The sequence below is a fragment of the Dyella thiooxydans genome, from assembly GCF_001641285.1.
Taxonomy (GTDB): domain Bacteria; phylum Pseudomonadota; class Gammaproteobacteria; order Xanthomonadales; family Rhodanobacteraceae; genus Dyella_A; species Dyella_A thiooxydans.
This window is the reverse complement of the sequence record NZ_CP014841.1, coordinates 2,651,030-2,765,698: the sequence shown is the minus strand read 5'-3', so window position 1 is coordinate 2,765,698 and position 114,669 is coordinate 2,651,030. Positions and strand designations below refer to the sequence as shown.

The window sequence follows — 114,669 nt, the reverse complement described above, 5'->3', positions numbered from 1 at the left end:
CCGCTCGGTGATCCGCGAATCGCTGGCCGGCAGCTACAACGACCAGGTGGACCGCTCGTTCCGCATGGGCATGATGTGGTTCATCTTCTCCGAGGTGATGTTCTTCGGGGCGTTTTTCGGCGCGCTGTTCTACGCCCGCATGTTCGCGGTGCCGTGGCTCTCCGGCGAAGGCCATGGCGTGCTGACCAACCAGTTCCTGTACCCGGCCTACACCGGCGGCTGGGGCGCGGCCGGCGGGAATGGCCCGGCGCACATCGGCGGCGGTTTCGAGACCGTGGCGGCCTGGGGTCTGCCGCTGCTCAATACGCTGATCCTGCTGACCTCCAGCGTTACCGTGACCATTGCGCACCATGCGCTGAAGTCGGCCCATCGCGGCCGTGTGCTGGTGTTCCTGGGCCTGACCGTGCTGCTCGGCGCGACCTTCCTGTATTGCCAGGCGCACGAGTACATGGAGGCCTACAGGGAGCTGAATCTGACGCTGCACAGCGGTGTGTACGGCTCGACCTTCTTCATGCTGACCGGCTTCCACGGCATGCACGTGACGCTGGGCACGATCATGCTGGCGGTGATCTGGTTCCGCGTACTCAAGGGCCACTTCAACAAGGAACACCACTTCGGCTTCGAGGCGGTCGCCTGGTACTGGCACTTCGTCGACGTGGTCTGGCTGGGGCTGTTCATGTTCGTCTACATCCTCTGAGTCGCCCGCGATCCGGAAACGAAAAAGCCCGCCGAATGGCGGGCTTTTTCTTGCGCAGGCGACGGGCGCATCGCCGCATCGGCCGGGTTTGGAAGACACGCTCCAGCTACAATGCCGGATCGGTGTCAGCCATTCACCCCGTGCGGATGCAGCCAGCCCATCCAGATACCGAGGATCACCATCAGGATGAGCAGCACCGACAGGCCGATGCGGCGGGTCAGTGCCCAGGCGGTACGACGACTGCTGCCGTCCCGGTCGGTCATCATGAAGTACAGGGCCTGCCCGAGATTGAACAGCACCACCAGCAGCAGAACCACCAGCGCATATTTGTAGACGGTTTCCACGTGACTGACTCGTACGATTTCGACGCCCCGAGTATAGCGTTCGTCCGCGGGACGTCTGCGTGAGTGCGTTTCGCCGTCCCGCCTGGTGGTCGGTGCTGCTGACCGTGGCCGGAGCGCTGCTTTTCGTGCGCCTGGGCTTCTGGCAGCTGCACCGTGCCGCGGAAAAGGAAGCTCTGCTGCGGCGCTATGCCACGGCGGCTGCCGCACCCCTGCAGGATTTCGATCGCGTCGCGCAATCGCCGCCGGCCACGGCGTATCCCCGTGTGCGGGTGCACGGTCGTTACCTGGCCGGCCGTGTCTATCTGCTGGACAACCCCAGGCACGACGCGCTCGGCGGCGTGGAGGTGTACGCGCCGGTCGAGCTGGATGGTCATGCGCCCTTGCTGCTGGCCGACCTCGGTTTCCTGCGCGGCAACGGTACCGACGCCACGCCGCAGGTGCCGCCGCTACCTGCCGGCGAGGTCGGCTTGCAAGGGCTGTACGTGCCGCCTCCGGGCGTGGCGCTGGAGATGGGCGGCGATGCGCTGGCCCGGCAGCAGGCGTACCCGAAGAAGACGATCTATCTCGATCTTGGACAGGTCTCCCATGACCTCGGCCGTCCGCTCTATCCCCGCCTGCTGGCGCTGGACCCGGATCCGGCGTCGATCTACGAGCGCAAGCGCACGCCCGACTTTTCCTCGATGCCGCCCTCGCGGCATCGCGCCTACGCCTTCCAGTGGTTCACCTTCGCCCTCGCGGCAGTGGTGATCTTCCTGGTGCTCCACCGCAAGCGCCGACCGCGGCCGCGTTCCCCCTGAGAGCCGAACCATGACGCCTCCTCCTTCCGACCGTGCCGTGCGCAACAGTCGACTCAAGCTCCTGCTGATCGCGGCGGTGTTCGCCGCGCCGATGCTGGCCGCCGGCCTGCTCACGCTCAGCGGCTGGCAGCCCGGGACCAAGGGGCACGGCGAACCGGTCCTGCCCCAGCGCAATTTCGCCGACGAAGCGTTGCCGGTCTCGCTCAACGACGGCTCCGCATATGCCTGGCGCGACGCGAAGCCACGGATGACCCTGGTCGCACTCACCGGCCCCGATTGCGCCGCACAGTGCCTGCGCCAACTCGAGGCGATCGCCAAGGCGCGGGTGATGCTCAACCGCAACCAGCCGCGCCTGCGCCTGCTGCTGGTCGGCGCGTTGCCGGCGGGACAGGCGGTGGCCGGCAATCGCCTGCAGCTCGGTGCTAACCCGGATGCGTCCTACCTCGTCGGGCACGACGTCGGCGGCAAGCTTGCGGCATTTGCGCCTACAGTGCCGGACGGCCTCAGTGCGCTGCTGGTGGAATCCAACGGCACCGCATTGTCGTTGTATCCCACCGGATTCGATGCCGCCGGGCTCGCCCAGGATCTGCAAAAGGTAATCCGCTGATGACCGATCGTTCGACCCTCGTGCTGCGTCGCCTGTCGCTGCTGGCGGCGGTGTTCGCCTTCGGGCTGGTGATGTTCGGCGCCTTCGTGCGCCTGTCCAACGCCGGCCTCTCCTGCCCCGACTGGCCGACCTGCTACGGCCAGGCGACCTGGCCGACCGCACCGCACGAAGTGGCCAAGGCCGACGCGGCGTTCCCGCAGCGTCCGTTCGAGGACAACAAGGCGTGGCGCGAGCAGGTGCACCGCATGCTCGCCGGCACGCTGGGTTGCGCGGTGTTCGCGATGGCGCTGATCGCCGCGTGGCGCCAGCGGACCCGGGCTGTGGCGGTGCTGCTGGGGGCCGGTTTCGCCGTGGTCGGCATCACGTTGTACATGCATCACGACTTCCTCTGGTCGACCGCCGCATCGGCACTGGCGATCGGCTTGCCGCTGGCAGCGGCGCTGACCCTGCCGCGGCCCGGCGCCTGGCGGGCCAGCGTGCTGGCGTTCGCGGTGATCATCTTCCAGGCCATGCTCGGCATGTGGACGGTGACCCTGCTGCTGAAACCGATCGTGGTGATGGGTCACCTGCTCGGCGGCCTGACCACCTTTGCGCTGCTCGCCTGGTCGGCGCTGCGCTATGCCGGCGTCGGTTCCGGGGATGACCGGTTTGCCGGCCTGCGTCGTTTCGTGGTGCTGGGCCTGGTGCTGCTGGCGGTGCAGATCGCGCTGGGCGGCTGGACCTCGTCCAACTATGCGGCGCTGGCCTGCGGCACGGATTTCCCGAAGTGCCTGGGCCAGTGGATGCCGCCGACGGATTTCCACCAGGGTTTCATCCTGTGGCGCGAGATCGGCGTGAACTATGAGGGCGGCGTGCTGGACCTGGCCGCGCGCAGCGCGATCCAGATCGCCCACCGGATCGGCGCGCTGGTGGTGTTCTGCTACCTCGGCTGGCTGGCGCACAAGGTGGCGCGTGCGGGCCTGCGCCCATTCGGCATCGCCATCGCCGCGGCGCTGGTGACCCAGGTGCTGCTGGGCATCAGCAACGTGCACTTCGGCCTGCCGTTGTGGGTGGCGACCGCGCACAACGGCGTCGCCGCGGTGCTGCTGTTCACCCTGCTGGCCACGCTGGCGCGCACGCAGCGTCGCCGGGCGGACGGTTCGCCGCTGGTAGAATCGACCGGATGACCGCCCATTTCAAAGAGTATCTGCAGCTCACCAAGCCCCGCGTCGTCGCGCTGCTGGTGTTCTGCGCCGTCATCGGCATGTTCCTGGCGGTCCCCGGCATCCCGCCGTGGCGCGCGCTGGTGTTCGGCACGCTGGGTATCTGGATGGCCTCGGGCTCGGCCGCGGCATTCAACCACCTGATCGACGAGCGCATCGACAAGCTGATGGCGCGCACCGCGCGCCGCCCGCTGGCCACCGGTGCGCTGAGCGTGCGCCAGGTGCTGGTGTTCGCCGTGCTGCTGGGCATCGCCTCGATGCTGGTGCTCGGGCTGCTGGTCAACACGCTCACCGCGGTGCTCACCTTCGGCGGCCTGATCGGCTACGCGCTGGTCTACACCGCCTACCTCAAGCGGGCGACGCCGCAGAACATCGTGATCGGCGGGCTGGCCGGCGCGATCCCGCCGGTGCTCGGCTGGACTGCGGTGACCGGACACCTGCACGCCTTCGCGCTGCAGCTGTGCCTGATCATCTTCGTGTGGACACCGCCGCACTTCTGGGCGCTGGCGATCTTCCGCCGCGAGGACTACGCCCGCGCGCAGGTGCCGATGCTGCCGGTGACCCATGGCGTGGCCTACACTCGCTGGCACGTGCTGCTGTATACGGTGTTGCTGGTGGTGGTGACGTTGCTGCCGGCACTCACCGGTTACACCGGGCTGGTCTACCTGGGTGGCGCGGCGGTGCTCGACGTGGTGTTCCTGTACTACGCGATCCGCCTGATGAACCCGCCGGACGAGTATTTCGCGATGCGCGTGTTCCATTACTCCATCGTCTACCTGATGGCGCTGTTCGCCCTGCTGCTGGCCGATCACTGGCTGCTGCCGGCCGCCTCGTCCGGTCTGGTGTTGCAGCCGGTCGGCTGAGCGGCGCGAGCGAAAGGGGGAGGTCGTGCGGATACTGATCGCCGAGGACTCGCCCACACTGGGACGCGACCTGCGTGACGCGCTGGTGCGTGATGGTCACGTGGTGGATCTCGCCACCGACGGCGAGCAGGCCATGCATTTCCTGGCCAGCTTCAGCTACGACGTGGTCACGCTGGACCTGATGATGCCGCGTGCCGACGGCTGGGCCGTGCTGCGCAGCCTGCGCGACCGGCCGGATCGCCCGCGCGTGCTGGTGCTTTCGGCCCGCGGGCAGGTCGAGGACCGCGTCGACGTGTTGAACCTCGGCGCCGACGATTTCATGGTCAAGCCGTTCGCCTATGCCGAGCTGCTGGCACGGCTGCACGCGCTGATGCGTCGTGGCGAGAGTGCGCCGGTGCTGCTGCAAGCCGGGCGGCTGGTGGTGGATCCCCGCGCCCGCACCGCGTGCGTCGGCGACACGCTGCTGCCACTGTCGCCGAAGGAATACGCGCTGCTGGAGATGCTGTTGGCGCACCGCGGCCGGGTGTTTTCGCGCGCTGCGCTGTTTGAGGGCCTGTACGACGCCCGCAGCGAGGCCTCGGACAAGGTGATCGAGGTCCTGGTGAGCACGCTGCGCACCAAGCTCGCGCAGGCGGGGGTCGAGCAGCTGATCGAGACGCGGCGGGGTTTCGGCTATGTCGTGGCCGCGTAACCTGCTGTTCGGCTCGATCCGCGCGCGGCTGCTGCTGCTCATGCTCGGTGGTCTGGGCACGCTGATGTTCGCGCTGTTCCTGCTGCTGGACTTCAGCATCGACAAGCAGATCTTCGGCCGCCTCGACGCCACCCTGCTCAGCCGCGCGCACGGCGTGGTGGTGCTGCTGGAGTCCCATCCGCGCGACGACGCCTGGCAGGAGCTGCACGAGCTGAGCCCGGAGTACGCCACCGGCGGCCACACCGACTTCGTGCAGATCTGGGATGCCGCCGGCAGCACGCTGCTCAGCTCGGCCAGCAATGCGGCGAGCAACCTGCAGCCCCCGCCGGCGCCGGTGCCGGCCAACGCCCCGCTGTTCTACGACCTGCGCCTGCCGGATGGCCATCGCGGTCGTGCGGTCGGCTTGCGCTTCTCCATGCTGGGGCGCGCCGATGAAGCGATCCTGGTGGTGGCCGAGGAGCGCGAGCAGGTCGACCAGCTCGAACGCCACGTGCACCTGGCACTGGTGATCGGGGTACTCGGCATGGGACTGCTCGCAGCGCTGCTTTCGGTGCTGGCGGTGCGCGGTGGGCTGCGTCCGCTGCTTGCGTTTGCCGCCGATACCGGGCCCGACGGCGCACCGCGCGTGGAACCGCTGCCGGTGGCGCGCATGCCGAGCGAACTGAAGCCGTTCGCCGATACCCTCAATTCGGCGTTCGCGCGGCTGCAGGCCGCGCTGGGGCGCGAGCGCCGCTTCGCCCGCGATGTGGCGCACGAGTTGCGCACACCGCTGGCCGAGACCCGCATGGCGGTGGAGCTGGCCAGTCGCGGCGCGCCCTCGCCCGAGGTGCTGGCCGGGGCGATCGCGTCGATCGACCGCATGCAGCGCTGCATCGACGGCCTGCTCGCGCTGTCGCGCTACGAGGCGGGCATCGACCAGGCACAGGTCGAGCCGCTGGAACTGGCGGACCTGCTGCGCCGCTCGCTGGCGATGGCCGCGGGACCGGCGGGCAAGCGCGAAGTGACGATCACGGCGCAGCTGCCGGACGAGTGCTGGGTGATGTCCGATCCGGCCTTGCTCGAGCGCATCGTCGACAACTTGCTGCTGAATGCCGCCGAGTACGCCCCGGCCGGCAGCGACGTGCGGATGGAGCTGGCGTCAGGCGACGACGGCTGGAACCTGCGCATCGGCAACGCCGCGCCCGACCTGTCGCCGGAGGACCTGGCCCGTCTGGGCGAGCGCTTCTGGCGCAAGTCGGCCGCGCGCGAGGCGAGCAATCACGGCGGCCTGGGCCTGGCACTCTCCGGCACGCTGGCCGGTCTGCTTGGCCTGCGCCTGGACTTCACGCTGGAGCGGGCGATGCTGTGGGCCAGCCTCGGCCCCCTGCGACCGATTGCCCTGCCGGAAGAGCCGGCCTCTTAAGCGTCCCTGAAGTTTCGCGCCCCACGCTTGGCGGAAGAACCGTCATGCCCTGGAGTGCGCCATGTCCCGTCGGCTGCTGCCGCTGCTGATCCTCCTGTCCGTCCTGGCCAGCGCGCCGGCCACGGCTGCCGAGGCGGTGAAGACCCTGACCCCCGCGCAGAAGCAGGCGCTGGACATCCGTACCGGCACCGCGCAGCCCGCCGCGCACGTGCCGCTGGACGGCCTGCCGGCCCGGGTCAGCGTGCCGCTGACCGGCAGCGCGGTGGTCACCGCGCCGTACGAGGGCGTGGTGGTCGAGTTGCTCGCACGCGAGGGCCAGGCGGTGAAGCAGGGCCAGCCGCTGGCCCGGATCCGCAGTCGCGAGGCGATGACGCTGGGCGCCGACCTGGCCGCCGCGCAGGGCGAGTTCCGTGTCGCCAGCGCGCAGGCCGAGCGTGACCGCCAGCTGTTGGCCGAGGGGATCATCCCGGCGGCGCGAGCGCAGGCCGACGAGGCTCGCCGCGCGGCGGCGGCCGCCCGCCTGCACGAGCTGCAGGCCGCCCGTGCGATGGCGCCCGCCGGCGCGGTCCCCGGCACCTACGAGTTGCGCGCGCCGATCGCCGGCCGCGTGCTGGAGCGCTCGCTGCAGCTGGGCGAACCGGTAGCGATGTTCGCCAAGGCCTACGTGCTGGCCGCGGGCAGCCAGGTGATGCTGGAAATGCAGGTGCCGTCCCGCGACACGGGCACCCTGCGCCTGGGCCTGACGGTGCAGGTGGCCGGTGGCGCCGAGGGTCGGGTCAGCGAGATCGGCGGGGCGGTCGATCCGGCCAGCCAGACCGTGCGCGTGCGCGCCGAGGTCGACGGCGGCCGCCTGCTGGTCGGCCAGCAGATCCGCGCCACGTTGCTGCTGCCGGCTCCGGCAGGCGCGGTGCGCGTCCCCTCCGAGGCGGTGGTCGAGCGCCAGGGCCAGGCCTGGGTCTACGTCGCCCGCGGCGGCGGCTATGTTGCGGTGCCGGTGCAGCGCCTGGCGCAGACCACCGGGGGCGAAAGCGTGGTGCTCGGCCCGGTCGCCGCTGGCAGTGAGCTGGTGGTGCGCGGTGCCGCGCGCCTGGACGCCATGCCGGCCGGGGGACAGTGACATGCTGCGCCGGCTGATCGAATTCTCGCTGTCACAGCGCCTGCTGGTGCTGCTGGCCGCCCTGGCGCTGGCCGCCGGTGGCGCATGGGCCTTCATGCAGCTGCCGATCGACGCCTACCCGAACATCGCGCCGACCCAGGTGAAGCTGATCCTGAAGGCGCCGGGCATGACGCCGGAGGAGGTCGAGGCGCGCGTGGTCACGCCGCTGGAGATGGAGCTGCTGGGCATCCCCGACGCGGTGATGCTGCGCTCCACCGCCAAATACGCGATCGCCGACGTCACCCTCGATTTCCGCGACGGCACCGACATCTACTGGGCGCGCCAGCAGGTCGCCGAGCGCTTCGCCGCGGCGTCCGGATCGCTGCCGCCGGACATCTCCGGCGGCCTGGCGCCGATCGCCACGCCGCTGTCGGACATGTACATGTTCACCATCGAGGGCGGCGGCCTGAGCCTGGCCGAGCGGCGCACGCTGCTGGACTGGACCATTCGCCCGGCGCTGCGCACGATCCCCGGCGTGGCCGACCTCAACGCGCTCGGCGGCGAGGTGCGCAGCTACCTGGTGGAGCCGGACCGCGCGCGGCTGTCGGCTACCGGGCTGCACTTCCGGGACGTGGTCGACGCGCTCCAGCGCAACAACCGCAACGATGGCGCCGGCCGCCTGCGCGACGGTGACGACGCGCTGATCGTGCGCGCCGAGGGTGCGCTGCGCAGCCTGGAGGACGTACGCGAGGTGGTGATCGCCAGTCGCGACGGCGTGCCGGTGCGGGTGGGCGACGTGGCCGAGGTGCGCTACGGCGCGATGACCCGCTACGGCGCGGTGACCCGCGACGGCGCGGGCGAGGCGGTCGAGGGCCTGGTGGTCGGCCTGCGCGGCGCCGACGCGCAGCGCGTGGTGCAGCAGGTGCAGGCCAAGCTGGCCGAGCTGCAGGCCAGCTTCCCGCCCGGGGTGAAAGTGCAGGTGTTCTACGACCGCAGCGCGCTGATCGAGCGTGCCGTGGGTACGGTGAAGGACGCGCTGATCGAGGCCACCGTGCTGGTGGTGATCCTGCTGCTGCTGTTCCTCGGCGACGTGCGTGCCGCACTGGTGGTATCGCTCACCCTGCCGATGGCCGCGCTGTGCACTTTCATGCTGATGCAGATGTTCGGCATGAGCGCCAACCTGATGAGTCTGGGCGGCCTGGCGATCGCCATCGGCATGCTGGTGGACGCGGCCGTGGTGGTGGTGGAGAACACCGTCAGCCAGCTGTCGCCGCATGCCGGCGGGACCCAGCTGCCGCGACTGCACCGCATCTACCGTGCAGTGGTCGAGGTGGCCAAGCCGGTCACCGCCGGCATCGTGATCATCTGCCTGGTGTTCGTGCCGCTGCTCACCCTGCAGGGGCTGGAGGGCAAGCTGTTCGGGCCGGTGGCGCTGACCATCGTGTTCGCGCTGGCCTCCTCGCTGGCGCTGTCGATGACGGTGATCCCGGTGCTGTGCTCGCTGCTGCTGCGCGAACACGCGCACGGCGAGCCGTGGCTGATGCGCCAGATCGAGCGCGGCTACCGGCCGCTGCTGGACTGGTCGCTGGGCCATGGCCGCGCGATGGGCATCGGTGCCGGCGTGGTGCTGCTGCTCGGCGTGGGCGCGTACCTGGGTACCGGCAAGACCTTCATGCCGACGATGGACGAGGGCGACATGCTGGTGCAGCTGGTCAAACAGCCGTCGATCAGCCTGGAGGCCTCGCGCGACCAGGACCTGGCGATCGAGCGGGCGATCAAGGCGAAGCTGCCCGAGGTGGAGCACGTCATCGCGCGCCTCGGTTCGGACGAGCTGGGCCTGGATCCGATGGGCCTCAACGAGACCGACATGTTCCTGCAGCTCAAACCCAAGTCGGAGTGGCGCGAGCCCGACAACGCCTGGCTGGAAGCGCAGCTGCGCACGGTAATGGCCGATTTCCCCGGCATCGAATACGGCTTCACCCAGCCGATCCAGATGCGCGTATCCGAGATGCTCACCGGCAGTCGCGGCGACGTGGCGGTGAAGGTGTTCGGCCCGGACCTGTCCACGCTGAACCAGCTCGCCAACCGCATCGCGGCGATCATGGAGGCGACCCAGGGCAGCCAGGACGTGATCGCGCAGACGCAGGAAGGCGTGCGTTACCTGCGCGTGCGCGTCGACCGCATGCTCGCCGGCCGCTACGGGCTGGACGTGTCGGCGGTGCAGGACGAGCTGCGCGGCCAGCTGGAAGGGCAGGGCGCCGGCGTGGTGCTGGAGCAGCAGCGGCGCACGCCGCTGCTGGTGCGCGGCGCGCCGTGGGTGGCGCAGACGCCGGCGCAGTTCGAGCGCCTCAGCCTGGCCCGCGGCGACGCCGGCGAGGTGCCGCTGGACCAGCTGGCCACCATCGAGCCGGGTGCCGGCCCGGTGCAGGTGCGTCGCGAAAACGGCTCGCGCTTCGCGCTGGTGCAGGCCAACGTGGCCGGACGCGACCTGGTCGGCTTCGTCGAGGAAGCGCGCCAGCGCGTCGAGCAGCAGGTGCACCTGCCGGCCGGCTACTCGGTGACCTGGGGCGGCCAGTTCGAAAACCAGCAGCGCGCCGCCGCGCGCCTGGCGGTGGTGGTGCCGATCGCGCTGGGACTGATCTTCCTGGTGCTGTTCTCCACCTTCGGTTCGGTACGCCAGGCGGTGCTGATCCTGTGCAACGTGCCGTTCGCCCTGGTCGGCGGCGTGATCACCCTGTGGCTCACCGGACAGTACCTGTCGGTGCCCGCCTCGGTCGGTTTCATCGCGCTGCTCGGCATCGCCGTGCTCAACGGCCTGGTGCTGGTGACCCACTTCAACCAGCTGCGCGCCACCGGCCTGGCGATGGCCGAGGTGGTGCGCGAGGGCGCGCTGCGCCGGCTGCGCCCGGTGATGATGACCGCCTCGATCACCGCGCTGGGCCTGGTGCCGCTGCTGTTCGCCAGCGGCCCCGGCTCGGAGGTGCAGCGCCCGCTGGCGATCGTGGTGATCGGCGGCCTGGTCACCTGCACCGCGCTCACCCTGCTGTTGCTGCCCGTGCTGTTCCGTCGCTACGGCGAGTCGAAGGCCTGACCGGGCCGCTTTGGAGATTCCCATGACGCTCACCCTCAAGCGGCTGACCATCCTCGCCGCACGTGAACTGGAAGAGACCCTGGTCGAGGCCCTGCTCGACCTGCAGCCGGCCCTGCCCGGCTTCACCACCGCGCTGGTGTCCGGCCACGGCGAGGGTTTCGCCCGCGCCACCGTGCAGGAAAGCGTGCGCGGCCGCATCGACCGCCTGCAGTTGTGGATCGTGCTGCCGGACAGCGACGTGCACCGCGTGCTGGACATGCTGGCCGCGCGCTTCGCGCACAGCCGGATCCGCTGGTGGATCGAACCGGTCGATGCCATGGGAGAGCTGGCATGAAGCGCGCGCTGCTCGTCCTCGCCCTGGCCGCCGCGCTGGCGGTGCCGGCTGCCCGTGCCCAGCAGGCCGCGCCGGACACCTCGTTGCCGCCGCAGGAGCTGGTGCTGCGCGTGATCCAGTCCACCCCGGAAGTGCGCGCGGCGCAGGCGGTGCTCGACCGCGCCGACGCCGAGGCGCGCATGCGCCAGGTCGGGCCGCACGAGCCCCAGCTCACGCTGATCCCGCAGACCCGCCGCATCGACGGCGATCGCCGCTACCGCGAGTGGGAAGTCGATCTCTCCCGCGGCGTGCGCTGGCCTGGCAAGGCGCGGCTGGACCGCGAGATCGGTGCGGCCGGGCGCGAAGCGGCCAGCCTGGCATTCGAGGATGCGCACCATGCGGCGGCCCGTCGGCTGCTCGCGCTGTGGACGGACTGGCAGCGTGCCGCCGCGGCCGCCACCCTGCGCGAGGCCCAGCTGGCGGCATGGCAGCGTGAGCGCGCTGCGGTGAGCCGGCGCGTGCAGCTCGGTGACGCGGCCGCACGCGACCAGATTGCGCTCGACGCCGCGGTGGCGCAGGCCGAGGCGGCCGTGGCGCAGGCGCAGGCCGACGCGGACACCGCGCGATTGGCGCTGTCCTCGGCGTTCCCCGACCTGCCCTTGCCGGAACGCCTCCGCCTGCCGGCGGCGCCGACGCCGCTGGACGGCAGCGACAGCGCCTGGGTGGCACTGATCCAGCAGCGAAGCCACGAGATCGGCACTGCCGCGGCGATCGCGCGCAAGAAGGACGCCGAAGCGCGCCGCGCGCGCGCCGACCGTCTGCCGGACCCGCAGATCGGCCTGCGCATGATCAGCGACCGCGGCGGCCGCGAGCACGCCTTCGGCGTGACCGTGACCATGCCGCTCGGTGTCTCCTACCGCGCGGCGGAAGCCGCTGCCGCCGGCGCCGACGCGATGGGCGCCGAGGCCGAGCTGGCGATGGTCCGTCGCGACGTCGGTCGCGACGCCCGCCAGGTGGTGACGCTGGCGCGCGCGCGCTACGCGATCTGGCAGCGCCAGCAGCAGGCGGCGCTGGCGACCGCCACCAGCGCCGACAAGGCAGAGCGTGGCTATGCGCTGGGCGAGCTGGGCCTGGACGAAATGCTGATCGCGCGGCGTACCGCACAGGAAGCGGAGCTGGCCGCCAGTCGTGCCGAGATCGACGCGATCGAATCGGTCACCCGGGTCAAGGTCGACGCCCACGCGGTATGGCACCGTCACGATCCCGGCGACCATGACGAGGACATGCCGGCTCCTGCCGACGCAGGCACGGACGCCGGCACCGCTTCGCTGCTCCGACCGGCGCTGCCGGCGTTGCCGTCCGGTGGCTGAGCAACGCAGGAACTTTCGTCGTCGCGGGCATTGACAGCCGCCTGCTGCAGCACAACAATCCGCGCGCCGTCCGGCGCGCCGCGCCGTCACGGAACCCAAGTCCTACCAACCCAAGGCATATGGACGTCTACCCTAGTCGCAGCGCCGACTCCCGCGAGCATCGGGTGCCGGCATTGCAAAACAAGTCGAACGCCTACGGCGACCGCCTGCGGTCGGCCGGCGCTTTCCGCTAGGAAACGTCCGGCCCACTCCCGACGGTGCGCCAGGCACCGTAACCCGAGGAGATGGGCCCATGAAGCTCCTTCGCGATTCCCTCCGCTGGCGCGCCCTGCGTCCGCAGCTGTTCGGCATGCGTCATCGCGCCGAGCGTCGCTACACCGTGACCGTGCCGGCCCCGCGCACCGCTTCCGTGCGCGTTGCCGAGCGCGTCGTGGCCACTTCGTCCGCGATGTCGGGTCTGCGCTGATGCGTGGCCGTTTCATCCGCAGGGGCTGGCCTCCGCCAGGCTCTCGATCGCCGCGATCGTCCCTGCGATCGCGGCCGAGCCCCTTCGTGCCGGCAGCCAGCTGACTCCCCCTCCTGGCTTCCGGCGTCACGCAGACCTGCAACGACGGAAGCTTTCGCATGACCCGGCAGCCCCCTCTCCACGCGGCGCGCAAGACCGCGGGCAAGCCCTCCCCGACCCCGACCATCGCGGCGGCCGCCGAAGCCTGGCGTCCGGTCGACGAGCTGTTCGCCACCCTCGCCACCGGCCTGGACGGCCTGGACGAGGACGCCATCCAGTCGCGCCTGCAGGCCGACGGCCCCAACGAGGTGTCGCACGAGAAGCCGCCGCACTGGTCGCGGCAGCTCCTGCACGCCTTCCTCAACCCCTTCATCATCGTGCTGCTGTCGCTGGCTGTGGTGCAGCTGGCCACCGACGCCAGCGACCTCACCGGCCCGATCATCGTGATGGTGATGGTGGGCATCAGCGTGCTGCTGAGCTTCACCCAGGAATACCGATCCTCGCAGGCGGCGGAAAAGCTCAAGGCGATGGTGCGCAACACCGCCAGCGTCACCCGCCGCGCCTCCGACGGCCACAGCGAGCGGATCGAGGTGCCGGTGGTCGAGCTGGTGCCCGGCGACATCGTGCACCTGGCCGCCGGCGACATGGTGCCGGCGGACCTGCGCCTGCTCGCTGCCAAGGACCTGTTCATCAGCCAGGCGATCCTCACCGGCGAGTCGCTGCCGGTGGAGAAGGCCGCGCCCAGCGGCCGCGACCTGCTCGATGCCGGCAGCACCAACCCGCTGGAACTGTCCAGCGTCTGCTACATGGGCACCAACGTGATCAGCGGCACCGCCACCGCCGTGGTGGTGGCCACCGGCAGCCGCACCTATCTCGGCTCGATCTCGCGCAGCCTCACCGGCCAGCGGGTGCAGACCAGCTTCGATCGCGGCGTGAAGTCGGTCAGCTGGCTGCTGATCCGCTTCATGGCGGTGATGGTGCCGATCGTGTTCGCGCTGAACTGGTGGGACAAGGGCAACTTTTTCGAGGCACTGCTGTTCGCGCTGTCGGTGGCGGTGGGCCTGACTCCGGAGATGCTGCCGCTGATCGTCACCGCCAACCTCGGCAAGGGCGCGCTGGCGATGTCCAAGCGCAAGGTGGTGGTCAAGCGCCTCAACGCGATCCAGAACTTCGGCGCGATGGACGTGCTGTGCACCGACAAGACCGGCACGCTGACGCTGGACAAGATCGTGCTGGAGCGTCATCTCGATCTGGATGGCGAGGAGTCCGACGAGGCGCTGGAGTTCGGCTACCTCAACAGCCGCTTCCAGACCGGCCTGAAGAACCTGATGGACAAGGCGGTGCTGGAACACCGCGACCTCGAGCCGGCTGCCGGCATGTACCGGCTGGTGGACGAGATCCCGTTCGACTTCCAGCGCCGGCGCATGTCGGTGGTGCTGGGCGACGCCAGCGGCGAGCACCTGCTGGTGTGCAAGGGCGCGGTGGAGGAGATGCTGGCGATCTGCGAGCACGCGCGCATCGGCGGCGAACTGGTGCCGATGACGCCGGAGCGCCGCGCCGCGATCAAGGCGATGACCCGCGAGCTCAACCACGACGGCCTGCGCGTGCTGGTGGTGGCGATCCGGCAGCAGCCCGCGGCCGGGCGCGCCTACGGCGTGGCCGACGAGGCCGGGCTGACCGCGGTCGGCTGTCTGGCCTTCCTCGACCCGCCGAAGGACTCGGCCGCCACCGCGATCCGTGCGCTCAACCACCACGGCGTGGCGGTGAAGGTGATCACCGGCGACAACGAGGCGGTGACGCGCAAGATCTGCCGCGAGGTCGGCCTGGACGTCGAGCACTCGGCGCAGGGCAAGCACATCGAGCCGCTGGACGACGCGGCGCTGGACGCGCTGGTCGCGCGCACCACCGTGTTCGCCAAGATGTCGCCGCTGCAGAAGGCGCGGGTGGTGAAGTCGCTGCAGCGCCAGGGTCACACCGTGGGCTTCCTCGGCGACGGCATCAACGACGCGCCGGCGCTGCGCGAGGCGGACGTCGGCATCTCGGTGGACACCGCCACCGACATCGCCAAGGAGTCGGCCGACATCATCCTGCTGGAAAAGAACCTGATGGTGCTGGAGGAGGGCGTGATCGAGGGACGGATCACCTTCGGCAACATCATGAAGTACATCAAGATGACCGCCAGCTCGAACTTCGGCAACGTATTCAGCGTGCTGGTGGCCAGCGCGTTCCTGCCGTTCCTGCCGATGCTGCCGCTGCAGATCCTGGTGCAGAACCTGCTGTACGACATCTCGCAGCTGTCGATCCCGTTCGACCGGCTCGACGAGGAATACCTGCGCAGGCCGCGCAAGTGGGACGCCAGCGACATCGGCCGGTTCATGGCCTGGATCGGGCCGATCAGCTCGATCTTCGATATCACCACGTTCTGGCTGATGTGGCACGTGTTCGGCGCGAACTCACCGGCGCAGCAGTCGCTGTTCCACTCCGGCTGGTTCATCGAGGGCCTGCTGTCGCAGACGCTGATCGTGCACATGATCCGCACCCGGCGCATCCCGTTCCTGCAGAGCATGGCCTCGGCGCCGGTGCTGGCGCTGACCGCGGCGATCATCACGCTGGGTCTGGTGATTCCGTTCACCGTGGTCGGCGCCAAGCTCGGCATGGTGCCGCTGCCGCCGGCCTACTTCGGCTGGCTGGTGCTCACCCTGGTCAGCTACAGCGTGCTGACCCAGCTGGTGAAGCGGCTGTATATCCGCCGTTTCGGCCGCTGGCTGTAGCGCGTCGCAGCATGCTGTAGGAGCGCACCCTGTGCGCGAAGCTTTCCGTCACGTGACGAAGAGCCTTCGCGCACAGGGTGCGCTCCTACATGGAGGCGATGTCGCCGTTCCGGGCGAAGCGCCGCGCGATCACCGCGCAGACCATCAGCTGCAGCTGGTGGAAGATCATCAGCGGCAGCACGATGCCGCCCAGCCCGCCGGGCAGTGCCACGAACAGGATCTTCGCCATCGGCACGCCGGTGGCGAGGCTCTTCTTCGAGCCGCAGAAGAACATCGTGATGCGGTCGGCACGGGCGAAGCCCAGCGCGCCGGAGCCGAACCAGGCGACCAGCATCACCAGCGCCAGCAGCAGCGCGTCGACGCCGAGCGTGGCTAGCAGCGCCAGTGGCGGTGTGGTCTTCCATAGCCCTTCCACCACCGCTGCGCTGAAGGCGGTGTAGACCACCAGCAGGATCGTGCCCTGGTCGGTGTAGCGCAGCAGCGGCCGATGCCGGTCCACCCAGCCGCCGATCCACGGGCGCAGCAGATGGCCGGCCGTGAACGGCAGCAAAAGCAGGGTGAGGATGTCCTGTACGGCGTGCCACGAGAAGCCGTGGCCGCCGCTGTGCGTGACTACGGTCAGTCCCACCAGCAGCGGCGTGAGCACGGTGCCGATCAGGCTGGAGGTGGACGCGCTGACCACCGCCGCCGGCACGTTGCCGCCGGCCATCGAGGTGAACGCGATCGACGACTGCACGGTGGAGGGCAGGGTGCACACGTAGAGCACGCCGAGGGTGAGCGCCGGGGTCAGCACCACGCCCATCAGCGGGCGCAGCAACAGGCCGAGCAGCGGGAACAGCACGAAGGTGCAGGCGAACACGCTGGCGTGCAGCCGCCAGTGGGTCATGCCGTGCAGCACCGCCGCCCGCGACAGCTTGGCGCCGTGCAGGAAGAACAGCAGCGCGATCGCCGCATCGGTGACGCGGTCGAACGCCATGGCCCACGGACCGCGGCACGGCAGCACGGTGGCCAGCGCGAGGGTGACCAGCAAGGCCTGGGTAAACGGATCGATGGGCAGGCGGCGCATGCGCTCGTGATGGGCTTGGCAAAACCGCGAGTCTATCCGGCCGGTGGCTTGCCGCGCAGGCCGCATGCTGGCGCCAAAGCGCAAACCCTTGCGGGAGTCCTAGGAACTTTGGTCATACCCGCGCCATGTCGGCCTGCCATATAACGCCGCGCGGGGGAACTTCTTACATTGACGTAGGGGAAAGGGAGTCATGCAGAGAAAATCACGGATAGCTGGCAGCCTCGTGCTGGCCGGCGCGGTGTTCTGTACCCCGGCGCTGGCGACGATGCCGCTGCCGGACCACCAGGAATTCGGCGTTGCGTTGCAGGTGCCGTTCACGGCCTCGGCCACGCGCCCGATCACCCTGCACTTCGAGTACCCGGGCGCGGCGCCCGGAACGCCGATTGCCTGGGAAGTGGACGTGCTCGATGCCTCCGGCCAGGTGCGCCGGCACTGGCAGGGCAGCACCACCCTGGCCAGGGCACGCGACTCCCTGGTACGGATGAACTGGGACGGCCGCGATGCCCAGCACGCGGCGCTGGCCCCGGGCTACTACACGGTGCGCCTGCGCGCGCTGGCGATGGACGACACGGTCGTGGCGCGGATCGGCTCCGGCCTGGTCAGCCAGGCACTGGACCTGGCGCGGGCCAGGGCGCCCGAACTGATCGAGCAGCAGCGCTACGACGTGATGGTCGGCAGCGTGGCGAAGCCGGCGATGCCCGCCTTCCATGCGCTGCCGATGCATCGCACGGCAACGCAGGCCAGCACCACCCAGGCGGCGACCATGCAGTCGGTGAGCACCACCGGCGGCCTGCCGTACACGATCTACTACGGCAACCTGCACAGCCAGACTAACCACAGCGACGGCGGTGGCGTGGTGTCCACCTGCAAGGACGCGCAGCCGCCGCAGAGTGCCCCGTACGGACCGGCCGACGCCTACCAGTACGCGATGAACGAAGGCCTGGACTTCCTGATGACGTCCGAGCACAACCACATGTACGACGGCTCGACCGGCACCAACAGCTCGGCCAACCCGACCACCGCGCACAACCTGTTCCAGTCGGGCCTGCAGGCGGCCAGCACGTTCAACGCCGCGCACGCCAACTTCCTCGCCATCTACGGCCTGGAGTGGGGCGTGATCAGCAATGGCGGCCACATGAACATCTTCAACACGCCGAGCCTGCTGGAGTGGGAATACAACTCCTCAAACCAGCTGATCGGCGACATCTACACCGCCAAGAGCGACTACGCCTCGCTGTACACGCTGATGCACACGAATGGCTGGATCGGCCAGTTCAACCACCCGGCCAGCTCGGGCCAGTTCGTGGTCAACGGCACCAACTTCGGCTACACCGCCGACGGCGATGCGGTGATGGTGCTGGCCGAGGTGCTCAACAGCTCGGCGTTCTCCAACAACACCACCGAGACCGAGACCAGCCGTACCAGCTACGAGACGGCCTTCAACACCATCCTGGAGCGCGGCTACCACGTCGCACCGAGCTCGGACCAGGACAACCACTGTGCCAACTGGGGGGCCAGCTTCACCAACCGCACCGGCGTGCTGCTGCCCAACGGCACCGCGCTGAACCTGCCGGACTTCCTCGATGCGCTGCGCGCCCGCCGCGTGTTCGCCACCGAGGACAAGACCGCACAGATCGTGCTCACTGCCAACGGCCACGTGATGGGCGAGCGCTTCAACAACTCCGGTCCGCTGACGCTCACCGTGAACTACGCCAGCAGCACCGGTCATACCGCGCAGCGCGTGCAGGTGTTCGAGGGCGTGCCGGGCAGCAACGGCACGGTCAGCACGCTGTCGCAGACGGCGACCACCACCACCACGCCGAGCACCGGTGATCACTTCTACTACGCCAAGATCACCCAGGACGACGGCCTGCGCCTGTGGTCGGCTCCGGTATGGGTGACCGAGGGATCCGGTGGCGACACCACGCCACCGACGGTGAGTGCCTCGGAGAGCGGCAGCAGCGGCACGGTGACGCTGTCGGCCAGCGCCAGCGACAACGTCGGCGTGACCAGGGTGGAGTTCTACGTCGACGGCGCACTGAAGGCCACCGACACCAGCTCGCCTTACAGCACCAGCCTCGACTCGACCACGCTGGCCGACGGCTCGCACAGCCTGGTGGCCAAGGCCTACGACGCGGCCGGCAACGTCGGCACCAGCAGCACGGTGAGCTTCAGTGTCTCCAACGGCAGCAGCGGTGGCGACACCACGCCGCCGACGGTGAGCGCCGCGGAGAGCGGCAGCAGCGGCACGGTGACGCTGTCGGCCAGTGCCAGCGACAACGTCGGCGTGACCAGGGTGGAGTTCTATGTCGACGGCACACTGAAGGCCACCGACACCAGCGCGCCGTACAGCGCCAGCCTCGACTCGACCACGCTGGCGAACGGTTCGCACAGCCTGGTGGCCAAGGCCTACGACGCGGCCGGCAACGTAGGCAGCAGCAGCACGGTGAGCTTCAGCGTGTCCAACAGCACCGGCGGCGGCAGCACCGAGCTGATCGGCAACGGCGACTTCGAGAGCGGTGCCACGGTGTGGACCCAGACCAGCGGCGTGATCACCAGCAGCAGCAACGAGGCCGCCCACAGCGGCAGCTGGAAGGCGTGGCTGGACGGTTACGGCTCGAGCCATACCGACTACGTGCGGCAGAGCGTCACCATCCCGTCCGGCGTGAGCTCGGCCACGCTGAGCTTCTACCTGCACATCGACACCGCCGAGTCGGGCAGCACCGCCTACGACACGCTGAAGGTGCAGGTGATCACCGCCTCGGGCTCGTACGTCACCCTGGCCACCTACTCCAACGCCAACGCAGCCAGCGGTTACGCGCTGCACACGATCAGCCTGGCCGCCTACAAGGGGCAGACCATCCAGGTGAACTTCTACGGCGTGGAAGACGGTTCGCTGCAGACCTCGTTCGTGATCGACGACGTCAGCGTGAAGACGCAGTAAGCGGTTCGGGCGGGAGGCTGAGGACAGCCTCCCGCCTCACTCTCCGTCGCAGCGCTGGCGGCGGCGCCACCACAACCATGCCACCAGCACCAGCACCATGCCGAGGACGATCCACAGCCCGCCCTGGCCACGATGGATCCACTTGGTCAGCCAGGCGCGGTTGTCGGCGCCCAGGTAGCCCAGGTACACCCACAGCGGCACGCTGATCAGCGCCGCCAGGCCGTCCAACAGCAGGAAGCGCCAGAACGACACGCGATGGGTGGCCCCGGCAGTGATGAATACCGCGGTGCGCATGCCGGGCAGGAAGCGCGCCACGAACATCAGGCGGTTGCCGTAGCGTTCGAACTTCTGCTGCACCTTGGCGTAGCGGGCCGGCGGCAGCAGCCAGGCGAACAGGCGCAGGCGCAGGATGCGTCCGCCGAAATGGTGGCCGAGCATGAACATGGTGGCGTCGCCCACCAGCACACCGACCATGGTCACGCCCACCATCACGTGCACGTTGGCATAGCCGAGGCCGGCGATGATGCCGCCGGCGACCAGGGTGATGTCCTCCGGCAGCGGCACGCCCGCGCCGCACAGCAGCAGCGCGATGAACACCGACAGGTAACCGTGTTCGGCGAAGATGCCGACCAGCCGCTCAAGCAGATTCATCAGCGCTCCATCGCCTGCGCGGCATCGGCGTCTCCACGTGTCATTCCGGTGCCGCCACGGGGGTGTGCTTGGCCGCCAGCAGAGCGCGCAGCTCCGTCTTCTCGGCGTCGGTCAGGCCGCCGTCGCGGCTCTTCGCCACCAGCGCGTCGCGGCGCTGTGCCACCGCCTGCTGTTCCATCCGCGACAGCGCGTCGAGGAACTCGATCCGCTGCGCCTCCGGCTCGCCTACCGTGGCGGCGGCCAGCAGCTTCTGCAGGGCGGCGTATTCCGGGCGGCCGGCGAAGTGCTCGACCAGGCTCACCGGGTTGGCGCCCGGCCGGCTGCGCGCCAGGTCGATCAGCTCGGCCAGCAGCTCCACCCCGGGCTTGTCCAGCCGCAGGAAGCCATAGGGTTTGGCCACCTCGTCGGCCAGGCCGGGCTGGCCCAGCAGCAGGGCGATCGCGCTGCGCACCAGCGAGCGCTGCACCGCCACCGGCCGTTGCACCGGGCGTTGCGGCGCCGGCGTTTCGAACTGAGCGCGAGCGCCGCTGCGCTTCTCCAGCTCCTGCGCCATCAGGTCGCGGAAGGCGCCGTCGGGCAGCCGGGCGATCAGCGGGCGCGCACGCTCGGCCAGCCGGGCGCGACCGTCGAGGCTGGACAGGTTGACGTCGTGCGACAGCTCGCCGAAGAAGTAGTCCGACAGCGGCGTGGCTTCGCGGATGCGCTTCTCGAAGCCGTCCCGGCCTTCCTTGCGCACCAGCGAATCCGGATCCTCGCCGTCAGGCAGGAACAGGAAGTAGGCCTGGCGGCCGTCGCGCAGCCGCGGCAGCGCGGCGTCCAGCGCCTTCCACGCAGCGGCACGGCCGGCGCGGTCGCCGTCGAAGCAGAACACCACGTCCGGCGCGGCGCGGAACAGGATCTCGGTGTGTTCCGGCGTGGTCGCCGTGCCCAGCGTGGCCACCGCGATCGGCAGCCCGGCCTGGTGCAGGGCGATCACGTCCATGTAGCCCTCGACCACCACGATGCGCTCGAGCTTGGCATTGGCCTGCTTTACCTGCCACAGCGCGAACAGTTCGCGGCCCTTGTGGAACAGCGGCGTCTCGGGCGAGTTGAGGTATTTCGGGCCTTGTTCGCTCTGCAGCACGCGGCCGCCGAAGGCGATGACGCGTCCGCGGCGGTCCAGGATCGGGAACATCAGCCGTTCGCGGAAGCGGTCGTACTTGTTGCCGCGTTCGTTGCTGGCGACCATGCCGGCCTCGTTGAGCAGCTGCATGCGCCGCTCGTTGCTGCCCAGCGCCTTGATCACGCCGTCGAAGCCGGCCGGCGCCCAGCCCAGGCGGAAGCGCGCGATGGTGTCGGCGTCGAGCCCGCGCTTCCTGCAGTAGGCCTGTGCGTCGGGGTTCTTCGGCAGCTGCTGCTGGTACCAGTTCGCCGCGGCGTCGAGCAGGGCGTAGAGGTCGGTCTTGTCCTCGCGAGGGCGCTCGTCGCGGCCGCCCTCGCGCGGCACGGTGAGGCCGACCGACTGGGCCAGCTCCTCCACCGCGTCGGGAAACTCGAGCCGCTCGTACTCCATCAGGAACTTCACCGCGCTGCCGTGCACGCCGCAGCCGAAGCAGTGATAGAACTGCTTGGCCGGGCTGACGTAGAACGACGGCGAGCGTTCGTCGTGGAACGGGCAGCACGCGGTCCACTCGCGCCCGGCCTTCTTCAACGGCACGCGCCGCTCGATCACGTCGACGATGTCGACGCGGGCAAGCAGTTCATCGATGAAGCTGTCGGGGATACGGCCGCGCATAGTCGTGCAAGTTTAGACGATAGGGCGTCCTGCCAGCGCCCGATGCCCGGTAAGCTGGAACATCGACGCACGGAGGCGCACATGACACGACCGGACCGATGGAATGGCGGGATCGCCGCGGCGGCTTTCGCACTGGCCTGCCTTGCGCCCGGCATGGCGCAGGCGCAAAAGGGGCCGGCGATGCAGGCCTACGACCGGCTCAGTGCCGCACGCGAACAGGCCGAGGCCGTGCGTGACCAGGAAAAGGACTCGCCGGCTTCCCGTCAGCGGGCCGAGTCCATCCTGCTCGATGCGTTGGAGAGCATGCAGCGGCCGGACATCCGCGACCTGGCCGAGGGCAACAAATTCCTCCGCTACCGGGCCTACAACATCCGCGCCGACCTGTTCGAGCTGTACCTGGCCGAGGGCGACAAGGCGCGGGCGCTCGACGTCATGGCGCAGATGCTGGCCGAGGACAGCGCCCCGCTGGACCTCATCTATCGAAGCAAACGGGCACAGGCGCTGCTGCAGGGCGAGCCGCGCTACCGGGCGATGCTGGAGCGGGCCGATGCGATGGGCCGCCTGTGGCATGCCCGGGCGATCGCCACGCCCTACACCGATCACCTGAGCGAGGCCGAGCGTATCGCCGGGTTGTCCCTGTTCTGGTCGGAGGCCAAGTACAACTTCGCGCACTTCAACAATGTCCCCGGGCTCGACTGGGACCGCGCCTATCTCGACTTCCTGCCCCGGGTGATCGCGGCCCGGGACACACGCGCGTACTACGACGTGCTGATGCGGTTCGCCCCGCTGCTGCATGACGGGCACACCAACATCTACCCGCCGAAGGAACTGCAGCCGCGCTTCTACGCCCGCCCCCCGCTGCGCACGGCCCTGATCGGCGGCAAGGTGCTGGTGACGTTCGTCGGAAGCGGGCTGCTGGCGAAGCAGGGGATCGAAGTCGGCGACGAGATCACGGCGATCGACGGGATCGAGGTGAAGCGTTATGCACGCGAGCGGGTCGCGCCGTACGAGAGCAGCTCGACGCCGCAGGACATGGCGGTGCGCATGTACACCTATGGGCTGCTGGCCGGGGACAAGGACGCGCCCCTGAAGCTCGAACTGGACGATGGGCGCGGTCACCACCGGACGCTGGTCGTCGCGCGCGACAACTACCCGGATCGCCGCTCGCCACCTTCATTCGTGTTCCGGCAGTTGCCTGGCGGCGTGGCCTATCTCTCGCTCGACCAGTTCGAGACCAAGGCCTCCAGCGAGGCGTTCATGCAGCACCTGCCGCAGATCATGCAGGCCAAGGCACTGATCCTGGATGTGAGAAACAATGGGGGCGGTTCGGACCGCTACGGATTCGAGATCCTTTCCCATCTGACCGCCGCGCCAATTCCCAGCCCCCGCTCCACCGAACTTTCGGTGGAGCCGGTGGAGCGCGCCAATGGCCATCTGACCCTGGAATGGCGGCCGCTCGACGGCAGTGGCGCCTCCTATCCCCACCAGACCCGTCCGATCTTCAACGGCCCTGTGGCGGTGCTGACCAGCGCGCGCACATTCTCTGCCGCCGAAGACTTCGTCATGGCGTTCGACGCGCTCAAGCGCGGCATCCTGGTGGGCCAGCTCACCGGTGGCAGTACCGGCATGCCGATGTCATTCGACCTGCCCGGCGGCGGCTCGGCCCGCATCTGTGTGAAGTGGGACAGCTATCCGGACGGTCGCGAGTTCGTCGGCAAGGGTATCTCGCCGGATGTGGAGGTCGCCCCCTCGGTCGCCGACATCCGCCATGGCCGCGATCCGGTGATCGCGCGCGCCGCGGAGTTGTTGCGCGCCAGATTGAAGCGCTGATCCGGCTCCGGTCCCGCGGGTCCTGGGTGCCACGGGACTGCAGGGACCCGGGGTATTCGCCTCAGAGGATGTGGAACACGCCGATCAACGCCAGCAGGGCGATCAGGAACAGGATCAGGAAGATCGCGAACAGCACCTTGGCGATGGTGCCAGTGACGCCGGCGACGCCGCGGAAGCCCATCAGGCCGGTAATCAGCGAGATGACGGCGAAAATGATTGCCCACTTCAGCATGCAACTCTCCCTTCGGCCGGGGGCCGACCACAGTTCGACAAAGTCGTCTTTTTAGGGGAGGGGCCGTGAAGGCCGGCGCTGGGGCATGTGACGGACCGGCTCACGAGGGTGCGCCGGCCCGCAGAGCGGCGGGGATCAACCCGCCAGGCGCGCCTTGATGCGGGCCGAAGCCACGGCCATGTCGGCCCGACCGGCGGCCCGGGTCTTCACCACCCCGACCACCTTGCCCATGTCGCGGGCGGAGCTGGCGCCGGTTTCGGCGATCGCGGCGTCGATCAGGGCGTCCAGCTCGGCGTCGTCGAGCTTGGCCGGCAGGTAGGTCTCGATCACCGCCATCTCGGCGCGCTCGACCTCGGCCAGGTCCTCGCGGGCGGCGGCCTCGTACTGGCTGATCGAGTCCTTGCGCTGCTTGACCATCTTCTCCAGCACGGCCAGCACCTGGCTGTCGTCCAGCTCGATCCGCTCGTCGACCTCGCGCTGCTTGATCGCAGCCAGGATCAGCCGGACCACGCCGAGTTTGTGCTTGTCGCCGGCACGCATGGCGGCCTTCATGTCTTCGGTGAGCTGCTGCTTGGTCGACATCGCGGTGGGCTCCTGGCAAAGCGGAAAGGGCACAAACGCACAAGGCCGGCGCTGCGCGGGGCAGCGTCGGCCAGTGCTTGGTGCTGTCGCAGCGGCGGCGGATCGACGCGCCAGCTGCCGAGGGACCGTCGTCAGCGCGGAGGCGCCGCGGTCCTGGACGTCCGCAGCGCGGACGCCTTGACTCAGTACAGCCGGGTACGGCGCGTCGTGTCGCGCGACAGGCGGCGCAGGTGACGCTTCACCGCGGCAGCGCGCTTGCGCTTGCGCTCCTGGGTCGGCTTTTCATAGAACTCGCGCTTGCGGGTTTCGGCAAGCACACCGGCCTTTTCGCAGGTACGCTTGAAACGGCGCAGAGCAAGCTCGAACGGCTCGTTCTCGCGAACTTTAACGTTGGGCATGGAATCTCCGGGTGGTAATCTGCCCGTCTGATCGGGCGAGCCGCGAAGTATAACGTGGGTACCACAGAATTTTCAAAGGTGGCGACGGGGTCCGCCGTCACCGGCCCGGTGCTCGGCATCGAGACCTCCTGCGACGAGACCGGCGTGGCCCTGCTGCGCTGGCAGCCGGAGGCGCCCGGCGAGGGCCTGCTGGCCCACACCCTGTACAGCCAGATCAAGCTGCATGCCGACTACGGCGGTGTGGTGCCGGAGCTGGCCAGCCGCGACCACGTGCGCAAGCTGCTGCCGCTGGTGCGCGAGACCCTGGCCGAGGCCGGACTGACCCCGCAGGATCTCGGCGGCGTGGCCTATACCGCCGGTCCCGGCCTGGCTGGTGCCCTGCTGGTCGGCGCCTCGGCGGCGCGGGCGATGGCCTGGGCGCTGGGCGTGCCGGCGATCGGGGTTCACCACATGGAGGGTCACCTGCTGGCCCCGCTGCTGGAGGCCGATCCGCCCGAACCGCCGTTCGTGGCCCTGCTGGTCTCCGGCGGTCATTCGATGCTGGTCGAGGTGGCCGGCATCGGCCATTACCGGATCCTCGGCGACACCCTGGACGACGCCGCCGGCGAGGCCTTCGACAAGACCGCCAAGCTGATGGGCCTGCCGTATCCCGGCGGCCCGGCACTGGCCGCGCTGGCCGGGCAGGGGCAGCCGGGCAGGTTCCGCTTCTCGCGGCCGATGACCGACCGGCCGGGGCTGGACTTCAGCTTCTCCGGCCTGAAGACCCAGGTGCTGCTGGCCTGGCAGGGCAGCGACCAGAGCGAGCAGACCCGCGCCGACATCGCGCTGGCGTTCGAGGAGGCGATCGTCGACACGCTGGTGATCAAGTGCCGGCGCGCGCTGGAAGCCACCGGCGCCGCGCGGCTGGTGATCGCCGGCGGCGTCGGCGCCAACCGCCGGCTGCGCGCCGAGCTGGCCGCCGCCGGCGACAAGGACGGCTTCCGCACCTATTTCCCGCGCCTGCAGTTCTGCACCGACAACGGCGCGATGATCGCGCTGGCCGGGGCGATCCGGCTGGCCCACGGCCAGCACCAGGACGCCACCGTGCAGGTGTTCCCGCGCTGGGACCTGGAGAGCCTGCCGCCGGCAACCCCGTAGGAGCGCACCCTGTGCGCGACGGCCCCGGCCCCTGATAAAGAGACTGGCGGCCATCGCGCACAGGGTGCGCTCTTACACGGGGATGGCTTGCATCGCGGGGCGACGTACCGGACGCTTACGCGATGGATATCGTTTTCATCGAAGACCTGCGCATCGACACCGTCATCGGCATCTATGACTGGGAGCGGCGGGTGCGCCAGACGCTGTCGTTCGACATCGAGATGGCGTTCGACAACACCCGCCCCGCGGCCAGCGACGACATCGCCGACACGCTCAACTACAAGGACGTCTCCAAGCGGCTGATGGCCTTTGTCGGCGAGTCCAGCTTCGGCCTGGTCGAGACCCTGGCCGAGCGCTGCGCGGCGATCATCCGCGAGGAGTTCGGCGTGGCCTGGGTGCGGCTGAAGCTGTCCAAGCCCGGCGCGGTGCGCGGCGCGAAGGCGGTCGGCGTGCGCATCGAGCGCGGGGTCCGGCCGCAGTAGCGCTCGCTGGTACCATAGGCGCCCGCCGCGCGGCCCCCGACGGGTCGACGCGTGTTCCCCGCCACCGAGCCGGCGCCGGCGTGTCCGTATCCCCGGCGTCGCGGGATGCCCGAGGAGATGCGTTTGGATTCCCTGCCTGAGTGGGCGCGTGCGCCCTGGATGCACACCGCGATCGGCGTCGTGGCGTTGCTCGTCGTGGCCTGGCTGGCGGGCCTGCTGGCGCGACTGATCCTGTTCCGCGTGGTGCGCACCATGGCGGTGCGCACGGTGTGGAAATGGGACGACGAATTGTTCCGCGCCGGCGTGTTCCGCTGGGTGGCGCGGCTGGTGCCGACCGTGGTGGTGCAGTTCGGTCTGCCGCTGGTGCCCGACCTGCCGCCGACGCTGGGGCGCCTGGGCGGCAACGTGGCGCTGGGGCTGATGGTGCTGTTCCTGGTGCTGGCACTGAGCGCCTCGCTCACCGCCATGGAGACCATGTACCGCGCGACGCCGGGCAGTTCGCAGCGCCCGATCAAGGGCGTGGTCCAGCTGGGCAAGCTGCTGCTGTTCATCATCGGCACGCTGGTGATCATCGGCGCGGTCACCGACAAGAAGATCGGCCTGCTGCTGTCCGGCCTGGGCGCGATGTCGGCGGTGCTGATCCTGGTGTTCAAGGACACCATCCTGGGCTTTGTCGCCGGCATCCAGCTCGCCTCCAACGACATGCTGCGGGTCGGCGACTGGATCACCATGCCCGGCGCGGGCGCCGACGGCGACGTCATCGACATCACGCTGTACACGGTGAAGGTGCGCAATTTCGACCGCACCATCGTCACCATCCCGACCTGGAAGCTGATCTCGGAGAGCTACCAGAACTGGCGCGGCATGGCCGAGTCGGGCGGGCGGCGGATCAAGCGCGCGTTGCTGGTCGACGCGGCCACGGTGCACTTCCTCGATGCCGCGGGGCTGGAACGACTGGGCCGTTTCCGCCTGCTGCGCGAGTACCTGGGCGCCAAGCACACCGAGCTGGCGGAGTGGAACCGCAGCCTCGGCGAGGCCGGCGAGCAGGCGGTGAACCGGCGCCGGCTGACCAACCTCGGCTCTTTCCGCGCCTATGTCGGCGCGTACCTGAAGGAGCACCCGCGGATCCATCACCAGATGACCTGCATGGTGCGCCAGCTGGCCAGCGACGCGCAGGGCATCCCGCTGGAGCTGTACTGCTTCACCAACACCACCGACTGGACGGCCTACGAGGGCATCCAGAGCGACATCTTCGACCACCTGTACGCGCTGCTGCCGGAATTCGGTCTGGCGCTGTACCAGCCACCCACCGGCCACGACCTGCGCGCGGCGCTGGCGGGCTTCTCGCCTGGCGCCGGTGCGTCCGCCGCCCGGGCCCGGGACTGACCATGGCCCGTGTCTACCTGAGCCTGGGTTCCAACGTCGAGCCGCAGCGTTATCTGCCCGCCGCGCTGGACGAGCTGCGCGCGCGCTTCGGCGCGCTGGCCGTCTCGCCGGCCTATCGCACGAAATCGGTGGGTTTCGAGGGGCCGGATTTCGTCAATCTGGCCGTGGGGCTGGACACCGACCTGCCGCCACAGGCGCTGAACGACTGGCTGCATGCGCTGGAAAATCGCCATGGTCGTCGGCGCGACGTGCCCCGCTACTCCGACCGCACGCTGGATGTGGACATCGTGTTCTACGACCAGCTGGTGACCGAAGGGACGGAGCACCTGCAGGTGCCCCGCGACGAGCTGAAGCACGCCTTCGTACTCAGGCCGATCGCCGACATCGCGCCGGACTTCGTGCATCCGGTCTCCGGCCGCTCGATGGCCGAACTGTGGGCGGCGTTCCCGGCCGACACGGCGCCGATGACCGTCGAACCGCTGGCCTGAGGCTGGCATCCCGCCGCGGCTGCGGCTGCGGCACAATGGCGCCTTCATCACGGGGGAGGGAAGCCATGGGCAAGTTCGCGCGTAGCTGGGCACTGATGAAGGCGAGCGCCGGGGTGTTGCGCTCGGACAAGTCGCTGCTGGTCTTTCCGCTGCTGTCGGGCATCTGCAGCCTGGTCGTGATGGCCAGTTTCTTGATTCCGGTGGCCAGCATGACGATGGAGGGCGAGCGGCTCGGCGTGCATTACAGGCACGGTCTTTCGACGGCCTCGTGGACACTGCTGTTCGGGTTCTACCTGGTGCAGTACTTCGTGATCTTCTTCTTTAACACGGCGCTGGCCGGGGTGGCGCTGAAGCGCCTGCGCGGCGAGGAAGCCAGCGTGAGTGAGGGTCTGGCGCTGGCCGGTTCGCGCATCGGGGCGATCTTCGGCTATGCCCTGATCGCGGCCACGGTGGGCCTGCTGCTGCGCATGGTGCAGGAACGGCTGGGCCTGATCGGACGCTTCATCGTCGGCTTGATCGGTCTGGCCTGGACCGTGGCCACCTTCCTGGTGGTGCCGGTGCTGGCCGGCGAAGGCGTCGGTCCGGTCGATGCGGTCAAGCGCAGCGTCGAGCTGCTGCGTCGCACCTGGGGCGAGAACCTGATCGGCAACGCCGGGCTCAGCGTGGTGTTCGGGCTGATCGGCTTCCTGCTGGCGCTGGTTTCGGTGGCACTGGTGGTCGGGGCGTTCGCCACGCAGTCGATCGTCGCGGGGGTGACCGCGGTTGCCATCGTGGTGTCGGCCTTCATCGTTCTGGCGCTGGTGCAGTCCTCGCTGCAGGGCGTCTACGCGGCAGCGTTGTATCGCTATGCCGAAGAGGGCGAGGCCGGCGCGGGCTTCCCGCCGGCGCTGCTGGAGCAGGCGTTCCGCCCTAAGGGCTGAGGCTCACACCGACAGCGTGCGTCCGCCGTCGATACGGATCACCTGACCGGTCACGAACGGGGCGTCGCGCAGCAGCCACAACACGGCGCTGGCGACGTCCTCCGGCGTGCCGGCGCGCTTGAGCGGCGTGCGTTCGAGCATGGCCCGCTTGTCGTCGTAGGCCTTGCCTTCGCTGGGCCACATCACCGCGCCCGGCGCTACCGCGTTCACCCGCACCTGCGGGCCCAGATCCAGCGCCAGCGAGCGGGTCATGGCCAGCAGCGCGGCCTTGGCCATGCAGTACACCGGATGGTCGGCCAGCGGCCGTTCGGCGTAGATGTCCACCAGGTTGACGATGGCGCCACCGGCCTGGCGCAGCGCCGGCGTGGCGGCCTGGGCGAGGAAGAACGGCGCCTGTGCGTTGGAAGCGAACAACTCGTCCCACTGCGCCGGCGTGGCACTGCCGACCGGCGTCGGATAGAACGCCGACGCGTTGTTCACCAGCGCGTCGAGCCGGCCGAACCGGGACAGTGCGGCGGTGACCAGCTCGGGCAGCATGTCCAGCGCCGCCAGCTCGGCATGCACCAGTTGCACGCTCTGCTCGCGCTGCTGCCCGAGTTCGGCGGCCAGCGCCTCGGCCGCGTCGGCCGAGTGGCGGTAGTGCAGCACCAGGTCGTAGCCGGCGGCATGCAGGGTGCGGGCGATCACCGCACCTACGCGGCGACCGCTGCCGGTGATCAGGGCGACCGGACGGGGATGGGTGGAACTCATGGGCGCTTCCGCTCAGCTGGATCGCTCCAGCTTGCCGCAAACCGCGTGACAGTTCATCGGGTCGTGGTCGCGGCCTCGCCCGCGTCCGTCCCATCGACGAAGCCCACATCGGCGGCGAACAGCGCGATCGCCGTCGCCGCCACCTGGCGGGTGTCGTAGTAGGCGTACGCGCCGACGCCGACTGCGCCGACCACCGGCAGCCAGCGCGACACGCCGGCGCCGACCGCGCGCTGCCCCACCTTCACGCCGACCTGCTTGGCGATGCGCTCGACCACGGTGTAGGTGACGCGGCGGAACAGCAGGCGGTCGCCCATGCGCACCACCAGGTCGCGGAAGGCCTGCGCGGCGGTATGGCGGAACAGGCACCACAGCATCTGCTCGCGCCCGAGCGAGGCCTGCTTGCCGAAGCTGGCGGCGATGTCACTGACCATCTGCGCCTGGATCCGCCAGATCGCAATCAGTTCCGGCAGCACGGTCATCCAGCCCAGCGGTCCCGGCGGCAGGGCCAGCGAACCGGCAGTGACCGCGGCACGGCGCGCCGCTCGTTGACCGAGCGCACGCGCGTCGGCGAGCGGGTCGGCGCTTGGCCCGACCCCGGCCGCCGGAATGCGACTGACGAAGTCGAGCAAGGCCTGGGTGACCCGGTCGTGGGCGCCGGGCTGGTAGGGCACCGGCAGCGAGCGGTCGGGCGGGTTCATGGTGCCTCCTCGGGCTTCAGGCGGGACGCAAGTGTCGGCACCGGCCGATGAAGCGTTGCCAACGATCTTGCCCGGAACATGACTTTCGGGGGTGTGAGGCTTTCACTGCAATTGGCAATGTTATAACGTATCAATAATGCGAAGCCGCTCCCTTTCCCCGCTCACTGGACGTTTCATGACTCCTCGCCTGCTTGCCCTCAGCCTTGCCTGCGCCCTGGGCGCATCTTCCGCCTTTGCCGCCGATGCCCCTGCTGCGCCGGATGACGCGCCATCGAACACGCCGGCGGCCCGCAACCAGCCGGTCCAGGTCAAGCAGCTCGGCTCGGTGGACGTGAGCGCCGCGCTCGACCAGGCGCGCAACGCCCTGTCGCCGGATACCGGCTCCAGCCAGTACGTGATCGACCGGAAGGCGATCGCCCAGCTGCCGCTGGGCGCGGCCACGCCACTGAACCAGGTGGTGCTGCAGGCGCCGGGCGTGGTGCAGGATTCCTACGGTGGACTGCATGTGCGTGGCGACCACGCCAACCTGCAGTACCGCATCAACGGGGTGATCATCCCCGAGTCGATTTCCGGCTTCGGCCAGACGCTGGACACGCGCACCATCGAGAACGTGAAGCTGCTCGATGGCGCGCTGCCGGCGCAGTACGGCCTGCGCACGGCCGCGGTGGTCGACATCACCACCCGCAACGGCCACGACCTGGGCAATGGCGGCAGTGTCGGTGTCACCGGCGGCTCGTTCGGCACGCTCAACCCGAATGCCTCGGTATGGGGCAGCAAGGACCGCTGGAGCTGGTTCCTCACCGCGAACTATCTGGAGAGCGATGTCGGCGTGGAGAATCCCACGGCCAGCCGCAAGCCGCTCCACGACCACACCCACCAGGTGAAGGCGTTCGGCGACGTCTCCTACCTGATCAACGACGACACCCGCCTGAGCTTCATGTTCGGCGCGGCCAACAGCCGTTTCCAGATCCCGAACAACCCGGACCAGCAGCCGAGCTTCGGCTACCTCACCCAGACCGATTTCAACTCCGCCAACCTCAACGAGCGCCAGCGCGAAACCACCCGCTTCGGCGTGCTGTCGCTGCAGGGCAAGCTGGGCGAAACCGACTACCAGGTGGCGCTGGGCCAGCGCTATTCCAGCCTCGATTTCACGCCGGACCTGATCGGCGATCTGATGTTCAACGGCGTCGCCTCGACCATCGACCGCAGCAACCGCGCCAGCACCCTGCAGGCCGACTTCTCCACCCCGCTGGGTGACCACCACACCCTGCGCTACGGCGTGTACGGCAGCTTCGAGCGGGCGCCCAGCAGCAACAACGCGTGGGTGTTCCCGGCCGATGCCAGCGGCAATCAGGCCAGCACGACGCCGATCAACATCCTCGACGGCAACCGCATCACCGCCAAGACCTGGTCGGCCTACGTGCAGGACGAGTGGAGCATCGGTGACAGGCTGACGGTGAACTACGGCCTGCGCGGCGACCAGTACAAGGCCTTCCGCACCGAGAGCCAGCTCAGCCCGCGACTGGGCGCGGTCTACCAGGCCACCGACTCGACCGTGCTGCACGCCGGCTACGCGCGCTACTTCACGCCACCGGCGACCGAGGCGATCACCACCGCCAACATCGCCAAGTTCAACGGCACCACCAACCAGTTGCCCGACAACGGCGACAACACGCCGCTGTCCGAGCGCGCCGACTACTTCGACGCAGGCATCTCGCAGAACGTCGGCGCCCACCTCACGCTGGGCCTGGACGCGTACTACCGCAAGGTGCAGCGCCTGCAGGACGAAGGCCAGTTCGGTGCCGCGCTGGTGTACTCGACCTTCAACTACGCCAAGGGCCGCATCAAGGGCGTGGAGTTCACCGCCAACTACGACAACGGTCCGCTCAGTGCGTACTTCAACCTTGCGGCCAGCCGCGCCATGGGCACGCACGTGATCACCAGCCAGTACAACTTCGCACCGGACGACCTGGCCTACGTCGCCGACCACTGGATCTTCCTCGACCACGACCAGGCGTACTCCTCGTCCGGCGGCGTGAGCTACGCCCTAGGCGACGACACCCAGGTCGGCGCCAACTACCTGTTCGGCAGCGGCCTGCGCAAGGATGGTGCCGTGCCGAACGGCGCCTCGCTGCCGGCCTACTTCCAGCTCAATCTGAGCGTGTCGCACGACTTCAACCTCGCCAGCACCGGCAAGCTGCACACCCAGTTGGCCCTGATCAACGCGCTCGACCGTACCTACGAGCTGCGTGATGGCAGCGGCATCGGCGTGGGTGCGCCGCAGTTCGGTCCGCGACGCGGCCTGTACCTGACGCTGCAGAAGGACTTCTGACGCGGTCCGGCTGCCCCGCCACTCCCGGAGCGGGGCGCCAGATGGTCGCGGCGCACCCCTCGCCGCGATCCGTTCCGGCCGGCCCTGTCCCGTCCCTCCCCTTGGGCAGGGTCCGGCCCGGAACCCTTCGTCGCCACGGCCCGGCCCGATCGACCCGGTATCCTTGCGCGCTCCGCCAGCCGACGACGCGCCCATGCAGGACCGACTCCCCGAACCTTCCGCCGACGAACGCGCGCACTCCGGGCGCCTCGTCGCGATGCTGCGTGACGAGATCGCCGCGCATGGCCCGATGCCGTTCGAGCGCTACATGGAGCGCTGCCTCTACGCTCCCGGGCTGGGCTACTACAGCGCAGGCACCACCAAGTTCGGGGCGGCCGGCGACTTCACCACGGCACCCGAGCTGGGCGAGCTGTTCGCCCGCTGCGTGGTGCAGGCGATGGCCCCGGTGCTGGCCGCGTCCGGCGACGCGGCCGACTTCCTCGAGCTGGGCGGCGGCAGTGGCGCGTTCGCCGAGGTCGCCCTGCGGGCGATGGACGAGGCCGATGCGCTGCCCCGTCACTACCTGATCCTTGAACCGAGCGCCGATCTGCGCGAGCGCCAGCGCGAACGCCTGTCCGCGGCATTGCCCGCTGACGTCGTCGCGCGCGTGCAGTGGCTGGACCGGCCGCCGTCCGCAGCGTGGCGCGGTGTGCTGTTCGCCAACGAAGTGGTCGACGCGCTGCCGGTGGTGCGTTTTGCGATCCGCGACGGGGCGGTCTTCGAGGAGGTCGTCGCCGTCGATGCCGATGGCCGGCTGGTGCGCGAGGACCGGCCGGCCAACGGGGGCACCGAACAGGCCGTGCGCGCGCTGGAGCACGAGCTCGGCGCCCCGTTCGCCGACGGCTATCGCTCGGAGCTGCTGCCGCAGCTCGCCGCGTGGATCGCGGCGATCGCCGGCCCGCTGGAAGCCGGGGCGATGCTGCTGGTCGACTACGGCTTCGCCCGCCGCGAGTACTACCTGCCTGGAAGGCGCGACGGCACGCTGATGGCGCACTATCGCCACCGCGCCCATGCCGACCCGCTGTACCTGCCGGGGCTCAACGACCTCACCGCATCGGTCGACTTCACCGCGCTGGCCGAGGCGGGCGAGCGGGCCGGCTTCACGCTGGTGAACTATCTGCCGCAGTCCGCCTTCCTGATGGCGTCGGGCCTGCCGCTGGCGTTCGAAGCGGCATTCGCCGCCGCACCCGACGAGGCTGCGCGCTACCGGTTGGCCCAGCAGGTGAAGCGGCTGACCCTACCCGAGCAGATGGGCGAGCGCTTCCAGGCGATGCTGTTCGCGCGCGGCCTCGATCCACTGCCCATCGACGAGGACCTGGTCGGCGAGCGTCCGGCGGCGCGACTGTGACCGAAGGCCCCGCGCACCTGCGCTGGCATCGCCGCTGGGTCGCGCTGGGCCTGGCGATCATGGCCTGGACGCTGTGGATGGCGTTGCGCCCCGACCCCGGCATCACGCTGGCGGTGCCGGAAGGCGACAAGGTGCTGCACGCGGTCACCTTCACCGGTCTGATGGGCTGGTGGGGGAACGTCTACGCCTCGCGCGGCGCGCGGGCCCGGGGCGGCGCTCGGATGTCTCGCGTTCGGCGTCTTCATCGAGTTCGCGCAGTGGCTGGACCCACCGCGCGACGCCGATGCCTTCGACGTGCTCGCCGATGCCGTGGGCATCGGCGTGGCCTGTCTGCTGCTGCGCACGCCGCTGGCCCGGGTGCTGGCCCGGGTCGAAGCCTGGTCAGTGGCCCGCCGGCGCGCTTGAGGCGCTGGCGGGAGGGCCGGCCGTACCGGCTGCCGTCGGCATATCGCCGCTCGCTGCCTGGGTCGGTGGCAGCGGGGCCACCGGCGTGCTGTCCTCGGGACGCCGCGCCAGTTCGCCGTGCTTGAACAGGTTCGCGGCCACCTGGTAGTAGGCGATCGCCTCGTCCACCAGGGCCTGGTCGACCGGGTGCGCCGGGGTGGCGTCGCCGGTGGCGAAGTCCGGCACCAGTTGCTCCATCTTGCGGCCGGGTTCCAGCGCGGTCAGCAAGCCATGGCGCAGGTAGCCGAGCTTCTCGTAGGTGGCCGGGAAGGCGCGCTCGCGGCCGGGTTCCAGCTGGAACACGTCGTAGCCGAAGAAGCGGCTGCGGTAGCTGAAGTGCAGCAGGCCCAGCAGGGTCGGCGGCACGTCGATCTGCGAGGTGAGGCGCTCGACCTTCTGCGGCGGGATGTGCGCCGGCGAGTAGATGTACAGCGGGATGTGGTAGCGGTTGATCGGGATGCTGGCCTTGCCGGCGCTGGCCGCGTCGTGGTCGGCGGTAATCACGAACACGGTGTCCTTGAAGTACGGCTTTTCCCTGGCGCGCTTGAGGAAGTCGCCGATCGCCCAGTCGGTGTAGGCCACCGCGCCGGAACGCGAGCCCTGCGGGAAGTCCACGCGCCCGGCCGGGAAAGTGTATGGCCGGTGGTTGGAGGTGGTCATGATGTGCAGGAAGAACGGCTTGCCCTGCGCGTGGATCCGGTCCATCTGCGCCAGCGCCATGGTGTACAGGTCCTCGTCGGACACGCCCCAGACGTTCTCGTGGTGGATGACGGCGCCCTTCGGGTAGTCCTTGCGGTCCACCGCCAGGTAGCCGTTGTGGCTGAAGAAGTAGTTCATGTTGTCGAAGTAGCCGTAGCCACCGTAGACGAACTCCGACACGTAGCCCCGGTCGTTGAAGATGTCGGCCAGCGAGAACAGGTTCTCGTTGCCCTTCATCTTGATCACCGAATCGCCCGGGGTCGGCGGGATCGACAGCGAAAGCGCCTCCAGCCCGCGCACGGTGCGGGTGCCGTTGGCGTAGGCGTTCTCGAAGAACATGCTCTGCCGGGACAGCGCATCGAGCTGCGGCGTGAGGTGCTGCTTGTTGCCGAACACCCCCAGGTAGTCTGCCGACAGGCTTTCCACGCTGATCAGCACGACGTTGAGATGCTCTTCCGGGCCGCTGTGGCGGATCTCGCGGGTGAGATCGTGCGGGCTGTCGTTGAGGTAGGTGGCTTCCGGCGTCTTCAGCAGCTTGCGCACGCGCGCATAGGCCTCGTCCTGCGGCAGCGTGCGGTAGAACTTGGCGTAGTCGAGGTGGCTGGAGCGGAACGCGGCGAAGAACTGGAAGATGCCGTTGCCGGCCAGCTCGTTGACGTAATTGTTGTCGGTGCGGTCCTTCATGTCGGCGGAGAAGCCGGCGGTGACCAGCACGCTCAGCACCAGCCAGGCCAGCGCCAGCATGCTGCGCGCGCCGAAGCGCGAGCCTTCGTCGCGGCGCCACACGCGTCGCCGGGTCAGCCACAGCACCAGCACCGCGCCGACGGCCAGCAGGGCCAGCCAGGTACCGATCGGGTAGGACTCGCGGATGTTGCCGATCACCTCGGTGGTGTAGACGAGGTAGTCCACCGCGATGAAGTTGAAGCGCACACCGAACTCGTTCCAGAACACCAGCTCGGACGCGCCCACGAACATCAGGCCGAACAGCATCGCCAGGGCCAATCCGTACAGGTAGCCGCGGCCGCTGCGCCGGTTGTAGGCCAGTGCGGGCAGCGGCAGCAGGTAGATCGCCAGGATCGCCAGTGGCCACACCTCGTGCAGGCTGGCCTGCCACTTCAGGTACAGCAGGCCCCAGCACAAGCCGAAGCCGGCCAGCAGGGCGGCGATCCAGCCGAGCCAGCCGGCCAGGCCGCGCACGCGCGGCCGGTCGGTCGGCACGATCCACAGGAACAGCACCAGCGGCCACGCCACGTAGACGAAGGTCACCAGGTCGGCGATCGCGCCGACACCGAAGGCGTAGAGGTAGTTGAGCGGGTTCGGGCTCACGCCCTTGCCGGTCATCACCAGCAGCGCGATGCGCGTGATCACGCCGATCACCAGATACGTGGCGGCCAGCCAGCCCAGCGGGCGCAGGCGCTGGCGCAAGGGCGAGGAGGAGGGATGGCTCAGGGACACAGGCGACTCCGGAACATGGATCGCCGCACCAGCGCGAAGGCGTTGGCATCGGCGCGAAAGGTCAATTGTTATATTGTTTCACATCGCCAATGGCACTGATGCGCGCGGCATCCATCGCGGCGCCAACGGCCGGGCCGCGCAGACCATCGTCGACGAAGGGGGCGGCAGTCACCGCCGCGGCTGCCGCACGGGCCTGGCGCAGGTAATCGCCGGCGGGATACGGATCGTCTTCATGCCCCAGTCGCCCGCGCTTGTCGGCCCAGCAGGCGGCCAGGAAGGTCTCCAGCCGCTCCGGTCGGCGCAGGGCGTCCAGCGCGGTGAGCAGCTTGAGCACCGTCGCTGGCTTGAGCTCCAGTGCCCTGTGCGCGTTGAGGTGCTCGCGGCAGACGTGTTCGGCGAGCGTGGCGTGTTCGGTCGGTACCTTCAGCCTGGCCGAGAGCGCGCGCACGAGCGGTACGCCGGCGTGCTCATGGCCGATGTGCCGTGGCAGCACATCGGCCGGTGTGAGCGCCTTGCCCAGGTCGTGACAGAGCGCGCAGTAGCCGACCAGATCGTCGCCGGTCGCGATCGCGGCGGCCGCGTCGAGCACCAGCTCCATGTGGGTGCCGGTGTCGACCTCCGGATGGAACTCGGGGCGCTGCGGCACGCCATAGAGCGCGTCCACCTCGGGAAACAGGACCGCCAGCGCGCCGCTCTCGCGCAGCACGCGCAGAAATGCCGACGGCCGCGCTTCGGCCAACGCGCGCCGGGTCTCGGCCCACACGCGCTCGGGCACCAGATGGTCCACCTCGCCGCTCGCCACCATCTGGCGCATCAGCGCCATCGTCTCGGTGGCCACGGTGAAGCCGAGTGGTGCGAAGCGCGCAGCGAAGCGCGCCACGCGCAGCAGGCGCACCGGATCCTCGACGAACGCCAGCGAGACGTGGCGCAGCACGCGCGCTTCGATGTCCTGCCTGCCGCCGTAGGGGTCGACCAGGGCGCCGCTCTCGTCCTGCGCGATGGCGTTGATGGTGAGGTCGCGCCGGGCCAGATCTTCTTCCAGTGTCACCGTCGGGTCGGCGTGGAAGGCGAAGCCGTGGTAGCCGCGGCCGGTCTTTCGTTCGGTGCGCGCCAGTGCGTACTCCTCGCCGCTGTCCGGGTGCAGGAAGACAGGGAAGTCCTTGCCGACGGCCCGATAGCCGAGCGCAAGAAGCTCGTCCGGCTGCGCGCCGACCACGACATGGTCGCGATCGACCACGGGCCGACCGAGCAGCTGGTCGCGGACGGCGCCGCCGACGAGATAGATACGCATCCGGACATTCTGCCATGACGTTCCTTCACGCCCCCGCAACGGCATCGCCGGACGTCGGGGGTTATCCTCGTGCGATCCGTCCGCCGCCCGAGGGAACGCCGTGAAGCGTCGCAGTCTCCGCCCCGTCCTCGCCGCGATGCTGCTGCTGGCCAGCACCGCCGTCGCCGCCGCCCAGGCCGATCCGGCCGCGACCCGCGCCTATATCGACAAGGCCTGGACTACGCTGACCCGGGCCACCGACGACTGTGCGTCGCTGGTCGATCCGAAGGTGGCCACCGAGCCGGTGTTGTACCTGCCGGCCGACGTGCCGATGCCTCCCTCGCTCGAGGCTACCCGGCACCGTTGCAAGGTCGACGTGCGCCGCCTGCCGCGGGTGGTCACCGCGCTGGGCCAGATCGACGCGCGCACGCTGCCGGTGCAGGGCCTGCTGTACCTGCCGCATCCCTACGTGGTGCCGGGCGGCATGTTCAACGAGATGTACGGCTGGGACAGCTACTTCATCGTGCTGGGCCTGGTTGCCGATCACCATGCGGACCTGGCGCGCGGCATGGTCGACAACTTCCTCTACGAGATCGACCACTACGGCGGCGTGCTCAATGCCAACCGCAGCTACTACTTCAGCCGTTCGCAGCCGCCGTTCCTCGGCGAGATGATGCGTGCGGTAATCGACGACCCGGCCAGCTTCCCCGATGCGGATGCCGCCACCGCCTGGCTGCGCAAGGCCTATCCGCTGGCGGTGAAGGACCACGCGATCTGGCTGGGCAAACCGCATCAGGCCGGCGACACCGGCCTGGCGCGCTACATGGATCTCGGCGCCGGTCCGGTGCTGGAGATGCGCAACGCCGACTACCTGAAGGGCGTGATCCGCTACCTGGAGAAGCATCCGGCGAAGAACCACGGCTACCTGGTGAGGGCGCCGGAGCATCCGGATGCGACCGAAGCGACGCGCCTGAAGACCCGCAGCTGCGATCTTGCCGCTTCGCCCGTCTGTGCCGACGCCTGGGCCGACGGCTACCGCCTCAGCGCCGACTACTACGCCGGCGACCGCGCGATGCGCGAATCCGGCTTCGACACCAATTTCCACTTCGGTCCCTACGGTGCCGCCACCCACCACTACGCCGCGGTGGGTCTCAACAGCCTGCTGTACCGCTACGAGCGTGACCTGCACGATTTCGCGCTGCGGCTGGGCAAGCCGGCCGAGGCGGCACACTGGGCTGCGCTGGCGGCGCAGCGCAAGGCGGCGATGAACAAGTACCTGTGGCGGGCCGACCGCGGCCTGTTCATGGACTACGACACCACGACCGGCCAGCCTTCGGACGATCCTTACCTGACCACCTTCTATCCGCTGTGGGCCGGGCTGGCGACGCCGGCGCAGGCGAAGTCGGTACGCGATCACCTGGCGCTGTTCGAGCGCAAGGGCGGCCTGGCGATGAGCGGAGACGCCAGCGGCGCGCAGTGGGACCAGCCGTTTGGCTGGGCACCGACCAACTGGCTGGCGGTGAAGGGGCTGGACGACTACGGCTTTCACGACGACGCGCGGCGCATCGCCGCGAAGTTCGCCGGCACGGTGGATCGCAGCCTCGCCGCCGACGGCACCATCCGCGAGAAATACAACATGGTCAGCGGCAACGCCGACGTGCGGATCACCGCCGGCTACACCGAGAACGTGATCGGCTTCGGCTGGACCAACGGCGTCTGGCTCAAGCTGCACCAGCTGCTCGACCGCGCGCCGGCGGGCAAGGCCGAAACCGCCACCGTCACGCCCTGAGCGCGGCGGTGCTCAGCGCGCGTGGCGGCGGGCAGCGTCCAGCCGCCGCTGCCGCGGCAGGCCGCCGACCAGTCGCGGCAGCCAGGGCGTGAACGGCTGCGGCACGATGCCCAGCGCGGCGTAGCCATCGGTCTTGCCGACCGAGTCGGTGCGCAGCGAACGGAAATTGTCCAGCGAGAACGGCTTGCCCGGCAGCAGCTCGGCCACCTGCGCCTGCAGCCGGCCCAGCGCATCCGGCAGCGGCAGTATCCGTGTGTGCAGGCCGGCCGCATCGCGGATGGCGGCGACAATCGCACCCAGCGTGAGCACTTCCGGTCCGTACAGTTCGAAGCTGCGCGGGTACGACGGCGCTTCGCCGGCGACGCAGCGCGCGATCGCCTCGACCACGTCGCCGACCCAGGTGGGCGCCATCTTCGCCTGCACGCGGGCCAGCGGCAGCACCGGCGTCATCTTCAGGATCTTCGCGAAGCGACCGACCAGGCCGTCGCCGTCGCCGAAGATCACGCTGGGCTGGTAGATCGTCCAGTCCAGCCCGGACTGGCGCACCCGCGCCTCGGCTTCGCCGCGGGTCTTCAGGTACTCGCTCAGCCCCTGGCCCGCCTTGAGCGAGCTCATCTGATGCAGGCGTGCCACGCCGGCCGCACGGCAGGCTTCGATTACCTTGCCGGTCAGTTCCACGTGCACGCGCTGGAAGGTCTGGCGCCCCTGGCTGTTGAGGATGCCGACCAGGTTGATGACCGCATCGGCACCGGCGAACGCGGCCCGCAATCGGTCCATATCGTGCACGTCGGCATTCACCAGTCGCACGCCCGGCGTCACGGCGAGCGCACGGTGCTGTTCCCGATTGCGCGTCAGCACGGTGATGCGGTGACCGTCACGGGCGAGCCGGGGAAGCAGGTGGCTGCCGACGAAGCCGGTGCCTCCGAGAACGACAAGGGCCTGGACGGTCATGCGGGAGTTCCTCGAATGATCAGGATGAGCCGGGGCTGGGCGGTGTCGCGACCGTGGCGCCATCGGCCGGCGACTCCGCCGTCGCGGTGGCCGGACAACTGACCGGTTTGCGCACCGTACCGGGGCCGGGCGGTACGTAAGCCTGGCCGATCGGCGTCATCCGCGCATCCAGCGGTACCGCGCGACCGGTCAGTCGCCAGTCGTAGATCACGCTGAATGCCATCACCCGCGCCACGTACTCACGGGTCTCCTTGTACGGAATGGTGGCGGTGAACAGATCCGGCGGCAGCGTGCCGCGCTGGTCCAGCCACTGGTCGACCTTCACCGGGCCGGCGTTGTAGGCCGCGCTGGCCAGCCAGGGGGCGCCGTTGAAGCGTTGCGCCATCTGTGCGAGGTAGCGCGTGCCCAGCTGCACGTTGGTCGTCGGGTCGTACAGCGAATCGCCGCCGGCCCAGGGCAGGCCGTAGTCGCGGGCGACCTGCGCGCCGGTGGCCGGCAGCAGTTGCATCAGGCCCCGCGCGTCGGCACCGGAGCGGGCGTCGCTCATCCACGCGCTCTCGGCGCGGGCGATTGCATACGCCCAGGCCGGATCGATACCGGCCTGCGAGGCCTGCTCGACCATGTGGTCCTGGCGCGCCAGCGGGAAGCGCAGGTCGTAAAGGCGCAGCGCGTCGCCGCTGGAGAAGGTGAACACCGCACGGTCGTACCAGCCTCGCTGGTTGGCCAGCAGGGCCGCTTCGCGCCGGGTCGCCACGCTGCTGCCGGCCAGCGCGCGCGCCCATTCGCGGCGCGCATCGCGGGGCAGGCCCACGGCGTACAGCTCGAACGCGCGCTGCATGCCGGGCTCGGCGAGCAGGCTGCGGGCGATCGCCGGGTCGTCACCGATCGAATCCGGACAGATCGCGTAGGGGCTGTTGCTGCGGTCGGCAGCGAGAAAGCCGAAATAGGTCGGCTCGGAGGCCAGCTCCGCGTACAGGGCATCGGCCTGGCGGGTGTGTCCCAGCGCAGCCAGCGCGCGCGCCTTGAAGTAGTCCCATTCGCCATCCTGGCGCTGGTCCGGCGCCAGCGCGTCGATCGCCTGCAGCACCGCGCGCCAGTCCTGCCGGGCCAATGCCACGCGCACGCGCCACTCGCGGGTGGCGTCGGTCTGTGCATCGACCGGCAGCTCGCGCAGTCGCTGCAGCGAGTGCTCGTCGAAGTCGGTGGCGTGGAACAGGGCCAGGGTGGCCAGCACGTCGTCGCGTTGCGACTGGCTGAAATGGAAGCGCCGCTGCAGATGCAGCCAGCCGGCATCGGCCGCGTTGGTATCGCGCCGCGCCAACCGGCGCAGGGCCAGCGCCGCCGCCTCGCGATGACGTGGCGTGTCCGGCCAGTGCATGGCTTCCTTCACCGCCGTGGCAGGGTCGCGCAGGGCCAGCGCAAGGCGTTGTGCCGCGGTGGCATCACGCGGCGGCAGCCAGGCCGCCAGCGATGCGATGGTGCCGCCGGCGCCCGCCGCCACCGCGCGATCGATCCGCGCCCATAGCCGGGTCGGCGTGAGCAGGCCGCCATCGTGCGCGGCCTGCAACACCGGCTCGCAGGCATTCGGCAGCGAGGCTTTCTGCCACAGCGCGGCGAGGTCCTTGTCGAAGTCCAGGCGATGCCCCTGCGCCATCCGCGCCTGCAGCTCGTCGCAGGCCAGGGCGTCGCCCAGGCCGTCCCGGTACAGCGCCATGAAGCCGGTCCAGTCCTGCCGGCGCGCCAGTTCGCCAAGGTAGGCGCGGCGCAGGTCGTCGGCGGGAATCAGGCCGGGGTAGCGCTTGAGGTAGTCCTGCACGCGGGCGGTGTCGAGCTGTTGCAGGTCATGCTCGAGGGCAGCCGCTTCGAGATAGGGGTACAGCACGTACTGTTGCAGTCCCCGTGCCTGCGCGCGCCAGGCATCGCCGCCGAGCTGGGCAGTCGCATAAGCCTGCTTGAACGCCTCGCGTTCGGTGTCGGCATTCGGTGCCGCATCGCTGCTCCCGGCGGCGGCGAGGAGCAGGATCAGGGCGGCAAGGCGGGGAACGAGGCGGAACGGGCGCGACGGGGGACGGGCGGCGTGCATTGGATCTCCTGCGTGCAACGTTTCGAGTGTAGTGGAGCGCTTGCCAACGGCAGCCAACAGCGTGACGGGGCACTCGCGATGAGCGCGTGCATGGCGCTGATACACTCGCGCGCTCGCCCCTCTCCCGGATCGTCATGACCTCCGCGACCACGTCTTCGACGCGCCCGCACTGGCCGGTCTGGCTGGGGCTCTGGCTCGCCGCCGCGATGGGCCTGTGGTGGTGGTGGGCGGCCGGTCGGCCGGTGGCGCTGCCGGATGCGCCGTCCGCGCGCATCGCCTGCGTGTCCTACTCGCCGTATCGCCGCGAGGGGCAGACGCCGTATGACCCGGCGACCTTCATCTCGCCGCAGCAGATCGATGCCGACCTGCGGGCGCTGTCGCGCCGCTTCGACTGCGTGCGCACCTATTCCGAAGGCCAGGGCCTGGATGCCGTGCCGGCGATCGCCGGGCGCTACGGCATGAAGGTGCTGCTGGGCGTATGGATCGGTCGCGATCCCGCGGCCAACGAACGGGAGATCGCCCTGGCCGCGGCTGCGGCACGAGCCCATCCGGAGGTGTTGCGCGGGGTCATCGTCGGCAACGAGGTGCTGCTGCGCGGCGAGCAGTCGTCCGCGGCGCTGGCCGGCTACCTGCGCCAGGCGCGGGCGGTACTTCCGCCGGCCGTGCCGGTGACCTATGCCGATGTGTGGGAGTTCTGGCTGCGCCATCCGGAACTGGCCAGCTCGGTCGACTACATCACTATCCACGTGCTGCCTTACTGGGAGGACGATCCGGTACCGCCGGAGCGTGCCGTGCAGCATGTGGCCGACGTGTATGCACGGGTGCGCGCGGCGTTTCCCGGCAAGCCGGTGATGATCGGCGAAACCGGCTGGCCCAGTGCCGGCCGGCCTCGCGAGGCGGCCACGGCGAGCCTGGTCAACGAGGCGCGTTACCTGCGCGAATTCCTGCGCTATGCCGCCACGGTGCAGATGCCGTACAACGTGATCGAGGCTTTCGACCAGGCCTGGAAGCGCGAGCAGGAAGGCACGGTCGGCGGCTACTGGGGCATCTTCGACGCCCACGCACGGCCGAAATTTCCGATGCAGGGGCCGGTGACCGAGATCCCGCGCTGGTGGCTGGGCCCTCTGGCGGGGCTGGCGATGGCCGGACTGTTCGTCATGGTCGGCGGCTCGAGGCGCAACTGGCGCGGGGGGCGGGGCTGGCTGGCCCTGACCGGCGCGGGGCTCGGATCCGGCACGGCGCTGGCGTGGCAGGTAAGGCAGATGATCTATGCCTGTGGTCCCTGGTGGGAGTGGGCGGTCAGCCTCGGCGCCTGTCTGCTGGCGCTGGGCACCGCACTGGTGCTGGCCCGTGCACTGGCGGCATGGCTGGCCGGCGCGACGGCGCTACCAGCGGGCGCGCATCTGCGCTTCGGCTGGTTGTTCGCGCTGGCTTATTACGGCCTGCTGCTGGTGTTCGACGGCCGCTATCGCGACTTTCCGCTTGGCCTGTTTGCCCTGCCCGCGGTGGGCTACGCCCTGCTTGCGCTGCTCGGTCGTGCGGCGCAGGCCCCGTCCACGCGCGAGGAACGGTTCCTGGGAATGCTGCTGCTGGTGCTCGGGGCGGTGGTGCTGGTGCAGGAGCTGGGGCTCAGTCCAGTGGCCTGGTTATGGTTCGCTCTGAACATCCTGCTGGCCGCGCCGGGCTGGTTCGGCCGCCCACGCCGGATCGTTCACCCGCACCAGTAGCAGGGCGCCGACCAGCAGGGCCAGCGCGCCACTCTCGTAGCAGTAGAGCTCGATCGCCAGCAGGCCCAGCGAAGCGGCGAGGGCCGCACTCCAGCGGCGCCGGTACAGCAGGGCGAGAGCTGCCGCGAGGAGCGCCGCTGCACCGTAAACATCATGCAGGAAGCCCTGTACGACCAGGTCGCGCAAGCCGCACCAGGCCGGCGCCGCCGGGCCGCCGGCGGCACATCGGTCGCCCAGTCCGGGCGGTTCGACCAGGCCGTAGCGCAGCGCAGCGGCGATCGCGCCGGCCAGCAGGACGACGATCCAGGCGAGGGCGGCCCGACTCCGCTGGCCGCGCATCAGCGTCGCACCCTCTGCAGCCGAGGCGCCACATGCGCGGGCAGACGCACCTCGGCGGCGATGGGCAGGTGGTCGGAGAACGCCTGCGGCAGCGTCCAGACCTTGTCGAGGTGGATGTCGGCGGAGGTGAGAATGTGGTCGAGCGCCCGCCGCGGCTTCCAGCTGGGGAAGGTGGGCGTTGGCTGCTCCGGTGGCTGCAGACGGCACTTGGCGAACAGGTGCTGCATTTCCGTGCTGTGTGCCTCGGTGTTGAGGTCGCCCATCAGCACCGCGTGCGGGAAATCGGCCAGCAGTTCGCCGATGAAGGCCAACTGCCTGGCACGGGCCGGGGCGCTGAGCGAGAGATGCGCGATCATCACGGCGAGCGCATCGTCGCCTTCGCCGAAGCGCGCCAGCATGGCGCCGCGACCGGGGATGCGGCTGGGCAGCGGGTAGTCGTAGACGCTGTGCGGCTCCATCCGGCTGATCAGTCCGTTGGCCGAATGCGCGAGCTTGGCCACCGGACGGTTCGGCTGGTGGCTCCAGAACGGCATGCCGGCGGTCTCGGCGAGGTAGCGCGTCTGGTTGAGGAAGCCCGATCGCAGGCTGCCTGCGTCGGCTTCCTGCAGGCCGATCACGTCGAACTGCGGCAGCAGTTCGGCGAGGCGGTCGAGGTTGTCCAGCTTGCTGCGGCCGGGCAGCACCGCATTGATGCTGCGGGTGACGTATTCACGGTACTTCTGCACGCTGCCGCCCGCGAGGATGTTGCAGCTGAGCAGCCGCAGGCGACGCTCGGGAGCAGGAGGGGCGGATCCGGTCATGGCGGGGTCGGGCATCGCGGCGGCAGGGAAAACGGGCGACAGCATGCCGCGCGCCGCGTGAACGCCGCGGCAGCCGTTCGGCGGCTGCCGCGATTCATGCCTACTTGGCGGACAGTTCGCGCTTGGCCAGCCACTGGGTGAGGGCCACCAGCTGGTCGTAGTTGTGCACGTCGGCGCTGCGGTACTTGCCATCCACCACGATGGTCGGCGTGCCGGTGACGCCCCATTTCTGGATCAGCGCCAGGTCGCTCTTCATCTGCTGCGTGACCGCATCCGACGTCGCGATGCGCAGGAACTCATCGCGGTTCACACCCTCGCGGGCGTAGAAGTCGGCCAGTTCGTCCAGTGTGTTCATCGGGTAGTGCTGGTCGAACTTCTCCTTGAAAAGCTCCAGGTGGGTCTTGTCGACCACGCCCAGCTTCTTCGCCGCGTAGAAGGCGCGCGCGAACGGCAGCCATTCGGCGCTGAACGGCGCCGGCACCAGCTTGAACACCACGCCCTTGGGCAGCGCCTGGCGCAGCTTCTCGGCATAGGGGGCGAAGTGGTCGCAGTGGATGCAGCCGTAGGAGAACACCTCGACCACTTCGACCTTGCCCTCCGGGCTGTAGCGCTGCGCCGGGCCGGGGATCGTGGCGTACTCGACGCCGTCGGTGTACGGCGCCGACGGATCCTGGCCCGACCCGGCCGAGCAGGCGGTGGCCAGCAGCAGGCCGCCGACCAGGGCGAACAGTCGGACACGGGAAAGGTGCTTGAGCATGGAAGGACTCCGCAACGGAACAGGAACAGGCAAGACCGCGCCGGGCGCGAAAGGTGCCACGTAGGACTTACTTGCCAGCCGCTTCCTTGGCCACCAGGTACTTCGCCAGTTCGACCATCTGCGCGTAGCCGCCGGCGGCGCGCAGGTCGATGCGGTACTTGCCGTCGATCACGATGGTCGGCGTGCCTTCCACGCCGTAGGCCTTCACCAGCTCGTCGGCGCGCTTGACCTGGGTGTTGATGCTGAAGGAGTTGGCCACTGCCAGGAATTCCTTCGGGTCGGCGCCGTACTTCGCGTAGAACTTCGCCGCATCCGCCAGCGTGGGCAGCTCGGACATCGGCTTCAGGCCCTGGCCGCTGGCGCTCTCGGAGCTGAGCTCCTTGGTCTTCCATACCGCGTCGTACATCGCGTCATTGGCCTTGTCGGCCACGCCCAGCGCCTGCGCGGTGAGGAACGCGCGCTGGAACATCGGGAAGTTCTCCTGCGGCATGAACGATACCGGCAGGTAGGCCATCACCGCATCGGAGGGCAGGCTCTTGGCCAGCTGGTCGACCATCGGGTGAAAGGCATTGCACGAGGGGCAGGCATAGGAGAACACCTCGGCCACCTCGATCTTGTCGGTGTTGGAGACCTTCGGCTGCGCCGGCTCGATGCGGAAGTAGCTCTTGCCTTCCACCCACTTCGGATCCTCGACGAAAGCGCTGGCTTTCGCCGGAGCGGCAGGCGCGGCAGCCGTAGTGGCGGCGGAGGCGGGCGCGCTGGCCGCGGGTGCCGGGGTCGCTGCTGCGCTGCCGGTGGTGGCCGGTGTCGTCGCCGGTGCCGAGGTGGCAGGCGCCGCGGTCGGCGCGGGAGCGGAGGAGGTCGCCGGCGTGCTGCTGTCGTTGGAATGGCCGCAGGCAGCCAGGGCGAGCAGGGCGGTACACAGGAACGGCAGACGCTTCAGCATGGGGATGTCCTTCTGATCAACAGCGGGGCGCAAAAAATCGCGAGCTGGAAACGATCACGCCGACCCGGGGGTCGGCGTGACGGGGATCACGGAGCCGAGGTGGCTGCCGTGTCGCCGGCATCTACAGGGTGCAGGCCCTCGATGTAGCTGGCCAGCGCCGTGATGTCCTTGGCATCGAGCTTCTTCGCGATCGCCGGCATGATCTGCGCGTGGGCGTCGGTACCCCAGACAGTGCCGTCGTGCCAGGACTTCAGCGTGGCCTCGACGTACTGCGAGTGCTGGCCGGCGAGCTGCGGGTAGATCGCGCCGGGGTTGCCGCGGCCGTCGATCAGGTGGCAGGCCATGCAGGCGGGAATGCCGCGGGTTGGATCGCCCTCGCGATACAGCGTCTCGCCCTGCTTGACCACCGCATCGTCGGCGACGCCCGGACGCACGGTCTGGGACGCGAAGTAGGCGCCGATGTCGTGCATGTCCTGCTCGGACAGCGGCGTGGCCATGCCGAGCATGATCGGGTTCTGGCGCTTGCCCGCCTTGAAGCTGGTCAGCTGGCGCGCGATGTACGACTCGTGCTGGCCGGCCAGCTTCGGGTATTGCGGATCGGCGGAGTTGCCGTCCATGCCGTGGCAGGCGCCGCAGACGGCGGCCTTGCCCTGGCCCGCAGTGGCGTCACCGGGCTTCACCTCGGCGCTGGCCGCCGGAGCGGAGGCCGGGGCGCTGGCCGCTGCCGGAGCGGCGCTCGCCGCAGTGGCGGGCTTGGCTTCCTGGGCGGTCACCGCACTGGCAGACAGCGCGAATATGAGGGCAGCAGTCGCCCCAAGCACAGCGTGCCGAAAATCGGCGAGCCGAAAACTCATACACTTGTCTCCCGAAAGACCTTGCAGATACTGCCGCCAAGCCAGCCGCGCCTCGCGCGCGACAGGCAGAAACTGCAGGATTATCCCCGTGGCACCCTGACCGGTCAAACCGCTCCCATGTCCCCTAATCCGCTCCAGGGCGCGCAGTTCACGCTCGCCGCCCATCGTTTCCGTCAACTGCCTGCCGACCAGGGGGCCGAGGTGGCGTTCGCCGGCCGCTCCAACGCCGGCAAGTCCAGTGCACTCAACGCGTTGACCGGTCACCGCGGCCTGGCCCGCACCTCCAAGACACCTGGCCGTACCCAGCAGATGGTGTCGTTCGCGCTACCGCCGCTGGCGCAGGGCGAGGGCGAGCCGCCGCTGGAGGCGCGGCTGATCGACCTGCCGGGCTACGGCTACGCCAAGGTGCCGGAGGAGCTGCGCGAGCACTGGAAGCTGGAGATCGACGCCTACCTGCACCACCGCGCCAGCCTGCGCGGCGTGGTGCTGATCGCCGATATCCGCCATCCGCTGAAGGAGTTCGACCGGATGATGCTGGAGTTCTGCTTCACCACCGGGCTGCCGTGCCATCTGCTGCTGACCAAGGCCGACAAGTTGTCGCGTGGACAGGCGACGCAGGCGCTGGCGGCGATGCGCAAGAGCTTTCGCGATGGCCTGCACGCCACCGCGCAGGTGTTCTCCTCCACCGCCGGTACCGGTGTGGAAGAGGCGCGCACACGCGTGGTCGAGCTGCTGCGGACGCCGCGCGAGCGCTGATGCCCGGCCGGGTGCTCAGGCGTCGACGGCTTGCATGAACAGCGCGCACAGCGCCTCCATGCCGGCGCGATCCTCGTCGTCGAAGCGGCCGCTGAGCGGGCTGTCCACGTCCCACACGCCGAGCAGGGTGCCGTCCGCCTTCACCAGTGGCACCACGATCTCGGAGTTCGATGCGGCGTCGCAGGCGATGTGGCCCTCGAACGCATGCACGTCGACCACCAGCTGGGTCTGCCGCGTCTGCGCCGCCGTGCCGCATACGCCCCGTCCCAGCGCGATGCGGATGCAGGCCGGCTTGCCCTGGAACGGTCCGACCACCAGCTCGGTGCCGTCGAAGAAGTAGAAGCCGGCCCAGTTGAGATCGGGCAGGCTGTGGAACAGCAGGGCGCTGAAATTGGCGGCGTTGGCGATCAGATCGGGTTCGCCGGCCAGCAGGCCCTCCGCGAGCTCGGCCACTTCGGCGTAAAGCTCGCGTTTGCCGGCGTGCGGATGGGAGGCAACGTGGAACATGGGCGGTCCAGCGGATGGGGGCCGCTTATTATGCGCCGTTCTGTGGTTTCGCCACTGCGTTTACGGCCGGCCATTTCCGGGCGCGCCGGCTTGCCTGGCGCGGCCGGCGCGGAGACCATGCTCGGCTGCTTCGATCGAGGATTCCCGCCATGTCCACGCATGACCGCCTGTTCATTGCCGGCACCGACACCGGCATCGGCAAGACCCACGTGTCGTGCGCCCTGCTGCATGCGTTGCGCGCGGCGGGGCGCGATGCGGTCGGCATGAAGCCGGTCGCCAGTGGCTGCGAGGAGACGCCCGGGGGACTGCGCAACGAGGACGCACTGGCGCTGCAGGCGGCAGGGCCGGCCGATGTGCCGTATGCGGCGATCAATCCGGTCAGTCTGCGGGCGTCGCTGTCACCGCACCTGGCGGCGGCACGCGATGGCGTGACGGTAACGCTGCCGCCGCTCACCGCGGCCTTCGAGCAGTTGCGCGCGCGTCACGCCCCGGTGGTGGTGGAGGGCGTCGGCGGCTGGCTGGTTCCTTTGGCCCCCGGGCTGATGGCGTCCGCCCTGGCCCGGGCGTGGCAGCTGCCGGTGATCCTGGTGGTCGGTCTGCGGTTGGGGTGCCTGAACCACGCGCTGCTCAGCGCGCGGGCGATCGCTGCGGACGGCTGCCGGCTGCTCGGCTGGGTCGGCAACCGCATCGATCCGGCGATGGAAGCCGTCGAAGACAACCTGGCGACGCTGCGGGACCTGATGCCGGCGCCATGCCTGGGCGTCTTGCCGCATGGCGAGTCGGCCGCATCTGCCGCAAGGCATCTGGCCGCTGCGGTCGCCGCGCTGGAATGATCCGGTTGCCGGGCGTGTCATGCTGCGCCCTCCGGCACTCTCCAGCAGAGGAACCGCACCCATGCAGATGCGCAACCACTACTACCTCTCCATCGACGATCTGGCCCATGCCCGTGGGCCCGTGGCCGAGCTTGCCTATGATGGTGTCGGTCCCAACGACTTCGCCACCGCGCTGCGCGAGGCACTGCAGATGCCTGTGCTGTTCGAGCGCTGGCGTGCGATGCAGAGCGCACCGGACGAGGTCGATCCCGCACTGGGCGCGACCGATCCGGCCGCCACGGTGCATGCCACGGTCGACGACGTGCTGCGCGTCGACGTCGACCTGGTGACCTCGCTGCCGATGAGTGTCGTGCGCCATCGCATGAATTTGCTGATCGGCGCGAACTGGACCCTGCGCGACATGCGCGCCGCCTGAGCATGGCGCACCGCCGCTTGGAAGCGGTGGGGCGGACTCGGTAGAGTCGGGGGCTGACGTATCTGTGCGCCTGCCCCAGGGCGCGTCTTCAAGGGAATCCGCATGCTCCGACTCCGAACCCTCGCCATGGCCACCACCATCGCCCTCGCCGCCTGCTCGCAGCACGGCAACGAACCTGCCAAGTCCTCCGCACCGGCTCCCGCGCCGGCCAGCACGGCGCCGGCCAAGGCGGCCAGCACGGCCGGCGTGGCGCCGTTCACGGACGCCAACCCGTTCGCCAAGGCCAGCACGCTGGACTTCCAGGCGCCCCCGTTCGACAAGATCACCGACGCCGACTACCAGCCGGCGATCGAAGAGGGCATGCGCCAGCACCTGGCCGAGATCCAGAAGATCGCGGACAACCCGGAGCCGGCGACCTTCGACAACACCTTCGTGGCGATGGAGAAATCCGGCGCGCTGCTCAGCCGGGTGATGATGGTCTTCAACGGCGTCACCAGCGCCAACACCGACGACACCCTGCAGAAGGTGCAGGAAGACGAAGCGCCGAAGCTGGCCGCCCACGAGGATGCGATCTACCTCAACAGCAAGCTGTTCCAGCGGGTCGAGACCGTCTACAACGAGCGCGCCTCGCTCAAGCTCGATCCGGAGTCGTTGCGACTGGTCGAGGTGGTCTACCGCGATTTCGTGCATCACGGCGCCAAGCTGTCCGATGCCGACAAGGCCAAGCTGAAAGCGCTCAACGAGGAGGAGTCCACCCTCAGCACCAAGTTCACCAATACGCTGCTCGCCGCCACCAAGGACGGCGCGCTGCTGGTGGACGACAAGTCCAAGCTGGCCGGCCTGTCCGAGGGTGACATCGCGGCGGCGGCACAGGCGGCCAAGGCCCGCGGGCTGGATGGCAAGTGGGTGATCGCTCTGCAGAACACCACCCAGCAGCCCGCGCTGCAGGACCTGACCGATCGCGCCACCCGCGAGGCGCTGTTCAAGGCATCCTGGGACCGTGCGGAGAAGGGCAACGCCGACGACACCCGCGCGATCATCGAGCGGCTGGCGCAGATCCGCGCCGAGCAGGCCAAGCTGCTGGGCTTCCCGAGCTACGCGGCGTGGAAGCTCGACGACCAGATGGCCAAGACGCCCGAGCGCGCGATCAAGTTCATGCAGGACCTGGTGCCGGCCGCCACGGCGCGCGCCGAGCGCGAGGCGAAAGACATCCAGGCCGTCATCGACCAGCAGAAGGGTGGCTTCAAGCTGCAGGCCTGGGACTGGGAGCACTACGCCGAGCAGGTGCGCAAGGCCAAGTACGACCTGGACGAGAACCAGATCAAGCCGTACTTCGAGCTCGACAATGTGCTCAAGAACGGCGTCTTCTACGCCGCCAACCAGCTGTACGGGCTGACCTTCAAGGAGCGCAAGGACATCCCGGTGTACCAGCCGGACGTGCGCGTGTTCGAGGTGTTCGACAAGGACGGCAAGTCGCTGGCGCTGTTCTACTGCGACTACTTCAAGCGAGACAACAAGGGCGGCGGCGCCTGGATGGACAACTTCGTCGGCCAGTCGAAGCTGCTCGGCACCAAGCCGGTGATCTACAACGTCGCCAACTTCACCAAGCCGGCGCCGGGCCAGCCCGCGCTGCTGTCCTTCGACGACGTGATCACCATGTTCCACGAGTTCGGTCATGCGCTGCACGGCATGTTCGCCGACGAGGAGTACCCGACGCTCTCCGGCACCAATACTGCGCGCGACTTCGTCGAGTTCCCCTCGCAGTTCAACGAACACTGGGCGACCGATCCGAAGGTGTTCGCGCACTATGCGGTCAACTACAAGACCGGCAAGCCGATGCCGAAGGAGCTGGTCGACAAGATCAAGAAGGCCCGCAACTTCAACAAGGGCTACGACATGACCGAGCTGGTCTCGGCGGCCCTGCTGGACATGGGCTGGCATTCGCTCCCGGCCGACGCGCCGAAGCAGGACGCCGATGCTTTCGAGGCGAAGATCCTCAAGGACGACAAGATCGACCTGAGCTACGTGCCGCCGCGCTACCGCTCCAGCTATTTCCAGCACATCTGGGGCAACGGCTACGCGGCCGGCTACTACGCCTACCTGTGGACCGAGATGCTGGCCGACGACGGCTTCGAGTGGTTCAAGGAGCACGGCGGCCTGACCCGCGCCAACGGCGACCGCTTCCGCGCCATGATCCTGTCCCGCGGCAACACCGAGGATCTGGAGAAGATGTACGAGGCCTGGCGTGGCAAGGCTCCGAGCGTGGAGCCGATGCTGATCGACCGCGGCCTGAAGGATACGCACTGAGCTCCTCAGCCAGTACCGAGTCGATGATGAGGCCCGCCATGTGCGGGCTTCGTCATTTCAGCCAGTCCATGCTCGCGCCGTATGCCGCAGATGGCCAGCGCAGTGGCGAGCACGATGTGATACATACTCGTCGCGGGCGAAGGATACCTGCTGTGAGCGGTGTGCTGTCGTCTCAACAGAGTCGGTTGTTCGTAAGCACGCGATCTCGTCGACGAGCGACCGTGCGGCGCACATCGACACTGGTGGTGGTGTTCACATCATCCTTAAGGAGAAGGTAATGCAGAAAGCACCATTTGCCCTTGGGCTCTTTGTGGCGTCTTGTGCGCTTGGCATGTCAGTGGTTTCACCGCGCGTAGAGGCACAAGCCGCCGGGGTGGCGTTGTCCTGCGGAACGAACGATTGCGAGGCGTCCGCAAGCAGTCCGGGGTCACCAACTCCATTCAAGTACACGTGGTCCTACACGGGGACCGCACATCTCAGTTCACCATTCAGCTGCGATGCGAATGGTCCGCTGGGGCATAAATCCAGTTGCATATTCCACTGCTATTTGCCCTACGAAGATCACATCACGATGCATGTGAGCGTGGCCGATGCCGAGGGAACATATATCGGGGATGCTTCGGCGGCAGCGATATGTGACGGTACGCCCGGTAGCATCTGACCGAACTTTAAAGCTGATGTTTCAGAGGGCGGCCACTCATGGTCGCCCTTTTTGCGTCAACTCAGTACGCGAACTCGCGGAATACCTGGTCCACGCTGCCGCCCCAGACACCGTGGAACAGTTCCAGCTTGCGCTCGGCCGGGGTCTGGCCGGACTCGACGATCTCCAGCAGTGGCTCGAGGAAGGTGCGCTCGTCGGCACCGCCGGCATTCAGCCGGGCGCGGCGCTTCAGGCCATGGGCGGCGATCTTCAGCGTCTCGCGGGCCAGGTCGCGCACGGTGCCGTGGCGGAATGGCAGCTTCAGTGCATGCTTCGGCACGCCGTCGCGCAGGGCGTGGCGTTCGGCCAGCGAGAAATCCTTCACCAGATCCCAGGCCGCGCTCAGGGCCTCGTCGTCGTACAGCAGGCCGACCCATAGCGCGGGCAGGGCGCACAGCCGGCCCCATGGGCCGCCGTCGGCACCGCGCATTTCCAGGTACTGCTTGAGGCGCACTTCGGGGAACGCGGTGGTCAGATGGTCGGCCCAGTCCTTCATCGTGGCGCGGGTGCCGGGGACGGCAGGCAGCTCGCCGGCCATGAAGCGCTTGAAGTCCTGGCCGGCCAGGTCGATGTAGCGGCCGTCCTGGTAGCTGAAGTACATCGGCACGTCGAGGATGTAGTCGACATAGCGTTCGTAGCCGAAGCCGTCCTCGAACACGAAATCGAGCATGCCTGTACGGTCGTTGTCGGTATCGGTCCACACGTGCGAGCGGTAGGAGAGGTAGCCGTTGGGCTGGCCGTCGGTGAACGGCGAGTCGGCGAACAGTGCGGTGGCGATCGGCTGCAGGGCGAGGCTGGTGCGGAATTTCTTCACCATGTCCGCCTCGCTGTCGAAGTCGAGGTTGACCTGCACCGTGCAGGTGCGGGTCATCATGTCCAGGCCGAGCGAGCCGACCTTGGGCATGTACTCGCGCATGATCTTGTAGCGCCCCTTGGGCATCCAGGGCATCTCGTCGCGGCGCCACTTCGGCTGGAAGCCCATGCCGAGGAAGCCCAGGCCCAGCTCGTCGGCTACCGAGCGCACGTCGGCCAGGTGCGAGTTCACCTCGCGGCAGGTCTCGTGGATCGTTTCCAGCGGGGCGCCGGACAGCTCCAGCTGGCCGGCGGGCTCCAGCGTGATCGAGGCCTTGTCGCGCGACAGGGCCACCGGCAGCTCGCCCTCGCGGGCGACCTCCCAGCCGTAACGTGCGGCCAGCCGCTCCAGCAGTACGCGGATGCCGCGGTCGCCCTCGTAGGTCGGCGGCCGCAGGTCATCGGTACGGAAGCCGAACTTCTCGTGCTCGGTGCCGATGCGCCACGCCTCACGCGGTTTCTCCCCGGCGGCGAGGTAATCGACGAGCTGCTGGCGCCCCGTGATCGGGGTGCCCTTGACGGCACTGGGGATGGACACGTGGGAGGACCTTGTCTCGTTCGAAGCAGCGGTTATGGGGACGGTCGCCCGCGCCCCAAGAGGAGCGGAGAGGATAATTGTACGCGATGGTTCAATAGTTCGGCGGACAGGAACTCGCCGGTGCGGCAGGCGTCGGTCCGTATCCGGTTCCGTGCCGGCAAATGCAAAGGGCCGGCTTGCGCCGGCCCTTTGCTGCGTTTGCCTTCCGGAGGAGGCTCAGCGCTTCATCGAGTTGAAGAACTCGTCGTTGGACTTGGTGCTCTTCATCTTGTCGAGCATGAACTCCATCGCGGCCAGCTCGTCCATCGGATGCAGCAGCTTGCGCAGAATCCAGATCTTGGCCAGCAGGTCCGGGTCGATCAGCAGATCCTCGCGGCGGGTGCCGGAGCGGTTGATGTCGATGGCCGGATAGACGCGCTTCTCGGCGATGCGGCGGCTCAGGTGCACCTCCATGTTGCCGGTACCCTTGAACTCCTCGTAGATCACCTCGTCCATCTTCGAGCCGGTGTCGATCAGCGCGGTGGCGATGATGGTCAGGCTGCCGCCTTCCTCGACGTTGCGCGCGGCGCCGAAGAAGCGCTTCGGGCGCTGCAGCGCGTTGGCGTCCACGCCACCGGTGAGCACCTTGCCGGAGCTGGGCACCACGGTGTTGTAGGCGCGGGCCAGGCGGGTGATCGAGTCGAGCAGGATGATCACGTCCTTCTTGTGCTCGACCAGGCGCTTGGCGCGCTCGATCACCATTTCGGCGACCTGCACGTGGCGCACCGCCGGCTCGTCGAACGTCGAGGAGATCACCTCGGCGCGCACGGTGCGGGCGATCTCGGTCACTTCCTCCGGTCGCTCGTCGACCAGCAGGATGATCAGGTGCGCCTCGGGGTGGTTGTACTGGATCGCCTGGGCGATGTTCTGCAGCATCATCGTCTTGCCCGACTTGGGCTGGGAGACGATCAGGCCACGCTGGCCCTTGCCGATCGGCGCGACCAGGTCGAGGATGCGGCCGGTGATGTCCTCGCTCGAACCGTTGCCGCGCTCCAGCTTGTAGGCCTTGCGCGGGAACAGCGGGGTGAGGTTCTCGAACAGCATCTTGTTCTTCGACGCTTCCGGCGGATCGCCGTTGATGTCGTCGACGCGCAGCATGGCGAAGTAGCGCTCGCCTTCCTTCGGATGGCGCACGCGCCCGGTGATGTAGTCGCCGGTGCGCAGGTTGAAGCGGCGGATCTGGCTGGGGCTGACGTAGATGTCGTCGGGACCGGCCAAGTAGCTCTCGTCGGCCGAGCGCAGGAACCCGAAGCCGTCCTGCAGGATCTCCAGCACGCCCTCGGCCCAGATTCCGCCGCCGGCGCGGGCGTGCGCCTTGAGGATGTTGAAGATCACATCCTGGCGACGCTGGCGCGCCACGCCCTCCTGGATGCCCAGCGACTCGGCGAAGGCCAGCAGCTGCGGCGCCTTCATGCGCTTGAGTTCGGTGAGGTTGATCAGGTTGTCGTTGCTGCCGACGTCGCCGGTCTCGTCGTCGTCCATCGGCAGGCCGTTCGGATTGCGCTGGCCGCCTCCCTGGTTGCCGCGCGGTCCGCGCTCGTGGCGCCGGCGCCGGCCGCGGTCGTTGCGATCATTGCGGTCGTTGCGGCGTTCGTTGCCGCCCTGATTGCCGCCGCCTCCCCCATTGCCGCCCCCCTGGGGCGCCTGGCCCTGCGGCTGCCCGCCGCCCTGGGGTGCCGGCGCGGGACTCGCCGCCGGAGTCGCCTGAGACTGCGCCGAAGGGGCGGGGTTCGCCGGTGCCGGGCGATCCACCGGCAGGCTGGCCTGGACCGGCGCCGGAGCGGCCGGGGCCGGTCCGGCCGGTGCGGGCGCGGCCGAAGCCGGCGCGTTTGCCGATGCTTCGGCGACCGCAGACTTGGCGGCCGCGCTCTTGCGTGGTGCACGCTGGCGGGGTTCGCTGGCAGGCCGGTTCTCGGCGCCGTCGGCGTCGTGGGGTGCTTTGCTTTCGATATCAGACACGGGCAAACCTCGTCGGGGCGCCGTTGGTACAGGAAGGAAGGGAGAGCGTCGCGCGGTGCGCGCGGCGGAACGGGACCGTTCCGTGCAGGGCTGGGAATCTAGCACCCGCCGCGCGGCCCCGTAAAGCGCGGCGGCGGGTGTCGGTGGCGCCTCAGAGCGCCTTGTCGATCATCTGGGTCAGCTGGCCCTTGCCGACGGCGCCGATCTGGGTCGCCTCGACCTTGCCGTTCTTGAACATCATCAGGGTGGGGATGCCGCGCACGCCGTAGGTGCGGGGGGTCTGCTGGTTCTGGTCAATGTTCAGCTTGACCACGCGCAGCTTGCCTTCGTACTGCCTGGCCAGCTCGTCCAGCACCGGCGCGATGGCCTTGCACGGGCCGCACCATTCGGCCCAGAAATCCAGCAGGACGGGGGTGTCGGACTTGAGCACTTCCTGCTCGAAAGCGGCGTCGCTGACGTGGGTAATGAGATCGCTCACCGGGGGTTCTCCGAGGGTAGACGGTGGGGTGAGGGCGACCGCGCGGCCTGCATCGGCTACACTGGGGCGCCCATGAAGCGCGGGTCGTTCCGTAATGGGGAAGCTGGATCGCCGTTGCGGCGCATTTCCATTCCAGCCTAACTCGGGGCGCGATTCAAGCGATTCAAGGCACCGGCCAGCGGGTGGTTCCGTTGACATAGGCAAGGGTCTGGCCTCGACCGCCCATCCTTGCCTATGCCAGCGGAGCTGCCGGCCCGGGCCACCCCACGCCGGCGCCCGCCATGGTGCGCAACGGCGCTGCGCGCACCTCAGGTCCGCCCGGCGCCCGCGCCTCCCTCCCGCGCCGTACCACCACCTGTCCCAAGGCCATGCGGCGGCGGGACCGGGCTGGCGCCCCGCGCCGCCCGCCAGAGACTGCTACCCGACATGTCCGAAACCGTTCTCACCGATACCTTCTTCACCAATTTCGATCTGCATCCGCTGCTCAAGCAGGGCCTGGACGAAGCCGGCTTCACCCGCTGCACGCCGATCCAGGAGCTGACCCTGCCGGTCGCCCTGTCCGGCCGCGACGTCGCCGGCCAGGCGCAGACCGGCACCGGCAAGACCTGCGCCTTCCTGGTCGCCATGATGAACCGCCTGCTGACCCAGCCGGCCGCGGCGGACCGCAAGGATTCCGACCCGCGCGCGCTGGTGATCGCGCCGACCCGCGAGCTGGCGATCCAGATCGACAAGGACGCCCGCTCGATCGGCAAGCACACCGGCCTGCGCACCGCGCTGATCTACGGCGGCGTCGACTACGACAAGCAGCGCCAGCAGCTGAAGGACGGCTGCGACATCATCATCGCCACCCCCGGCCGCCTGCTCGACTACTACAAGCAGAACGTGTTCGGCCTGGGCAGCGTTGAGGTGATGGTGATCGACGAGGCCGACCGCATGTTCGACCTCGGCTTCATCAAGGACGTGCGCTACATCTTCCGCCGCCTGCCGTCGCGCGAGCAGCGCCAGGTGCTGCTGTTCTCCGCCACGCTGAGCCACCGCGTGCTGGAGCTGGCCTACGAGCACATGCACGAGGCCGAGAAGCTGGTGGTGGAGACCGACAACGTCACCGCCGACCGCGTGCGCCAGGTCGTCTACTTCCCGGCCAAGGAAGAGAAGATGCCGCTGCTGCTCAACCTGCTTGAGCGCACGCAGGCCGAGCGCAGCATCGTGTTCGTCAACACCAAGGCCGCGGCCGAGCGCATCACCGACCGGCTCAAGCGCCAGGGCTACCGCGTCGGCGCGCTGTCCGGTGACGTGCCGCAGCTGAAGCGCCAGAAGCTGCTGCAGAGGTTCCAGGACAGCCAGCTTGACATCTTGGTGTGCACCGACGTGGCCGCCCGTGGCCTGCACATCCCGGCGGTCAGCCATGTGTTCAACTACGACCTGCCGCAGGACGCCGAGGACTACGTGCACCGCATCGGGCGTACGGCGCGCCTGGGTGCCGAAGGCGACGCGATCAGCTTCGCCTGCGACCTGTACGCGATGAGCCTGCCGGACATCGAGACCTACATCGGCCAGAAGATCCCGGTGGCCACGGTGGAGCCGGAGCTGCTGGTGATGCCCAAGCCGAAGGAAGTCGACGCCCAGTTCGCCGCCGATGCCGCGGCCGACAGCGCTGCGTTCGGCGATCGGGTGGAGTCGCGAGACGGTGACAAGCGGTCTTCGCAGAACGGCCGTGGTGGCCGTCGCGAGGGTGGTCGCGGCGAGAGCCGCGGGCCGCGTCCGCCGCGGCAGGCACGGCCGGCAGTCGAGGCGCCGGTCGCGGACGAAGTGCAGGCCCCGGCCGATGCCCAGCCGGCCACCGCTCCGGACGGCACGCCGACCGATGCCAACGGTGCGCCGCGCAAGCGTCGGCGCCGGCGCGGAGGCCGCAACCGGCGTCGCGATGGCGAGGCAGCGGGAGCCGAAGCCGTGCCGGCCGCGGCGACTTCGAAGCCGGGCGCCGGCGGTCATGCCGAGCGCGGCAACCGTCGTCCGCCGCGCGAGCGGCACGGCAACGAATCCACGCCCCGCCCGTCGCGCCAGGTGGCGCTGCAGTCGGGAGTGGCAAGCGAGACGCCGTCGCAGAAGAAGCCCGGCTTTTTCCGGCGCCTGACCCGGTTGTTCACTGGCCGCTGAGCGCAGGATGCAGGAGGGCCACTCCGGTTGTCCGGGGTGGCCCAACTTGCGTTGCGCATCCCGTATCCTTGCTGCTTGGTGGGACGGCAACGTCGGGGAATGCGGTGATCCGCTTTGACCAGGTAAGCAAGCGTTACGAAAGCGGCCACGAGGCCATATCGCAGTTGTCATTCGAGGTGGGCGACGGCGAGATGGCCTTCGTTACCGGGCACTCCGGTGCCGGCAAGAGCACTCTGCTCAAGCTGCTGGCACTGATCGAGCGTCCGTCCCACGGGCAGATCCATCTCGATGGCCAGAACCTGGGCAAGGTCGGCCGCGGGGGGATCCCGAAGCTGCGCCGACGCATCGGCATGGTGTTCCAGGATCACCGGCTGCTGATGGATCGCACCGTTTTCGACAACGTCGAGCTGCCGCTGGTGATCGGTGGGCTGGCACCGGCCGAACGCGCCAAGCGCGTGCGTGCCTCGCTGGAAAAGGTCGGCTTGCTGGCCTACGAGCGCCAGTTGCCCGACACGCTCTCCACTGGCGAGCAACAGCGCGTGGGCATTGCCCGGGCCATCGTGGCGCGCCCTGCGCTGCTGATTGCCGACGAGCCGACCGGTAACCTCGATCCGCAACTGGCAGTGGAGATCATGGGGCTGTTCGCCGAATTCCAGCAGGTCGGCACGACCGTGCTGGTGGCCAGCCATGACCTGCCGCTGATCAAGCGGATGAAAAAGCGGGTAGTCGTGCTCGACCACGGTCGTCTGGTGGCTGACGTGCCTGCGCAGGAGGTGCTGTGAGCGGTCGTCCCGACGTCGCGGCCGAGGCCGCCGTACGCGATGCGCGCAGCCGACGCAGCGAAGCCCGCCGCGTCGGAGGCTGGGCCGAGCACCATCGCTGGAGCGCTTCGGCGAGCCTGCGCCGATTGCTCGGTCGTCCTTTCGGCACCCTGATGACAGTCACCGTGATCGGCCTGGCGCTGGCTCTGCCACTGGCCTTCTATCTCCTGCTCGGCAACGTGCAGCGGATGGGCGATGCGATGGGGCAACGGCAGGCGGTCAGCGTGTTCCTCAAGCCCGGGCAGGGCGAGTCGGTTGCGCAACTGCTGGCCAAGGATATCGGCGAACGGGCGGATGTCGCCGGGGTGGTGGTCAAGACCCCGCAGCAGGGGATGGACGAACTGGCCGCGATGCAGGGCTTCAGCGGCGCACTGCATGCGCTGGACGACAACCCACTGCCTTACGTCCTCGAGGTCATGCCCAAGGACGCGCTGGACGCCGGCGCGGTGCAGGATCTGGTCACCGCCCTGCGCGAACAGCGCGGTGTCGACATGGTGCAGGACAGCGGAAGCTGGCGTCAGAGGCTGGATGCCCTGCTGGGGTTGGGCAACCGCATCGTCGCCGTGCTCGCCCTGCTGCTCTCGCTGGCGGCCGTGCTGGTGGTGGGCAATACGGTGCGTGTGGATATCGCCGGGCGCGTCGATGAAATCGGCGTGCTGATGCTGGTTGGCGCCAGCCGGCCGTTCGTGCGGCGGCCTTACCTGTATGCGGGGATCTGGTATGGCTTGTTCGGCGGCGTCGTCGCATCGCTGGTGGCAGTGGCCATCGAGCTCTCGCTGGTGGCGCCCGTCGAGCGATTGAGCGCGGCCTATGCCGGCAAGCTCTCGATCGGCGGACTTCCGCTGTGGCTGCTGCTGGCCACGCCGGTCGCCGCAGCGCTGCTCGGCTGGGTCGGCGCGCGGTTGGTCAGCGCCTGGCAGCTGCGGAGGGTCGCCTGATGGTCGGGCGTCGCACTGCGGTGATGGCGGTCGCAGCCGGCCGGATCGTCGATGAGGCAGGATCGGTGGCTGCGACAACGGCGACGGGGGCGGAAAAGATCGTGAGTGGGAAGCTGTGGACGACGACCCGGTGGCGCGGAGTGTCCGCATGAATACCAGCATCAGCAGCCGCAGCATCGGCGAGGCGCCTCGCGTGCTCGTCGTCGACGGCTCCAAAGTGGTTCGCCAGCTGATCACCCGGGTTCTGGCCGCCGAGCTGCCGGCCGCCGAAGTGGTCGGATGTGCCACGGGTGAGGAAGCCCAGCGCGAACTGCAGTCCGGCGCCTTCGATTTCATCACCGTCGCCCTGCGCCTGCCCGACATGGATGGCCTGGAACTGGCGCGCTACGTGCGCGAGTCGGCACCGCAGGCCTACGTTCCGATCGTGGTGGTTTCCGGCGATGTCGACGACCGGTTGCATCGCCGGGCGCTCGGTGAACACGTGACCGACTATTTCGACAAGTCGCTGGGTTTTCCCGCCCTGGGAGCCTTCATCCGCGGCTATGTCAGTCCGGAGGCCTCGGCCACGGGTACCGTGCTTTACGTGGAAGACAGCCGTGTCGTGGCCCTGGCGACCCGCCGCATGATGGAGCGCTGCGGGCTGACCGTGCGCCACGTGGTCAGCGTGGAGGATGCAATCGCGCTGCTCGAGGCCGACCGGGAATTGGGCTGGGTCGGGGCGGACGTCGTGCTTACCGATGTCAGTCTCAAGGGCAAGCTCACGGGCGGCGATCTGCTCGAGCACATCCGCACCGAGTTCGGCTACGGCAAGGGGCGCCTGCCCGTGCTGGTGATGACCGGTGACGAGAATCCCGCCAACCAGGCCGCCCTGCTCAAGGCGGGCGCCAACGATCTGGTCGAGAAGCCGGTCGAGGAAAGCCTGCTGATCACGAAACTGCTGTTCCAGCTGCGCGTAGCCCAGCACATGCGCTCGCTGAACGATCCTTCGACATGAGCGGTGACCGCGTGCGCCTGGAGCCGGGTTGGAAAGCCCGTATCGGCGACTATCTGGAGCGGCCCGAGATGCAGGCGCTGGCGGCGTTCCTGAGGGAGGAAAAGCGCGCCGGGAAGGTGATCTATCCCCCGGGGCCGGAGATCTTCGCGGCGTTTGACCACACCCCGTTCGACACGGTGCGGGTGGTGATCCTTGGCCAGGATCCGTATCACGGCCCCGGGCAGGCCCACGGCCTGTGCTTCTCGGTGCGTCCCGGAGTGCGGATCCCGCCGTCGCTGGACAACATCTTCAAGGAGATCGGTCGCGACCTCGGGCTGCCGCGGCCGGATCATGGCTGCCTGACCCCGTGGGCCGATCGCGGGGTGCTGCTGCTCAATGCGGTCCTTACGGTCGAGCGCGGCGTGGCCGGTTCGCATCAGGGCAAGGGTTGGGAAGGTTTCACCGACGCCGCGATCGATGCCCTCAACCGGGAGCGCGACGGGCTGGTGTTCATGCTCTGGGGCAGCTACGCCCAGCGCAAGGGGCGGCTGATCGATACCCGGCGCCATCGCGTGCTGACCGCGGTACACCCCTCCCCGCTGTCCGCGCATCGCGGATTCATCGGCTGCGGGCACTTTTCCGCCGCCAACGCCTGGCTGGACGAGCACGGCCTGGCTCCGATCGACTGGTCGCTGCCGCCGAGGGCGCAGCTGGAGGCGGCGAGCCCGGCTTCACGGGCGGCGAACGCGCACCGTGCAGAATGAGGGGTTCACACGGCCGCTGGACAACGCGCTCAATTTTCTGTACTATTTGGTACATTAAGTCGACGCGGTGATCGGTTCGCCGCGCCGGAACTTTGCGGTGGCTTTAGCACTCCAATGATGCGAGTGCTAAGCTGCCCCTCATCAGGAGGTTCCGTCCATGTCCCAAGCTTTGGTCACCGCCAACATCCCGGTTCCCAGCGTCGTCGGCAGCCTGGATGCCTACATCTCGGCGGTGCACCGCATCCCGGTGCTCAGCCAGGAAGAGGAGCAGGCGCTTTCGCGTCGCTACCTCGAGGAAAACGACCTGTCGTCCGCCCGCAAGCTGGTGATGTCGCACCTGCGTTTCGTCGTGCACGTGGCCCGCGGCTACAGTGGCTACGGCCTGCAGCTGGGTGATCTGATCCAGGAAGGCAACATCGGCCTGATGAAGGCGGTGAAGCGTTTCGATCCGGACCAGGGCGTGCGCCTGGTCAGCTTCGCCGTGCACTGGATCCGTGCCGAGATGCACGAATTCATCCTGAAGAACTGGCGCATCGTGAAGGTCGCCACCACCAAGGCGCAGCGCAAACTGTTCTTCAACCTGCGCAAGAGCAAGAAGCGCCTGGGCTGGATGAACGCCGAGGAAGTGCGGACGGTGGCGAAGGATCTCGGCGTGCCCGAGGCCACGGTGCGCGAAATGGAGTCGCGCCTGTCCGGTCGCGACGTGGGCTTCGAGGCCCCGGTCGATGCCGACGAGGACGCCAAGCCGGCGCCGGCTGCGTTCCTGGTCGACGACGGTGCCGATCCCTACGACACGGTCTCCGATGCAGACCAGTCCGACAACGAACTCGAGACGCTCTCCGCGGCACTGGAGAAGCTGGACGACCGTTCGCGCGACATCATCCAGCGCCGCTGGCTGAATGATGAAAAGGCCACGCTGCAGGATCTGGCTGACGAGTACGGTGTATCGGCCGAGCGCATCCGCCAGGTCGAGGCAAATGCGATGAAGAAGATGCGTGGGCTGTTCGCCGCCGCAGCCTGACCGGTTTCGGCTCAGCCACGATGGAAAGAAAAACGGCCCCTCGGGGCCGTTTTTCGTTGGACGCCCGGGGCGCGTCTTCAGAGCTTGGCGGTAAGCAGCTTTTCCAGCTTGAGCTGATCGGCGGCGAACTTGCGGATGCCGTCAGCCAGCTTGTCCGTGGCCATGGGGTCCTCGTTGTGGCCCCAACGGAAAGCCGGTTCGCTGAGGGGATCGGGCGGCGTTGCCTTTTGCCCGTCGTCCTCGAGTGCGCGCGGCAGGGGATCGTGGCAGGAGTCGAGCTTCTCCAGCAGCTCCGGGCTGATGGTGAGCCGGTCGCAGCCGGCCAGCGCGCGGATCTGCCCGGTGTTGCGGAAGCTGGCGCCCATCACCACCGTCTCGAAACCGTGGCGCTTGTACCAGTCGTAGATGCGCCGCACCGACTTCACGCCGGGGTCTTCGTGCGGCTCGAAGTCGTTCGCGTCGGTGTTGGCGACGTACCAGTCGTAGATACGGCCGACGAACGGCGAGATCAGGAACACCCCGGCCTCGGCGCAGGCCACCGCCTGTTCGAACGAGAACAGCAGGGTCAGGTTGCACTGGATGCCGCGGCGCTCCAGTTGCTCGGCGGCGCGGATGCCGGCCCAGGTGGATGCGACCTTGATCAGGATCCGGTCGCGCTTCACCCCGGCATCTTCGTACAGGCCGATCAGCCGCTCGGCCTTGGCGATGGTTGCGTCGGTATCGAAGGACAGGCGTGCGTCCACCTCGGTGGAAACGCGGCCCGGCACCAGATCCAGGATCTTGCGCCCTACCGCGACGGCGAGGTGGTCGCCGGCATCGGCAATCTGCTGCTCGCGGTCGTTTCCGCGCCCCTTGGCGAACGCCACGGCTTCGTCGAGCAGGGAAGCGTAGGCCAGGATGCTGGCGGCCTTGAGCAGCAGCGAGGGATTGGTCGTGGCGTCGACCGGCTTGTAGCGGGCGATGGCCTCGATGTCACCGGTGTCGGCAACCACGGTGGTGTACTGGCGAAGTTGTTCGAGCTGCGATGCCATGGGGCCTCCTTCAGGTGGACCTGAAATTATAAGGCCCGCTGGTCGTTCTGCCGTGAGGGCAAGGTTCAGTAGAGGTCGATGGGGTCGACGTCCAGCGACCAGCGTACCCGCCGCGATGACGGCAGGGCGCCGAGCTGGAGCCGCCACGGCCGTGCGACCGAATGCAGCCGGGCACGACTGGAGGATTCCAGCAGCAATTGGCCGCGATGCCGGCCAGCACGCAACGGCATCGGCGCCGGCATCGGCCCGGCCAGTTGGACTTCCGGATCGTTCGGCAGCGCCGCGGCCGCAGCGGCCAGGAAGGTGTCCACGTCGGCGCGATGGTGCGCGTCGGCGCGGAGCAGGATCTGATGGCTGCAAGGAGGCAGTTGCACCGCCTCGCGCTCGGCCAGCAGGGTTTCCGCCGCCGTTCCGTAGCCCGAGGCGAGCAGGGTGCGCAGCAACGGATGCTCGGGATGATGGGTCTGCAGCAGCACGCGACCGGTGCGATCGGCCCGCCCCGCCCGCCCGGCGACCTGCACGAGCAGTTGGGCGAGCCGTTCGCCGGCCCGGAAATCCACGCTGTGCAACCCTTCGTCGATGCTGACGATGGCGACCAGCGTCAGCCGGGGAAGGTCGTGCCCCTTGGCCAGCATCTGCGTACCGACCAGGATCGCCGGGCCGTCCTGCCGCAGCTCGTCCAGCAGATGCTCGAAGGCATCGCGGCGGCGGGTGGTCTCCCGGTCGATGCGCCTGACCGGCACCTCGGGGAACAGCGCGCCGAGCGCCTCCTCCAGTCGCTCGGTGCCGTGGCCCTGAGGCCAGAGCGCACCGGCGCCACAGGCGGGGCAGTGCGACGGCACTGGCGCGTGCCGGTCGCAATGGTGACATCGCAACTGCCGTTGCCCGGCATGCAGTGTCATCGGGCGTTCGCAGCGCGGGCAGTCGGCGTGCCAGCCACAGGCGTGACAGAGGAGGACCGGTGCATAGCCGCGACGATTGCGGAATACCAGCACTTGCTCGCCCCGTGCCACCGTCTCGCTCACCGCAGCGAGCAACGCGGGCGACAGCCCATGGTCCAGATACTGCGCGCGCACGTCGACGATCTGCACCTGCGGCGTGGGCCGCGCGGCGCCAGGTCGGGTACGAAGACGCAGCGTCCGGAAGCGCCCGCTGGCGGCGTTGGCCAGCGTCTCCAGCGAGGGCGTGGCGCTGCCCAGCACGATCGGCACGCCTAGCTCTCGGGCACGGACCAATGCCAGGTCACGCGCATGGTAACGGAAGCCTTCCTGCTGCTTGTAGGAGGCGTCATGTTCCTCGTCGACCAGGATCAGGCCGGCGCGCGGCAGCGGAGCGAACACCGCCGAACGGGTGCCCAGCACCACCTTGGCCTCGCCGCTGCGCGCGCGCAGCCACGCCCGCGCCCGATCGCCCTCGGCCAGGTTCGAGTGCAGCACCTCGACCGGCACGCCCAGGCGCTCGCGCAGCCGGCGCAGGGTCTGCGGCGCCAGGCCGATCTCCGGCACCAGCAGCAGGCTCTGCCGGCCTTCGGCGAGTGCCTGTTCGATCAATGCCAGGTACACCTCGGTCTTGCCGCTGCCGGTGACGCCATCGAGGAGGAACGGCTGGAAACGTCCGAAGGCCTCACCGACGGCAGTCACCGCATCGCGCTGCTCCGCGCTCAGCGGCAGGGATGTTGGCGGTTGTCGTCGGGGTGGTGCAGCTGGCGGGGGGCAGCGCTCGACCAGGTGGGCGGCGGCCAGCCGACGTGCCGCGGTCCGCCACGCAGGCAGCGAGGCGGTCAGCTCGTCCGCGTGGCGCGGCCCTTTGATCAGCAGGCCTAGCAGGTCCCTGCTGCCGCCTCGCCGGCGGCCGGCGGCGTGCTCCTGTTGCCCGGCCGGCGTGAGCTGCCAGTATTCCTCGGCGATCTCCGGCAGCGGCCGCGGCTCGCGCAGCGCCAGTGGCAACGCCTGGGCGAACGCTTCCCCCGGTGCACCCAGCCAGTAATCGGCGGCCCAGGCCAGCGTGCGCAGCAGCTCGCCGTCCAGCAGCGGCTCGTCATCCAGCACTTGCAGCACCGGCTTTAGCCGGGAGTCATCCCGTTCCGATGTCACGGCCGCGTCGACCACGATACCCACCTGGCGCCCCCGCCCGAACGGCACCAGCACGCGCTGGCCAGCCATGACCCGGCCGTCGGCCGGTGGCAGATAGTCGAAAAGGGTCGGGAGCGGGACGGGCAGGGCGACGCGGACGGCGGTGGACATGGCTACCTCGGGGTGCGCCAGTGTAGCCGGCCCGGGGGCCGGACCCCGCTCAGGCCGCATCGCCGGCGGAAGCGATCATGGGTCCGTTCGTTGCCGGCGATTGTTTCGCCCGACTCTAGGAAGGCGGGATAAGTGCCCCCTCTCCGTACATTTTTCCGCTTATCCACAGCTGCTGTGGATAACTTTGTGGATGGAGCGGGGAAGGGGGCGCCTGAGGCCCGTCACGGCGGACTTCACGACACACTGCGCAAGATTTGGCCATCAGAAAAACATGATGTTTTTCAATTGCTTGTGTTGCCCATTCAACTGTGCTTCACACCGATGCCATGAAACCGTCGCGTGGGTTGACACTCCGATGACGCTGTGCAAAACCCCGCCGCCGCCGCCCGCGTCATACGGCGGGATGTGATGAGCGTCACGGATGGCGGTGCACCGTCGCCTCAATGCCCGGCGCCCAGCACCAGGGCGACGCCGAGCACCGTGAGCAGCAGCCAGAAGTAGCACCAGCCCACGAACCAGTACTTCACCAGCGTCATCGCCCAGCCCTGCCGGTAGATGCGCTTCTGCATCACCAGCAGGTAGGCGAACATCCAGACGATGAGCGCGAACCGCACGACGCCGAGTGGATAAGTCATCCACGGGGCCACGGGGCGCAGCCAGGTCGACAGCATGCCGACCATCAGGACCAGCAGGAGCGCCACGAACAGGAAGGCGTGGCTGTGCAGGGCGACGATCACGTGTTCCATGTAGAGCCTGCGCCGGAACAGGTAGAACACCTTCAGCAGCAGCGCGAACAGCGGAATCATCACCAGCATGCTCTGCGGCAGCACGCTGAAGAAGCCGGCGACCATCCGCTCGCGCGCCTCCTGCCGCTCGCTGGCGTCGCGGCCGTGGAGCGCCGTCTTGAAGTTGAGCTTGAGGTGCCGCGTGAATTCGGTCAGGCGCGCGTTGGCGAATTCCGGCAACCAGGCGATGTGCACCGGTTCGACCCGGTCCCACTCCGCCTCGTCGGGGTCGGTGGAGCGCTTGTTGTCGTTCGCCACCTGTGCCGCCCCGGCGCTGCTGGCCGCGGCCGCGCCGACGGCAGCGGGGGCGTCCTTCAGCTCGACCAGTCGCTTGTCGGCCGATTCGCGCAACCTGCGCTCGGCCACCCCCAATCCCTGGTCCACGCCCGGGATGCCTCCTGCGCTGGCCTGGGCGGTGTGCAGGCTGGCCAGTTGGCGGTCCAGGTGCCGGCGCACGTCCGCCGCGGTGGTGTCGGTGGCGAACGGATTCGGCGTGTCCTGGTGGACCAGCTTGCCGGCGACCGCCGGGTTGCCCGCGTGGTCGAGCAGCCGGTCCGCCATCAGGTGGAAGGCGAAGAAGCACAGCAGGCACAGCACGAACATCAGGCGGAACGGCGCCACGTAGCGCTGGCGGCGTCCGGCGAAGTATTCCAGCGTGAGGAAGCCCGGCCGGGTGACCAGTGGTGGCAGGGTATGCAGGATGCGGCCGTCGACATGCAGGAACATGTCCAGGCCGTCTTCCAGCATGTGGTGCACCGGCTTGAGCACGCTATGGACCGATTGCCCGCAGTGATGGCAGAACTCACCCTCCATCACGGTGCCGCAGTTGGCGCAGTGCACGACGGTGGCGTGGTCGAGCTGGTCCATCGATGGCTCCTCCCCTGGAAGCAGGGGATGGTGTCACAAGGACGCGGCCGAGGCAGCCCTGCGGTGAGGCCCGGTCCGCTAAAATGCGCGGCCGATCCGAACGAACCCGCCATGACCGCTTTCCGTCCCGACCGCGCGCGCATCGCGCACGAAGTCGGCGCCACCGTACGCCTTGCCCTGCCGCTGATCGCCGCCCAGCTGGCGGCGATCGGTTCCAACGTGATCGATGCGGTGCTTTCCGGTCACTACAGCACCCACGTCCTCGGTGCGGTGGCGGTGGGCGCCAACGTGTGGTCGCTGGCCATCGTCACCGGAATCGGGCTGATGATGGCCGTGCCGCCCTCGGTGGCCCAGCTCGACGGCGCCGGGCGTCGCCACGAGGTCGGCGCACTGTTCCGCCAGGCGCTGTGGCTGGCGCTGCTGACCGGGGTGGTGCTGTGGTTCGCGGTGAGGCATGCCAGCCCCCTGTTTGCCTGGATCGGCGTCACCCCGGACCTGCGCGTCGACGTGGATGCTTTCCTGCACGCGATCAGCTGGGGTGCGCCGGCGCTGACCTGCTACTTCGCGCTGCGCGGTCTGTCCGAGGGCCTGTCGCTGACCCGGCCGTCGATGTTCTTCAGCATGGCTGGACTGGTGCTGCTGGTGCCGCTGGGCTACGTGTTCATGTTCGGCAGGCTGGGTCTTCCGCCACAGGGCGCGCGTGGTTGCGGCATGGCCACGGCGCTGGCGCTCTGGCTCGAGCTGGCCGGCTTTGCGACCTACGTGCTGCGCCATCCCAACTACCGGGGGCTGGGGCTGGTCGATCATTTCGAGTGGCCCGACTGGCGCCGTATCGCCGAACTGCTGCACGTGGGCGGGCCGATGGCGGTGAGCCTGCTGGCCGAGGCCGGCCTGTTCGTCGCAGTGGCGCTGGGTATCAGCCGGCTCGGCGACACGGTCATGGCCAGCCACCAGGTGGCGATCAACGTCGCCTCACTGTTCTTCATGGTCCCGCTGGGCCTGGCGATGGCGATCACCGTGCGGGTCGGCAATGCGGTGGGACGTGGCGACGCGGTCGGTGTGCGCTATGCGGGCTTCTGCGGGATCGGACTGAGCCTGGTCACGCAACTGGTGTCGGCGGCGGTGATGTTCGGCCTGCCGCATCGCATTGCCGGGCTCTATACGCACCAGCGGGAGGTGATCGACCTGGCCGCGCAGTTGTTGCTGCTGGCAGGCGTGTTCCAGTTTTCCGACGGCATCCAGGTGGCGTCCAACGGCGCACTGCGCGGTCTGAAGGACACCCGGGTACCGATGGCCATCACCCTGTTCTCCTATTGGGGCGTCGGCATGCCGGTCGGCTGGTGGCTGGCCTTCCACCAGGGCTTGGGCGCGCGCGGCATGTGGATGGGCCTCATCGCCGGCCTCAGCGCTTCGGCCGTTCTGCTGTTCACCCGGTTCTGGCGGAGCGCCCGGCGTGGCCGCTGGGTCGGCGCGCCGCAGCCTGACCACCCACACATGACCGCGCCGGTGCAAGCCGGTACGCTGCCCCTCGACCCGTGACTTCCCACCTTCCGAACAGGACGGCTGCATGACCGCTTCGCGCCCCAATGGCTTCTGGGCCTTCCTTCGTGTCTTCGGGCGCGGCCTCAACGTGGTGCGACTGGTCATCATCAATGCGGTGTTCTTCACGCTGCTGTTCATCGTGCTGCTGCTGGCGTTCGGCGTGATGGCCGGACGCCATGCCGGCATGGGCATCGACGCCGACTCGGTGCTGGTGCTCAAGCCGGAAGGGCGACTGGTGGAGCAGTACAGCGTGGCGCCGCTGCAACGCGTGTTGTCCGGCCTGTCAGGCGATGAGCCGAAAGAAGTCCAGGTGCGTGACCTGGTGCGCGCGATCGACGCGGCGACCACCGACAAGCACATCACCCGCATCCTGCTGCTGCCGGACCAGTTGCAGGCTGGCGGCTTTGCCGCGTTGCGCGAGGTGGGCGCAGCGCTGGATCGCTTCCGCGCCGCCGGCAAGCCGGTGATCGCCTGGGGTGTGAACTATGACCAGGGCCAGTATTACCTCGCCGCTCATGCCGACCGGCTGCTGGTCGACCCGCAGGGCGGGGTGATGATCACCGGCCTGGCCAACTATCGCCTGTTCTACAAGGACCTGCTGGACAAGCTCGGCGTGCAGGTGCACCTGTTCCGCGTCGGCCAGTTCAAGAGTGCGGCCGAGCCGTACATCCTCGACCATGCTTCGGATGCGTCCAAGGAGGCCGACAGCTACTGGATGGGCGGCCTGTGGGACAACTACATCGATACCGTCGCCAGGCTGCGCAAGCTCGATCCGGCCACGCTGCGCGATGACATCGACCACCTGCCGGACCACATCGCCAGCACCCGGGGCAACCTGGCCCAGCTCTCGCTCAACGAGCATCTGGTCGACGGTCTGGCCACCGAGGCCGACGTGGAGGCCATGATGCGTCGCGAGGGCGTGCCGGCCGGGCGCCAGGGCAAGGGTTTCCGCTCGGTCGGCCTGTCGCGCTATGTCGCCCAGTTGCCGGACGACAGCGGCGCGCTGTTCAAGCCGGGCGTCGCGGTGGTGGTGGCCGAGGGCGAGATCAGCGGCGGCAAACAGCCGCAGGGCCGGATCGGTGGCGAATCCACCGCCGCGCTGATCCGCGCCGCGCGCGAGGACAAGAAGACCAAGGCGCTGGTGCTGCGGGTGAACTCGCCCGGCGGCGAGGTCTATGCCGCCGAGCAGATCCGCCGCGAGGTCGAGCTGACCCGCAAGGCGGGCATCCCGGTGGTGGTATCGATGGGCGACGTGGCGGCCAGCGGCGGCTACTGGATCTCGATGGACGCCGACCGCATCTTCGCCGAGCCGAACACCATCACCGGTTCGATCGGCATCTTCGGCATGTACTACTCGATTCCCGACACGCTGGCGAAGCTGGGTGTGCAGAGCGACGGCGTGGCCACCGGGCCGATGGCCGGCGCGTTCGATATCACCCGCCCGCTCGATCCGAAGGTCGGTCAAGTGATCCAGGCGATCATCGACAAGGGCTACCGCGATTTCGTCGGCGGCGTGGCCAAGGCGCGCGGCAAGGACTACGACGCCATCGATGCGATCGCCCAGGGCCGCGTGTGGACCGGAAAGCAGGCGCTGGACCGCGGGCTGGTCGACCAGCTCGGCGGCCTGGATGACGCGGTGGCCTACGCGGCGAAGAAGGCCGGGCTGGCCAAGGGTTATCCGGTCCGCTACATCGAGCAGCCGCTGGGCGGCTTCGAGCAGTTCGTGGTCGGTCTCAACCGCACGGCGATGGTGCAGGCGGCCTTGTCCTACGGCGTGCACCTGCCGCGCTGGATGGCCGAGCTGCCGCGGGCGATGCCCGAGCTGCAGCTGCTGCGCGATGCGCGGCCGGGCCGGCCGAACGTGTACGCCTACTGCTTCTGCGCGCCGCGCTGACCGCTCAGGCCAGTGCGGCGCTGTACCAGCCGCCGCGCTGACCGACCGACACCGCCGCCTCGAATGCCGCGCTGAGCGGTTCGTCGCGCAGCACGCGGTCGCACGGGCCGTCGGCCAGCACGCGGCCGCGATGCAACAGCACCACGCGGCCGATCTCGGGCACGATCTCCTCCACGTGGTGGGTCACCATCAGCAGCGTCGTGCCGCCCCGGGCCAGCTCGCGCAGCTGTTCGAGGAAGGCGCGCTGGGCGGTCATGTCCAGGCCGGCGCAGGGCTCGTCCAGCAGCAGCGCCTGCGGCCGGTGCACCAGCGCCCGGGCAATCAGCACCCGGCGTGCTTCGCCGGTGGACAGGCTGGCCAGCGGGCGACCGGTCAGGGACGAGGCGCCGGCCCGTTCCAGTGCCTCCAGCGCGCGCCGACGCATGGTCGGGCTCACCGTGCGGTCCCACGTGTCGTGGGCGGCGAAGAACGCCGATTCCACCGAGGTCAACACCTCGTTGCCGGCTTCATTTCCCAATTGCTGCTGCAGGGTGGGCGAGACGATGCCCAGTTGCCCGCGCAGCTCGGCGATGTTCCAGCGGTCGTGTCCCAGCACGCGGACCGGTGCCGGTGGTCCGCTGCGGGCCAGAGCGTGCAGCTCGCGCGCGATCAGGCGCACCAGGGTGGACTTGCCCGAGCCGTTGCGGCCGAGGATGGCGGTGTGCTCGCCGCGGTCGATGCGCAGGGTCAGGCGATCGAGCGCGGCGTGATCGCCCCGCAACACGGTGGCGTCGTCGATCTCCAGCAGGGGCGCGCGCTCGATCCCGGTCGCCGGGTCGCTCACTGGCTGGCGGCTTCGATCTGCTTGCGCTGCTCGGCGGCCTGCTGGTCGACCACCTTCTGGACGTCCTTGGCGCGCTGCTCGTCCTTCTTCATGCCATCCCACGGCGTGGCCACGCGCTTGGCCTGGGCATCCTGCGCCGCGCGGGGTGCCGGCGGCTTGCCCGAACAGGCGGCGAGCATCAGTGCTGCCGACAGCGCAACGATCATCGGACGTAGGTTCATGGCATCGACTCCCGGCATGGATGCGATCAGTGTCCCGCCCCTCGGCGACAGCGGCAAGGTCGCTGGCACGGCGTGCGGACCGCGCTTTAAGCTCACCCCATGAACGCACGCATCGACGCTTGGCAATTGCATGGACACACGGCGCTGGTCACCGGCGCCAGCAAGGGCATTGGCTACGCCACCGCGCGGGAGTTGGCCGGTCTGGGGGCCGACCTGCTGCTGGTGGCGCGCGACGAGGACTACCTGGAGCAGGTGCGCCTCGATCTGGCCGACGATTTTCCGGACGTCGAGGTCCTCGCCTTCGCCGCCGACCTGACCGAGCCGGAGGACCGGCTGGCCGTGTTCGACTGGGTGCGCGACCTGGAGGTGCCGTTGTCGCTGATGGTCAACAACGCCGGCGGCAACCAGTCGAAACCCACGCTGGATTATGCGTCCGGGGACTATCGGACGATCTTCGAGCAGAACCTGTTCTCCGTCTTCGAGATGTGCCGGCTGGCGCACCCGCATCTGGCCGAGCATGGCAATGCGGCGATCGTCAATGTGGGTTCGGTGTCCGGCCTGACCCACGTGCGTACCGGCTCGCCGTACGGTATGACCAAGGCGGCGTTGCACCAGTTGACGCGAAACCTGGCGGTCGAATGGGCCGCCGACGGCATCCGCGTGAACGCGGTCGCGCCGTGGTACATCCGCACCCAACGTACCGACGGGCCGCTGGCCGATCCGGATTACCTGGAGGAAGTGCTCGATCACACGCCGCTGCGGCGCATTGGCGAACCAGAGGAGGTTGCCGCGGCGATCGCTTTCCTGTGCCTGCCCGCCGCCAGCTACGTCACCGGCCAGGTGCTGGCGGTGGACGGAGGCTTCGTCAGCTACGGCTTCTGATCCCCGTGTTGTCCACAGCGGCTGTGGATAGCTTCCGGACAAGCTTGTGGACGAGCTCGGCAACACCTCGCCACACAAGGTTTTTCAGCGGATCGACGATGTTCTGACCAGTGTCGGTCGGGGTTTTCCACAGCTTCTGGGGATCGCCTGTGGACAAGCCTGTGGGTGGCGTCGGCAAAGGCCCGCACAGCAGCGACTTGCATCACCTTGCGCAGGAATCGCTCAGTGCCCGCTGCAGTTCGCCAGTTGTGCCTCGAGTTCGGCCTCGCGCTTGACGAAAGGGGCCTGCTCGCTTTCAAAGGCCTGCTGGAGCTTGTGTTCGTTGTCGTCGTACTGCTGTTGCAATGCCTCGCAGGTTTCCCGGGCGTCGAGAGGGCGGCAGGCATCGCGCACCCACACGTAGTTGTTGGCGACCAGGCCCGCGGTCACCTTGCCCCGGTTGAGCTCCGGCGCCGAGGCGCCCGCGCCGCCCAGTCCGTAGACCGACCCCAGGGGCTGGCTTACCGCTCCGAGCACTCCGAACGGAACCGCATAAGGCGCCGGCTGGCCATTCGCGCTCGTGTAGAGGGAGCCGTCCGTCGCCTTCTGGCAGCGGTAGAGCATGGGCAGGGGCGCGGCAGGTGGGGGTGCTGCCGTCGGCATCGTGACCGCAACCGGGGGCGGCGCCGGAGCCGCGGTATCGGGCGGAGGCGGGGCGGCCGGCCCGGGCGCGGCAAGCGTAATGGCCTGCTGCTTCGCCCGGGCAGGGCACGGCGCATCCTGATAGCTCACCCGGCCGTTGGCAGCCGTGCACTTGTAGGCGGTTTCCGCCGCGACCGGTACCGACAACAGCGTGGCGACCAGGATCAGCAGCGAGCGGCGGGCGATCATGGCGTATGCCGTGCAGGCTCGGGGCTGGGCCGGTGCCAGGTCAGAACTCGACGACGTGCTCTTCCGCGGCAAAGCCAACGGTCAGGGCGCCCTCACCGACGTTGACCATGCCGGTGATACTCATCGGGGCGATCATCAGTTCCACCTTGCATTCCTCGCAGGCGGCCTTCAGCGCCTCGAAGCCGGGCAGTTTCGGCACGTCGGCGAGGTCACCGCCATAACTGATGCACACCACTGGCACCAGCAGGCCGGCGTGGACCCGCTTGCAGACGTAGTCGAACAGCGTCTCTGCACCGTGCTCGAAGCCCCGCACCTTGCCCACCGGGGCCGTCTCGCCACGGTAGCCGCGCAGCAGCGGCTTGATGTCCAGCGCCGAACCCATCACCGCGCTGAACAGGCCGACGCTGCGGTCGCCCTTGGTCTTGGCGCGGGCGCGCAGGTAATAAAGGTCGCGCGGCAGCATGTAGCCGTAGGAATTGTTGGCGACGTAGGTCAGGCGCTCGCGGATCGCCGCCGGCGCTTCGCCGCTCTTGAACAGGCGGGTCGCCTCCACGATCGCCGGCGCCGCACCGGCGAACAGCGTGCGGGTGTCGATCACCCGCATCAGGAACGGGCCCGGCATGGTGGTCTGGTCGCGCACGTCGCGGTAGTGCTTGAGCACCGCGAAGCTGGCCTTGATGACGTGGTCGTTGATCGGGCTGCGGGTGGCGGTGATGGTGAGGCAGAACACGCAGTCCTTTTCCAGCACCAGCTTCTCGAGGAAAAGCTTCTGCACGTCTTCCACTGAGCAGGGTTCGGTCGATGCGGAGTGACTCCGGCTGCCCATCTTCTGGTCGAGGAAGCGCTGGATTTCCGCCGGGTTTCGGTCGTCCTTGAACGTGTCCTTGTCGACATGCACGGCAATCGGCATCACCGCGATGTCATGTTCTTTGATGAACGCCTGCGGCAGGTCGCAGGATGCGTCGATTGCAAGGCCCATGCGCATAGTCTTGATAACCCTCCCGGAAGGCGCGCCGAACATAACACGGCCCCCGGTGCCGTGACGTACCTCGCATCCATGCGTCCAGTGGGAGCCTCGTCGCCAGGATATCGACCCGGCTCCGGGCGCCTTGAGCGGACCCCTCACTGGCGGTCGCTGTCGCCGCCCGCCTAGAATGCCGGGCTACAACATTTGGCATCTTGCCGGCGTGGCGTCGCCGGTAACGCGCGGCCGTTCCGACCGCGCCGACCTCCCGAGGTCCCATGAAAAGCAAGCAAGAAATCGTCTCCAACTGGTTGCCACGCTACACCGGCACCCCGCTGGAGGAGTTCGGCCAGCACATCCTGCTGACCAACTTCGGCCACTACGTGGATCTGTTCGCCCAGTGGCACGGCGTGGAGGTGCGTGGCCGCGACCGGCCCATGCCCAACGCCACCGCCGATGGCATCACCCTGATCAACTTCGGCATGGGTAGCCCGAACGCTGCCACCGTGATGGACCTGCTCGGCGCCATCGGGCCCAAGGCGGCGCTGTTCCTGGGCAAGTGCGGAGGCCTGAAGAAGAAGAACCAGATCGGCGACCTGGTGTTGCCGATCGCCGCGATCCGCGGCGAGGGCACCTCGAACGACTACCTGCCGCCGGAGGTTCCGGCGCTGCCGGCGTTCCAGCTGCAGCGTGGCGTGTCGACGATGATCCGCGACCTCGGCTACGACTACTGGACCGGCACCGTCTACACCACCAATCGCCGGGTCTGGGAGCACGACGACGGATTCAAGGATTACCTGCGGCGTACCCGCTGCATGGCGATCGACATGGAGACTGCCACGATCTTCGCCGCCGGATTCGCCAACGGCATCCCCTGCGGCGCACTGCTGCTGGTCTCCGACCAGCCGATGATTCCCGAGGGCGTGAAGACCGAGGCCAGCGACCAGAAAGTCACCGGGCAGTTCGTCGAGCGGCACATCCGCATCGGCGTGGAGGCGCTGAAACTGGTGCGCCGGCATGGCCGCAGCGTGAAGCATCTGCGCTTCGAGGAAGATATTGAGCCTTGAGATGAGTCTCTGGGGGATTTTTTCGCAATATATTTCGATATTGTGCCGGGCTTCTTTTGGGGAAGAAGCCCGGCACAAAGGATTGCAGCGCATTCGCGCAGATCACTGCGGGCTTGCGAGGCACCCCTGAGCCGATCATCTCCTTAAATTCACCACGTCTTCGCCAGGGCGGGTCGGATCTTCTGCCATGTCCGGCATCATCGCGGCGCCCTCAAAGAGTGATGATTTGCTCCTTGACACGGCTTGTGAAGTGGTCGTTAAATCGACAGAGCTAAGAATTATGTGATTCGTAATTTATTACGAATTGAGTCGGTTCTGGCTAGGTGGAAGTGCAGCGTATGGAGAGCGATTTGAAGGCTTTGTATTTGAGGACTGGAATCTTTGAATGCAGTGTTTTCAATGTAATCCATGATTTTAGAAAGGCTGCATGAGTGGGTGCTCTGTCCTTAAAATCACTTAAGGGTTGATGAGTTTTCTCTGAAATAGATTTTGATTTTTCATCAAGGGGAGATAACTGATGATGTTTAATAAGAAGCCGCTGCATGGCGCCATCAAGCTTGCGCTGGCCATCGGTATGGCGGGTGTGACATTTTCCGCTGCCGGTCATCCGCAAGCTCAGTCGGCGGGTCAAGACCAGACTGGCGCCAGCGCTGGCCAGTCGGCAAAGAATCAAAAGAAAGAAACCACCCAGTTGCAGACCATCGTGGTGACGGGTAGTCGTCTGCCAAGCGTTACGATCACCGCCTCGAGCCCGGTCACGCAGGTGGACGCCAAGCAGTTCAAGGTCACGGGTACCACGAGCGTTGACCAGTTGGTCAACCAGATGCCCCAGATGAGCCCCTACTTCGATCAGTTCCAGAACAACGGTGCCACCGGATACCCCACCGCTGATCTGCGTGGACTGGGTACCAACCGCACGCTGGTACTCATCGACGGCCAGCGCGTTCAGGCGGGTTCGGCGTTTGCCGTTGACCTAAGTCAGATCCCTGCTGCGCTGGTGAAGCGCGTTGACATCCTTACCGGCGGCGCCTCGGCCGTTTATGGTGCCGATGCCGTGGCCGGTGTGGTGAACTTCGTGTTGAACGATGACTTCGAAGGTCTCCAGTTCGACTATGACATGTCGGGCTACCAGCACGACAATCGCAATAAGTACATGCAGGGATTGGAGACCAAAGCGGGCTTCAATGCTCCTAATGGAAACACCGGCTTTGATGGCAAGACCCGCACGGCTGACGTGATTTTCGGGGGTAAGTTTGCTGAGGGTGCGGGTCATGCCATGGGCTGGGTCTCCGTGCAGAAGACCGATGGCGTGGTTCAGGGCTCGCGAGATTACTCCGCATGTGCTCTCAACGTTGCGGGCACCGCGTGCGGTGGCTCCGGCACGGCGCCAACCCCGAATTTCTATGTGTTTGACCACAATTTCAATGGCGATCTTGCCCACTTCGATACTGCCACCAACAAATTCGTTCCTGGAATTGGGCAAACTTATAACTATGCGCCGCTGAACTACTATCAGCGTCCCGATACGCGCGTGAATGTTGGTACGTCGATCAAGTATCACGTCAACGATGCGTTCGAGCCGTATATGGACTTCATGTATACGCATCGCCGCAGCGAGTTTCAGTTTGCGGAGTCGGGCACCTTCTTCGGTCAGACGCTGAGCATCGATTGCGCCAAGGATGCGGCACTGGTCGGCTCCCTGTGTACGGATCTGGCTCCGGCCTACAACCTCGATACCACTCAGCCGCTGACCGTTTATGTCGGCAAGCGCAACGTCGAGGGTGGTCCGCGCGACACGTCGGCGACTGACGACTCCTACCGCGCGGTGCTTGGTGCCAAGGGCGACATCAACCTCAACTGGTCCTACAACGTGGCGGGCGTGCTCGGCGAGACCACCGACACCCAGGTGGGCACTGGTGATCTGCTGTCTGATCGCATCGCTCCGGCGCTGATGGGGTGCCCGGCTGGTTCGTACAGCGGCTGCATCCCCTACAACGTGTGGCAGCCCAACGGCGTGACGGCCGCTGCCGCCAAGAATCTGCAGGGCACCAGTCTCCTGCAGACCCGCACGCGCCTGATGGACTTCAATGGCTACGTGAGCGGCGATTTCGGCTACAGCCTGCCTTGGGCGGATGGCGATCCGATCACCCTTGTCGCAGGTACCGAGTGGCGCAAGGAGAACTTCAACTTCAACGCCGACAGTAACTCGCAGGCGGGTAATTTCGCCGGCTCTGGCGGCCCCTCGCTTCCGCTCTCCGGCCAGATCTCGGTGCGAGAACTCTACACCGAGGCTGGTGTTCCGCTGGTCGAGAACGTAGGCGTGCTGAAATCCCTCGGCCTCGACCTGGGTTATCGCTACTCGCACTACAAGCTGTCGGGATCCAGCAACACCTTCAAGATCGGCTTCGGCAGCAATTTCAACGATGTGTTCCGCATTCGCGGTGGCTTCAACCGTGCCGTGCGCGCGCCGAACGTTTCCGAACTGTTCTCCACCAACCAGATCCAGTTGTTTAACGGCAGCGACGGTTGTGCGGGTGCCACCCCGACGTTCACGGCCGCGCAGTGCCTGAACACGGGCGTTACTGCGGCACAATACGGGCACGTCCCGGACAGCCCGGCCGGGCAGTTCAACCAGTACACCGGCGGCAGTCAGAGCCTGAAGCCGGAGAAGGCCGACACCTACACGCTTGGTGTTGCAGTGACCCCCATGGAAAACATGGAGACCTCGCTGGATTTCTATGACATCAAGATCAAGAACACGATTGCCGCGATCGGTGCTCAGACCATTTTGGATTTCTGCGCCACGACCGGTGATTCGTTCCTGTGCAACAAGGTGCATCGCAATCCGGCGACCGGCGATCTGTGGCTGGGCCAGACTGGTCGCGTAGACAATCTGACCGATAACTTCGGCAATCTTGAGACTCGTGGTCTCGACCTGAATGCCAGCTACAAGTGGTCGATGCTCGGTGGACAGGCGAGGGCGTCGCTGGTGGGCACCAGGCTGCTGAACTACAAGGTGGACCCGCTGCCGGGCGTGAACTCCCAGGCCCAGTACGATTGCGCAGGCAAGATCTCTCCGGGACTCGCTTGTGACAATCCGAAGTGGCGCCACATCGTGAACCTGAGCTACAGCCGCGATTGGTGGAGCGTCAATGTGCGGTGGCGTTACTTCGGTGCCGTGCATTACTCCAACACGGATGGCAGTGCGTTGACCCAGGATAAGCTCCTCGCGGGTAGCCATCAGATCTCGGCTTACAACTGGCTGGACCTGTCCGGCTCGTTCAAGCTCGCGAAGCGCGTTGACCTGACGGTGGGCGTGAACAACGTTACCGATCGCCAGCCGCCGCTGGTGGGCCACACGCTCGTCTTCAATGCCAACACCCCGGGTGGCTATGACGAGCTCGGTCGTTACTTCTTCAGCAATATCAGTGTGAAGCTCTGATCTAGCTGGAAATGCTGCATCGGGCGGCGGGCTTCGGCCCGCCGCTTTTTTTTGGCCAGCTCATCAGCGGTACGTATCAGAAATTCGTGGGCGGGAATGCTCTGGGGGGGGCAGATTGAGCGCAGTCAGCCATCGTGCCGACAACGCAGCCTATGGGGGCCTCTGCGGCCTGCTCAAGCGCGAGCAGGTGCGCCACTGTTGCTGCCAGTCCCGGATCGATGCGCGGGCCGACCTGTTTGACTACCTCAAATGGTTCCACAACCCTCGTATGCGGCGTAGAGTCGCTCGATCCGATCGAGCGTTTTCAGCTTCAATCAAGCCGTCTGTGGGAGCGGAGCAGAACCCCGGAGCCACTGACGACTCCATCCAGGATTCCATCGATCTTTTTCAGGCAGCGATGGTTATGAATCGATTTCCACTTGATCCACAGCTTGTGGGTTCTTGTCGCAGCGCCGACGCGCTGCTTCGTGCAGGTAGGTATGCGGAGGCCGCCGACGCCTACCGGGGGATACTCTCAAGGGACGTTTCGAACGCAGATGTCTGGTACAACTTGGGCTATGCGCTCAAAGCGTTGGGCCGCTTCGAGGACGCGCTTTCGGCCTACGACGGTGCCTTGCGGGCGGGGGTGGGTGACCCGCAGGAAGTCCATCTTAATCGCGCTGTGATCTATTCCGATCACTTGCGCAGGGACGAACTAGCCAAGGGGGAGTTGCTTGCTGCGCTTGCCATACGCCCGGACTACATACCCGCATGGCTCAATCTTGGCCTGCTTCATGAGGAGTGCGGCGATCGTGAAAAGGCGGTTGCGTGCTACGAAAGGGTGCTGCTGGCGGAGGGCGGACCTGAAGACGTCCGCCGGCCAGAGGCATTAGCTCGATTGGCGCATTTGAAGCGTCCGGACCATCCGGATGCGCCCCAGTTGGGGATCCTGCGTGAGGCGGCGGAGTCTGCGCGCGATCCGCAGACGCGAGCCAACCTCTGGTTTGCATTGGGTCAGGCTCACGAGCACCTTTCGTCTGTTGACCTGGCGTTCGAGGCGTTCACGCGCGCGAATGCGTGTTGTCGTCAACAAGCGCCCGGATATGACCGGCGTAGCCAGGAGCGATTCGTCGACGCGTTGATTGCGCAGTTCAATCTCCCGGTGGCGGACCGGCCGCTGCAGCCGGGGCCGCAGCCCGTGTTCATCTGCGGCATGTTCCGCTCCGGCTCGACCTTGCTCGAGCAGGCCTTGGCAGCGCATCCGCTGATCTGTGCCGCCGGGGAACTGGATATTCTGCCGCGCATGGTGAGTGGACAGCTTTCGCCCTTCCCGTCCTCCATGGCCGCCATTACCGAGGTTAGGCTGGATGAGCTGTCTGGGGGCTACTTGGATGCATTGCGCAAGCTCCCATCAACAACAGAAGGGGCTGCCTATGTCTCTGACAAGCGGCCTGACAACTTCCTGCTTGTTGGTTTGATCAAGCACCTGTTTCCAAGGGCAAAAATTCTGCATACGGTGCGCCACCCGCTCGACAATGGGCTATCGATCTTCATGCAGCACCTCGATCCGCGGGTAGCGCCCTATGCGACGGATCTACAGGATATCGGCCACTATTACATGCAGTATCGTCGAATGATGGAGCACTGGAAAAGCCTGTATCCGGAATCCATCCACGACGTTGACTACGACTCGCTAGTCTTGGCGCCAAAGGATGTTTTGGCGTCGGCGCTGGACTTCCTCGGCCTCGAATGGTGGCCCGGCTGTCTGCGTTTCCACGAGCTTTCAAACACCGTCAAGACAGCAAGCTACTGGCAGGTGAGGCGTCCGCTTTATCGGGATGCCTCGGGTAGATGGCGTCGCTATGAAACTAAGCTGCGCCCGCTCCGGGAAGTCGTCGAGCGCAGAGACTTGCCGCGATGATCGGTCAAGGGTTTGATTCAATAAAATGGGGCTTGGCACCATGACGCGTTAGTAGCACGACACACTTGGGGCGATCTAGTTCTGATGTTTCAAGAGGTTGTTCCCCTCTGACCGGAGGGCGAAGCTGATGTCGCCAAACACACAGCTTCCATCCGCGAGGGGAACAACATGCACAAGAGTGTGCGCCTGACGCCCAGGGGTCGAGAGGTGCTTATCCAACGCCTACAAGCGGGCCAGCGGGTCGCCGCGGTAGCTCAGGCGATGGGCTTGTCCGAAACGACGGTGCGCAAGTGGTGGCGGTGTTTCAGGCAGGGCGAAAGCCCGGCTGACCGAAGCAGCCGCCCGCTTCGCAGTCCGCGCGCCGTGACCGTTGAGCCGCGCGCACAGATCGAGGCCTTGCGCCGGCAGCGCCGTAGCGGCCGCTGGATCGCCATCACAATGGGCCTGTCAGCGGCCACCGTGTCGCGGGTACTACGGCGGGCGCGATTGAGCCGTTGGCGTGAGCTTGAGCCGCAGCCACCGGTCCTGCGCTACGAGCGCGCGGCCGCAGGTGAGCTGATTCACCTGGATACCAAGAAGCTCGGGCGCATCGAGCGGCCCAGCCATCGGGTGACGGGCAACCGCCGAGATCGAGTGCGCGGCATCGGCTGGGAGTTCGCCCACGTGGCCATCGACGACCATTCGCGCGCCTCCCTGGTCATGATGGCCGAGGATGAGCGCAAGGAGAGCGCGGTGGCGTCGACGTCCCCCCGGTTTTGAGTAGCACTGCTGTTTGGAGTCCAATCCCCCAACCGAAGGAGATTGGACGTGAAGAAGCGCTTTTCCGAGGAACAGATCATCGGCTTCCTGCGTGAGGCGGATGCCGGCTTGCCGATCAAGGAGCTGTGCCGCAAGCACGGCTTCAGCGAGGCCTCCTACTACCTGTGGCGCAGCAAGTTCGGCGGCATGAGCGTTCCGGACGCCAAGCGCCTGAAGGAGCTGGAGACGGAGAACACGCGGCTGAAGAAGCTGCTGGCCGAGCAGATGCTTGAGAACGAGGTGATCAAGGACGTCCTGCGAAAAAAACCGTAGGCGCACCAGCCCGGCGAGCGTTGGTGCGCCAGATGATCGACAAGGGGTTGAGCGAGCGGTGCGCGCTGCGCGTGGTGGGCATGAGCGCCAGCGCGTACCGGTATCAGGCGCAGCTAGACCGCAACGTGGCGCTGCGACGGCGGATCGTGGAGCTGGCGCAGCGGCACAAGCGCTACGGCGTGGGGATGATCCACCTGAAGCTTCGGCAGGAGGGCGGCGAGCCGGTGAACTACAAGCGTGTGGAGCGGTTGTATCGGGAGGAGCGGCTGCAAGTGCGCCGGCGCAAGCGGAAGAAGGTGCCGGTGAGCGAGCGGCAGCCGCTGTGTCGTCCATCGGCGCCCAACGAGGTGTGGTCGATGGACTTCGTGTTCGATCGGACCGCCGACGCCCGCGTCCTCAAGTGCCTGACCATCGTCGACGACGCCACGCATGAGTCGGTGGGCATCGAAGTCGAACGAGCCATCTCCGGCCTCGGTGTGACGCGCGTGCTGGATCGCCTGGGGCTCATTCGCGGCCTGCCCAAGACGATCCGCACCGACAACGGCAAGGAGTTCTGCGGCAAGGCGATGGTCGCCTGGGCGCACGAACGTGGCGTGCAACTGCGTTTGATCGAACCAGGCAAGCCCAACCAGAACGCCTACATCGAATCGTTCAACGGCCGCTTGCGCGACGAATGCCTCAACGAACACTGGTTTCCCAGCCTGCTGCACGCCCGCACCGAGATCGAACGCTGGCGGCGGGAATACAACGAGGAGCGACCGAAGAAGGCGCTGGGCGGGCTGACACCAGCCGCTTACGCGAAGCAGTTAAAGTAGCTCAGGACTCTAAACCGACCCGCTACTCAAAGCGGGGGGACGTCGGCGTTCCTGGAGCAGGTGGTCAAGCACTACCGCGCCTGCGGCATCCGCGTGCAGCGTGTGATGACCGATAACGGCTCGGCCTATCGCTCTCGGGACTTTGCCGACGCCTGCCGGCGCCAGTAGCTGCGCCATCTGTATACCCAGCCCTATACGCCCCAGACCAACGGCAAGGCCGAGCGCTTTATCCAGACGGCGCCGCGTGAGTGGGCTTACGCGGCCAGCTATGTCACCTCGCAAGAGCGCAGCGAGGCGCTCCAGGAGTGGCTTCACCACTACAACTGTCACCGTCCACACAGTGCTCTCGGGGGCCGCCCGCCCGTGTCTCGACTGATGCTCAGCCAAAACAACCTATTGAAGCTCCACAGCTAGGCCGCCCAGGCTTCCATGCCGCCTTCCACGTTGAAGATCTGGCTGAAGCCGTGCGAGGCGAAGCGCTCGGCGACCCCCCGGCTGGAGATGCCCCGCTGGCAGACGAAGGCGATCGGCGTGTCCTTGGGCAGTGCGGCAAACGCGTCGTAGCCCTCGTCTTCCAGGATGCGCGCTTGTGGCAGCGAGGGCAGCATGGCGCGGGCGGCCGCCGGGCGCACGTCCACCAGGACGAGGCTGCCATCGGCCAGCCGCTGGCGCAGCTCCTGCACGCTCATGTCGTGCACCTGCTGCGCGCCCGGGAACTTCAGGCTCAGGCCCTCGCCCTGCACGGTGGATACCCAGTCGATCACGATGCCCTTGGCACGCTGTGCGCTGGCCGGGTCGAAGTGGATACGCAGTCCATTGGACTCGGCCACGATGTCGAAGTCGCCGGCCGCGGCGAGCTGGAACCCGGCGCTGAAATCCGGGCCGATCTCCAGGTGGATCACCACGCCCTGCGCATCGGCGGTGCCCTGGCGGATCATCTCGGCGGCCTTGTCGGTGATGGTGATCTCCGGTGGTGTGCGGTCCGGCGGTGCCGCGCCGAACAGGTTGTGCAGCTCACCGCTGGTGTACATCTGGCGGATGATGTCCGAGCCGCCGACCAGTTCGCCCTCGACGTAGAGCTGCGGGATGGTGGGCCACTCGCCGTAGATCTTGATGCCCTCGCGGATCGCCGGATCTTCCAGCACGTTGACCGTGTGATAGTCCTCCAGCAGCTCGTTCAGCGTATTGGTGGCGGCGGCCGAAAAGCCGCACATCGGCTGCTGGCGGGTGCCCTTCATGAACAGCACCACGCGGTGCTCGCTGAGCAGGGACTGGATGCGGTCGCGGGTGGCGGGATCGAGGGACATGGGCGCGTTTCCGGTTCAGGAAGTGGGATAGCGCTACATGGTAGCGCGTGGGTCGGGGCGCAAGTCGCGATTGCATAATGACCTATGGTCATTTATAAATGACTCATGGTCACTAAAAAAACATGCCCGCTGGGCCGGGGCCGTCGTGCCGTGGACGAGTCGATGAAGGAGCGCCGTCGGCGCGACCTGCTCACCGCCGCGCTGCGCCTGCTCGAGCGGCAACCCTACGAGACGATCACCATGAGCGCGGTGGCCGCGGCCGCGGACGTGGCCAAGGGCACCACCTACCTGTATTTCCCCACGCGCGAAGCGCTGTTCCTGGCGCTGCTGGCCGAGCACTACGCCGCCTGGTTCGATGCCCTCGACACCTGTCTGCGCGAGGGTCCCGCGAGTGCCGACGCCTGGACCACCTGGGTCGCCGCCGAACTGTCCGCGCGGCCGATGTTCCTGCGCCTGGCGGGCCTGCTGCACGTCGTGCTGGAGGCGAACGTACCGGTGGCCGAGGTGGTGAGCTTCAAGCGATCGCTGGCCGGGCGCCTGGCCACCAGCGGTGCCGGGCTGGAAGCTGCCCTCGAGCTGCCCCCGGGCTGCGGCGTGCGTCTGCTGCTGTGGTTGCAGGCCGTGGTGCCCGGCCTGGCGCAGATGGCGGCGCCGGCGCCCGAGTTGCATCAGGCCTTGCGTGGCGACGCGATGCTGGCGGGCCTGCTGATCGACTTTCCCAACGAATTGCGCGCCCTGCTGGGCGCCCTGATCCGCGGCCTCGAGGTCGCGAAGGAGTCCCACCCGTGAGCATCTCCTCCCTGCAGGGCCGTACGGCCCTGGTCACCGGCGCCTCCAGCGGACTTGGCATCGAGTTTGCCCGCGAGCTGGCCCGACGGGGTGCCGACCTGATCCTGGTCGCCCGCAGCGAGGCGCCGATGCAGGCGCTCGCACAGGAGCTGCGCGCGTCCGGTCGCACCGTCCACGTCAGGCCGGCCGACCTGGCCGACCCCGCAGCGCGCGAGGCGCTGATTGCAGGCCTGGCGGCCGAAGGCGTTGCGATCGATGTGCTGGTCAACAATGCCGGTTTCGGCGTGTTCGGCGAGTTCGTCCAGACCCCGTGGCCAAAGCTGGAGGACATGCTGGAGGTCGACGTGGTGGCCCTGACCCACCTCACCCGGCTGGTGCTGCCCGGTATGCGCGGGCGCGGATTCGGACGCGTGCTGCAGGTCGCCTCCACCGGGGCGTTCCAGCCCACGCCCTACTACGCCGCCTACGCGGCGGCGAAAAGCTACGTGCTGGAATTCAGTTACGCGATCGATGCCGAGCTGCGCGGCAGCGGCGTGCGCTGCACCGTACTGTCGCCGGGGGTGACCGCGACCCAGTTCTTTGCCGTCTCCGGACAGCGGCCCACGCTGTATCAGCGGGTGACCCGCATGCAGGCGCCGACGGTGGCGCGGCAGGGCGTGGCGGCGATGCTGCGGGGGCGAACCGGAGTGATCGCTGGCTGGGCCAACGCGCTGATGGCGCAGGGCACGCGCTTCATGCCGCGCCGGCTGGCCGCACGGGTCGCGGGCCAATTGATGCGTAACTGATCACGCCGCGGGCCGGAGTTCATCCAGGCTGCGCTGGCGTCGCGCCAGCGGGGCCAGCGCCAGCGCCGCGGCGGGCGAGGGCAGCACCAGCTCGCGGCTGGCGCGGCCCAGCGCGGTGGGCTGCTCGCTCCAGTGGATCAGCTCCATGGCGCCGGTGTGGTCCTCGACCAGCGCCGTGCAATGCTCGACCCAGTCGCCGTCGTTGAGATAGAGCAGGCCGTCCATCTCGCGCACCTGGCCGAAGTGGATGTGACCGCAGATGTGCCCGTCGAAGCCCCGCTCGCGGGCATCCCCGGCCACGCGCTCCTCGTAGGCACGGATGTAGGCCAGGGCCTTGCCGACGTGCGACTTCACGATGATCGACAGTGGCAGGTAGGGCAGGTCCATCCGGCGCCGCCACGCGTTGACCCGCCGGTTGCTCCAGCAGATGAACCGGTGCATCGCTTCGCCCAGGTGCAGCATCCAGCTCCGGCCGACGTGTTCGGGGTCGTACTCGTCGCCGTGGCTGACCCGGTAGCGACGCCCGTCGGCGCCCTCGTGCACCGCCTCCAGCGCAATGCGCACGCCGCCGAAGTCCTGGCCGGCCAAGCCCCGCAGGGCGGCATCGTGGTTGCCGGGGATGTAGGTCACCTCGACGCCGCGCCGGGCCAGGTCGAGGATCTTGGCGATCACCGCCCCGTGGTCGGCATGCCACCACATGCGCTTGCCCAGCGCCTCGAGATCGATGATGTCGCCGACGAGGTAGAGCCGCTCGCAGCGGAGCTGGCGGAGGAAGTCCAACAGGTAGCGCGCCTTGCAGTCAGGCGTGCCCAAGTGCACGTCGGAGATGAAGGCGCTGCGGCAGCGGAGCGTGGCCATGGCGGCGGTTCCCGGTGGTTGCCCGGGGCGCCAGTATTCGTCGCGCGGATCACCGCGCGATGGCGGCGAGGTTGCAGCGCGGTTGCGGCGTCAGGCGGCCAGCGCGGCGCGGGCGGCCGGAGCGATGCGCGAAATCCAGCGGGCGTACTGCCGCGCATCCGGGTGGAGGCCGTCGTCGGCGAGCTCGTCCGGGTGGGCTCGCGTGAGATCGGTGATGTCGACGAATGCCGCGCCCGCGGTGCCTGCCTCGGTGCGCGCGATGGCGTTGAACCGATCCAGCGCCGCGCCGATCGCCGCACGGTCGCGCCCCGACTCCCGCGCGAAGCGCGTCACGCCCCAGTCCGGGATCGACACCACCACCACGCGGCCCGCCTGTCCATCCGCCAGCGCCACCGCGCGCGCGAGCAGATGGGCGAACTCTTGCCGGTACTCGTCCTCGCTGCGGCCGCGGTACTGGTTGTTCACGCCGATCAGAAGGGTCACCAGGTCCCAGCCGGGTGCCAGCGTCGCCGAGTCCATCCCGGCAGCCAGCTCGTCCGTGGTCCAGCCGGTCACGGCGACGATGCGCGGTGGGTCCAGCGCGATTCCGGCGGCCGCGAGATCGGCCACCAGCTGCACCGGCCAGCGGCCGGCCTCCGGCACGCCCTCACCGATGGTGTAGGAGTCGCCCAGGGCGAGGAATCGGGCGGCCACCGTCAGGCGAAGGCGGCCGCGCGGGCCGGCTGTTCGGCGGCCATCGCGGCAAGCACGCGTTCGATCCGCACGAACACCTCGCGCAGCTCCTCCGGCTGCGGTAGCAGGGTGAGGCGGAATTGCCGGCTGGCCGGCACGTTGAAGCTCGCGCCTGGCACCACCAGCACCGACTCCTGCTCCAGCAGGCGCAGCGCGAACGCGCCATCGTCGAACACCGGCAGGCGGTCGGCGCGCACGCCGGGGAACGCGTAGAGCGCACCCTCGGGGGCGGCCAGTTCCAGGTAGTCGCTGGCCGCCACGCCCTCGATCACCGCGCGACGCGCTTCGTGCAGTCGTCCGCCCGGCGCGGTCAGTGCGTGGATGGTCGGCGCACCCTGCAGTGCCGGAACCACCGCCCATTGCGCGGTGGCGTTGGCGCACAGCCGCAGCGCGGCCAGCAGCTGCAGCGCGTCGCGGTACTCGGCGGTGCGTGCAGGGTCGCCGGACAGGCTCATCCAGCCGACGCGATAGCCGCAGGCGCGGTGCACCTTGGACAGCCCGCCGAAGCTCACGCACGGCACGTCGCCAGCCACTTCCGCCAGCGGCTGGAACACGGCACCGTCGTAGAGGATCTCGTCGTAGATCTCGTCGCACAGCAGCAGCAGCCGGTGCCGTGCGGCGATGGCGACGATCTGCTCGAGCAGTGCGCGCGGGTACACCGCGCCTGTCGGGTTGTTCGGGTTGATCAGCACCAGCGCGCGGGTGCGCGGGGTGATCAGGCTCTCGATCTCCGCCGGGTCGGGCAGGTGGCCGTTTTCCGGCAGGCAGCGGTAATAGCGTGGGCGGCCCCCGTTGAGGATGGTCGCGGCGCTCCACAGCGGGTAGTCGGGGCTGGGCAACAGCACCTCGTCACCCGGCTGCAGCAGGGCGCGCAGGCTGATGTCGATCAGCTCGCTGACGCCGTTGCCGATGAACACCCGGTCCATGTCCACACCGCGCGCGCCACGGGCGCGCTGCAGGTCGGCAATGGCAGCGCGAGCCTCTTCCAGGCCCTGCTCGTGGCCATAGGCCTCGCTCTCGGTGAGCTTGGCGGCGATGGCTTCGCGCAGGTGGGGTGGCGTCTGGAAGCCGTAGCGGGCCGGGTTGCCGATGTTGAGCTTGATGATCGGCAGGCCTTCGGCCTCCATCTCGCGGGCGCGGCGGGTCAGCGCGCCACGGATCTCGTAGCGCACGTTGGAAAGATGCGGGCTGGGTTTGATCGGGGCCAACGACGTAGGTTCCTGTGCTTTGCTGCACCGGCGCTTGCGGCCGGCGGTGCAGGCATGCTAACAGCGAGCGGGCGGCCCGTGTGGGCCAGCCAAGAGTCGGATATCGGCCCGATCGGGGGCCGGGCATAATCGGGCCCCATGAGCGAAGCCACCCTAATCGACCGACTGCGCCATATCGGCTGGCGCGGCGAATCCCTCCCCTCTGGTGGATTGCGGCTGGCCCGCGTGGTGGCCCAGCACCGTGCCGGCTACGAGCTGCACGATGGCGAGCACCTGTTCGGTGCCCAGCCGGCCGGCCATTTCCTCAAGCGTGGACTGGATCCCGCCGAGCGGCCGGCGGTGGGTGATTTCGTCGAGTTCGAGCCGGGGGCCCCGCCGCACATCCAGAAAGTGCTGGCGCGGCGCACCGTGCTCTCGCGTGCGGCCGCCGGCGAGCGCTACGAGCGTCAGGTGATCGCCACCAACATCGACTACGTGCTGGTGCTCACCGGCCTGGATGGCGACTTCAATCCATCGAGGATCGAGCGCTACCTGTCGCTGATCGAGGACTCAGGTGCCCGTCCGGTAGTGCTGCTGAGCAAGCTGGATCTGACCGAGGATGCGGCCGATCGTGTCGCCGAGCTGCGTGGCCGCCTGCCCGGCGAGGTGCCGATGCATGCCATCAACGGCAAGGATCCGGCCAGTATCGCCGTGCTGGCGGAGTATCTGCGCCCGGGCGACAGCGCGGTGCTGGTCGGCTCGTCCGGAGCGGGCAAGTCCACTCTCACCAACACCCTGCTGGGGGTGGACCGCATGGCGACCAGCGCCGTGCGCGCCCACGACAGTCGGGGACGCCACACCACCACCCATCGCGCCTTGCTGCAGCTGCCGACCGGCGGCTGCCTGATCGACACGCCGGGCATGCGCGAACTCAAGCTCACCGGCGACGAGAACCTGGACCTGTTCGCCGACATCGACGAGCTGGCCGAGTTGTGCCGCTTTGCCGACTGCGGCCACGGTAGCGAGCCGGGGTGCGCGGTGCAGGAAGCACTGGACAACGGCGCGCTGTCCGCCGAGCGCTGGCGCAACTACCTGAAGCTGCGCGACGAACGCGAAGACCAGGCCGCCACGCTCGAGGCGCGCCTGCGTCGCCAGCGCGGCGGCCGGCCGATCGACCGCCCGCATGGCCATCGCGGCCAGCGCGAGCGCGACTGAGCAGGCGTCGGCGGCGCGCCTTCATGCAGCGACTCTCCTCCGCCGGCACCATCTGGTACAAGCGGGCCTTTCCGCTGCTCTGGTTCGGCCTGCTGGCCGTGTTCCTGGCGATCGCCTGGCTGCAGCCCGGTGGTCCCGGCAAAGCGCCGCCGCGGGTCATGATGATCGTCCCGCTGTTCATGATGGGCTTCGGCTACGTGCTCATGCGCAAGCTGGTGTTCGACCTGGTCGACGAGGTCTGGCTGGACGGTGACCAGGTCGTGGTCGTCCAGCGCGGCGAGCGCAACCGCATCCCGCTGCTGCAGGTGATGAACGTGAATGCGACCACCATGGTCAACCCGCCGCGGGTCACCCTGATGCTGCGTCAGCCGAACACGCGACTGGGCGACTCGGTGAGCTTCATTCCGGCGGGGCCGCGCGACCTCTTTCGCAGCTTCAGGCCCAATCCGGTGGCGCTGGACCTGATCCGCCGCATCGACGACCTGCGGCAGCGCTCGCCATGAGCCCGCCGCCTGCGGAGGTTCCGCCCGGGCTGGCGCGCTACGCCGCGCTCGACCAGCGTCTGCTGGCCGCGGTGCGGCCGATCCGCATCCTGCCCACCGTCGCCTGGCCGGCGTCGCTCGAGGACCGCATGATCGGTGACTATGCGGCTGGCCGACTGGCCTTGCCGCAGGTGCGTTACGGGCCGCCGGACCTGTCGGCCGCCCGTGCGGAGCTGGTGGCGATCGAGCGCGAGGCGGGACATGAGGATCCGCTGGGCGACTACCTCTGCCGCACCGCCGAGTCGTGGCGGATCGCCGCCGAAATGCTCGAGGCGGCGGGCACGGCAGGCGTCACCGCGCCTTCGATCGTCCTGTATGGCCATCCGGGCGACCTGATCCCGGGCAGCAGCAAGAGCAACCTCGACGCCGCCCGCTACTTCGTCGACCTGGCCGACGAGCTGGGTGCCGATCTGCTGGCCGACGAGGTTGCCGGGACCATCGCGGCGGAACAGCTGCGCGGCGAGCTTGCGCAGACCCTGGACGGCTTCTTCGGCGCGGGCGTGATCGCGGTGGAGGTGGATCCGGAGCTCACCGCCAAGGCGGCGGCTGGGGCGACCCGCATCCGGCTGCGGGGCGGCACCACGTTCACCGACTACGACCGCCACCAGTTGCTGGCGCACGAGGCCTACGTCCACTCGCTGACCGCCCTGAACGGTCGTGCGCAGCCGCTGCTGGCTTCGCTGGCGCGCACATCGCCACGGGTCACGGCCACCCAGGAAGGTCTGGCCGTGTTCGCCGAGCTGATGTCCGGCGCCATCGACATTTCGCGACTGAAGCGCATCAGCCTGCGCATCCTGGCGATCGACATGGCGCTGCGCGGGGCGGATTTCGTCGAGGTCTACCGCTTCTTCCTGGAACGCGGCCAGAGCGTGGCGGACAGCTTCCACTCGGCCCAGCGCGTGTTCCGCGGCGTGCCGCCCACCGGCGGTGCGGTGTTCGCCAAGGACAATGTGTACCTGTCCGGGCTGCTGGCGGTGCACACGTTCTTCCGCTGGGCGCTGAAGCAGCGCCGGATGGACCTGCTGCGCCACCTGTTCGCCGGCAAGCTGGCGCTGCACGACGTGGTCGCGCTCGAACCGCATTTCACCTCCGGCGCGATCGTCGCGCCGCGCTGGCTGCCGCCGTGGATGCAGCACGTACACGGCCTCGCCGGCAAGCTGGCGTTCTCGCTGTTCGTCAACCGCATCCACATGGGTCGGGTGCAGGCCGAGGAACTGTCGCTGGGCCTGTGACCCGCCGTCGCGGTGCGGCGCCGCACAGCGGCCGGCAAGGAACGCGGTGCTAACATGCGCGCCTCTTCGCCCCGGATCACCGACCCGCTCCCATGGCCAATCCCCCCGAGGAACTCAAGCACGCCGCGCTCGAATACCACCGGCTGTGCCCGCCCGGCAAAATCAAGGTCAGCGCGACCAAGCCGATGGTCACCCAGCGCGACCTGGCACTGGCCTACTCGCCCGGCGTGGCCTACGCCTGCGAAGCCATCGTGGAGAATCCCAACGCGGCGAGCGAGCTCACCGCGCGCGGCAACCTGGTGGCGGTGATCACCAACGGCACCGCGGTGCTGGGGCTGGGCGACATCGGCCCGCTGGCCGGCAAGCCGGTGATGGAAGGCAAGGGCGTGCTGTTCCAGAAGTTCGCCGGCATCGACGTGTTCGACATCGAGCTCAACGAGCACGACCCGGACAAGCTGGTCGACATCATCGCGGCGATGGAGCCGACCTTCGGCGGCATCAACCTCGAGGACATCAAGGCGCCGGAGTGCTTCATCGTCGAGCGCAAGCTGCGCGAGCGGATGAAGATCCCGGTGTTCCACGACGACCAGCACGGCACCGCGATCATCGTCGGCGCCGCCGTGCTCAACGCGCTGGAAGTGGTCGGCAAGGACATCGGCAGCGTCAAGGTCGCCACCACTGGCGCCGGCGCGGCCGGCATCGCCTGCCTGGACATGCTGGTCGCGCTGGGCGTGAAGAAGGAGCACATCACCGCGTTCGACCGCGACGGCGTGATCTACACCGGCCGCGAGCATCTGGACCCGGACAAGGCGCGCTACGCGCGCGACACCGACAAGCGCACGCTGGCCGACATCGTCGCCGGCGCCGACGTGTTCCTGGGCCTGTCGGCTGGCGGCATCCTGAAGCCGGAGATGGTCGCCACCATGGCCGACAAGCCGGTGATCCTGGCGCTGGCCAATCCGAACCCGGAGATCTCGCCGGCCGACGCCAAGGCGGTGCGCCCGGACTGCATCGTCGCCACCGGTCGATCGGACTATCCGAACCAGGTCAACAACGCGCTGTGCTTTCCGTACATCTTCCGCGGCGCGCTGGATGTCGGTGCCACCGGCATCAACGAGGCGATGAAGCTGGCCTGCGTGCGCGCCATCGCGCAGCTGGCGCGAGAAGAGGCGGCGGACCTCGGCAGCGCCTATGGCGAGGACATCCCCTCGTTCGGCCCGGATTACCTGATCCCGCGCCCGTTCGACCCGCGCCTGCTGGTGATGCTGGCGCCGGCCGTGGCGCAGGCGGCGATGGACTCGGGTGTGGCCACCCGGCCGATCGCCGACATGGACGCCTACCGCGAGAAGCTCGGCCAGTTCATCTACCGCACCAGCCTGATCATGAAGCCGGTGTACGAGCGTGCCCGCGCCGACCGCAAGCGCGTGGCCTACGCCGAGGGCGAGGAAGAGGTGGTGCTGCGCGCGGTGCAGACGGTGGTCGACGAGAAGCTGGCCCACCCGATCCTGATCGGCCGCCCGGACGTGATCGAGGCGCGCATCCAGCGCCTCGGCCTGCGCCTGCGTCAGGGGGTGGATTTCGAACTCACCAACATCCACGACGATCCGCGCTTCAACGACTACTGGCAGCAGTACCACACGCTGACCGAGCGTCGCGGCGTGACCCCGGCGGCGGCGAAGAACCTGATGCGTTCCCGGCACACGCTGATCGCCGCGATGATGGTCGAGCGCGGCGAGGCCGATGCGATGATCTGCGGCCTGGTCGGGCGCTACCACAAGAAGCTCGGCTACCTGCGCAGCGTGTTCGGGCTGGACCCGGGCGTGCAGTGCACCTCGGCGATGTCGGCGGTGATCAACGACCGCGGCGCCTGGTTCTTCGTCGACACCCACGTGCAGTGCGACCCGACCGCCGAGCAGATCGCCGAGGCCACGCTGCAGGCCAGCTACCGGCTCAAGCTGTTCGGCATTGAGCCGAAGGTGGCGCTGCTGTCGCATTCCAACTACGGCAGCCACGAGAACGCCAGCGCGGCGAAGATGCGCAGGGTCTACCAGATCCTCAAGGAGCGCTATCCGAAGCTGGAGATGGACGGCGAGATGCAGGCCGACACCGCGTGGGACGAGGTGCTGCGCCGGCGGATGTTCCCGCATACCACGCTGACCGGTCGCGCCAACCTGTTCGTGCTGCCCAATCTGGACGCCGCCAACATCGTCTACAACATGGTGCGGGTGATGACCGACGGCGTGGCGATCGGCCCGATCCTGATGGGCGTGGACAAGGCGGCGCACATCCTGACCCCGGCCTCCACCGCCCGCCGCGTGGTCAACATGACCGCCGTGGCCGCGGTGGATGCGCAGATCCGCGCCGCGCAGGGCGAACGTCGGGGCTGAGTTCCGGATCCGGCAGTCTCCCGGCCGGGGCTTGCCGGGCCGGGCCACGATGGCCCGGCAGGCGGCGGGTGGTCGCTTCCGGCGGGGTTTGGACGGCCATCCGCCGGCGTATCGCATTGGCGCGCTGCGTCATTGGCGATAGACTCGGAAGGCTATCGGCCCGTCCGGGCGGCGTTCTTACCCCCTACGGCGGCGTATCCCCTGACGCTGCGGAGAATCTTCCCCCATGGATCAGCTCGACGACATCCTCCATCAGGACATCGATCCCACCGAGACCAACGAGTGGATCGAATCGCTCAATGCGGTGATCAGCCATGACGGCACCGAGCGCGCGCATTACCTGCTGGAAAAGATGGTCGACTCCACGCGGCGCGCCGGTGGCTACCTGCCGTTCGACCCGACCACCGAGTACGTCAACACCATCGCGCCGCAGAACGAGGCCAAGTCGCCGGGCGACGCCACGATGGAATGGCGCATCCGCACCCTGATCCGCTGGAACGCGATGGCGATGGTGGTGCGGGCCAACCGCAAGCCGGGCGAGCTGGGCGGGCATATCGCCAGCTTCGCCTCCTCGGCCACGCTGTACGACGTGGGTTTCAACCACTTCTGGCGTGCGCCCAGCGCCGATCACCCGGGTGACCTGGTGTTCCACCAGGGCCACTCCAGCCCGGGCGTGTACGCGCGTTCCTTCCTGGAAGGCCGCATCGCCGAGGAGCAGATGGACCTGTTCCGCATGGAAGTGGTGGGCAAGGGCCGCGGCCTGTCGTCCTACCCGCACCCGTGGCTGATGCCGGACTACTGGCAGGTGCCCACGGTGTCGATGGGCCTGGGTCCGATCCAGGCGATCTACCAGGCGCAGTTCTGGAAGTACCTCGAGCACCGCGGCCTGATCCCCAAGAGCGACCGCAAGATCTGGTGCTTCCTCGGCGACGGCGAGACCGACGAGCCGGAGAGCCTGGGCGCGATCGCGCTGGCCGGCCGCGAGGGCCTGGACAACCTGATCTTCGTGATCAACTGCAACCTGCAGCGGCTGGACGGCCCGGTGCGCGGCAACGGCAAGATCATCCAGGAGCTGGAGGGCGTGTTCCGCGGCGCCGGCTGGAACGCCATCAAGGTGGTCTGGGGCAGCTACTGGGATCCGCTCCTGGCGCGTGACACCAGCGGTACCCTGCGCAAGCTGATGATGGAAACCGTCGATGGCGAGTACCAGGCCTGCAAGGCGTTCGGCGGCAAGTACACGCGCGAGCACTTCTTCAACAAGTATCCGGAAACCGCGCAGCTGGTCGCCAACCTGTCCGACGACGACATCTGGCGCCTCAACCGCGGTGGCCATGACCCGCACAAGGTCTACGCGGCCTACCACCAGGCGGTGAACACCCAGGGCATGCCGACGGTGATCCTGGCCAAGACCGTCAAGGGCTACGGCATGGGTGCGGCCGGCGAGTCGCAGAACCCGACCCACCAGCAGAAGAAGCTGGATGCCGATGCCGTGCGCCACTTCCGCGACCGCTTCAACATCCCGGTGCCGGACGAAAAGCTGGCCGACGTGCCGTACTACCACCCGGGCAAGGACTCGCCGGAAGTGCAGTACATGCTCGAGCGCCGCAAGGCGCTGGGCGGTTCGCTTCCGCAGCGTCGCCGCAAGGCCGACCAGAAGATCACTGCGCCGGAGCTGTCGGCCTTCGAGCAGATCACCAAGGGCTCGGGCGAGCGCGAGATCTCCACCACCATGGCGCTGGTGCGCGGCATGAACCTGCTGCTGCGCGACAAGCAGCTGGGCGAGCGCGTGGTGCCGATCGTCGCCGACGAGGCGCGCACCTTCGGCATGGAGGGCATGTTCCGGCAGATCGGCATCTATGCGCCGTTCGGCCAGAAGTACCGCCCGCAGGATGCCGACCAGCTGCTGTACTACCGCGAGGACATCAAGGGCCAGGTGCTGCAGGAAGGCATCTCCGAGGCCGGCGGCATGGGCGCCTGGATGGCCGCGGCCACCAGCTACAGCATCTCCAACGTGGCGATGCTGCCGTTCTTCATCTACTACTCGATGTTCGGCTTCCAGCGCATCGGCGACATGTGCTGGGCGGCGGGCGACATGCGCGCGCGCGGCTTCCTGGTCGGCGGCACCGCCGGCCGCACCACGCTGAACGGCGAAGGCTTGCAGCACGAGGACGGCCATTCGCACCTGATGTCCGGTGCGATCCCGAACGTGAAGTCCTACGACCCGACCTTCTCCTACGAGGTGGCGGTGATCCTGCAGGACGGCACCCGCCGGATGATGCAGGAGCAGGAAGACGTCTACTACTACCTGACCGTGATGAACGAGAACTACCAGCACCCGGACATGCCGGCCGGTTGCGAGGAAGGGATCATCAAGGGCATGTACCTGTTCCGCGACTGCGGCGTGTCGACCAATGGGAACGGCAAGGGCAAGGGCAAGGCGAAGGCGCCGTGCGTGCAGCTGCTTGGCTCGGGCACGATCCTGCGCGAGGTGATCGCCGCCGCCGAACTGCTGGAGAAGGATTTCGGCGTGCACGCCGACATCTGGTCCTGCCCCAGCTTCATCGAGCTGCGTCGCGACGGCTTCGATGCCGAGCGCTGGAACCGCCTGCATCCGGAAGCCGAGCAGCGCGTGCCGTACGTCACCGGCCTGCTGCAGGACCGCGCCGGTCCGGTGGTGGCCGCGACCGACTACGTGCGCGAGTTCGCCGACCAGATCCGCGCCTTCATCCCCGAAGGCAAGCGCTACACGGTGCTCGGTACCGACGGTTTCGGCCGCTCGGACACCCGCGCCCACCTGCGCGACTTCTTCGAGGTGGATCGCTACTGGATCGCCCACGCCGCGCTGGCCGCGCTGGCGAAGGACGGCCTGGTCAACGCCAAGGACGTGGCCCGCGCGATCAAGGAGTACAAGCTCGATCCGGAGAAGCCGAACCCGATCACCCAGTGACGGGATCGTTTCCAACAAAAAGCCCGCCTTTCGGCGGGCTTTTTGTTTGGGGAGCGACGTCGCGGGCGAGCCGATCAGTCCTCGTCGTGGCTGGCGAACGCCTTGCGCAGCAGCAGGAAGGCGCCGACCGTACCGGCGACGATGGCCACGGTGGCGGCAGGGTGCCGCTTCACCTGCCGGCGCAGGCGGCGGTACTGGTAGTTCGCCTCGTCGGCGAAATCCTCGGCGGCGCGGGTGATCTGGCGACCGTAGTCGTGGCCGTGGCGACCCAAGCGGCCGGTGGCACGGCGACCGCGCTCGACCAGGTCCTGTGCAGTGCTGGCGGCACCGTTGGCGTACTGGCGCACCCGGTCGCCGGCGTCGCTGAGGTGGCGTTCGATATCGCGGGTTCGGCTCATGGTCTTGGACTCCTCAAGGGCGCAGCTCGAGCGCGGGGCCGCGGTAGGCGGCAGAGCCCTTACTGTGCTCCCGATCGCGTGACCGGCGTGTCGAAGCGACAAATCGCCGCCCGGTCGCCGTTCAGCATGTCAGCCCAGCCGGTAGTCCCCGCCCCGCTCCAGGGCGCGCCGATAGGCCGGCATGGCGTGGATGCGCTCGAGGAAGGCGGCCAGGCGAGGCCAGCGTGCAGCGGTGAGTCCGCCGCGCGCGGCGGCGGCCTCCAGTGGGAAGCTCAACTGGATGTCGGCGACGCTGAAGGTCTCGCCGCCGAACCATGCTGCCTGGCCGAGCTCGCCCTCCATGTAGTCCAGGTGCGTGGTGACCTGCGGGTCCACGAAGCCTCGCTGTGCCTTGGTTGCCACGTCGCGGACGATCGGCCGGGCGAAGAACGGAGCCGGTGCCTTTTCGATCCGCTGGAACACCAGCTTGAGCAGCAGCGGCGGCATCGCCGAGCCCTCGGCGTAATGCAGCCAGTAACTCTGGCGTCGTCGCTCCGGCGTGCCGGGGGCGGCCAGCAGCCGGCCGTCGCCGTAGCGGTCGGCCAGGTACTCGACGATGGCGCCGGACTCGGCCACGACGAGTTCGTCGTCGGTGATGACCGGCGACTTGCCCAGAGGATGCACGGCGCGCAGCTCGGGTGGTGCCAGCATGGTCTTGCGGTCGCGAGCGTAGCGCTTGATCTCGTAAGGCTGGCCGAGTTCCTCCAGCAGCCACAGGATGCGCTGCGAGCGCGAGTTTTCGAGGTGGTGGACGGTGATCATCCCCGGGATCAGAGCCGATCGTCCCCGATCCCGCAAGCGCGGCCGTCGCTGACGGTCACGGATCGAGCGTGATCGTGCGCGACAGGGTGGACACGCCCCGCTCATCGAACGCCTCCACCGCCACCACATAGCGCACACCCTTGCTCAGCGCGCGCAGCTGCAGGGTGGTCGGCTGGTCGGCGAAGCGCTGGTAGGTCTCGTGCAGGCGATCGGCGCGCAGGCCCCAGCGCACGTTGTAGCCCACCGCGCCGGGCACCGGCTTCCAGGTGATGGTGGCATTGCGGGGGTCCTTGTCGCGGGTGGCCGAGACCAGTACCGGCGCCGGCGGCGGCGGACCGTCCTCGTGGCCGAACACGCGCAGGTCGGAGATCGCCAGGTGCCTCGCACCGACGTGCCGATGCACGTAGCGCACGTAGCGGATGCGGGCGGGAGCGTCGAGTTCGACGTAGGCGTTGGCGTGGTCGCGCGTCTCGTGCGAGAGGTCGGCCAGGGTCTGCCAGTGGCTGCCGTCGCTCGAGCCCTCCAGTACGAACTGGGTGACCAGGTCGGGCGCGTCGCCGTAGCGGTCGGACTGGTAGTCGGCGTAGCTGACCTGGATCGCGTCCACCGTGCGTGGGCCGCCGAGATCCAGCGTCAGGGTCTGGCCGGGGGTGTTGGCGGCGGCCAGCCAGAAGCTGCGCGGATTCTCGTCGGTGACCTGGCCCGGCCCATGGCCGGGCACCTGCGAGGACGCGGTGGCGTGCTTGTGCCAGGACAGCAGCATCCAGCCGGTGAAGGTGCTCTCGCCGGGCTTGAGCTTGTGGTCGGGCATGCGCTGCGGGAAATCGCCGAAGCGGGTGTCCACCCACATCTGGCCGTCGTCGTGGAAGCCGGCCGGGTAGAGATCGATGCGCCGCTCGAAATTCCAGTTCAGGCCGATCCAGTTGGTGCCGGTGTTCCACACGTTGCCGTAGGCATCCTCGAAGGTGGAACCGTGGCCGGCGCCCTGCACGAAACCGCCCGGCTTGTAGCCGACCGGGTTGTATGGCGCGTAGGTGAAGGGTCCCAAGGGATGATCGCTGGTGTAAACGCCGGTGGCGTAGGCGTTGTACTCGGTGCCGGGTGCGGCGTACTGCAGGTAGTAGCGGTCGCCGTGGCGGTTCATCCACGCACCTTCGATGAAGGGCTTGGTGGTCTCGTCGGTGTGGTCGCGGCCGAAGCGCTCCCAGCCGTGCTGGTCCGGGTGCAGCCGCAGCAGCGATTTCGCCGCGCCGAGCCAGGCCAGCCGCTTGCCTTCGCCTTCGGTCTCGTCGCCGAGCTTGAGGTCGATCTGCTGCCCGTACATCGGATAGACGTTGGACGAACCCCAGTACATGTAGACCTTGCCGTCGTTGTCCTGGAACAGGCCCGGATCCCATGGTCCGGGCGGCAGCTGGCCGGGCTTGATCCTGTATTCGGTGGAAGAGCTCACCGCGTTCGGCAGCGGCGGCATCAGCCGGGTCCAGAACTTCCAGTGCCCATGCGCCGGGTCGGTGGAGTAGAGCAGCGGTTCCGGGTCGGTGGTCGAGCGCATCAGGAACAGCTTGGCGCCGGCGACCAGGGTGGCCGGCGCCACTTCGCTGTCGAACGGCCACTTGTCGGGTGTGACGAAATTCCAGTGCACCAGGTCGGTGGAGTGCCAGTAGCCGTCGGCCAGGGTCTGGAACAGGTAGTACGCATCGCCGTAGCGCACCACCGCGGGGTCGGCGCCGGTGCGGTAGGAGATGCCCTGGTTCATCTGCTCGAAGTTGTAGCGGTAGTCCACGTCCATCGGATTGGCCCAGGTACGGCCGTGCGGATTGACCGCGGCACCGGCGGCGGGGGCGATCGAGGCCAGTGCAAGCGGCAGGGCGCAAGTGAGGCGGGAGCGGAGCAGTGTCGTCATGCGGGCCATGGATCCGGGAGGGCGGCCGATACGGGGTCTCCTTGCCCGCTGCGGCGGCTCGTGCAGGCGCGGCGACCAGGCTGCCGCCGCGGTATCGCCGGGTGCCCCGCGCGGGGCGCCCGGTCGCAGGGAATCAGTAGATCCAGTCGGTGGAAGTCTTCGGCGCGTGCTGGCGCATGTAGCCGGTCATCAGGTCGTACAACGCCTCGCCGCTCGGCCCCCAGCAATGCGGTGCCATCGGCTGGTAGGTGATGGACCCGGCGAAGCGCGGGTTCGTTGCGGTCTTGAGGAACGCGTCCATCGCACGCACGCCCATGTTGAGGTTGAAGGTGTCCGCATCGCCTACGTAGAGGTGCAGCTTGCCGGTGACCAGCGGGCCCAGCGTGGCCCAGTGGGTCTGCAGCAGGTAACGCAGGTCGAAGTGCTGCTTCCAGTACTCGGCCACCTGGTGGTCGATCACGCCGGTGCGCTTGTTCCAGAGCCGTTGCGGATAGCCGTCGGCACCGATCGGCCCCCAGGCCGCCTCCCAGATGTCCCACTGGCCGCCGGAGCGCGAGTGGTCGCCCACCGCCAGTTCGTAGTGGTTCTCGTCCTTCATCATCGCGTCGACGTTGCCGTCGGGCTGGCGGGTGTCCACGCGCTCGACCTTCATCCAGCCCTTGTCCACGTAATACGCGTTGGCGTCGTCGTAGATGTTCACCACCTCGTGGTGGCGGAAATCCAGCGGATCGGGGCACATCGCATAGGTGCCGCCATAGAAGCGTGGATGGAACAGCTGCTGTGCCACGGCGATCCAGCCACCGGTGGAGCCACCGGTGAGCATGCGTGCCCAGGGCTGCTCGATGGTGCGGAAGCGGCGCGCGATCTCCGGGTACAGCTCCTGGTGGATCGCGTCGTCGAACGGACCTTCGTTGGGCGAGTTGACCGCGTAGGAATCGTCGTAGAACGGCGAGGGGTGCTGCAGCGTCACCACGATCACCCGCGGCTTCTTCGCATCGTCCAGCCAGAACGCGCGCATCTTCGAATCCCTGCGCTCGAAACCGAACGGCGCATCGGTGGAGAAGTGGCCCTGGTCGTAGACCACCGGGTAGCGCACGTTCGGGTGCTCGCCATAGCCCTTGGGCAGCAGCACGGTGGCGCCGAGGTAGATCGGGTGGCCCCAGAATTTCGTCAGCAGCTTGCTCTGTATGCGGAAGCGCCTGACGTACTCGCTGTCCTTCGGAAACGGGATCGGCCCGATCACCTGGTCGGCGACCAGCCGGATCGGTGTTGCCGCCGCGGGGTCGTAGTGCACCTTCACCGGCTTGCCGTAGAGGTTGCCCGGTGAGTGCTTCCAGTCCTGGCCTTCCCACTGGTCCATGTGCATCCACAGCGTGTGCCCGTCGGCGCGCCTGAACTCGGTGTAGACGTTGACGAACGGCTGCATCCAGTAGTCGCCGGCGGGCAGGTCGCGCAGGCTGGCGAGCGGAGCGCCGTAATCGTTTACATCGATGGTCGCGAAATGACCGGGCTCAAGGCCGGTGACGTCATGCCCGAACAGCGGTACGCCGGTGATGTCGGCTTCCTCGATCGGCGGCGCCTTGTCATCGCGGCTGACCGCCACGTAGACGCGGCCGGTAACCGGCTGCGCGTGCGCGCCCGCGGCGAAGCTCACCTCGATGCGTGGCGTGGCGGCTCCCGCATCGGTGGCGGATACGTGGAAGGGCGCGGCGGCCAGCAGGCAGGCGGCGGCGAGCGAGGTCAGGGGCAGGTGGGATCGGTTCATCCCCCCGATGCTAGCCGCCCCCGCCGCGTGCACGCCACTGCCGATGGCCGGCGCGCGCTACGCAGGTTCTTGCAGTTGCTCGCGGCGTCGCAGCGAGGGAAACCAGGCCATCCACAGCGCCACCACGACCAGGGTGCCGAGGCCTCCGATCAGGGTCGCCGGCACGGCGCCGACCCAGGCCGCCAGCATGCCCGACTCGAACTCGCCCAGCTGGTTGGAGGTGTTGATGAAGATCGCGTTTACCGCGCTGACCCGGCCGCGCATGTCGTCAGGGGTGTCCAGCTGCACCAGCGCGCCGCGGATCACCATGCTGACCATGTCGAACGCGCCCAGCGCGAACAGCGCGGCCAGCGACAGCCACAGTGTGGTCGAGACTGCGAATACCAGGGTGGCCAGGCCAAAGCCGGCCACCGAGGCGAACATGGTCATGCCGACGCGCTGCTGCATGGTGTGGCGCGCCAGCCACAGCGACATCAGCAGCGCGCCCACCGCTGGGGCCGCGCGGAGCAGGCCCAGGCCCCAGGGGCCGGTGTGCAGGATGTCCCGGGCGAAGATCGGCAGCAGCGCGGTGGCACCGCCCAGCAGCACGGCGAACAGGTCCAGCGAGATCACGCCGAGCACGTCCGGGCGCTGGCGGATGAAGTGCACCCCGGCGAACACGGTCTTCAGCGTGGCCGGTTCGCGCCGCGGCGGCGTGCGCTCGTAGCGCAGCCAGGCCATCAGGCCGGCGGCGACCAGGTACAGCGCGCCGGCGACCACGTAGACCACGCCCGGCCCCGCCACGTAGAGGAAGCCGCCCAGCGCCGGGCCCATGATCATCGCCGCCTGCCCGGCCGAGGCGCTCATCGCCATCGCCCGCGGCAGGATCGGCGCCGGCACCAGCGCTGGCAGCATCGACTGCATCGCCGGGAACTCGAACGCCTTGGCCACGCCGATCGCGAACACCAGCGCGAGGATCGTCGCCTCGTGCACGCCGCCGGTGAGGGTGAGCCCGGCCAGCAGGGCGATCGCCACGAACTCCACCAGCTGCCCGAGCAGTACGATGCGGCGGCGCTCGAACTGGTCGGCGACGTGGCCGGCCGGCAGCGCCAGCAGCACCGAGGGAATGAACTGCGCCAGGCCGATCAGGCCCAGGTCCAGCGCGCGGCCGGTGATCGCGTAGATCTGCCAGCCCACGGCGACCGAGAGCATCTGGAAACCGAAGCCCGAGGCGATGCGGGCGAACCAGAACGCGACGAAGGCGCGGTGCCGGAACAGCGCGTCGCCGGCGGGGGCAGGGGAGTCGGGCATGGGGAGTCCAGGCGGGAGCGGCGATTATCGGGGCGACGGCGGTCGCGGCCAAGCCGCTGCGGTTGCGCGCGCGGCGTGGCTCGTTCCACTCTAGGGATCTGTCCTGCCACGCGGATGCATTCCATGACTGCCGGTTTCCTGCGCCCTTCGCTTTCCATCCTCGGCCTGGCCCTGCTGGCCGCGGGCTGCTCGCAGCAGGGCGGTGGCAACGCCGCGGCGCCGGCGGCGAACAAGGCGCCGGCCATCGACCAGGCGGCGCAGCGGGACCTGGACACCTACCGCCAGCTGGTGCGCATCCACAACGACGAGATGGCCACCACCTTCGGCGAGCAGATCGTGCACGACTACCCCGGCAGCGCCGCGGCGAAGGAGGTGCAGCAGACCCTGCCGGAGATCGCCAAGCGCTACCACGAGAATGCGGAGAAGAACCGCCTGGCCGGCCTGTGGCTGTACCAGGTCGCACCGATGGCCGGCGGCACGCAGTCCACCGCGGTGATCTACAACAGCGAGCCGGCGGTGGGCGACAAGGTGCGCATGGTGCTGCGCCGGCATACCGAGTGGGGGCAGAGCGCGTTCCTGTTCGGCAGCGGCAAGGGCTTCGTCTGCAAGGGCACCTGCACGCTGCCGGCCACCTTCGACGGCAAGCCGGTCGGCATCAAGGCGTTCGCCCCGCCCTCGGGCGAGCCGGCGCTGATGATCAAGGACGACAGCGCCTTCATCGCCATGCTGAAGAAGGCGAAGAAGATCACTCTCAAGGTCACCCATAAGGACAACGATCGCAGCGAAGAGCTGGTGTACGAGGTCGGCGGCTTCGATCCGGCCAAGTGGCTGCCGCTGGAGAAGAAGAGAAAGTAAACTCCGAAGCCGCTGGTGCGTTAGCAACGCGTGACTTCGGCAGAAGCATCATGGACGAGAGAGGAGAACGGCGATGAAACACCTGCGAATCCTTGCCTGGCTCGCGTTGCCAATGACTCTGGGCGCATGCGCGAGCCTGTCCGGTCGCCCCAGCGACCAGCAGCGGCGGGCCGACTACGAGGCAGCGGCCGGTCCGGCGCAGAACAGTTTTCTCTTCTACAACTCGCTGTGGTCGTGGGAGCCGCTGGGTACCGACCGGGTGGTGGTCTACGCCCGTCCCAAGCAGGCCTGGCTGCTCGACGTGCCCGGCTGCATCGACCTGCCGTTCACCAATACGATCGGCTTGACCTCCAACCTGCACCGGGTCAGCGTCGGGTTCGACAAGGTGCTGACCGGGCGCGGCGGCTTCGGCATCGACAGGGTGCAAGCTGGGCGCAGCGGCATCCCCTGCACCATCACCCGCATTCGCCCGGTGGACGTGACCAAGCTGAAGCAAGCCGAGGTGGAGCGTCGCCCCGTGGAGGAGAAGCCGCGCGACAGCGCGACCGTTCAGCCGTCCAAGCCCTGATCGTCGCCCGGCGCGTCGACCTCAGTGCAGGAAAAGCTTCTCGGCCAACTTGGCCAGGGGCTTCTCCAGCGCGTTCTGCAGGCGTGCCGGAAAATCCAGCGGCTTGAGCAGCATCTTCACGGTCATCTCGGCCGGGATGTTGCGTTTCAGGCGGCCCTGCGCGCGGGTGTTGATGCGCCGGAATTCCGCATCATTGCCCGCGTGGTGCGGGTAGCAGCGGTTGAAGACGTGGCGCATGGCGACGTCGCCGTCCTCGCTCTTGATCTCGTTGACCCGGCGCAGGATCGCGCGGAACACCTGGTAGCGACCGAAGCCCTCGCGTTCGCGGTACTGCCGGTAGTGCTGGTAGAAGTGCTTGTAGTGGCGCACTTCGTCGCTCTTGATGTGGTTGGTGAGCTGCTTGAGCACCGGCTCGTCGGTGAGGTCGTTGAGTGCCCGGTAGAGGCTGGCGGTGCCGGTCTCGACCACGCAGCGGGCCGCCAGCTCCAGTCCGCGCGAGGATTCGAGCTGCTCGCTGGTGCACATCGCGCCGTACTCGTCCCAGAACGCCTTGAAGCCGGCGTCCCAGTCGAACTCCGGCCACACGGCCCGCACGTACGCGGCCAGCGCGCGGCCGTGCTGCAGCTCCTCGTGTTCCCAGTGCTGGCTGAGCCAGGTCTGCAGTTCCTGGTCGCCAGCGAAATGGTCGACCAGGTTGTGGGTGTACAGGTCCGAGCCGCTCTCGACGAACGAAGCACTGCACAGCAGGAAGAACAGGTCTTCGTCATGGCGGACGCGGGCCTTGTCGATGCGGCTGAAGTCGATGCTCTCCAGCGTCCAGGGAAGCGATTGGGTGTAGCTCAATGGAGGATTCCTTGCCGGGGCCGCGGGCACCGGGGTGCGCCGCATGACAGATCGATGACGCCAAGCATACGGCGTGGAACGGCCGCTGGAATTAACCCCTGCCGACCCCGGCCCACGCGAGGTTGCCCTGTGACCCCGACGTGGCGGCGGAACGGCCGCGGGGAACCCTTCCGGCGGCCCGGCGGCGATGATGCCTAGCGCACGACCGTAACGGGTACGTGGGCGCGCGCGAGCACGTCCCCGGAAACCGAGCCGAGCAGCCAGCGCGCGAGCGCACCGCGCTCGGTGTGCCCGATCACGATGTGGTCGCAGCCGTGCTGCTCCAGCTGGCCGATCAGCACGTCTCCCGGGCTGCCATGGGCAAGTTCCAGGTCGACCAGCGCCTCGGCGTCGGGCTGCAAGGTCTTCAGCTCGTCCAGCAACTCGCGCGCTCTCGCCATGCCCGAGTCGGCCATCATCAGCGCGCAGGCATCGGCGCCGGCCTCGGTGACCTGCAGCACCGACACCACGCGCACGCGCCCGTCGAATGCGCGCGCCACCGCCATGGCCAGCTCGAATGCGCGCTTGGATGTGTCCGAGCCGTCATAGCCGACCAGCGAGTACTTGAACATCCGGACACCTCCGCGACTTGCCGTGGACGACAGTCCGATCATGCCACGGTCGCCGCGTGGCAGAGATCCGGATCGCTCAGCGGTGATCGACCCAGTGGCAGCGCCGCTCGATGTGCGTGCCGGCATGTTCGTCCTGATGATGCTCCTGCACCTTCTTGCCGGCGTAGCCGCCGGCCACCGCGCCGCCGATCGTGGCCAGGGTCTTGCCCTTGCCGCCGCCGACCTGATGGCCGAGCAGGCCGCCGGCCACTGCGCCGATCGCCGTGCCGGCGATCTGGTGCCGGTCTTTCGGCGTGTTCTTCACCCGGACGTTCTCGCAGACCTGGTGACGGCCCTCGTGATGGTGATGATCCTGTGCGTGCACGGGCGAGATCCCGGAGAGCAGGCTGCCGGCGAGCACCGAAAGCAGCAGGCGATGAATCGTTGGCATGGCGAACTCCTCATGCGTGACCAGATCGGAATGCAAAGTCTTCCGGTCGCACCGTGAGCGGAGGGTGCAGCGGGCGTGCTCAGGGCGTCTCGGGACGTCGATGACGCCGAACCGCGTGGGCCCGGGGCACGATCGGGTGGCCGCGCACCTCCGCGACCGCCTGGGTGAGCTCCGCCCCCAGCAGCAGGATCAGTGCCGAGTAGTAGACCCATACCAGCAACACCACGACGCCGCCGGCCGGTCCGTACGCACCCCCGACGTCGCTGCGGGAGAGATAGACGCCAATGCCGAACTTGCCCACTGCGAACAGCACCGCGGTCAGCGCTGCGCCCACCAGGGCGTCGGGCCAGGCGATCTGCGCGTCCGGCAGTACCTTGAAGATCGCCGCGAACAGCGCGCTGAACAGGGTGAGGGAAATCAGCGTCTCCAGGGCCTGCCAGACCAGCGAGTCGCCGCGGACGAACACGGCGATCAGCGCGCTGGCGGCGAACGACACCACCATCAGGAACGCCAGCGACAGCAGCAGTCCCAGGGCCATCATGCGCGCGCGCAGCCAGTCCTTGATCGCCCCACCCGGTCGGGGCGCCAGGTTCCAGACCCGGTTGATCGCGCCCTGCAACTGGGCGAACACGGCCGAAGCACCGGCCAGGGTCACCCCCAGGCCGATCAGCCCGGCCCAACTGCCTACCGTGGGCCGCTCGCGGGCATTGGCCAGCACCAGGGTCACCGCGTCGGAGGCGCGCGGGCCGACCAGCTGCTGCAGCGAGGCGGTCAGCTGCTGCTGCCATTCCGGTCGCAGCGATGCGGCGATCCACAGCAGCAACACCAGCAGCGGCGCGAACGACAGCGCCGAATAGAACGCCAGCGCAGCGGCCCGCGTACCGAGTTCGTCGTGGGCGAAGCCGTGGATCGTGCGTCGCAGGATCTCGCGGCCCTGGGCGAGGGTTGGTCGCGGCGGAGCGGTGGGCTCGATACGGGACGGCATGGCGCGGCTCCGTGTGCTTTCGTGACTGGGGGCGTCGCCCGGAACATGAACGACAGCGTAGCTGCATCCACGGCCCCATCGGCGGATCACTGAACGCTCGCTTCGGCTGCACGCCTCCATCACGCCGGCGTCCCGATCCTGCCAACCCACCGCGGCCCGGCGACGACCCAAACGAGGCCCGCCGCGGCCGGGGCCCCCGACAGGGCGTTCTTCCAGACATCAACAGGAGATCACCATGATCAAGCGCAATCACGCTCTCGCCGCCCTTCTGCTGGCCACGGCTGGCGCGATGGGCGCCATCGGCGCCCAGGCCGCCGAAGCCAGCGTCAAGTGTGACCTCACCTACAGCCTCTCCGGCTGGTCGATCCTCTACAAGCACGCCGAGGGTGCGGGCATGGTCACCTGCGACAACGGGCAGTCGGCCCACGTGAAGATCACGGTGGTCGGCGGTGGCCTGACCGCCGGCAAGTACCACGTCGACAACGGCAAGGGCGAGATCAGCAAGGTGCACAGCATCGACGAGGTGTTCGGTTCCTACGCCCAGGCGGGCGCCGAGGCCGGCGTGGTCAAGAGCGGCACCGCCCAGGTGCTGACCAAGGGCACCACCTCGCTGGCGCTGGCCGGTACTGGCGAGGGTGTCAACCTCGGCATCTCGGTGGGCAAGTTCACCATCACCCGGGAGTAAGCCGTCGCTGCGCGGCTGGCCTGGCCGCGAGCTTCGCCAGGGGCGCCCTCGTGGCGCCCTTGTGCGTTGGGGGGGATACACTGCGCGGTCTGTTCCGGAGGAATCCAGCCATGCGCACGTCGTCCGCTTCGCCCGCCCGTCCCGCTTCGAGGGGGCGCGCCTGATGGACCGCATGCGCGATCCGGGGCGGGGCTTTGCGTTCTGGCGTATCGGCCTGTGGCTGGTGCTGATGCTGTCGGCGTTCGGTGCGCTGCAATACGGTGTGCATGCCCGCCGGGTCTGGCGCGTGCTGACCCAGCCGGCGCTGGCAGACGAGGCCCGGACCATGTTGCATGGCATGCTGGCGTGGGATCTCGGCTATTTCGTCGCGGCGGCGGCGCTGGTGGTGCTCTGTGCCGCCGGCATCCTGCGCCAGGGCTGGTCGCGTCCCGTGCTGCGCGTTGCGCTGGGCTTGCTCGCACTGGGTCTGTTCGCCAGCGGCGCGATGCTGTTGCACCGTTGGCATGCCTGGAGCAACACGCCGCACGACCTGCCCGACACGCCGGCGCTGCTCGCCGGGCAGGCACGCACGGTGCATCTGTCATTGGGGTTCGACGCGGTAGCCATCGTGCTGGTGGTCTGGCTGATCTGGCGGCTGGGCCGGCCGCAGGTGCGGGCACAGTTCCGGCGGCGGTGACGCTGCGCTGCGCGCAGCTTGGACTGTTGGCGTGGAGACAAGGAGGTGGGTATGCGCCGGATCCTGAGCAAACCGTTCATCGCAGGCCTGCTGCTCGCGGGCCTGTGCCTGGCCGTGGCGCCCGTGGCGAGGTCGACGGCGACGCAGCGACCACAGGCGAGCATGCTCGTGCTGGGTTCGCTCACCGTCGGCAGTGACGGCAGGGTCGTCGATCACACGCTGGATGATGCCGCCCGGCTGCCCGCTCCGGTGGTCGATGTGATCGACCGCAACATCGCCCGCTGGCGTTTCCAGCCGGTGCTGCGTGACGGTCACGCGGTGCCGGCGCATTCGCGGATGAGCCTGCGGGTGATAGCGCAGCCCGGTGGCAAGAGCGACTACGTGTTGTCGATCGATGGTGTGCACTTCGGCGCATCCGGCGATGGCAGCGGTAGCCGCATCCGCAACATCGCACCGGAGTATCCGCCCCAGGCCATAGCCTCGCAGGTGGCCGGCACGGTCTATCTGGTGTTACGCATCGATGCGCAGGGACACGTGCAGGACGTGGCCACCCGGCAGGTCGACCTGCGCTACCTCGGCAACCGCTGGCAGATGGCGCGCTACCGCAAGCTGCTCGGCCGGGCGGCCGAACGTGCGGCGCAACGCTGGTTGTTCAAGCCGCTGCCGGCCGGGCAGGCAGCGGCCGAGCGTTATGCGATGGTGCCGGTGGTCTTCGGCATCCACGTGTTCGGCGTTCCGGGCATGCCTCCCGATGGACCCGGGCACTGGGTCAGCTACATGCCGGGTCCGGTGCAGACGGTGCCCTGGTTCGATGCGCCGCGCATGCTCCCGGGCCTCAACGGAAATCTCGACGCGCTGCCTGGCCAGGGCGTCTACATGGCCAATCCGGACGGCAGCCTGCACCTGCTCAGCAAACTCGGCGGAGGCTAACCCCTCGCCGGTGCGGTTCAGGGTGGGTTGACCGCCCGCCGGTTATCGGTGGCGTTTTGGCCCCGGCAAGGTTCGATGCGCACCCCACTCCTCCTCCTCCTCGCGATGTCCACCTTCGCCGCCACCGGTGTGGCAACGGCGGCGCCCCTGACGCTGCGCTGCCCGGCCAGCAGCAGCTACGACCTCACCGTACAGCCGGACCGGCTGGTATTCGATCGGACCGGCCCTGCGCCGACACGGGTGGTGATGGGCCGGAGTTCGCTGGTCACCGACGGCACGCCGGTGGCGCTGAATGCCGAAGACCAGGATCGCGTGGCCCTATTCGACCGCGACCTGCGCGCGCTGTTGCCGCGGGTGCGCCGGGTGGCCGGCCACGGGGTGGACGTGGCGGTGCAGGCCATCCGCGACGAGGCTTCCGGGTTGTCGCTGGCACCCGCCACGCGACAACTGCTCGACCAGCACCTGGCGACCGATGCCGATGCGCTGCACCAGCGCATCGACACCAGTCAGAGTACGCGCGACTGGCAGGGCGATGCCGTCCGCCAGCTGGGCGACCAGTTCGCCGCCGACCTCGGTCCGATCGTGGCCGGCGACCTCGGACAGCAGGCGCTGCAGGCGGCGATGAATGGCGATCTCGACACGGCGTCGCGCCTGCGCGACCAGGCGGCTGATCTGGCGACCACGCTGCAGCCTCGGATTGCTAGTCGGTTAAAGGTGTTACAGCCCCAGATCGATGCGCTGTGTCCCTCGATCGAGCGGCTGGCCGGACTGCAGCAGGGCCTGCGTGATGCACAGGGGCGCCCGCTGCAACTACTCGACGCGGCCGGGAGATAGCGGAATAGCGGAGCAACCGCAACGGCAGCTAAAGGCCCGGATGGCGGCATCGGTGGGGTTAATCCGTGGCTAAGCGCTGGCTGACGACCATGGGTGGCAACCCTTTCACCCCGGAGGCCAGACGCCGTGGCGCTGGCAACACAACCGCTCTACAACGCGCTGATCCGACGCAGCATCGACCTGCAGCGGCTGTGCCAGCTCGCGGCGCAGCAGGTCGTGGAGCCGGGTCTGCGCGTCGTGCTGCTGGAGAACGCGGCGGCGCTGGAGCTGTTCGTGCTGGATCTGCAGATGGAGCTGAGCGCGCGCGGCGGCCGCCCGGCCACGACCGGCCGATGGCGCGGCCCGCTGCAGCGGCGGTTGGCCAGCTGGTGGGCGCGCGGCATGCCCCTGAAAGACACCCAGTGGATCCGTCTGCTGTCGCGTCGCGAGGCGGTCCTGGTGCGGCATTTCGAGGAGGCCATGGCGCTGGCCCCGATCGACACCGCGCAATGCCTGCGCCGGCTGGCATCCCGCCTCCAGGCGATCCACCTCGACATGGGCATGCTGGCCGGCGTTCCGCACTGAGCGTTGCTGCATCCATCCAGTGACTGATGGCACGGCATGACGGCTGGCCCATGGCCCGGCCGCGCCGGCGGAGCATCGTGACGCCCAGGGTCGGCATCGCCGCCGACGGTCACGGGGAGGCGCAGCATGCGCACGACGATCACTACGCTGGCGCTCGGCGCCGCACTGGCGCTCACGGCGCCGCTCCACGCGCACGACTTCCACGGCTCGATGGGCCACTGCAGCTTCAACACCGATTACGACGTGCGCATCAGCGACGCCGGCATCGCCTTCAGCCGCGACGACGGCGAGCCCACCCGGGTGTTCATGCATGACGGCAGCCTGCGCATCGACGGCAAGCCGGTGGCGGTCGATGCCGCCGATGCCGCGCGACTGCGCAGCTACGAAGGCTCGGTGCGCACCCTGGTGCCCGAGGTGGCGTCGATCGCCCGCGAAGGGCTCGACATCGGCTTCGACGCGCTGACCACGGTCGCCACCACCTTCGCCGAGGACGGCGATGCGAGGAGCCACCTGATCGATCGCCTCAACCGCAGCCGCACCCGCGCGATGGCCCAGCTCGACGCGGGCATCGGCAGCGGCGTGTGGACGCGTCAGGCGATGGAGGATTCGTTCGAGGGCGGCATCCAGGATGCCGTCTCCGAGCTGGTCGGCACGGTCACCGCAGGCGCGGTGAAGGCTGCGCTCAGCGGCGACCAGGCGAAGATCGCCGCGCTGGAGGCGCGTGCCGATTCGCTCGACCAGGCGATCGACAAGGAGGTAAACGCCCGAGCCGACCGTCTCGGTGCACGCGCCGAAATGCTCTGCCCGAAGCTGCGCGAGCTGGACCAGCTGCAGCGCCAATTCACTTTCCGCCTGCCGGATGGATCGCCGCTGCGATTGATCGGCGAGGATCAGGATCGCGGCGCGGACAAGGACAAACTCGCGACCCGTTGACGGCCGCGCCATGCGGCCACGAGCGCCGCCGATGCCCGGCATCGGCGGCGCTCGTATGAGAAGAGCCTGCAAAATCTTGATGAGCCGGCTGTTAGTCTCCCCGCGTTTTCATAGCGAGAGAGAGCCCGCCGATGCGATTTTCCAGCGCCCTTGCCATCGACCCGACGTCCACCACCAGCGCGATGGGTCGCATGTCGCATTATTTCGTCGCGAACTGGGACA

Annotated in this window: 100 protein-coding genes and 1 pseudogene (2 of these 101 only partly in view); 59 read left to right on the top strand and 42 right to left on the bottom strand. The window is 68.3% G+C overall.

What is annotated here, in order from left to right:
- Positions 1-697, top strand: partial view of a cytochrome c oxidase subunit 3 gene (locus ATSB10_RS12580; protein ID WP_063673130.1) — the 3' portion only. It extends 191 nt beyond the left edge of the window; only the last 697 of its 888 coding nucleotides appear in the window; the start codon falls outside the window, past its left edge; the stop codon is at positions 695-697.
- A gap of 125 nt (positions 698-822) precedes the next feature.
- Here ATSB10_RS12580 and ATSB10_RS12575 read toward each other — a convergent pair whose 3' ends face one another.
- Positions 823-1,041 carry a twin transmembrane helix small protein gene (locus ATSB10_RS12575; protein WP_063673129.1) on the bottom strand — a complete coding sequence of 73 codons (219 nt, stop codon included), beginning with the start codon at positions 1,039-1,041 and terminating at the stop codon, positions 823-825.
- A 59-nt stretch (positions 1,042-1,100) separates the two neighbouring features.
- Here ATSB10_RS12575 and ATSB10_RS12570 point away from each other — a divergent pair, with 59 nt between their 5' ends.
- The 12 genes from ATSB10_RS12570 (at position 1,101) to mgtA (ending at position 15,749) form a co-directional block, all read left to right on the top strand.
- Complete coding sequence (locus tag ATSB10_RS12570) at positions 1,101-1,838, top strand: SURF1 family protein (protein WP_063673128.1); 738 nt, start codon at positions 1,101-1,103, stop codon at positions 1,836-1,838.
- A 10-nt stretch (positions 1,839-1,848) separates the two neighbouring features.
- The gene (locus ATSB10_RS12565; RefSeq protein WP_063673127.1) at positions 1,849-2,445 is read left to right on the top strand and encodes a hypothetical protein; all 597 of its coding nucleotides are present in this window, start codon (positions 1,849-1,851) and stop codon (positions 2,443-2,445) included.
- On the top strand, positions 2,445-3,611 hold the full coding sequence (locus ATSB10_RS12560) for a COX15/CtaA family protein (RefSeq protein WP_063673126.1): 1,167 nt from the start codon (positions 2,445-2,447) through the stop codon (positions 3,609-3,611). Before ATSB10_RS12565 ends, ATSB10_RS12560 begins: the two co-directional genes overlap by 1 nt.
- On the top strand, positions 3,608-4,510 hold the full coding sequence (gene cyoE / locus ATSB10_RS12555) for a heme o synthase (protein WP_017463542.1): 903 nt from the start codon (positions 3,608-3,610) through the stop codon (positions 4,508-4,510). Before ATSB10_RS12560 ends, cyoE begins: the two co-directional genes overlap by 4 nt.
- A gap of 25 nt (positions 4,511-4,535) precedes the next feature.
- Positions 4,536-5,201, top strand: a complete 666-nt coding sequence (locus tag ATSB10_RS12550) for a response regulator transcription factor (protein ID WP_063673125.1) — start codon at positions 4,536-4,538, stop codon at positions 5,199-5,201.
- Complete coding sequence (locus ATSB10_RS12545; RefSeq protein ID WP_063673124.1) at positions 5,185-6,603, top strand: ATP-binding protein; 1,419 nt, start codon at positions 5,185-5,187, stop codon at positions 6,601-6,603. The genes ATSB10_RS12550 and ATSB10_RS12545 overlap by 17 nt, the downstream gene beginning before the upstream one ends.
- Before the next feature lie 61 nt (positions 6,604-6,664).
- Complete coding sequence (locus tag ATSB10_RS12540; RefSeq protein ID WP_083966209.1) at positions 6,665-7,720, top strand: efflux RND transporter periplasmic adaptor subunit; 1,056 nt, start codon at positions 6,665-6,667, stop codon at positions 7,718-7,720.
- A 1-nt stretch (position 7,721) separates the two neighbouring features.
- The gene (locus tag ATSB10_RS12535; protein WP_063673123.1) at positions 7,722-10,790 is read left to right on the top strand and encodes an efflux RND transporter permease subunit; all 3,069 of its coding nucleotides are present in this window, start codon (positions 7,722-7,724) and stop codon (positions 10,788-10,790) included.
- 22 nt (positions 10,791-10,812) lie between these two features.
- Positions 10,813-11,124, top strand: coding sequence for a DUF3240 family protein (locus ATSB10_RS12530; protein ID WP_063673122.1), 312 nt, complete (start codon positions 10,813-10,815; stop codon positions 11,122-11,124).
- On the top strand, positions 11,121-12,473 hold the full coding sequence (locus ATSB10_RS12525) for a TolC family protein (RefSeq protein WP_063673121.1): 1,353 nt from the start codon (positions 11,121-11,123) through the stop codon (positions 12,471-12,473). Before ATSB10_RS12530 ends, ATSB10_RS12525 begins: the two co-directional genes overlap by 4 nt.
- A gap of 292 nt (positions 12,474-12,765) precedes the next feature.
- Positions 12,766-12,939: a hypothetical protein gene (locus ATSB10_RS19385; protein ID WP_157469230.1), complete on the top strand. Its 174-nt coding sequence runs from the start codon at positions 12,766-12,768 to the stop codon at positions 12,937-12,939.
- Between the two features lie 158 nt (positions 12,940-13,097).
- Complete coding sequence (gene mgtA, locus ATSB10_RS12520; protein WP_063673120.1) at positions 13,098-15,749, top strand: magnesium-translocating P-type ATPase; 2,652 nt, start codon at positions 13,098-13,100, stop codon at positions 15,747-15,749.
- Positions 15,750-15,834: 85 nt separating this feature from the next.
- On the opposite strand, the gene ATSB10_RS12515 is transcribed toward mgtA, so the two are convergent.
- Positions 15,835-16,815 (bottom strand): bile acid:sodium symporter family protein, encoded by a 981-nt coding sequence (locus ATSB10_RS12515; RefSeq protein WP_063673119.1) that lies wholly within the window; start codon positions 16,813-16,815, stop codon positions 15,835-15,837.
- Between the two features lie 190 nt (positions 16,816-17,005).
- Here ATSB10_RS12515 and ATSB10_RS12510 point away from each other — a divergent pair, with 190 nt between their 5' ends.
- Positions 17,006-19,759, top strand: coding sequence for an Ig-like domain-containing protein (locus ATSB10_RS12510; protein WP_063673118.1), 2,754 nt, complete (start codon positions 17,006-17,008; stop codon positions 19,757-19,759).
- A 36-nt stretch (positions 19,760-19,795) separates the two neighbouring features.
- Here ATSB10_RS12510 and ATSB10_RS12505 read toward each other — a convergent pair whose 3' ends face one another.
- Together ATSB10_RS12505 and dnaG are read right to left on the bottom strand one after the other, a co-directional pair.
- Entirely contained in the window at positions 19,796-20,410 is a 615-nt protein-coding gene (locus tag ATSB10_RS12505) for a DedA family protein (protein ID WP_063673117.1), read from the bottom strand.
- A gap of 40 nt (positions 20,411-20,450) precedes the next feature.
- Complete coding sequence (gene dnaG, locus ATSB10_RS12500; RefSeq protein ID WP_063673116.1) at positions 20,451-22,184, bottom strand: DNA primase; 1,734 nt, start codon at positions 22,182-22,184, stop codon at positions 20,451-20,453.
- A gap of 81 nt (positions 22,185-22,265) precedes the next feature.
- Here dnaG and ATSB10_RS12495 point away from each other — a divergent pair, with 81 nt between their 5' ends.
- Positions 22,266-24,014 carry a S41 family peptidase gene (locus tag ATSB10_RS12495; RefSeq protein ID WP_063673115.1) on the top strand — a complete coding sequence of 583 codons (1,749 nt, stop codon included), beginning with the start codon at positions 22,266-22,268 and terminating at the stop codon, positions 24,012-24,014.
- 61 nt (positions 24,015-24,075) lie between these two features.
- Here the strand turns inward: ATSB10_RS12495 and ATSB10_RS18995 are convergent, their stop codons facing one another.
- From ATSB10_RS18995 to rpsU, 3 genes are all read right to left on the bottom strand, one after another.
- Complete coding sequence (locus tag ATSB10_RS18995) at positions 24,076-24,246, bottom strand: DUF1328 domain-containing protein (RefSeq protein ID WP_083966207.1); 171 nt, start codon at positions 24,244-24,246, stop codon at positions 24,076-24,078.
- 135 nt (positions 24,247-24,381) lie between these two features.
- Positions 24,382-24,828 carry a GatB/YqeY domain-containing protein gene (locus ATSB10_RS12490; RefSeq protein WP_063673114.1) on the bottom strand — a complete coding sequence of 149 codons (447 nt, stop codon included), beginning with the start codon at positions 24,826-24,828 and terminating at the stop codon, positions 24,382-24,384.
- Positions 24,829-25,010: 182 nt separating this feature from the next.
- Positions 25,011-25,226, bottom strand: coding sequence for a 30S ribosomal protein S21 (rpsU, locus tag ATSB10_RS12485; protein ID WP_017463750.1), 216 nt, complete (start codon positions 25,224-25,226; stop codon positions 25,011-25,013).
- A gap of 78 nt (positions 25,227-25,304) precedes the next feature.
- Here rpsU and tsaD point away from each other — a divergent pair, with 78 nt between their 5' ends.
- The 5 genes from tsaD (at position 25,305) to ATSB10_RS12460 (ending at position 29,639) form a co-directional block, all read left to right on the top strand.
- Entirely contained in the window at positions 25,305-26,363 is a 1,059-nt protein-coding gene (gene tsaD / locus ATSB10_RS12480) for a tRNA (adenosine(37)-N6)-threonylcarbamoyltransferase complex transferase subunit TsaD (RefSeq protein WP_236886419.1), read from the top strand.
- Positions 26,364-26,485: 122 nt separating this feature from the next.
- A complete protein-coding gene (gene folB / locus ATSB10_RS12475) occupies positions 26,486-26,845 on the top strand; it encodes a dihydroneopterin aldolase (RefSeq protein WP_063673113.1) in 360 nt (119 codons plus the stop codon).
- Positions 26,846-26,962: 117 nt separating this feature from the next.
- Entirely contained in the window at positions 26,963-28,231 is a 1,269-nt protein-coding gene (locus ATSB10_RS12470) for a mechanosensitive ion channel domain-containing protein (RefSeq protein ID WP_063674481.1), read from the top strand.
- 2 nt (positions 28,232-28,233) lie between these two features.
- A complete protein-coding gene (folK, locus tag ATSB10_RS12465) occupies positions 28,234-28,719 on the top strand; it encodes a 2-amino-4-hydroxy-6-hydroxymethyldihydropteridine diphosphokinase (RefSeq protein ID WP_063673112.1) in 486 nt (161 codons plus the stop codon).
- A gap of 65 nt (positions 28,720-28,784) precedes the next feature.
- On the top strand, positions 28,785-29,639 hold the full coding sequence (locus tag ATSB10_RS12460; RefSeq protein ID WP_063673111.1) for a DUF6159 family protein: 855 nt from the start codon (positions 28,785-28,787) through the stop codon (positions 29,637-29,639).
- 3 nt (positions 29,640-29,642) lie between these two features.
- Here the strand turns inward: ATSB10_RS12460 and ATSB10_RS12455 are convergent, their stop codons facing one another.
- Positions 29,643-30,389, bottom strand: coding sequence for a pteridine reductase (locus ATSB10_RS12455; protein WP_063673110.1), 747 nt, complete (start codon positions 30,387-30,389; stop codon positions 29,643-29,645).
- Positions 30,390-30,442: 53 nt separating this feature from the next.
- Positions 30,443-31,087 carry a hypothetical protein gene (locus ATSB10_RS12450; RefSeq protein WP_063673109.1) on the bottom strand — a complete coding sequence of 215 codons (645 nt, stop codon included), beginning with the start codon at positions 31,085-31,087 and terminating at the stop codon, positions 30,443-30,445.
- Positions 31,088-31,262: 175 nt separating this feature from the next.
- Between ATSB10_RS12450 and ATSB10_RS12445 the strand changes: the two genes are divergently transcribed.
- Positions 31,263-33,419, top strand: coding sequence for a TonB-dependent receptor (locus ATSB10_RS12445; protein ID WP_063673108.1), 2,157 nt, complete (start codon positions 31,263-31,265; stop codon positions 33,417-33,419).
- Positions 33,420-33,612: 193 nt separating this feature from the next.
- Positions 33,613-34,806: a class I SAM-dependent methyltransferase gene (locus ATSB10_RS12440; RefSeq protein WP_063673107.1), complete on the top strand. Its 1,194-nt coding sequence runs from the start codon at positions 33,613-33,615 to the stop codon at positions 34,804-34,806.
- Between the two features lie 381 nt (positions 34,807-35,187).
- Here the strand turns inward: ATSB10_RS12440 and ATSB10_RS12430 are convergent, their stop codons facing one another.
- Together ATSB10_RS12430 and ATSB10_RS12425 are read right to left on the bottom strand one after the other, a co-directional pair.
- Positions 35,188-37,404, bottom strand: coding sequence for an LTA synthase family protein (locus ATSB10_RS12430; protein ID WP_063673106.1), 2,217 nt, complete (start codon positions 37,402-37,404; stop codon positions 35,188-35,190).
- Positions 37,405-37,465: 61 nt separating this feature from the next.
- Positions 37,466-38,695 carry a multifunctional CCA addition/repair protein gene (locus tag ATSB10_RS12425; RefSeq protein ID WP_063673105.1) on the bottom strand — a complete coding sequence of 410 codons (1,230 nt, stop codon included), beginning with the start codon at positions 38,693-38,695 and terminating at the stop codon, positions 37,466-37,468.
- Positions 38,696-38,795: 100 nt separating this feature from the next.
- On the opposite strand from ATSB10_RS12425, the gene ATSB10_RS12420 reads away from it, so the two are divergent.
- Complete coding sequence (locus ATSB10_RS12420; protein ID WP_083966206.1) at positions 38,796-40,463, top strand: trehalase family glycosidase; 1,668 nt, start codon at positions 38,796-38,798, stop codon at positions 40,461-40,463.
- A gap of 12 nt (positions 40,464-40,475) precedes the next feature.
- Here ATSB10_RS12420 and ATSB10_RS12415 read toward each other — a convergent pair whose 3' ends face one another.
- Together ATSB10_RS12415 and ATSB10_RS12410 are read right to left on the bottom strand one after the other, a co-directional pair.
- Entirely contained in the window at positions 40,476-41,414 is a 939-nt protein-coding gene (locus ATSB10_RS12415) for a complex I NDUFA9 subunit family protein (RefSeq protein WP_063673103.1), read from the bottom strand.
- A gap of 19 nt (positions 41,415-41,433) precedes the next feature.
- Positions 41,434-43,497: a transglycosylase SLT domain-containing protein gene (locus tag ATSB10_RS12410; protein ID WP_063673102.1), complete on the bottom strand. Its 2,064-nt coding sequence runs from the start codon at positions 43,495-43,497 to the stop codon at positions 41,434-41,436.
- Between the two features lie 134 nt (positions 43,498-43,631).
- Here ATSB10_RS12410 and ATSB10_RS12405 point away from each other — a divergent pair, with 134 nt between their 5' ends.
- Positions 43,632-45,224, top strand: coding sequence for a glycoside hydrolase family 17 protein (locus ATSB10_RS12405; protein WP_063673101.1), 1,593 nt, complete (start codon positions 43,632-43,634; stop codon positions 45,222-45,224).
- On the opposite strand, the gene ATSB10_RS12400 is transcribed toward ATSB10_RS12405, so the two are convergent.
- From ATSB10_RS12400 to ATSB10_RS12380, 5 genes are all read right to left on the bottom strand, one after another.
- Positions 45,144-45,563, bottom strand: coding sequence for a hypothetical protein (locus ATSB10_RS12400; RefSeq protein WP_063673100.1), 420 nt, complete (start codon positions 45,561-45,563; stop codon positions 45,144-45,146). The two genes, ATSB10_RS12405 and ATSB10_RS12400, sit on opposite strands and share 81 nt — an antisense overlap.
- Positions 45,563-46,363 carry an endonuclease/exonuclease/phosphatase family protein gene (locus tag ATSB10_RS12395; RefSeq protein ID WP_063674480.1) on the bottom strand — a complete coding sequence of 267 codons (801 nt, stop codon included), beginning with the start codon at positions 46,361-46,363 and terminating at the stop codon, positions 45,563-45,565. Before ATSB10_RS12395 ends, ATSB10_RS12400 begins: the two co-directional genes overlap by 1 nt.
- Positions 46,364-46,463: 100 nt before the next feature.
- Positions 46,464-47,120, bottom strand: a complete 657-nt coding sequence (locus ATSB10_RS12390; protein WP_063673099.1) for a thiol:disulfide interchange protein DsbA/DsbL — start codon at positions 47,118-47,120, stop codon at positions 46,464-46,466.
- A 67-nt stretch (positions 47,121-47,187) separates the two neighbouring features.
- The gene (locus tag ATSB10_RS12385) at positions 47,188-48,066 is read right to left on the bottom strand and encodes a thiol:disulfide interchange protein DsbA/DsbL (protein WP_063673098.1); all 879 of its coding nucleotides are present in this window, start codon (positions 48,064-48,066) and stop codon (positions 47,188-47,190) included.
- 86 nt (positions 48,067-48,152) lie between these two features.
- Positions 48,153-48,920: a c-type cytochrome gene (locus ATSB10_RS12380; protein ID WP_063673097.1), complete on the bottom strand. Its 768-nt coding sequence runs from the start codon at positions 48,918-48,920 to the stop codon at positions 48,153-48,155.
- 117 nt (positions 48,921-49,037) lie between these two features.
- On the opposite strand from ATSB10_RS12380, the gene yihA reads away from it, so the two are divergent.
- Positions 49,038-49,676: a ribosome biogenesis GTP-binding protein YihA/YsxC gene (gene yihA / locus ATSB10_RS12375; protein WP_063674479.1), complete on the top strand. Its 639-nt coding sequence runs from the start codon at positions 49,038-49,040 to the stop codon at positions 49,674-49,676.
- Positions 49,677-49,691: 15 nt separating this feature from the next.
- Here yihA and ATSB10_RS12370 read toward each other — a convergent pair whose 3' ends face one another.
- Complete coding sequence (locus tag ATSB10_RS12370; RefSeq protein ID WP_063673096.1) at positions 49,692-50,183, bottom strand: GAF domain-containing protein; 492 nt, start codon at positions 50,181-50,183, stop codon at positions 49,692-49,694.
- Positions 50,184-50,332: 149 nt separating this feature from the next.
- Between ATSB10_RS12370 and bioD the strand changes: the two genes are divergently transcribed.
- The 3 genes from bioD to dcp all read left to right on the top strand — a co-directional run bounded on the left by bioD (position 50,333) and on the right by dcp (position 53,738).
- Positions 50,333-51,016: a dethiobiotin synthase gene (gene bioD, locus ATSB10_RS12365; protein WP_063673095.1), complete on the top strand. Its 684-nt coding sequence runs from the start codon at positions 50,333-50,335 to the stop codon at positions 51,014-51,016.
- A gap of 61 nt (positions 51,017-51,077) precedes the next feature.
- Positions 51,078-51,431, top strand: coding sequence for a hypothetical protein (locus ATSB10_RS12360; protein ID WP_083966205.1), 354 nt, complete (start codon positions 51,078-51,080; stop codon positions 51,429-51,431).
- A 102-nt stretch (positions 51,432-51,533) separates the two neighbouring features.
- Positions 51,534-53,738: a peptidyl-dipeptidase Dcp gene (dcp, locus tag ATSB10_RS12355; protein ID WP_063673094.1), complete on the top strand. Its 2,205-nt coding sequence runs from the start codon at positions 51,534-51,536 to the stop codon at positions 53,736-53,738.
- A 722-nt stretch (positions 53,739-54,460) separates the two neighbouring features.
- Here dcp and ATSB10_RS12350 read toward each other — a convergent pair.
- The 3 genes from ATSB10_RS12350 to trxA all read right to left on the bottom strand — a co-directional run bounded on the left by ATSB10_RS12350 (position 54,461) and on the right by trxA (position 58,304).
- Entirely contained in the window at positions 54,461-55,828 is a 1,368-nt protein-coding gene (locus ATSB10_RS12350) for a glutamate--cysteine ligase (RefSeq protein ID WP_063673093.1), read from the bottom strand.
- A 216-nt stretch (positions 55,829-56,044) separates the two neighbouring features.
- Positions 56,045-57,826 carry a transcription termination factor Rho gene (rho, locus tag ATSB10_RS12345; protein ID WP_063673092.1) on the bottom strand — a complete coding sequence of 594 codons (1,782 nt, stop codon included), beginning with the start codon at positions 57,824-57,826 and terminating at the stop codon, positions 56,045-56,047.
- A 151-nt stretch (positions 57,827-57,977) separates the two neighbouring features.
- Positions 57,978-58,304: a thioredoxin TrxA gene (gene trxA, locus ATSB10_RS12340; protein WP_017463719.1), complete on the bottom strand. Its 327-nt coding sequence runs from the start codon at positions 58,302-58,304 to the stop codon at positions 57,978-57,980.
- 426 nt (positions 58,305-58,730) lie between these two features.
- On the opposite strand from trxA, the gene ATSB10_RS12335 reads away from it, so the two are divergent.
- The 6 genes from ATSB10_RS12335 (at position 58,731) to rpoH (ending at position 64,978) form a co-directional block, all read left to right on the top strand.
- Positions 58,731-60,461: a DEAD/DEAH box helicase gene (locus tag ATSB10_RS12335; RefSeq protein WP_063673091.1), complete on the top strand. Its 1,731-nt coding sequence runs from the start codon at positions 58,731-58,733 to the stop codon at positions 60,459-60,461.
- Positions 60,462-60,565: 104 nt separating this feature from the next.
- Complete coding sequence (gene ftsE / locus ATSB10_RS12330) at positions 60,566-61,243, top strand: cell division ATP-binding protein FtsE (RefSeq protein WP_063673090.1); 678 nt, start codon at positions 60,566-60,568, stop codon at positions 61,241-61,243.
- Complete coding sequence (gene ftsX, locus ATSB10_RS12325; protein WP_063673089.1) at positions 61,240-62,220, top strand: permease-like cell division protein FtsX; 981 nt, start codon at positions 61,240-61,242, stop codon at positions 62,218-62,220. Before ftsE ends, ftsX begins: the two co-directional genes overlap by 4 nt.
- A gap of 148 nt (positions 62,221-62,368) precedes the next feature.
- Entirely contained in the window at positions 62,369-63,214 is an 846-nt protein-coding gene (locus ATSB10_RS12320) for a response regulator (RefSeq protein WP_063673088.1), read from the top strand.
- Positions 63,211-63,957 carry a uracil-DNA glycosylase gene (ung, locus tag ATSB10_RS12315; protein WP_063673087.1) on the top strand — a complete coding sequence of 249 codons (747 nt, stop codon included), beginning with the start codon at positions 63,211-63,213 and terminating at the stop codon, positions 63,955-63,957. Before ATSB10_RS12320 ends, ung begins: the two co-directional genes overlap by 4 nt.
- Before the next feature lie 157 nt (positions 63,958-64,114).
- Positions 64,115-64,978: an RNA polymerase sigma factor RpoH gene (gene rpoH, locus ATSB10_RS12310; RefSeq protein ID WP_017463713.1), complete on the top strand. Its 864-nt coding sequence runs from the start codon at positions 64,115-64,117 to the stop codon at positions 64,976-64,978.
- 77 nt (positions 64,979-65,055) lie between these two features.
- Here the strand turns inward: rpoH and tal are convergent, their stop codons facing one another.
- The 3 genes from tal to ATSB10_RS12295 all read right to left on the bottom strand — a co-directional run bounded on the left by tal (position 65,056) and on the right by ATSB10_RS12295 (position 69,904).
- Positions 65,056-66,009 carry a transaldolase gene (gene tal / locus ATSB10_RS12305; RefSeq protein ID WP_063673086.1) on the bottom strand — a complete coding sequence of 318 codons (954 nt, stop codon included), beginning with the start codon at positions 66,007-66,009 and terminating at the stop codon, positions 65,056-65,058.
- A gap of 65 nt (positions 66,010-66,074) precedes the next feature.
- The gene (locus ATSB10_RS12300; protein WP_063673085.1) at positions 66,075-68,252 is read right to left on the bottom strand and encodes a primosomal protein N'; all 2,178 of its coding nucleotides are present in this window, start codon (positions 68,250-68,252) and stop codon (positions 66,075-66,077) included.
- Between the two features lie 440 nt (positions 68,253-68,692).
- Complete coding sequence (locus ATSB10_RS12295) at positions 68,693-69,904, bottom strand: DUF3667 domain-containing protein (RefSeq protein ID WP_063673084.1); 1,212 nt, start codon at positions 69,902-69,904, stop codon at positions 68,693-68,695.
- A gap of 111 nt (positions 69,905-70,015) precedes the next feature.
- Between ATSB10_RS12295 and ATSB10_RS12290 the strand changes: the two genes are divergently transcribed.
- Together ATSB10_RS12290 and sppA are read left to right on the top strand one after the other, a co-directional pair.
- A complete protein-coding gene (locus tag ATSB10_RS12290) occupies positions 70,016-71,443 on the top strand; it encodes an MATE family efflux transporter (protein ID WP_063673083.1) in 1,428 nt (475 codons plus the stop codon).
- Positions 71,444-71,471: 28 nt separating this feature from the next.
- Entirely contained in the window at positions 71,472-73,340 is a 1,869-nt protein-coding gene (sppA, locus tag ATSB10_RS12285) for a signal peptide peptidase SppA (RefSeq protein ID WP_063673082.1), read from the top strand.
- A 4-nt stretch (positions 73,341-73,344) separates the two neighbouring features.
- Here the strand turns inward: sppA and ATSB10_RS12280 are convergent, their stop codons facing one another.
- Together ATSB10_RS12280 and ATSB10_RS12275 are read right to left on the bottom strand one after the other, a co-directional pair.
- Positions 73,345-74,163 (bottom strand): ABC transporter ATP-binding protein, encoded by an 819-nt coding sequence (locus tag ATSB10_RS12280; RefSeq protein WP_063673081.1) that lies wholly within the window; start codon positions 74,161-74,163, stop codon positions 73,345-73,347.
- A complete protein-coding gene (locus ATSB10_RS12275) occupies positions 74,160-74,384 on the bottom strand; it encodes a hypothetical protein (protein WP_063673080.1) in 225 nt (74 codons plus the stop codon). The genes ATSB10_RS12280 and ATSB10_RS12275 overlap by 4 nt, the downstream gene beginning before the upstream one ends.
- A gap of 99 nt (positions 74,385-74,483) precedes the next feature.
- Here ATSB10_RS12275 and ATSB10_RS12270 point away from each other — a divergent pair, with 99 nt between their 5' ends.
- Positions 74,484-75,266, top strand: a complete 783-nt coding sequence (locus tag ATSB10_RS12270) for an SDR family oxidoreductase (RefSeq protein ID WP_063673079.1) — start codon at positions 74,484-74,486, stop codon at positions 75,264-75,266.
- Positions 75,267-75,488: 222 nt separating this feature from the next.
- On the opposite strand, the gene ATSB10_RS12265 is transcribed toward ATSB10_RS12270, so the two are convergent.
- Positions 75,489-76,136, bottom strand: coding sequence for a DUF4124 domain-containing protein (locus tag ATSB10_RS12265; RefSeq protein WP_063673078.1), 648 nt, complete (start codon positions 76,134-76,136; stop codon positions 75,489-75,491).
- A gap of 40 nt (positions 76,137-76,176) precedes the next feature.
- The gene (locus ATSB10_RS12260; RefSeq protein WP_063673077.1) at positions 76,177-77,121 is read right to left on the bottom strand and encodes a DegV family protein; all 945 of its coding nucleotides are present in this window, start codon (positions 77,119-77,121) and stop codon (positions 76,177-76,179) included.
- Positions 77,122-77,378: 257 nt separating this feature from the next.
- On the opposite strand from ATSB10_RS12260, the gene ATSB10_RS12255 reads away from it, so the two are divergent.
- From ATSB10_RS12255 to ATSB10_RS18990, 6 genes and pseudogenes are all read left to right on the top strand, one after another.
- Positions 77,379-78,167: an AMP nucleosidase gene (locus ATSB10_RS12255; protein WP_063673076.1), complete on the top strand. Its 789-nt coding sequence runs from the start codon at positions 77,379-77,381 to the stop codon at positions 78,165-78,167.
- Between the two features lie 517 nt (positions 78,168-78,684).
- Positions 78,685-81,609 carry a TonB-dependent receptor plug domain-containing protein gene (locus tag ATSB10_RS12250; RefSeq protein ID WP_157469228.1) on the top strand — a complete coding sequence of 975 codons (2,925 nt, stop codon included), beginning with the start codon at positions 78,685-78,687 and terminating at the stop codon, positions 81,607-81,609.
- A 115-nt stretch (positions 81,610-81,724) separates the two neighbouring features.
- Entirely contained in the window at positions 81,725-83,509 is a 1,785-nt protein-coding gene (locus tag ATSB10_RS12245; RefSeq protein ID WP_083966204.1) for a sulfotransferase, read from the top strand.
- Positions 83,510-83,677: 168 nt separating this feature from the next.
- Positions 83,678-84,268, top strand: coding sequence for an IS481 family transposase (locus tag ATSB10_RS12240; protein WP_063673075.1), 591 nt, complete (start codon positions 83,678-83,680; stop codon positions 84,266-84,268).
- A 48-nt stretch (positions 84,269-84,316) separates the two neighbouring features.
- A protein-coding gene (locus tag ATSB10_RS12230; RefSeq protein WP_425478122.1) for an IS3 family transposase occupies positions 84,317-85,395 on the top strand; the annotation gives its coding sequence in 2 pieces (ribosomal slippage) (positions 84,317-84,575 and positions 84,575-85,395; 1,080 coding nt in all).
- 78 nt (positions 85,396-85,473) lie between these two features.
- A pseudogene (locus ATSB10_RS18990) lies at positions 85,474-85,809 on the top strand (integrase core domain-containing protein); the annotation flags it as partial.
- On the opposite strand, the gene grxD reads toward ATSB10_RS18990, so the two are convergent.
- The gene (grxD, locus tag ATSB10_RS12225) at positions 85,806-86,702 is read right to left on the bottom strand and encodes a Grx4 family monothiol glutaredoxin (protein WP_063673073.1); all 897 of its coding nucleotides are present in this window, start codon (positions 86,700-86,702) and stop codon (positions 85,806-85,808) included. The pseudogene ATSB10_RS18990 and the gene grxD overlap by 4 nt on opposite strands.
- 162 nt (positions 86,703-86,864) lie before the next feature.
- Between grxD and ATSB10_RS12220 the strand changes: the two genes are divergently transcribed.
- Complete coding sequence (locus tag ATSB10_RS12220) at positions 86,865-87,491, top strand: TetR/AcrR family transcriptional regulator (RefSeq protein WP_083966203.1); 627 nt, start codon at positions 86,865-86,867, stop codon at positions 87,489-87,491.
- Positions 87,488-88,276, top strand: a complete 789-nt coding sequence (locus ATSB10_RS12215) for an SDR family NAD(P)-dependent oxidoreductase (protein WP_236886418.1) — start codon at positions 87,488-87,490, stop codon at positions 88,274-88,276. Before ATSB10_RS12220 ends, ATSB10_RS12215 begins: the two co-directional genes overlap by 4 nt.
- Here the strand turns inward: ATSB10_RS12215 and ATSB10_RS12210 are convergent, their stop codons facing one another.
- The 3 genes from ATSB10_RS12210 to ATSB10_RS12200 form a co-directional block, all read right to left on the bottom strand.
- Positions 88,277-89,134, bottom strand: coding sequence for a UDP-2,3-diacylglucosamine diphosphatase (locus tag ATSB10_RS12210; RefSeq protein WP_063673071.1), 858 nt, complete (start codon positions 89,132-89,134; stop codon positions 88,277-88,279).
- A gap of 90 nt (positions 89,135-89,224) precedes the next feature.
- Positions 89,225-89,827, bottom strand: coding sequence for an SGNH/GDSL hydrolase family protein (locus tag ATSB10_RS12205; RefSeq protein ID WP_063673070.1), 603 nt, complete (start codon positions 89,825-89,827; stop codon positions 89,225-89,227).
- A 2-nt stretch (positions 89,828-89,829) separates the two neighbouring features.
- On the bottom strand, positions 89,830-91,074 hold the full coding sequence (locus tag ATSB10_RS12200) for an aminotransferase class I/II-fold pyridoxal phosphate-dependent enzyme (RefSeq protein WP_063673069.1): 1,245 nt from the start codon (positions 91,072-91,074) through the stop codon (positions 89,830-89,832).
- A gap of 138 nt (positions 91,075-91,212) precedes the next feature.
- Here ATSB10_RS12200 and rsgA point away from each other — a divergent pair, with 138 nt between their 5' ends.
- The 5 genes from rsgA (at position 91,213) to aceE (ending at position 99,376) form a co-directional block, all read left to right on the top strand.
- Positions 91,213-92,268: a ribosome small subunit-dependent GTPase A gene (rsgA, locus tag ATSB10_RS12195; protein ID WP_063673068.1), complete on the top strand. Its 1,056-nt coding sequence runs from the start codon at positions 91,213-91,215 to the stop codon at positions 92,266-92,268.
- Between the two features lie 23 nt (positions 92,269-92,291).
- A complete protein-coding gene (locus ATSB10_RS12190; protein ID WP_063673067.1) occupies positions 92,292-92,771 on the top strand; it encodes a hypothetical protein in 480 nt (159 codons plus the stop codon).
- The gene (locus ATSB10_RS12185; RefSeq protein ID WP_063673066.1) at positions 92,768-94,042 is read left to right on the top strand and encodes a peptidase MATCAP family protein; all 1,275 of its coding nucleotides are present in this window, start codon (positions 92,768-92,770) and stop codon (positions 94,040-94,042) included. Before ATSB10_RS12190 ends, ATSB10_RS12185 begins: the two co-directional genes overlap by 4 nt.
- Before the next feature lie 92 nt (positions 94,043-94,134).
- Positions 94,135-96,429, top strand: coding sequence for an NADP-dependent malic enzyme (locus tag ATSB10_RS12180; RefSeq protein ID WP_063673065.1), 2,295 nt, complete (start codon positions 94,135-94,137; stop codon positions 96,427-96,429).
- Positions 96,430-96,655: 226 nt separating this feature from the next.
- On the top strand, positions 96,656-99,376 hold the full coding sequence (aceE, locus tag ATSB10_RS12175) for a pyruvate dehydrogenase (acetyl-transferring), homodimeric type (RefSeq protein WP_063673064.1): 2,721 nt from the start codon (positions 96,656-96,658) through the stop codon (positions 99,374-99,376).
- Positions 99,377-99,450: 74 nt separating this feature from the next.
- On the opposite strand, the gene ATSB10_RS12170 is transcribed toward aceE, so the two are convergent.
- From ATSB10_RS12170 to ATSB10_RS12150, 5 genes are all read right to left on the bottom strand, one after another.
- Complete coding sequence (locus ATSB10_RS12170; protein ID WP_063673063.1) at positions 99,451-99,774, bottom strand: hypothetical protein; 324 nt, start codon at positions 99,772-99,774, stop codon at positions 99,451-99,453.
- Positions 99,775-99,903: 129 nt separating this feature from the next.
- Positions 99,904-100,575, bottom strand: a complete 672-nt coding sequence (locus tag ATSB10_RS12165; RefSeq protein ID WP_063673062.1) for a glutathione S-transferase family protein — start codon at positions 100,573-100,575, stop codon at positions 99,904-99,906.
- Between the two features lie 55 nt (positions 100,576-100,630).
- Positions 100,631-102,478 (bottom strand): family 43 glycosylhydrolase, encoded by a 1,848-nt coding sequence (locus ATSB10_RS12160; protein WP_236886417.1) that lies wholly within the window; start codon positions 102,476-102,478, stop codon positions 100,631-100,633.
- 133 nt (positions 102,479-102,611) lie between these two features.
- Positions 102,612-104,243 carry an alpha/beta hydrolase-fold protein gene (locus ATSB10_RS12155; RefSeq protein WP_063673061.1) on the bottom strand — a complete coding sequence of 544 codons (1,632 nt, stop codon included), beginning with the start codon at positions 104,241-104,243 and terminating at the stop codon, positions 102,612-102,614.
- Positions 104,244-104,300: 57 nt separating this feature from the next.
- Positions 104,301-105,533 carry an MFS transporter gene (locus ATSB10_RS12150; protein WP_063673060.1) on the bottom strand — a complete coding sequence of 411 codons (1,233 nt, stop codon included), beginning with the start codon at positions 105,531-105,533 and terminating at the stop codon, positions 104,301-104,303.
- A 123-nt stretch (positions 105,534-105,656) separates the two neighbouring features.
- Here ATSB10_RS12150 and ATSB10_RS12145 point away from each other — a divergent pair, with 123 nt between their 5' ends.
- Positions 105,657-106,388, top strand: coding sequence for a hypothetical protein (locus ATSB10_RS12145; protein ID WP_063673059.1), 732 nt, complete (start codon positions 105,657-105,659; stop codon positions 106,386-106,388).
- A 73-nt stretch (positions 106,389-106,461) separates the two neighbouring features.
- Positions 106,462-106,956, top strand: a complete 495-nt coding sequence (locus tag ATSB10_RS12140; protein ID WP_063673058.1) for a DUF6491 family protein — start codon at positions 106,462-106,464, stop codon at positions 106,954-106,956.
- A gap of 21 nt (positions 106,957-106,977) precedes the next feature.
- On the opposite strand, the gene ATSB10_RS12135 is transcribed toward ATSB10_RS12140, so the two are convergent.
- The 4 genes from ATSB10_RS12135 to ATSB10_RS12120 form a co-directional block, all read right to left on the bottom strand.
- The gene (locus ATSB10_RS12135) at positions 106,978-107,799 is read right to left on the bottom strand and encodes a ferritin-like domain-containing protein (protein ID WP_063673057.1); all 822 of its coding nucleotides are present in this window, start codon (positions 107,797-107,799) and stop codon (positions 106,978-106,980) included.
- A 194-nt stretch (positions 107,800-107,993) separates the two neighbouring features.
- The gene (locus ATSB10_RS12130) at positions 107,994-108,410 is read right to left on the bottom strand and encodes a universal stress protein (protein ID WP_063673056.1); all 417 of its coding nucleotides are present in this window, start codon (positions 108,408-108,410) and stop codon (positions 107,994-107,996) included.
- A gap of 76 nt (positions 108,411-108,486) precedes the next feature.
- A complete protein-coding gene (locus ATSB10_RS12125) occupies positions 108,487-108,840 on the bottom strand; it encodes a glycine zipper 2TM domain-containing protein (RefSeq protein WP_063674472.1) in 354 nt (117 codons plus the stop codon).
- A gap of 79 nt (positions 108,841-108,919) precedes the next feature.
- Positions 108,920-109,825: a YihY/virulence factor BrkB family protein gene (locus ATSB10_RS12120; protein ID WP_063673055.1), complete on the bottom strand. Its 906-nt coding sequence runs from the start codon at positions 109,823-109,825 to the stop codon at positions 108,920-108,922.
- Positions 109,826-110,060: 235 nt separating this feature from the next.
- Between ATSB10_RS12120 and ATSB10_RS12115 the strand changes: the two genes are divergently transcribed.
- The 7 genes from ATSB10_RS12115 to ATSB10_RS12085 form a co-directional block, all read left to right on the top strand.
- Positions 110,061-110,510 carry a hypothetical protein gene (locus ATSB10_RS12115; RefSeq protein ID WP_063673054.1) on the top strand — a complete coding sequence of 150 codons (450 nt, stop codon included), beginning with the start codon at positions 110,061-110,063 and terminating at the stop codon, positions 110,508-110,510.
- A gap of 163 nt (positions 110,511-110,673) precedes the next feature.
- Positions 110,674-111,186: a hypothetical protein gene (locus ATSB10_RS12110; RefSeq protein WP_157469224.1), complete on the top strand. Its 513-nt coding sequence runs from the start codon at positions 110,674-110,676 to the stop codon at positions 111,184-111,186.
- 51 nt (positions 111,187-111,237) lie between these two features.
- Positions 111,238-112,116 carry an energy transducer TonB gene (locus ATSB10_RS12105; RefSeq protein WP_063673052.1) on the top strand — a complete coding sequence of 293 codons (879 nt, stop codon included), beginning with the start codon at positions 111,238-111,240 and terminating at the stop codon, positions 112,114-112,116.
- 75 nt (positions 112,117-112,191) lie between these two features.
- The gene (locus tag ATSB10_RS12100) at positions 112,192-112,950 is read left to right on the top strand and encodes a DUF2884 family protein (protein WP_063673051.1); all 759 of its coding nucleotides are present in this window, start codon (positions 112,192-112,194) and stop codon (positions 112,948-112,950) included.
- 126 nt (positions 112,951-113,076) lie between these two features.
- Complete coding sequence (locus ATSB10_RS12095) at positions 113,077-113,514, top strand: ferritin family protein (protein ID WP_063673050.1); 438 nt, start codon at positions 113,077-113,079, stop codon at positions 113,512-113,514.
- A gap of 126 nt (positions 113,515-113,640) precedes the next feature.
- A complete protein-coding gene (locus tag ATSB10_RS12090) occupies positions 113,641-114,447 on the top strand; it encodes a DUF2884 family protein (RefSeq protein WP_063673049.1) in 807 nt (268 codons plus the stop codon).
- Positions 114,448-114,578: 131 nt separating this feature from the next.
- Positions 114,579-114,669, top strand: the 5' portion of a protein-coding gene (locus ATSB10_RS12085) for a mechanosensitive ion channel family protein (RefSeq protein ID WP_236886416.1). 821 nt of this gene lie beyond the right edge of the window; the window shows 91 of its 912 coding nt (coding positions 1-91); it begins with the start codon at positions 114,579-114,581; the stop codon falls past the right edge of the window.

Coding starts and splice junctions, on each gene's coding strand:
- ATSB10_RS12565 (WP_063673127.1), top strand. CDS start 1,849: ATGACGCCTCCTCCTTCCGACCGTGCCGTGCGCAACAGTCGACTCAAG.
- ATSB10_RS12560 (WP_063673126.1), top strand. CDS start 2,445: ATGACCGATCGTTCGACCCTCGTGCTGCGTCGCCTGTCGCTGCTGGCG.
- cyoE (WP_017463542.1), top strand. CDS start 3,608: ATGACCGCCCATTTCAAAGAGTATCTGCAGCTCACCAAGCCCCGCGTC.
- ATSB10_RS12545 (WP_063673124.1), top strand. CDS start 5,185: ATGTCGTGGCCGCGTAACCTGCTGTTCGGCTCGATCCGCGCGCGGCTG.
- ATSB10_RS12540 (WP_083966209.1), top strand. CDS start 6,665: ATGTCCCGTCGGCTGCTGCCGCTGCTGATCCTCCTGTCCGTCCTGGCC.
- ATSB10_RS12535 (WP_063673123.1), top strand. CDS start 7,722: ATGCTGCGCCGGCTGATCGAATTCTCGCTGTCACAGCGCCTGCTGGTG.
- ATSB10_RS12530 (WP_063673122.1), top strand. CDS start 10,813: ATGACGCTCACCCTCAAGCGGCTGACCATCCTCGCCGCACGTGAACTG.
- ATSB10_RS12525 (WP_063673121.1), top strand. CDS start 11,121: ATGAAGCGCGCGCTGCTCGTCCTCGCCCTGGCCGCCGCGCTGGCGGTG.
- ATSB10_RS19385 (WP_157469230.1), top strand. CDS start 12,766: ATGAAGCTCCTTCGCGATTCCCTCCGCTGGCGCGCCCTGCGTCCGCAG.
- mgtA (WP_063673120.1), top strand. CDS start 13,098: ATGACCCGGCAGCCCCCTCTCCACGCGGCGCGCAAGACCGCGGGCAAG.
- ATSB10_RS12515 (WP_063673119.1), bottom strand. CDS start 16,815: ATGCGCCGCCTGCCCATCGATCCGTTTACCCAGGCCTTGCTGGTCACC.
- ATSB10_RS12510 (WP_063673118.1), top strand. CDS start 17,006: ATGCAGAGAAAATCACGGATAGCTGGCAGCCTCGTGCTGGCCGGCGCG.
- ATSB10_RS12505 (WP_063673117.1), bottom strand. CDS start 20,410: ATGAATCTGCTTGAGCGGCTGGTCGGCATCTTCGCCGAACACGGTTAC.
- dnaG (WP_063673116.1), bottom strand. CDS start 22,184: ATGCGCGGCCGTATCCCCGACAGCTTCATCGATGAACTGCTTGCCCGC.
- ATSB10_RS12495 (WP_063673115.1), top strand. CDS start 22,266: ATGACACGACCGGACCGATGGAATGGCGGGATCGCCGCGGCGGCTTTC.
- ATSB10_RS18995 (WP_083966207.1), bottom strand. CDS start 24,246: ATGCTGAAGTGGGCAATCATTTTCGCCGTCATCTCGCTGATTACCGGC.
- ATSB10_RS12490 (WP_063673114.1), bottom strand. CDS start 24,828: ATGTCGACCAAGCAGCAGCTCACCGAAGACATGAAGGCCGCCATGCGT.
- rpsU (WP_017463750.1), bottom strand. CDS start 25,226: ATGCCCAACGTTAAAGTTCGCGAGAACGAGCCGTTCGAGCTTGCTCTG.
- folB (WP_063673113.1), top strand. CDS start 26,486: ATGGATATCGTTTTCATCGAAGACCTGCGCATCGACACCGTCATCGGC.
- ATSB10_RS12470 (WP_063674481.1), top strand. CDS start 26,963: ATGCGTTTGGATTCCCTGCCTGAGTGGGCGCGTGCGCCCTGGATGCAC.
- folK (WP_063673112.1), top strand. CDS start 28,234: ATGGCCCGTGTCTACCTGAGCCTGGGTTCCAACGTCGAGCCGCAGCGT.
- ATSB10_RS12460 (WP_063673111.1), top strand. CDS start 28,785: ATGGGCAAGTTCGCGCGTAGCTGGGCACTGATGAAGGCGAGCGCCGGG.
- ATSB10_RS12455 (WP_063673110.1), bottom strand. CDS start 30,389: ATGAGTTCCACCCATCCCCGTCCGGTCGCCCTGATCACCGGCAGCGGT.
- ATSB10_RS12450 (WP_063673109.1), bottom strand. CDS start 31,087: ATGAACCCGCCCGACCGCTCGCTGCCGGTGCCCTACCAGCCCGGCGCC.
- ATSB10_RS12445 (WP_063673108.1), top strand. CDS start 31,263: ATGACTCCTCGCCTGCTTGCCCTCAGCCTTGCCTGCGCCCTGGGCGCA.
- ATSB10_RS12440 (WP_063673107.1), top strand. CDS start 33,613: ATGCAGGACCGACTCCCCGAACCTTCCGCCGACGAACGCGCGCACTCC.
- ATSB10_RS12425 (WP_063673105.1), bottom strand. CDS start 38,695: ATGCGTATCTATCTCGTCGGCGGCGCCGTCCGCGACCAGCTGCTCGGT.
- ATSB10_RS12415 (WP_063673103.1), bottom strand. CDS start 41,414: ATGACCGTCCAGGCCCTTGTCGTTCTCGGAGGCACCGGCTTCGTCGGC.
- ATSB10_RS12410 (WP_063673102.1), bottom strand. CDS start 43,497: ATGCACGCCGCCCGTCCCCCGTCGCGCCCGTTCCGCCTCGTTCCCCGC.
- ATSB10_RS12405 (WP_063673101.1), top strand. CDS start 43,632: ATGACCTCCGCGACCACGTCTTCGACGCGCCCGCACTGGCCGGTCTGG.
- ATSB10_RS12400 (WP_063673100.1), bottom strand. CDS start 45,563: ATGCGCGGCCAGCGGAGTCGGGCCGCCCTCGCCTGGATCGTCGTCCTG.
- ATSB10_RS12395 (WP_063674480.1), bottom strand. CDS start 46,363: ATGACCGGATCCGCCCCTCCTGCTCCCGAGCGTCGCCTGCGGCTGCTC.
- ATSB10_RS12390 (WP_063673099.1), bottom strand. CDS start 47,120: ATGCTCAAGCACCTTTCCCGTGTCCGACTGTTCGCCCTGGTCGGCGGC.
- ATSB10_RS12385 (WP_063673098.1), bottom strand. CDS start 48,066: ATGCTGAAGCGTCTGCCGTTCCTGTGTACCGCCCTGCTCGCCCTGGCT.
- ATSB10_RS12380 (WP_063673097.1), bottom strand. CDS start 48,920: ATGAGTTTTCGGCTCGCCGATTTTCGGCACGCTGTGCTTGGGGCGACT.
- yihA (WP_063674479.1), top strand. CDS start 49,038: ATGTCCCCTAATCCGCTCCAGGGCGCGCAGTTCACGCTCGCCGCCCAT.
- ATSB10_RS12370 (WP_063673096.1), bottom strand. CDS start 50,183: ATGTTCCACGTTGCCTCCCATCCGCACGCCGGCAAACGCGAGCTTTAC.
- bioD (WP_063673095.1), top strand. CDS start 50,333: ATGTCCACGCATGACCGCCTGTTCATTGCCGGCACCGACACCGGCATC.
- ATSB10_RS12360 (WP_083966205.1), top strand. CDS start 51,078: ATGCAGATGCGCAACCACTACTACCTCTCCATCGACGATCTGGCCCAT.
- dcp (WP_063673094.1), top strand. CDS start 51,534: ATGCTCCGACTCCGAACCCTCGCCATGGCCACCACCATCGCCCTCGCC.
- ATSB10_RS12335 (WP_063673091.1), top strand. CDS start 58,731: ATGTCCGAAACCGTTCTCACCGATACCTTCTTCACCAATTTCGATCTG.
- ATSB10_RS12320 (WP_063673088.1), top strand. CDS start 62,369: ATGAATACCAGCATCAGCAGCCGCAGCATCGGCGAGGCGCCTCGCGTG.
- ung (WP_063673087.1), top strand. CDS start 63,211: ATGAGCGGTGACCGCGTGCGCCTGGAGCCGGGTTGGAAAGCCCGTATC.
- rpoH (WP_017463713.1), top strand. CDS start 64,115: ATGTCCCAAGCTTTGGTCACCGCCAACATCCCGGTTCCCAGCGTCGTC.
- tal (WP_063673086.1), bottom strand. CDS start 66,009: ATGGCATCGCAGCTCGAACAACTTCGCCAGTACACCACCGTGGTTGCC.
- ATSB10_RS12300 (WP_063673085.1), bottom strand. CDS start 68,252: ATGTCCACCGCCGTCCGCGTCGCCCTGCCCGTCCCGCTCCCGACCCTT.
- ATSB10_RS12295 (WP_063673084.1), bottom strand. CDS start 69,904: ATGGACCAGCTCGACCACGCCACCGTCGTGCACTGCGCCAACTGCGGC.
- ATSB10_RS12290 (WP_063673083.1), top strand. CDS start 70,016: ATGACCGCTTTCCGTCCCGACCGCGCGCGCATCGCGCACGAAGTCGGC.
- sppA (WP_063673082.1), top strand. CDS start 71,472: ATGACCGCTTCGCGCCCCAATGGCTTCTGGGCCTTCCTTCGTGTCTTC.
- ATSB10_RS12275 (WP_063673080.1), bottom strand. CDS start 74,384: ATGAACCTACGTCCGATGATCGTTGCGCTGTCGGCAGCACTGATGCTC.
- ATSB10_RS12270 (WP_063673079.1), top strand. CDS start 74,484: ATGAACGCACGCATCGACGCTTGGCAATTGCATGGACACACGGCGCTG.
- ATSB10_RS12265 (WP_063673078.1), bottom strand. CDS start 76,136: ATGATCGCCCGCCGCTCGCTGCTGATCCTGGTCGCCACGCTGTTGTCG.
- ATSB10_RS12260 (WP_063673077.1), bottom strand. CDS start 77,121: ATGCGCATGGGCCTTGCAATCGACGCATCCTGCGACCTGCCGCAGGCG.
- ATSB10_RS12255 (WP_063673076.1), top strand. CDS start 77,379: ATGAAAAGCAAGCAAGAAATCGTCTCCAACTGGTTGCCACGCTACACC.
- ATSB10_RS12250 (WP_157469228.1), top strand. CDS start 78,685: ATGATGTTTAATAAGAAGCCGCTGCATGGCGCCATCAAGCTTGCGCTG.
- ATSB10_RS12240 (WP_063673075.1), top strand. CDS start 83,678: ATGCACAAGAGTGTGCGCCTGACGCCCAGGGGTCGAGAGGTGCTTATC.
- grxD (WP_063673073.1), bottom strand. CDS start 86,702: ATGTCCCTCGATCCCGCCACCCGCGACCGCATCCAGTCCCTGCTCAGC.
- ATSB10_RS12220 (WP_083966203.1), top strand. CDS start 86,865: ATGAAGGAGCGCCGTCGGCGCGACCTGCTCACCGCCGCGCTGCGCCTG.
- ATSB10_RS12210 (WP_063673071.1), bottom strand. CDS start 89,134: ATGGCCACGCTCCGCTGCCGCAGCGCCTTCATCTCCGACGTGCACTTG.
- rsgA (WP_063673068.1), top strand. CDS start 91,213: ATGAGCGAAGCCACCCTAATCGACCGACTGCGCCATATCGGCTGGCGC.
- ATSB10_RS12190 (WP_063673067.1), top strand. CDS start 92,292: ATGCAGCGACTCTCCTCCGCCGGCACCATCTGGTACAAGCGGGCCTTT.
- ATSB10_RS12185 (WP_063673066.1), top strand. CDS start 92,768: ATGAGCCCGCCGCCTGCGGAGGTTCCGCCCGGGCTGGCGCGCTACGCC.
- ATSB10_RS12180 (WP_063673065.1), top strand. CDS start 94,135: ATGGCCAATCCCCCCGAGGAACTCAAGCACGCCGCGCTCGAATACCAC.
- aceE (WP_063673064.1), top strand. CDS start 96,656: ATGGATCAGCTCGACGACATCCTCCATCAGGACATCGATCCCACCGAG.
- ATSB10_RS12170 (WP_063673063.1), bottom strand. CDS start 99,774: ATGAGCCGAACCCGCGATATCGAACGCCACCTCAGCGACGCCGGCGAC.
- ATSB10_RS12165 (WP_063673062.1), bottom strand. CDS start 100,575: ATGATCACCGTCCACCACCTCGAAAACTCGCGCTCGCAGCGCATCCTG.
- ATSB10_RS12160 (WP_236886417.1), bottom strand. CDS start 102,478: ATGACGACACTGCTCCGCTCCCGCCTCACTTGCGCCCTGCCGCTTGCA.
- ATSB10_RS12155 (WP_063673061.1), bottom strand. CDS start 104,243: ATGAACCGATCCCACCTGCCCCTGACCTCGCTCGCCGCCGCCTGCCTG.
- ATSB10_RS12150 (WP_063673060.1), bottom strand. CDS start 105,533: ATGCCCGACTCCCCTGCCCCCGCCGGCGACGCGCTGTTCCGGCACCGC.
- ATSB10_RS12145 (WP_063673059.1), top strand. CDS start 105,657: ATGACTGCCGGTTTCCTGCGCCCTTCGCTTTCCATCCTCGGCCTGGCC.
- ATSB10_RS12140 (WP_063673058.1), top strand. CDS start 106,462: ATGAAACACCTGCGAATCCTTGCCTGGCTCGCGTTGCCAATGACTCTG.
- ATSB10_RS12130 (WP_063673056.1), bottom strand. CDS start 108,410: ATGTTCAAGTACTCGCTGGTCGGCTATGACGGCTCGGACACATCCAAG.
- ATSB10_RS12125 (WP_063674472.1), bottom strand. CDS start 108,840: ATGCCAACGATTCATCGCCTGCTGCTTTCGGTGCTCGCCGGCAGCCTG.
- ATSB10_RS12120 (WP_063673055.1), bottom strand. CDS start 109,825: ATGCCGTCCCGTATCGAGCCCACCGCTCCGCCGCGACCAACCCTCGCC.
- ATSB10_RS12115 (WP_063673054.1), top strand. CDS start 110,061: ATGATCAAGCGCAATCACGCTCTCGCCGCCCTTCTGCTGGCCACGGCT.
- ATSB10_RS12110 (WP_157469224.1), top strand. CDS start 110,674: ATGGACCGCATGCGCGATCCGGGGCGGGGCTTTGCGTTCTGGCGTATC.
- ATSB10_RS12105 (WP_063673052.1), top strand. CDS start 111,238: ATGCGCCGGATCCTGAGCAAACCGTTCATCGCAGGCCTGCTGCTCGCG.
- ATSB10_RS12100 (WP_063673051.1), top strand. CDS start 112,192: ATGCGCACCCCACTCCTCCTCCTCCTCGCGATGTCCACCTTCGCCGCC.
- ATSB10_RS12090 (WP_063673049.1), top strand. CDS start 113,641: ATGCGCACGACGATCACTACGCTGGCGCTCGGCGCCGCACTGGCGCTC.